The organism is Methylobacterium longum, assembly GCF_022179385.1.
In the GTDB taxonomy this organism is placed as follows: Bacteria; Pseudomonadota; Alphaproteobacteria; order Rhizobiales; family Beijerinckiaceae; genus Methylobacterium; species Methylobacterium longum.
Window position 1 is genome coordinate 1 of the sequence record NZ_BPQS01000009.1, and the last position, 113493, is coordinate 113493.

103 protein-coding genes, 2 pseudogenes and 1 riboswitch (1 of these 106 only partly in view) are annotated in these 113493 nt (G+C 71.7%); of the genes and pseudogenes, 58 read left to right on the plus strand and 47 right to left on the minus strand.

Going from position 1 to position 113493, the window contains the following annotated elements; genetic code table 11:
• Positions 1-183 (minus strand): annotated as a pseudogene (locus tag MFF58_RS10620) (hypothetical protein); the annotation flags it as partial.
• Positions 184-1324: 1141 nt separating this feature from the next.
• Between MFF58_RS10620 and MFF58_RS10625 the strand changes: the two are divergent.
• The gene (locus MFF58_RS10625; RefSeq protein WP_238287156.1) at positions 1325-2158 is read left to right on the plus strand and encodes a nucleotide-binding protein; all 834 of its coding nucleotides are present in this window, start codon (positions 1325-1327) and stop codon (positions 2156-2158) included.
• Positions 2155-2562, plus strand: coding sequence for a hypothetical protein (locus MFF58_RS10630; RefSeq protein WP_238287158.1), 408 nt, complete (start codon positions 2155-2157; stop codon positions 2560-2562). The genes MFF58_RS10625 and MFF58_RS10630 overlap by 4 nt, the downstream gene beginning before the upstream one ends.
• 16 nt (positions 2563-2578) lie before the next feature.
• Here MFF58_RS10630 and MFF58_RS10635 read toward each other — a convergent pair whose 3' ends face one another.
• From MFF58_RS10635 to MFF58_RS10655, 5 genes are all read right to left on the minus strand, one after another.
• Complete coding sequence (locus MFF58_RS10635; protein WP_238287159.1) at positions 2579-3622, minus strand: cytochrome-c peroxidase; 1044 nt, start codon at positions 3620-3622, stop codon at positions 2579-2581.
• A gap of 142 nt (positions 3623-3764) precedes the next feature.
• Positions 3765-5846: a penicillin-binding protein 1C gene (pbpC, locus tag MFF58_RS10640; protein ID WP_238287376.1), complete on the minus strand. Its 2082-nt coding sequence runs from the start codon at positions 5844-5846 to the stop codon at positions 3765-3767.
• Positions 5847-5975: 129 nt separating this feature from the next.
• A complete protein-coding gene (locus MFF58_RS10645; protein ID WP_238287160.1) occupies positions 5976-6191 on the minus strand; it encodes a hypothetical protein in 216 nt (71 codons plus the stop codon).
• A gap of 610 nt (positions 6192-6801) precedes the next feature.
• The gene (locus MFF58_RS10650; protein ID WP_238287161.1) at positions 6802-10215 is read right to left on the minus strand and encodes an acyl-[ACP]--phospholipid O-acyltransferase; all 3414 of its coding nucleotides are present in this window, start codon (positions 10213-10215) and stop codon (positions 6802-6804) included.
• A gap of 144 nt (positions 10216-10359) precedes the next feature.
• A complete protein-coding gene (locus MFF58_RS10655) occupies positions 10360-10620 on the minus strand; it encodes a hypothetical protein (RefSeq protein ID WP_238287162.1) in 261 nt (86 codons plus the stop codon).
• Between the two features lie 181 nt (positions 10621-10801).
• Here MFF58_RS10655 and MFF58_RS10660 point away from each other — a divergent pair, with 181 nt between their 5' ends.
• A complete protein-coding gene (locus MFF58_RS10660; RefSeq protein WP_238287163.1) occupies positions 10802-11812 on the plus strand; it encodes an SDR family oxidoreductase in 1011 nt (336 codons plus the stop codon).
• 58 nt (positions 11813-11870) lie between these two features.
• Positions 11871-12755 carry an MBL fold metallo-hydrolase gene (locus MFF58_RS10665; RefSeq protein ID WP_238287164.1) on the plus strand — a complete coding sequence of 295 codons (885 nt, stop codon included), beginning with the start codon at positions 11871-11873 and terminating at the stop codon, positions 12753-12755.
• A 43-nt stretch (positions 12756-12798) separates the two neighbouring features.
• Here MFF58_RS10665 and MFF58_RS10670 read toward each other — a convergent pair whose 3' ends face one another.
• The 4 genes from MFF58_RS10670 to nthA all read right to left on the minus strand — a co-directional run bounded on the left by MFF58_RS10670 (position 12799) and on the right by nthA (position 17493).
• Positions 12799-15243: a methyl-accepting chemotaxis protein gene (locus tag MFF58_RS10670; RefSeq protein ID WP_238287165.1), complete on the minus strand. Its 2445-nt coding sequence runs from the start codon at positions 15241-15243 to the stop codon at positions 12799-12801.
• Between the two features lie 626 nt (positions 15244-15869).
• Positions 15870-16193, minus strand: coding sequence for a nitrile hydratase accessory protein (locus MFF58_RS10675; protein ID WP_238287167.1), 324 nt, complete (start codon positions 16191-16193; stop codon positions 15870-15872).
• Positions 16190-16849: a nitrile hydratase subunit beta gene (gene nthB / locus MFF58_RS10680; RefSeq protein ID WP_238287169.1), complete on the minus strand. Its 660-nt coding sequence runs from the start codon at positions 16847-16849 to the stop codon at positions 16190-16192. Before nthB ends, MFF58_RS10675 begins: the two co-directional genes overlap by 4 nt.
• A complete protein-coding gene (nthA, locus tag MFF58_RS10685; protein ID WP_238287171.1) occupies positions 16846-17493 on the minus strand; it encodes a nitrile hydratase subunit alpha in 648 nt (215 codons plus the stop codon). The genes nthB and nthA overlap by 4 nt, the downstream gene beginning before the upstream one ends.
• A 205-nt stretch (positions 17494-17698) precedes the next feature.
• On the opposite strand from nthA, the gene MFF58_RS10690 reads away from it, so the two are divergent.
• Complete coding sequence (locus MFF58_RS10690) at positions 17699-18403, plus strand: sigma-70 family RNA polymerase sigma factor (RefSeq protein ID WP_238287173.1); 705 nt, start codon at positions 17699-17701, stop codon at positions 18401-18403.
• Between the two features lie 451 nt (positions 18404-18854).
• Positions 18855-20546, plus strand: coding sequence for a methyl-accepting chemotaxis protein (locus MFF58_RS10695; RefSeq protein ID WP_238287175.1), 1692 nt, complete (start codon positions 18855-18857; stop codon positions 20544-20546).
• A gap of 544 nt (positions 20547-21090) precedes the next feature.
• Here the strand turns inward: MFF58_RS10695 and MFF58_RS10700 are convergent.
• Together MFF58_RS10700 and MFF58_RS10705 are read right to left on the minus strand one after the other, a co-directional pair.
• Positions 21091-22485, minus strand: a complete 1395-nt coding sequence (locus MFF58_RS10700; protein ID WP_238287177.1) for an amidase — start codon at positions 22483-22485, stop codon at positions 21091-21093.
• Between the two features lie 5 nt (positions 22486-22490).
• On the minus strand, positions 22491-24092 hold the full coding sequence (locus MFF58_RS10705; protein WP_238287179.1) for an ABC transporter substrate-binding protein: 1602 nt from the start codon (positions 24090-24092) through the stop codon (positions 22491-22493).
• A 220-nt stretch (positions 24093-24312) separates the two neighbouring features.
• Here MFF58_RS10705 and MFF58_RS10710 point away from each other — a divergent pair, with 220 nt between their 5' ends.
• From MFF58_RS10710 to MFF58_RS10730, 5 genes are read left to right on the plus strand one after another with little or no spacing between them, the layout of a single operon-like run.
• Positions 24313-25857 (plus strand): acetolactate synthase large subunit, encoded by a 1545-nt coding sequence (locus tag MFF58_RS10710; RefSeq protein ID WP_238287377.1) that lies wholly within the window; start codon positions 24313-24315, stop codon positions 25855-25857.
• Complete coding sequence (locus MFF58_RS10715) at positions 25854-28346, plus strand: penicillin acylase family protein (RefSeq protein WP_238287181.1); 2493 nt, start codon at positions 25854-25856, stop codon at positions 28344-28346. The genes MFF58_RS10710 and MFF58_RS10715 overlap by 4 nt, the downstream gene beginning before the upstream one ends.
• A 31-nt stretch (positions 28347-28377) precedes the next feature.
• Positions 28378-29850: a M81 family metallopeptidase gene (locus MFF58_RS10720; RefSeq protein WP_238287183.1), complete on the plus strand. Its 1473-nt coding sequence runs from the start codon at positions 28378-28380 to the stop codon at positions 29848-29850.
• Complete coding sequence (locus tag MFF58_RS10725; RefSeq protein ID WP_238287185.1) at positions 29847-30989, plus strand: M20/M25/M40 family metallo-hydrolase; 1143 nt, start codon at positions 29847-29849, stop codon at positions 30987-30989. Before MFF58_RS10720 ends, MFF58_RS10725 begins: the two co-directional genes overlap by 4 nt.
• Positions 30986-31891, plus strand: a complete 906-nt coding sequence (locus MFF58_RS10730; protein WP_238287186.1) for an NmrA family NAD(P)-binding protein — start codon at positions 30986-30988, stop codon at positions 31889-31891. The genes MFF58_RS10725 and MFF58_RS10730 overlap by 4 nt, the downstream gene beginning before the upstream one ends.
• A gap of 244 nt (positions 31892-32135) precedes the next feature.
• Here MFF58_RS10730 and MFF58_RS10735 read toward each other — a convergent pair whose 3' ends face one another.
• Positions 32136-33530 carry an amidase family protein gene (locus tag MFF58_RS10735; protein ID WP_238287189.1) on the minus strand — a complete coding sequence of 465 codons (1395 nt, stop codon included), beginning with the start codon at positions 33528-33530 and terminating at the stop codon, positions 32136-32138.
• A gap of 316 nt (positions 33531-33846) precedes the next feature.
• Here MFF58_RS10735 and MFF58_RS10740 point away from each other — a divergent pair, with 316 nt between their 5' ends.
• Entirely contained in the window at positions 33847-34008 is a 162-nt protein-coding gene (locus tag MFF58_RS10740; protein ID WP_238287191.1) for a hypothetical protein, read from the plus strand.
• Between the two features lie 52 nt (positions 34009-34060).
• On the opposite strand, the gene MFF58_RS10745 is transcribed toward MFF58_RS10740, so the two are convergent.
• Together MFF58_RS10745 and MFF58_RS10750 are read right to left on the minus strand one after the other, a co-directional pair.
• A complete protein-coding gene (locus MFF58_RS10745; protein ID WP_238287192.1) occupies positions 34061-34984 on the minus strand; it encodes a metallophosphoesterase family protein in 924 nt (307 codons plus the stop codon).
• 64 nt (positions 34985-35048) lie between these two features.
• Positions 35049-35540: pseudogene (locus tag MFF58_RS10750) on the minus strand (VIT1/CCC1 transporter family protein); the annotation flags it as partial.
• Positions 35541-35835: 295 nt separating this feature from the next.
• On the opposite strand from MFF58_RS10750, the gene MFF58_RS10755 reads away from it, so the two are divergent.
• The 3 genes from MFF58_RS10755 to lpxK are packed head-to-tail and all read left to right on the plus strand — an operon-like array spanning position 35836 to position 38932.
• Positions 35836-36621 carry a lysophospholipid acyltransferase family protein gene (locus tag MFF58_RS10755; protein ID WP_238287195.1) on the plus strand — a complete coding sequence of 262 codons (786 nt, stop codon included), beginning with the start codon at positions 35836-35838 and terminating at the stop codon, positions 36619-36621.
• Positions 36618-37949 carry a 3-deoxy-D-manno-octulosonic acid transferase gene (locus MFF58_RS10760; RefSeq protein ID WP_238287197.1) on the plus strand — a complete coding sequence of 444 codons (1332 nt, stop codon included), beginning with the start codon at positions 36618-36620 and terminating at the stop codon, positions 37947-37949. The genes MFF58_RS10755 and MFF58_RS10760 overlap by 4 nt, the downstream gene beginning before the upstream one ends.
• The gene (lpxK, locus tag MFF58_RS10765) at positions 37949-38932 is read left to right on the plus strand and encodes a tetraacyldisaccharide 4'-kinase (RefSeq protein ID WP_238287198.1); all 984 of its coding nucleotides are present in this window, start codon (positions 37949-37951) and stop codon (positions 38930-38932) included. The genes MFF58_RS10760 and lpxK overlap by 1 nt, the downstream gene beginning before the upstream one ends.
• Before the next feature lie 196 nt (positions 38933-39128).
• Here lpxK and MFF58_RS10770 read toward each other — a convergent pair whose 3' ends face one another.
• Entirely contained in the window at positions 39129-39347 is a 219-nt protein-coding gene (locus MFF58_RS10770) for a DUF2093 domain-containing protein (RefSeq protein ID WP_238287199.1), read from the minus strand.
• 63 nt (positions 39348-39410) lie between these two features.
• Positions 39411-40397, minus strand: coding sequence for a bifunctional riboflavin kinase/FAD synthetase (locus MFF58_RS10775; RefSeq protein ID WP_238287200.1), 987 nt, complete (start codon positions 40395-40397; stop codon positions 39411-39413).
• Positions 40398-40682: 285 nt separating this feature from the next.
• Here MFF58_RS10775 and MFF58_RS10780 point away from each other — a divergent pair, with 285 nt between their 5' ends.
• The 6 genes from MFF58_RS10780 (at position 40683) to MFF58_RS10805 (ending at position 44767) form a co-directional block, all read left to right on the plus strand.
• The gene (locus MFF58_RS10780) at positions 40683-41066 is read left to right on the plus strand and encodes a response regulator (RefSeq protein ID WP_012317888.1); all 384 of its coding nucleotides are present in this window, start codon (positions 40683-40685) and stop codon (positions 41064-41066) included.
• Between the two features lie 110 nt (positions 41067-41176).
• Entirely contained in the window at positions 41177-41710 is a 534-nt protein-coding gene (locus MFF58_RS10785) for a protein phosphatase CheZ (RefSeq protein WP_238287201.1), read from the plus strand.
• A gap of 100 nt (positions 41711-41810) precedes the next feature.
• Complete coding sequence (locus MFF58_RS10790) at positions 41811-42605, plus strand: creatininase family protein (RefSeq protein ID WP_238287202.1); 795 nt, start codon at positions 41811-41813, stop codon at positions 42603-42605.
• 70 nt (positions 42606-42675) lie between these two features.
• On the plus strand, positions 42676-43413 hold the full coding sequence (locus MFF58_RS10795) for a DUF1223 domain-containing protein (RefSeq protein WP_238287203.1): 738 nt from the start codon (positions 42676-42678) through the stop codon (positions 43411-43413).
• A 110-nt stretch (positions 43414-43523) separates the two neighbouring features.
• Complete coding sequence (locus MFF58_RS10800; RefSeq protein ID WP_238287204.1) at positions 43524-44081, plus strand: sigma-70 family RNA polymerase sigma factor; 558 nt, start codon at positions 43524-43526, stop codon at positions 44079-44081.
• The gene (locus MFF58_RS10805; RefSeq protein ID WP_238287205.1) at positions 44081-44767 is read left to right on the plus strand and encodes an NrsF family protein; all 687 of its coding nucleotides are present in this window, start codon (positions 44081-44083) and stop codon (positions 44765-44767) included. The genes MFF58_RS10800 and MFF58_RS10805 overlap by 1 nt, the downstream gene beginning before the upstream one ends.
• Before the next feature lie 13 nt (positions 44768-44780).
• On the opposite strand, the gene MFF58_RS10810 is transcribed toward MFF58_RS10805, so the two are convergent.
• Positions 44781-45272 (minus strand): YcgN family cysteine cluster protein, encoded by a 492-nt coding sequence (locus MFF58_RS10810; protein ID WP_238287206.1) that lies wholly within the window; start codon positions 45270-45272, stop codon positions 44781-44783.
• A gap of 292 nt (positions 45273-45564) precedes the next feature.
• Between MFF58_RS10810 and MFF58_RS10815 the strand changes: the two genes are divergently transcribed.
• From MFF58_RS10815 to MFF58_RS10825, 3 genes are read left to right on the plus strand one after another with little or no spacing between them, the layout of a single operon-like run.
• A complete protein-coding gene (locus MFF58_RS10815; RefSeq protein WP_238287207.1) occupies positions 45565-47853 on the plus strand; it encodes a transglycosylase domain-containing protein in 2289 nt (762 codons plus the stop codon).
• A 4-nt stretch (positions 47854-47857) separates the two neighbouring features.
• Entirely contained in the window at positions 47858-48562 is a 705-nt protein-coding gene (locus MFF58_RS10820; protein ID WP_238287209.1) for a DUF1214 domain-containing protein, read from the plus strand.
• Positions 48550-49173: a DUF1254 domain-containing protein gene (locus tag MFF58_RS10825; RefSeq protein WP_238287211.1), complete on the plus strand. Its 624-nt coding sequence runs from the start codon at positions 48550-48552 to the stop codon at positions 49171-49173. Before MFF58_RS10820 ends, MFF58_RS10825 begins: the two co-directional genes overlap by 13 nt.
• A 175-nt stretch (positions 49174-49348) precedes the next feature.
• Here the strand turns inward: MFF58_RS10825 and MFF58_RS10830 are convergent, their stop codons facing one another.
• Positions 49349-50167 carry a hypothetical protein gene (locus MFF58_RS10830; protein ID WP_238287214.1) on the minus strand — a complete coding sequence of 273 codons (819 nt, stop codon included), beginning with the start codon at positions 50165-50167 and terminating at the stop codon, positions 49349-49351.
• Between the two features lie 51 nt (positions 50168-50218).
• Entirely contained in the window at positions 50219-50431 is a 213-nt protein-coding gene (locus MFF58_RS10835; RefSeq protein WP_238287215.1) for a hypothetical protein, read from the minus strand.
• Between the two features lie 426 nt (positions 50432-50857).
• Between MFF58_RS10835 and MFF58_RS10840 the strand changes: the two genes are divergently transcribed.
• Both MFF58_RS10840 and gshB read left to right on the plus strand, forming a co-directional pair.
• Entirely contained in the window at positions 50858-51148 is a 291-nt protein-coding gene (locus MFF58_RS10840) for a hypothetical protein (RefSeq protein ID WP_238287216.1), read from the plus strand.
• Between the two features lie 46 nt (positions 51149-51194).
• Positions 51195-52151 carry a glutathione synthase gene (gene gshB, locus MFF58_RS10845; RefSeq protein ID WP_238287217.1) on the plus strand — a complete coding sequence of 319 codons (957 nt, stop codon included), beginning with the start codon at positions 51195-51197 and terminating at the stop codon, positions 52149-52151.
• 127 nt (positions 52152-52278) lie between these two features.
• On the opposite strand, the gene MFF58_RS10850 is transcribed toward gshB, so the two are convergent.
• Together MFF58_RS10850 and MFF58_RS10855 are read right to left on the minus strand one after the other, a co-directional pair.
• The gene (locus MFF58_RS10850; RefSeq protein ID WP_238287218.1) at positions 52279-53814 is read right to left on the minus strand and encodes a cation:proton antiporter; all 1536 of its coding nucleotides are present in this window, start codon (positions 53812-53814) and stop codon (positions 52279-52281) included.
• A 57-nt stretch (positions 53815-53871) separates the two neighbouring features.
• Complete coding sequence (locus MFF58_RS10855; RefSeq protein WP_238287219.1) at positions 53872-55317, minus strand: carbohydrate porin; 1446 nt, start codon at positions 55315-55317, stop codon at positions 53872-53874.
• Between the two features lie 121 nt (positions 55318-55438).
• On the opposite strand from MFF58_RS10855, the gene MFF58_RS10860 reads away from it, so the two are divergent.
• Positions 55439-57037 (plus strand): gamma-glutamyltransferase family protein, encoded by a 1599-nt coding sequence (locus MFF58_RS10860; protein WP_238287221.1) that lies wholly within the window; start codon positions 55439-55441, stop codon positions 57035-57037.
• 37 nt (positions 57038-57074) lie between these two features.
• On the opposite strand, the gene MFF58_RS10865 is transcribed toward MFF58_RS10860, so the two are convergent.
• From MFF58_RS10865 to MFF58_RS10875, 3 genes are all read right to left on the minus strand, one after another.
• Positions 57075-57932: a class I SAM-dependent methyltransferase gene (locus MFF58_RS10865; RefSeq protein WP_238287222.1), complete on the minus strand. Its 858-nt coding sequence runs from the start codon at positions 57930-57932 to the stop codon at positions 57075-57077.
• A gap of 11 nt (positions 57933-57943) precedes the next feature.
• Entirely contained in the window at positions 57944-58453 is a 510-nt protein-coding gene (locus tag MFF58_RS10870) for an OsmC family protein (RefSeq protein ID WP_238287224.1), read from the minus strand.
• 116 nt (positions 58454-58569) lie between these two features.
• Entirely contained in the window at positions 58570-59694 is a 1125-nt protein-coding gene (locus MFF58_RS10875) for an aminotransferase class I/II-fold pyridoxal phosphate-dependent enzyme (RefSeq protein WP_238287225.1), read from the minus strand.
• 90 nt (positions 59695-59784) lie between these two features.
• Here MFF58_RS10875 and MFF58_RS10880 point away from each other — a divergent pair, with 90 nt between their 5' ends.
• From MFF58_RS10880 to MFF58_RS10895, 4 genes are all read left to right on the plus strand, one after another.
• The gene (locus MFF58_RS10880) at positions 59785-61050 is read left to right on the plus strand and encodes an adenosylmethionine--8-amino-7-oxononanoate transaminase (RefSeq protein ID WP_238287226.1); all 1266 of its coding nucleotides are present in this window, start codon (positions 59785-59787) and stop codon (positions 61048-61050) included.
• A 132-nt stretch (positions 61051-61182) separates the two neighbouring features.
• Positions 61183-61572 carry a response regulator gene (locus tag MFF58_RS10885; RefSeq protein ID WP_238287227.1) on the plus strand — a complete coding sequence of 130 codons (390 nt, stop codon included), beginning with the start codon at positions 61183-61185 and terminating at the stop codon, positions 61570-61572.
• 125 nt (positions 61573-61697) lie between these two features.
• On the plus strand, positions 61698-62267 hold the full coding sequence (locus tag MFF58_RS10890; protein WP_238287379.1) for a MarR family winged helix-turn-helix transcriptional regulator: 570 nt from the start codon (positions 61698-61700) through the stop codon (positions 62265-62267).
• A gap of 687 nt (positions 62268-62954) precedes the next feature.
• Positions 62955-65099 (plus strand): TonB-dependent receptor, encoded by a 2145-nt coding sequence (locus tag MFF58_RS10895; RefSeq protein ID WP_238287228.1) that lies wholly within the window; start codon positions 62955-62957, stop codon positions 65097-65099.
• A 223-nt stretch (positions 65100-65322) separates the two neighbouring features.
• Here MFF58_RS10895 and MFF58_RS10900 read toward each other — a convergent pair whose 3' ends face one another.
• Both MFF58_RS10900 and MFF58_RS10905 read right to left on the minus strand, forming a co-directional pair.
• Complete coding sequence (locus MFF58_RS10900; protein ID WP_238287229.1) at positions 65323-66783, minus strand: PepSY-associated transmembrane domain-containing protein; 1461 nt, start codon at positions 66781-66783, stop codon at positions 65323-65325.
• Positions 66777-68960, minus strand: coding sequence for a TonB-dependent receptor (locus MFF58_RS10905; protein WP_238287230.1), 2184 nt, complete (start codon positions 68958-68960; stop codon positions 66777-66779). The genes MFF58_RS10900 and MFF58_RS10905 overlap by 7 nt, the downstream gene beginning before the upstream one ends.
• A gap of 280 nt (positions 68961-69240) precedes the next feature.
• Positions 69241-69433: riboswitch (cobalamin riboswitch) on the minus strand.
• A gap of 592 nt (positions 69434-70025) precedes the next feature.
• Between MFF58_RS10905 and MFF58_RS10910 the strand changes: the two genes are divergently transcribed.
• Positions 70026-71456, plus strand: coding sequence for an RluA family pseudouridine synthase (locus MFF58_RS10910; protein ID WP_238287231.1), 1431 nt, complete (start codon positions 70026-70028; stop codon positions 71454-71456).
• Here the strand turns inward: MFF58_RS10910 and MFF58_RS10915 are convergent.
• Positions 71423-72136: an alpha/beta fold hydrolase gene (locus tag MFF58_RS10915; RefSeq protein WP_238287233.1), complete on the minus strand. Its 714-nt coding sequence runs from the start codon at positions 72134-72136 to the stop codon at positions 71423-71425. The genes MFF58_RS10910 and MFF58_RS10915 overlap by 34 nt on opposite strands.
• A 191-nt stretch (positions 72137-72327) precedes the next feature.
• On the opposite strand from MFF58_RS10915, the gene MFF58_RS10920 reads away from it, so the two are divergent.
• The 4 genes from MFF58_RS10920 (at position 72328) to MFF58_RS10935 (ending at position 74688) form a co-directional block, all read left to right on the plus strand.
• Positions 72328-72708, plus strand: a complete 381-nt coding sequence (locus MFF58_RS10920) for a hypothetical protein (RefSeq protein ID WP_238287235.1) — start codon at positions 72328-72330, stop codon at positions 72706-72708.
• A 43-nt stretch (positions 72709-72751) separates the two neighbouring features.
• Positions 72752-73417, plus strand: a complete 666-nt coding sequence (locus MFF58_RS10925) for an HAD-IA family hydrolase (protein ID WP_238287237.1) — start codon at positions 72752-72754, stop codon at positions 73415-73417.
• 45 nt (positions 73418-73462) lie between these two features.
• Positions 73463-74254 (plus strand): ATP12 family chaperone protein, encoded by a 792-nt coding sequence (locus MFF58_RS10930; protein WP_238287239.1) that lies wholly within the window; start codon positions 73463-73465, stop codon positions 74252-74254.
• A 137-nt stretch (positions 74255-74391) separates the two neighbouring features.
• Complete coding sequence (locus MFF58_RS10935) at positions 74392-74688, plus strand: hypothetical protein (RefSeq protein WP_238287241.1); 297 nt, start codon at positions 74392-74394, stop codon at positions 74686-74688.
• 28 nt (positions 74689-74716) lie between these two features.
• Here the strand turns inward: MFF58_RS10935 and MFF58_RS10940 are convergent, their stop codons facing one another.
• Both MFF58_RS10940 and MFF58_RS10945 read right to left on the minus strand, forming a co-directional pair.
• Positions 74717-75208: a glutathione peroxidase gene (locus tag MFF58_RS10940; protein WP_238287243.1), complete on the minus strand. Its 492-nt coding sequence runs from the start codon at positions 75206-75208 to the stop codon at positions 74717-74719.
• 391 nt (positions 75209-75599) lie between these two features.
• Positions 75600-76133 carry a hypothetical protein gene (locus MFF58_RS10945; RefSeq protein WP_238287245.1) on the minus strand — a complete coding sequence of 178 codons (534 nt, stop codon included), beginning with the start codon at positions 76131-76133 and terminating at the stop codon, positions 75600-75602.
• 124 nt (positions 76134-76257) lie between these two features.
• On the opposite strand from MFF58_RS10945, the gene MFF58_RS10950 reads away from it, so the two are divergent.
• A complete protein-coding gene (locus MFF58_RS10950; RefSeq protein ID WP_238287247.1) occupies positions 76258-77646 on the plus strand; it encodes an aminotransferase in 1389 nt (462 codons plus the stop codon).
• A 227-nt stretch (positions 77647-77873) separates the two neighbouring features.
• On the opposite strand, the gene MFF58_RS10955 is transcribed toward MFF58_RS10950, so the two are convergent.
• Together MFF58_RS10955 and MFF58_RS10960 are read right to left on the minus strand one after the other, a co-directional pair.
• Entirely contained in the window at positions 77874-79196 is a 1323-nt protein-coding gene (locus MFF58_RS10955) for an HlyC/CorC family transporter (protein ID WP_238287380.1), read from the minus strand.
• A gap of 59 nt (positions 79197-79255) precedes the next feature.
• Complete coding sequence (locus tag MFF58_RS10960) at positions 79256-80746, minus strand: hypothetical protein (protein ID WP_238287249.1); 1491 nt, start codon at positions 80744-80746, stop codon at positions 79256-79258.
• 298 nt (positions 80747-81044) lie between these two features.
• Between MFF58_RS10960 and MFF58_RS10965 the strand changes: the two genes are divergently transcribed.
• The 7 genes from MFF58_RS10965 (at position 81045) to MFF58_RS10995 (ending at position 88442) form a co-directional block, all read left to right on the plus strand.
• Positions 81045-81443, plus strand: a complete 399-nt coding sequence (locus tag MFF58_RS10965) for a DUF3775 domain-containing protein (RefSeq protein WP_238287250.1) — start codon at positions 81045-81047, stop codon at positions 81441-81443.
• Positions 81444-81480: 37 nt separating this feature from the next.
• Positions 81481-82761, plus strand: a complete 1281-nt coding sequence (locus tag MFF58_RS10970; protein ID WP_373323325.1) for an App1 family protein phosphatidate phosphatase — start codon at positions 81481-81483, stop codon at positions 82759-82761.
• A 149-nt stretch (positions 82762-82910) separates the two neighbouring features.
• Positions 82911-84023, plus strand: a complete 1113-nt coding sequence (locus MFF58_RS10975) for an alpha/beta hydrolase fold domain-containing protein (RefSeq protein ID WP_238287252.1) — start codon at positions 82911-82913, stop codon at positions 84021-84023.
• A gap of 152 nt (positions 84024-84175) precedes the next feature.
• A complete protein-coding gene (locus MFF58_RS10980) occupies positions 84176-84433 on the plus strand; it encodes a hypothetical protein (protein WP_238287253.1) in 258 nt (85 codons plus the stop codon).
• Between the two features lie 54 nt (positions 84434-84487).
• The gene (locus MFF58_RS10985) at positions 84488-85654 is read left to right on the plus strand and encodes an MFS transporter (protein ID WP_238287254.1); all 1167 of its coding nucleotides are present in this window, start codon (positions 84488-84490) and stop codon (positions 85652-85654) included.
• Between the two features lie 65 nt (positions 85655-85719).
• Positions 85720-87906 (plus strand): primosomal protein N', encoded by a 2187-nt coding sequence (locus tag MFF58_RS10990; RefSeq protein ID WP_238287255.1) that lies wholly within the window; start codon positions 85720-85722, stop codon positions 87904-87906.
• Between the two features lie 173 nt (positions 87907-88079).
• Complete coding sequence (locus MFF58_RS10995; RefSeq protein ID WP_238287256.1) at positions 88080-88442, plus strand: SpoIIAA family protein; 363 nt, start codon at positions 88080-88082, stop codon at positions 88440-88442.
• 7 nt (positions 88443-88449) lie between these two features.
• Here the strand turns inward: MFF58_RS10995 and MFF58_RS11000 are convergent, their stop codons facing one another.
• The 6 genes from MFF58_RS11000 to MFF58_RS11025 form a co-directional block, all read right to left on the minus strand.
• Positions 88450-88839 (minus strand): hypothetical protein, encoded by a 390-nt coding sequence (locus MFF58_RS11000; protein WP_238287257.1) that lies wholly within the window; start codon positions 88837-88839, stop codon positions 88450-88452.
• A gap of 312 nt (positions 88840-89151) precedes the next feature.
• A complete protein-coding gene (locus MFF58_RS11005; protein WP_238287259.1) occupies positions 89152-89358 on the minus strand; it encodes a Trm112 family protein in 207 nt (68 codons plus the stop codon).
• Between the two features lie 12 nt (positions 89359-89370).
• Complete coding sequence (locus MFF58_RS11010) at positions 89371-90036, minus strand: LON peptidase substrate-binding domain-containing protein (RefSeq protein WP_238287261.1); 666 nt, start codon at positions 90034-90036, stop codon at positions 89371-89373.
• A 37-nt stretch (positions 90037-90073) separates the two neighbouring features.
• Positions 90074-90988, minus strand: coding sequence for a thioredoxin (gene trxA / locus MFF58_RS11015; RefSeq protein WP_238287263.1), 915 nt, complete (start codon positions 90986-90988; stop codon positions 90074-90076).
• An 84-nt stretch (positions 90989-91072) separates the two neighbouring features.
• On the minus strand, positions 91073-91540 hold the full coding sequence (locus MFF58_RS11020) for a hypothetical protein (RefSeq protein ID WP_238287265.1): 468 nt from the start codon (positions 91538-91540) through the stop codon (positions 91073-91075).
• Positions 91541-91627: 87 nt separating this feature from the next.
• Positions 91628-92602 carry a glutathione S-transferase family protein gene (locus MFF58_RS11025; protein WP_238287266.1) on the minus strand — a complete coding sequence of 325 codons (975 nt, stop codon included), beginning with the start codon at positions 92600-92602 and terminating at the stop codon, positions 91628-91630.
• Between the two features lie 250 nt (positions 92603-92852).
• Between MFF58_RS11025 and MFF58_RS11030 the strand changes: the two genes are divergently transcribed.
• The gene (locus MFF58_RS11030; RefSeq protein ID WP_238287267.1) at positions 92853-93077 is read left to right on the plus strand and encodes a hypothetical protein; all 225 of its coding nucleotides are present in this window, start codon (positions 92853-92855) and stop codon (positions 93075-93077) included.
• Here MFF58_RS11030 and MFF58_RS11035 read toward each other — a convergent pair.
• The gene (locus MFF58_RS11035; RefSeq protein ID WP_238287268.1) at positions 93071-94033 is read right to left on the minus strand and encodes an alginate O-acetyltransferase AlgX-related protein; all 963 of its coding nucleotides are present in this window, start codon (positions 94031-94033) and stop codon (positions 93071-93073) included. The genes MFF58_RS11030 and MFF58_RS11035 overlap by 7 nt on opposite strands.
• 72 nt (positions 94034-94105) lie before the next feature.
• Here MFF58_RS11035 and MFF58_RS11040 point away from each other — a divergent pair, with 72 nt between their 5' ends.
• The 5 genes from MFF58_RS11040 (at position 94106) to MFF58_RS11060 (ending at position 98400) form a co-directional block, all read left to right on the plus strand.
• Entirely contained in the window at positions 94106-95233 is a 1128-nt protein-coding gene (locus MFF58_RS11040) for an SPL family radical SAM protein (RefSeq protein WP_238287269.1), read from the plus strand.
• A gap of 27 nt (positions 95234-95260) precedes the next feature.
• Complete coding sequence (locus MFF58_RS11045; RefSeq protein WP_238287270.1) at positions 95261-95779, plus strand: 2'-5' RNA ligase family protein; 519 nt, start codon at positions 95261-95263, stop codon at positions 95777-95779.
• Positions 95780-95810: 31 nt separating this feature from the next.
• Complete coding sequence (locus MFF58_RS11050; RefSeq protein WP_238287271.1) at positions 95811-96569, plus strand: phosphatase PAP2 family protein; 759 nt, start codon at positions 95811-95813, stop codon at positions 96567-96569.
• 103 nt (positions 96570-96672) lie between these two features.
• A complete protein-coding gene (locus MFF58_RS11055) occupies positions 96673-97038 on the plus strand; it encodes a PilZ domain-containing protein (RefSeq protein ID WP_238287273.1) in 366 nt (121 codons plus the stop codon).
• Between the two features lie 63 nt (positions 97039-97101).
• The gene (locus MFF58_RS11060) at positions 97102-98400 is read left to right on the plus strand and encodes a Gfo/Idh/MocA family protein (RefSeq protein WP_238287275.1); all 1299 of its coding nucleotides are present in this window, start codon (positions 97102-97104) and stop codon (positions 98398-98400) included.
• 6 nt (positions 98401-98406) lie between these two features.
• Here the strand turns inward: MFF58_RS11060 and flgH are convergent, their stop codons facing one another.
• From flgH to flgF, 4 genes are read right to left on the minus strand one after another with little or no spacing between them, the layout of a single operon-like run.
• Positions 98407-99156: a flagellar basal body L-ring protein FlgH gene (gene flgH, locus MFF58_RS11065; protein WP_238287277.1), complete on the minus strand. Its 750-nt coding sequence runs from the start codon at positions 99154-99156 to the stop codon at positions 98407-98409.
• 36 nt (positions 99157-99192) lie between these two features.
• Entirely contained in the window at positions 99193-100329 is a 1137-nt protein-coding gene (gene flgA, locus MFF58_RS11070) for a flagellar basal body P-ring formation chaperone FlgA (RefSeq protein WP_238287280.1), read from the minus strand.
• A 23-nt stretch (positions 100330-100352) separates the two neighbouring features.
• Positions 100353-101144: a flagellar basal-body rod protein FlgG gene (gene flgG / locus MFF58_RS11075; protein WP_238287282.1), complete on the minus strand. Its 792-nt coding sequence runs from the start codon at positions 101142-101144 to the stop codon at positions 100353-100355.
• Between the two features lie 12 nt (positions 101145-101156).
• Entirely contained in the window at positions 101157-101897 is a 741-nt protein-coding gene (flgF, locus tag MFF58_RS11080; protein WP_238287285.1) for a flagellar basal-body rod protein FlgF, read from the minus strand.
• A gap of 256 nt (positions 101898-102153) precedes the next feature.
• On the opposite strand from flgF, the gene fliL reads away from it, so the two are divergent.
• The 5 genes from fliL to MFF58_RS11105 all read left to right on the plus strand — a co-directional run bounded on the left by fliL (position 102154) and on the right by MFF58_RS11105 (position 106072).
• Entirely contained in the window at positions 102154-102705 is a 552-nt protein-coding gene (fliL, locus tag MFF58_RS11085; protein WP_238287286.1) for a flagellar basal body-associated protein FliL, read from the plus strand.
• A 49-nt stretch (positions 102706-102754) separates the two neighbouring features.
• Complete coding sequence (gene fliM, locus MFF58_RS11090) at positions 102755-103972, plus strand: flagellar motor switch protein FliM (protein WP_238287382.1); 1218 nt, start codon at positions 102755-102757, stop codon at positions 103970-103972.
• A gap of 19 nt (positions 103973-103991) precedes the next feature.
• Positions 103992-104504, plus strand: a complete 513-nt coding sequence (locus tag MFF58_RS11095) for a DUF6468 domain-containing protein (protein WP_238287288.1) — start codon at positions 103992-103994, stop codon at positions 104502-104504.
• Complete coding sequence (locus MFF58_RS11100; RefSeq protein WP_373323319.1) at positions 104501-105346, plus strand: MotE family protein; 846 nt, start codon at positions 104501-104503, stop codon at positions 105344-105346. The genes MFF58_RS11095 and MFF58_RS11100 overlap by 4 nt, the downstream gene beginning before the upstream one ends.
• Before the next feature lie 126 nt (positions 105347-105472).
• Positions 105473-106072 (plus strand): cysteine hydrolase family protein, encoded by a 600-nt coding sequence (locus MFF58_RS11105; protein ID WP_238287290.1) that lies wholly within the window; start codon positions 105473-105475, stop codon positions 106070-106072.
• A 16-nt stretch (positions 106073-106088) separates the two neighbouring features.
• Here the strand turns inward: MFF58_RS11105 and MFF58_RS11110 are convergent, their stop codons facing one another.
• The 4 genes from MFF58_RS11110 to MFF58_RS11125 are packed head-to-tail and all read right to left on the minus strand — an operon-like array spanning position 106089 to position 110453.
• A complete protein-coding gene (locus MFF58_RS11110; protein WP_238287292.1) occupies positions 106089-107387 on the minus strand; it encodes a leucine-rich repeat-containing protein kinase family protein in 1299 nt (432 codons plus the stop codon).
• Between the two features lie 3 nt (positions 107388-107390).
• Complete coding sequence (locus MFF58_RS11115) at positions 107391-107582, minus strand: DUF1192 domain-containing protein (RefSeq protein ID WP_238287294.1); 192 nt, start codon at positions 107580-107582, stop codon at positions 107391-107393.
• Positions 107572-108813, minus strand: a complete 1242-nt coding sequence (locus MFF58_RS11120; protein WP_238287297.1) for a phosphopentomutase — start codon at positions 108811-108813, stop codon at positions 107572-107574. Before MFF58_RS11120 ends, MFF58_RS11115 begins: the two co-directional genes overlap by 11 nt.
• Before the next feature lie 2 nt (positions 108814-108815).
• The gene (locus MFF58_RS11125; RefSeq protein WP_238287298.1) at positions 108816-110453 is read right to left on the minus strand and encodes an ABC transporter ATP-binding protein; all 1638 of its coding nucleotides are present in this window, start codon (positions 110451-110453) and stop codon (positions 108816-108818) included.
• 108 nt (positions 110454-110561) lie between these two features.
• Between MFF58_RS11125 and MFF58_RS11130 the strand changes: the two genes are divergently transcribed.
• The 3 genes from MFF58_RS11130 to MFF58_RS11140 all read left to right on the plus strand — a co-directional run.
• Positions 110562-111941, plus strand: coding sequence for a CoA transferase (locus MFF58_RS11130; protein WP_238287299.1), 1380 nt, complete (start codon positions 110562-110564; stop codon positions 111939-111941).
• Positions 111942-112164: 223 nt separating this feature from the next.
• Entirely contained in the window at positions 112165-113046 is an 882-nt protein-coding gene (locus tag MFF58_RS11135) for a lytic transglycosylase domain-containing protein (protein WP_373323326.1), read from the plus strand.
• A gap of 84 nt (positions 113047-113130) precedes the next feature.
• Positions 113131-113493 carry the 5' end (the start) of an alpha/beta hydrolase gene (locus tag MFF58_RS11140; RefSeq protein WP_238287300.1) on the plus strand. It continues 540 nt past the right edge of the window, so only the first 363 of its 903 coding nucleotides appear in the window; it begins with the start codon at positions 113131-113133; its stop codon lies beyond the right edge, outside the window.

A 113493-nucleotide genomic window follows, 5' to 3' on the forward strand; every position in this document is an offset into this window, starting at 1 on the left:
GCCGGTGAGCCACTCGAAATCCGGGCACAGCACCTGTTCGAGGCCGCGCGGCTGACCGGCCACGTCGTAGGCGCAGAACCATTTCACGTGCGCCTCGGCCGCGCCCGTGGCCGCGAGGATCGACAGGCCCGACAATCCGAGGGCGCAGCCGCCCGACAACAGTTTGTGCTTGGCTGTAGGCATCGGGACCTCGTCGCGGCTCAGCGACACCGTGGTTACCGAGCTATTTAGATATCCTGATCCGTGTTTAGCCAAGGATTTATTAACGAATATGAGTGAAAGGTTAACGCTGTGAATCCCGTGTAGGACCTGTGCCCCCTCCGCTGCTGCACGCGGACCGGCCGGACTGTCGACACTTCTCCTCCTTCCGCCTGCCGGCGACCGATCCGGCTCCGGGCACACCTGCGAATCTGTCCCTGCGGCGGCGCTCCGCGGTTCCCCTCTCCTCCACGGCGAGGCGACGGACGCCGCCGCGCTCCTGCCGTCTCCGCAGCATGCCTGGGAGGATGCGGAACGGCGCGCAGGAATTGTGTGATCCGGAAGCGCAGGCCGGGCAGAGCGTGCCAAGCGCGCCGACGCCTGCGTCGATGTCCGGGCGGGACCGGTGAACGGCGCAGACCCTTGAATGACGGACGTTGGGCCGACGGCCCGCGCGCGTGGGTGCGGGCGGCACCGATGATCGCCCCGTGCTGCCGCAGCCGGTATCGGCCCTACGTTCCCTATGCAGGCCGTGCCAACGACGGTGGCGAATATGATGTAATTCTCATTATCAATTCCGTATAAGTTGGTTTATATCCTATTGTTGTGACCTATAATGCGCAATTGTTTTGTAATTGATGAGTATATATCGGCCAATATAACCCAAGATTCCGTGTTCATATCTGTTAAGATCCATGATCTACTCTTCCATCGTGCGGGTCGACTCGGGTTTGCGGGCTTGATTCCCGCGCTGATCTGAGCAGAGTCTTGATGCTCTCGGTTGAGGCTGGGTGACATCTTCTGCGCCAAGTCGTCGGCGGAAGGTCAGCAGCAAGGGCGGACGGTGGGGCAGAACGAGAATCCGATTCCTGAAGCCCGGGCCGCCGCGCGGGTGCAAAGTCTCGTCCATCCGCGCGCGTTCGGCCGCGCGGTTCCGGAGGGGCGACGCGTCCCGTCGCGAGCCGACCCGGCGGGGCCCCGGCCGCGCCGGGCAAGTCTGCGCCGCCGCTGCGAACCGCCCGGCACCGTGCGCTCCGCGTGAGCCCTGAACCCCTGCAGATCCGGTTCCGCCCGCGGCGAGCCTGCGCGCCGGCCGGCCCCGCATCCATCAGCAAGGAGACACCCCATGACCGACGATGTGCAGACCAAGGTCCCGGCCTGGTACAGCCCGGACGAGATCCAGGACATTCAGCGCGACCTCCTGGGCCACGCGGCGAAGATCCTCGTCCTCTGCCTGGGCGGCAAGGGCGGCGTCGGCAAGACCACCATCGCCGTGCAGGTCGCCGATCTGTGCGCGGAGGTCGGTCCCGTCCTGGCGATCGACACCGATCCGGCGAACCGGCACTTCCACACGGCGCTGATGCAGGAGACCGGCCCCGGCAGCGACACCTTCGTTCCGCGCCGGACCGGCACCACCTGCTTCCGGCAGCGTCTACGCGCGGAGGACAGCACCGGCCGCGTCGACCCCACCCTGTGTCAGGACATGATCGAGCGCGTGGTCGAAGCCGCCGAGCGCTTCGTGGTCGTCGACTTCCCGGCCGGCGACACCGAGACGACGCGGCGCTGCACCGAGATCATCGTGGAGAGCTGCCGCGAGGCGCATGTCCGCCTCGCCGTGGTCGTGGCAGCCGGCGCCGTCGATCCCACGGCCCTGGAGGTCCTCCGGGAACTCCGCCCGATGCTGATCGAGTGCGACCGGGCGATCCTGGCCAAGAACACCGCCCAGGCGACCAATTTCGACTATCTCGAATCGTCCGACCTCGTGAAGGCGCTGCGCAGGCAGCCGAACTTCCGCGTCGTCGAGATCGAGCGGATCGGCGAACGCCTCATCGAGGCCCTGCGCGTCCAGCACATGACCTGGCAGACCCTGGCGAACGGCGCACCGATGCGGCTGCGGGTTGAGGGCCGGCGCCTTCGGCGCAACTTCCACACGGCCTGGCGGGACGCCCTCCGGCCGTGACCAACCTCGAGCGGTTCTACAGGTCGGTCCACGGCCGCGACCTCCAGCCGTGGGAGCGCCAGCTCGCCGTGCGGATCGCGGCCGCCCTGAACACGACGACGGACGACGACTTCGTCCTCCACCTGCTCCTCGTGTACATGTCCACCAACGCCATCACCAACATGTACAACGAGCTGGTGGCCGCCCGGAACACGCTCGCCGAGGACAGCCGGGATCTGGTGCAGGCGCTCGCGGGCGACCTGCGCCGGAACCGGCTGATGACGTACGTGCTGCTCGGGGTGGCGGGTCTCAGCCTCCTCGGGAGCATCTGGACCCTCGCCACGGTCCAGAGCCTCCCGCGCGACACCGCCGCCTCCGTGCAGCGCGGCCCGGCCGCGCTGCCGTTGGGGCTGGGCGGCCGCTGAAACGGCCGACGCGCCGTCACGGCGCCGGCGGCAGTTCCGCGAACGAGACGGTCGTGAGGTCCTGGCCCGTGCTCGTCGAGAGCGTCGCCAGGAAGGCGAGGAGATTGGCCCGCTCGGCCGCCGAGAGATGCAGCGGCTTGATCGACCGCGACCGGCTCGGGCGCTCGATGCCGCCGCGATCATAGAGGTCGATGACGGCGTCCAGCGTCGCCACCGAGCCGTCGTGCATGTAGGGCCCGCGCCGGCCGACCTCGCGGAGGGTCGGCGTCTTGAATGCGTAGGTCAGGGCGACGGAGGTCGGCTTGAGGCGGCCGCGGCCGGTATCGGTGCCGACGCCGACGCCGATGTCGTGGAACGAGTTGTCGGTGAACGACCAACCGGAATGGCAGCCGGCACAGCCGGCCCGGCCGTTGAACAGGTCGAACCCCGACTTGGCCGCCTCGCTGATCGCGTCCTCGCTGCCGGCGATCCACCGGTCGAAGGGCGCGGCGTCGGCCACGATCAGCCGCTGGAAGGTCGCCAACGCCGCTTCCAGCCGTTCGCGGGTGACGTCGGGATCGGAGAAGGCCGTGGCGAAGGCGGCCGCGTAGCTCGGGTCGGCGGAGAGCCGCCCGAGGGCATCCGGCATCGGGAGGTTCATGTTGCCCGGTGCCGTGAGCGGCATCGCGGCGACCGCTTCGAGGCTGTGGAACTTGCCGTCCCAGCCGAGCGGCCCGTCCTGCCACGCGATGTTGAGGAGCGTCGGCGTGCGCAGGTCCATGTCGCCCTGCTGGCGCGTCGCCGCGCGGGCGCGGCCGTCGCCCCAGGCGAGGTTCGGGACGTGGCAGGTGGCGCAGGAGCGCGTCCCGTCACCCGACAGGATCGGATCGAAGAAGAGGCGGCGGCCGAGTTCGGCCTTGGCGGGCGTGTAGGGGTTCTCCGCGGGGAACGGGATCGTGGCGGGCGGGCGGTACGTGGCGCGCCAGCCATCGCGGCGCGGATCGGCACCGTCGCCGACACCGCCGCCCACGCCCACAAACCCGAGGAGCACCGCCATCGCGGTGCCGACCTTCCACGCCATCACCGACCTCACGGATCACGATTAGACCCCTATTCGTTGATGACCTGTGAATGTCCGCATGAATACACCGGCTTCGATGGCTGTCCGTGGATGCAAAGACGCGCCACCGCCAAGCTTCGCGGGAAAGATCGACGCCGTCGGGCTACTCGATCCGAATGGAAACGCTGTCGCTCGCACCCGTTGAATCCAGGACGGAGATGCGCGCGAAGCCGGCACCGTTCGGGCACCACTCGGCGCGCCGTCGCAATGTCTGTACGACCGGCTGACCGTCGACCATCCACGTGAGCGGCGGGACGCCGCCCAGGGCCTTGAGGGCCAGGCTCCCATCCTCGGCCGCACCGATCCCGCCCGCGACGAGGCCGAGGTCGATGCGGGCGCCGTCCGGCGGGTAGGCGATCCGGAGGGCCGGGCCGGCCGCGTCGGAGGCCTCGCGCCGCAGGCGGCGAAGCGGCGGCGGCAGGCCGCCCGGCCCGGCCGCCAGCACGTCCCGCGGCTGCGGAACCGGCTCGGGCTCGGTTCCCAGGCGCGCGAAGGCGTCGAACAGGATCGGCGCGGCGACCGTTCGGCCGACGAGACCCGGAACGGCGGCGCCGTCCGGACGCCCGGCCCAGACGACCACGGTGGTGTGCCGGTCGAATCCCGCCGCCCAGGCGTCGCGGTAGCCGTACGAGGTGCCGGTCTTGTAGGCGATGCGGTTCGGCAGGGCGTTCTCGGGCGGCGGCGTCCCGCGCAGGATGTCGGCGACGTACCAAGCGGAAACCGGTTCGGCGACCCGGCGCTCGGATGCGGTCGCCGTCTCCCCGGCCCGGCGGAGGAGGTCCGGCACCGACCCGCCTCGGGCGAGGCCGGCATAGAGCCGCGCGAGGTCGGTGAGGGTGATGCCGAGGCCGCCCAGCGCCACGGGCAGACCAGGCGCCGCCTCGCGCGGGAGCTGAATCCCGGCGCCGGCGGCGCGCAGCCGCGCGATGAAGCGCGCGGGCCCGACCGCGTCCATCAGCTCGACCGCCGGCACGTTGAGCGAGAGCTGCAGGGCCCGCCGGGCCGTGACCGTGCCCTGGAAGCTCAGGTCGAAATTCTCCGGGGCGTAACTCGCCGAGAAGCGCGCGGGGCGGTCCTCCAGCAGCGTCTCGGGATGCGCCAACCCGTCCTGGAACGCCATCGCGTAGACGAACGGCTTGAGGGCCGAGCCGGGGGAGCGCACCGCCAGCGTCATGTCGATGGCGCCGCGCCGCCTCGCATCCAGGTAGCCGGCGCTGCCGACCTGGGCCAGCACCCGCCCGTCGCGATTGTCGACGACGAGGATGGCGGCCGAGAGATCCGGCCCGGACGCGGCCGCGCGCTCCGTCGCCAGGGTTTCCAGCCGCTCCTGCAGGCGGGCGTCGATCGCGAGCCGGATCTCCGGGGCGCCCGGGTCGGCCGCGAGGGCCTCCTCGGCCGCGTGTGCGGCCAGCATCGGGAACGGACGCCGGGCCGTCGGCACGGGTTCGGCCCTGGCGGCCTCGACCTCGGACCCGGTGAGGAGACCTTGAGCGCCGGCGATTTCGAGGACCCGGTCACGGGCCGCCCGGGCGCGTTCCGGATGGCGGTCGGGCCGGCGCGTCTCCGGCGATTGCGGGAGGGCGACGAGGAGCGCGGCCTGCGCCGCCGTCAGCCGCACCGGTTCCCGCCCGAAATAGGCGAGACTTGCCGCCCGCACGCCCTCCAGAGGACCGCCGTAAGGGGCGAGTGCCATGTAGAGATCGAGGAGACCGGCCTTCCCGAGCCGTCGCTCCAGCGCGACCGCCCGCACCATCTGGCGGAGCTTGGCCTCGAGGGTGCGCCCGCTCCGGGGCTCGACCAGCCGGGCCACCTGCATCGACAGGGTCGAACCGCCCGAGACGATGCGGCCCCGCATCAGCCACTGGCCGGCGGCGCGCAGCAGCGCCGCCGGATCGATCCCGGGATGACGTGCGAAGCGGCGATCCTCGTAGGCGAGCAGCATCGCCCGATAGCGCGGATCGACCGAATCGGCGGTGATCGGCAGGCGCCAGCGCCCGTCCAGAGTCGCGAAGGGGCGCAGGAGTGTTCCGGACCGGTCGAGCACCACCGTCGAGCGCGCGGCGGCGGCGGCGAGGTCGAGCGTCGGCAGGGCGGCGGCGTATCGCCAAGCCACGCCGGCGCCTGCCGCCAAGAGCGCGAGCAGGGCCGCGCCCAGGCACGCGCCCAGGCGCGCGACGCGGCGCATCCGGGTCGTTGCCACGCGGCGATCGAGCCCGTCCTGCAGCACGCATCCTCCCGATCCGGCACTGGCCGGCGGCCGACGCAGGATCCCCCGTTCCCGCGCGGCCGACAAGTCCAGGATGCGTCCGTGAGTCTACGCCGTGCCGACGCCCCGCAGGTGGCTGAAGTCCGGTCGATCGGGCCGGGTCGGGCGCGTCGGGAAGGGTACGACGTTCGACGGCAGTACGCTCGCCCCGGTCTCAGGGGCTGGCGCGGCTTTGCGGTTCTTGTCGAGTTTCGTCCAGCGCTCGATCCGCTTGAAGTAGGTCCGCCGTGCGAGCCAACCGGGAATTCGCTTGCCCTTCGCCATGATCAAACCCCTCTCGATGCGATCCCCCGATAGCGTTCAGTCCGCGGATCCGGTCGCGCCCCCGGATCGAATCAGAACTGTATCCGTGATACGAGCGGATCGCCGGGTGGGCCGCATCCCCTGTTTGGGTGATGCCGCGGCGAGCGCATTTCAGCGTGGCCCGGGACGAATACGGAAAGGCCCGGCAGATCGCGGCCGGGAGGTTTCGAAACGCGGGGGCCGTCCGATCGGATCCCGGAATGCCGGCCTCTCGCTGGGCCATCGCTTCGGGGACGACCGTCCCAGAACCGAGGGCGCGCTCTGCTTCCCGGGACGCCGGCCCCGACTCCATCGCCGCTTCGTCCGTCCTGGGCTTCGCAGGCAATCCCGGATCCGACGGGCCAGGCCGGAGGCGGGCGATCCGGAGCCACGGGGCAAGGTCGGGAACGGTCAGCTCTCGATCCCGGGCCGCTGCACGGTCCGGCGATGACGGGTCGAATGCCCGGCGGCGCGAGGCCGGTGCGCCCGGGCGCCTGACCGTCCCGGATGCGAATGCTCCGGCTTCGGCGCCGGCCTGGCGCGAGGAGCATCGCGATCGGCCGATTCCGAGATCACGCGCCCGGGCAGGCTCTCACGCCGCCGCGCTCTCCTTCGCCCGCTCCTGCGCGAGCTTGGTCACGGCCACCTGATCGACCTTGCCGGTGCCCAGCATGGGGATCGCCTCCAGCACCACCACCTCGGCGGGGATCGCCACATCCGAGGCGCCGCGACCCTTGGCGAAGCTCTGATAGGCGGCCCGGGTGGCGGCCGTCTCCTGCGTGAACAGGACCAGCCGCTCGCCCTTGCGCGGATCCGGCACCGCCGCGACCGCGGTCGGACGGTCGGGCCACAACTCGGCGGCGAGTGCCTCGATGCCGGCGAGCGACACCATCTCGCCTGCGATCTTGGCGAAGCGCTTGGCCCGGCCCTTGATCGTCACGAAACCCATCGGGTCGATCGCCACGATGTCGCCGGTGTCGTGCCAGCCCCCCGGCGGCGGCTCGAGGAGGCCCGGCTTCTCGGCCCGGAGGTAGCCCAGCATGATGTTGGGCCCGCGCAACGCCAGGCGGCCCCCCTCCTCGATCCCCGGCACCGGCTCCAGGCGGGTCTCGATGCCCGGCAGGATCCGCCCCACTGTGCCGAAGCGGTTGAACATCGGCGTGTTCAGCGCCACCACCGGTCCGCACTCGGTGACACCGTAGCCTTCGAGGATGCGCAGGCCGAATTTCTCCGCCCAGGTCCTCCGGGTCGACTCCTTCACGGCCTCGGCGCCGGCCACGACGTAGCGCAGCGAGCGGAGGTCGTAGGAATGGGCCGCACGGGCGTAGCCCGTGAGGAACGTGTCGGTCCCGAACAGGACCGTGCTGTTCGAGCCGTAGATCAGTTCGGGCACGATCCGGTAATGCAGCGGCGACGGGTAGAGGTAGACCGGCACACCCGAGACCAGGGGCAGGACCAGCCCGGCGGTGAGGCCGAAGGCGTGGAACACCGGCAGGACGTTGAACACCTTGTCCATCGGTCCGAAATCGATCCGGGCCCCCACCTGCGCCACGTTGGCGAGCATGCAGCGGTTGGCGAGCACCACGCCCTTCGGCGTGCCCTCGCTGCCCGAGGTGAATAGTACCGCGCCCGGATCCTCGCCCGCGCGCGCCACCAGGGGGCGGCGGGGGGCGAGGAAACCCCGGATCTTGTCCCCGGTCGTGATGCTGGCCCGCACGTCCTCCAGGTAGATGAGTTCGACCGAGCCGCGGATCGCCTCCACGAGCGGGCCCAGCCGCCCCTTCTCGATGAAGGCCCGGGAGGTGAGGATCTTGTCCACCTGCGCCGCCCGGCAGGCCGAGAGGACGTTGGCCGGACCGGACGAGAAGTTGATCATCGCCGGCACCCGGCCTGCCGAGGCGAGGGCGAACAGCGTCACCGCGGCGCCGTTGGCGTTCGGCAGCATCAGGCCGATCCGCCCGCCGAGGGGCGCGAGCGGCATGAGCTTGCGGCCGAGGATGTTGGCGCCCATCACGAGGCGGCCGTAGGTCAGCCGCCCGCCGACCGGGTCCTCGAGGGCGTTGCGGCGCCAGCCGTGGCGCTCGCCGGCCTCGATCAGAGCGGCCATCAGGCCGCGGTCGATGTCGGTCGTGCGAAAGACGAGATCCGACATGATGCCGTAGAGGGCCGCCCCCGCCGCCTGCCGCCGGGCCTTCCCCTTGAGCGCCGGGTCCACGGCGAGGCGCACCGGCGGCATGACCGTCACGATGACCTTAGGCCACCAGCGGCGCCGCACCTGCCGGCGCGACAGGCGCGAGAAGGCGGTGCGCTCCAGCCCCTCGATCTTCACCGGCACGACCATGGCGGCCGACTTGTCGGCGATCAGCCCGGCGCCGTCATAGACCTTCATCAGGCTGCCGGTGACGGTGAGCCGGCCCTCGGGGAAGATGATCAGGGTCTCGCCGGCCTTGACCGCGTTGATCAGCGTCCGGGTGGCGAGGGGGCGCGTCGGGTCCAGCGGCATCGCCTTGGTGACCCGCAGGAAGGGCCGCACCCACCAGCGCTGCGCGATGCCGCTGTCGATGGCGAAGACCGGCTCCTGCTCCAGGAGAGACAGGGCGAGCGGCGCATCGAGGAACGAGACGTGGTTGAGGGCCACGATGGCGTTCGGCCCGGCCGCCGCGATGTTGTCGAAGCCGCGTACCTCGAGGCGGTAGAAGGCCCGGAACAGGATCGACAGGGCGTCGCGGAACGGGCTGGTCGGCAGGGTCGCGAACACGATCGCGCCAACGATCAGGTTCAGCACCGCCACCACGGCGAGCAGGCTCGCGATCGACAGGCCCGCCCCCTGCAGCGCCGCCAGCGCCAGGGTGCCGGCCACCATGAAGGCCGCCGTCATGACGTTGACGGCGCCGATGATCCGCGCGCGCATCGCCTTCTCGGCCCAGGCCTGCACGGCCGCGAAGGACGGCACGATGTAGAGGCCGCCGGAGATCGCCAGACCCAGGAAGTCGATCCCGGCGCGCAGGCCGTGACCGGTTTGGAGGAACGCGAACGGGCCGATCGGCTCCGCGGGCGGCGCCGGCAGGTGGCCGATCGTCCAGGCGAGGTCGAGGCCGAACAGGCCCATCAGCACCGCGCCGACCGGCGTCGGCAGCAGCACGATCCGGCCGCTGGCGAGCCACGAGGCGAGGCCCGATCCCACCGCGATGCCGATGGAGAACAGGGCGAGCAGCAGCGTGATCACCGTCTCGGTGCCGTTGAAGGCGCCGCGCACCAGCACGGGCAGCAGCGACAGCACCACGACGCCCACGAGCCAGAACCAGCTCACCGTGAGGGACCCGCGCCACAGGCGCGTGTCGGCCCAGAGGTCGCGCAGCAGCGCGTAGGTCGAGCGGGCGACGTTCGGGTCGACGCGCAGGTCCGGCGCACCCTCCCCGGTCGCCGGGATCATGCGGGCGGAGAGCCAGCACAGGATGGCGAAGCCCATCACCAGGGCGGCGAACAGGAGGCCGGAGCCGCCGATCGCGGAGGCGGCGCCGGCCGCGATCGTCCCGAGCAGGATCGCCAGGAAGGTCGCGGCCTCCACCAGGGCGTTGCCGGCGGGCAGCTCCTCGCGGCGGAGGTGATCCGGCAGGATCCCGTACTTGATCGGGCCGAACAGCGCCGCAATCGTCCCGAACAGGCCGAGGGCCACGAACAGCACCGGGATCGAGTGCAAGAGGAAGCCGAGCACCGCGGTGCCGGCCGCGAAGATCTCGGCGAACTTGAGCCGCCGGGCCATGAGGGCCTTGTCGTACCGGTCGGCCCACTGGCCGCCGAGGCCCGACAGGATGAAGAACGGCCCGATGAACACGGCGCTCGCGAGCGTCACCAGCACGCCCGCATGGGCGTCCGCCTGGCCGCCGATCCCGAACAGGATCAGGAAGGCGAGCGCGTTCTTCAGGAAATTATCGTTGAATGCCGAGAAGAACTGGCACCAGAACAGCGGCGCGAAGCGCCGCGCAGTCATCAGGCTACGGAACATGGCGATCTCTCGGTTCCGAACCTGACTGGCCCACGAGAGACGGTCAGGTCAAATCGGACCGCGGCGAACGCACAGGGATCGCGGGCGCAGAGTTACCGCACCGTGTGGACCGGCACCGCGTCGCGGGACGACCGGCCGGCCTCCTCAGGCCTTGCGGGCCAGGCGCCCCCGCCGCCCGAGGGCGGTGCCGGTGCGCCGGGCGATGGCGGCGCGCAGGGCGGCGCCGCAATCGTAGGACCAGTAGACGTGCGCCGTCAGGGTCGTGACCACGAAGAGCACGGCACCGGCCGCGCAGAGCGGCAGCAGCAGCAGGAACGTCAGGACCATCCCCACCGCGGTCCGCTCGGCCAGGGAGGCCTGCGGCCAGGGATCGATCGGCAGGGAGAAGCGTCGTCCGGTGCGCATGGCTTCGACCCCCGGTGGTTCGGCCTGTCGCGAATCAGGAGGTCAACAGCCGGCATCCTCCGACGTTGCGTCCCGCGAGCCGAAATCGCCCACCCCGTGACGTTCCGGCTCGGTGCGAAGGCGCAACCGCGGGCGCCGAACCGTGTTGCCGCTTCGGTCGTTCAACGGTTTCGAGGTGAGTATGGCACGGGTTGCGGTCGTTACCGGAGGCACCGCCGGCATCGGGCTCGCCACGGCGCATGCCTTCGCCGCGGGGGGGTGGTCGGTGGCGGTGATCGCGCGCGATCCGGATCGTCTCGCCGCGGCGGAGCGGGCGCTCGCCGCCTATGGCCAGCCCGTCCTGGCGATCAGCGCCGACGTCGCCGACCCGCAGGCCGTCGACGCGGCCGCCGACCGGGTGGAGAGCGAACTCGGGCCGATCCGCGCCTGGGTGAACAACGCCATGTCGACGGTCGTCAACCCGGCCGACCAGATCACGCCGGACGAGTATCGGCGGGTCACCGAGACCACCTATCTCAGCCAGGTCTACGGGACGCTGGCGGCGCTGCGCTTCATGAAGCGGCGCAACCGCGGCGCGATCATCCAAGTCTCCTCCGGCCTCGCCATCCGGGCGGCGCCCCTGCAGGCGCCCTATTGCGCGGCGAAGTTCGCGGTCTCGGGCTTCACCGACGCTCTGCGCTGCGAGTTGCTCCACGACCGGGTCGATGTCAGCCTCAGCGTCGTCTACCTGCCGGCGGTCAACACGCCGCAGTTCAATTGGGCGCGCAACCGGACCGGCCACCGGCAGTACGCCCCCGATCCGGTCTTCGACCCGCGTCTCTGCGCCGAGGCGATCCTGTATGCCGTCGAACACCCGCGCCGCGAGGTCTGGGTCGGGCGCTCGTCGATGATGATGGCCGCCGCCCAGGCCCTGGCCCCGGCGCTCGCCGACCGCAAGGCCGCCTCCATGTGGTCGGCGCAGCTCTCCGACGAGACCATCCCCGAGATGGAGGGTAATCTCTTCGAGGCCGTGCCCGGCCCGGTCGGGATCGACGGCCGCTTCCTCGGTCGGACGAAGGCGAGCCGGGCCGAGTTCTGCACGAGCCGCACCCGCGACCTCGTGGTCGGCGGCCTCGCCGGTCTGGCGCTGATCGGACTGGCCGGAACCGTCCACGCCGCCCGCTCGGCCCGCCGCCTGCCCGGACGGACGTGACGGCTGCGTCCGAACGCGCAGCCTGTTACACGAGCCGCCCCGAGGAAGGTCCGAGACGATGCCCGGCTATCTGCCCTTCGCGGGCGCCCTGAAGCTGCCCGCCTATACCTGCGACAATTGCGGGTTCTGGCAGCGCCACTTCGAGGTGCCGCCCGCCTGCCCGATGTGCCTCGACGCCCGCCACGTGGTGCCGCAGGACGGCTGGCGCTTCCGCACCGCCCGGGAGGCGCAGGACGCCTTCCCCTGCCACTGGCGGGAGCTGGAGCCAGGGGTGTGGCGCTTCTGGAACGAGCCGGTCAGCGGCATCGGGCCCTCCGCCTACCTGATCCAGACCGAGCACGGGAACATGGGGTTCGAGGGCTGCCCGGTCTTCAGCGAGGCCGCCCTCGACCAGATCGAACGGCTCGGCGGCATGGCGGTGCTCTCCGCCTCGCACCCGCATTCCTACGGAGCGCTGCCGCAGCTTCAGGACCGCTTCGACCCGGAGCTGTGCTTGGCCGCGGCCGACTTCACCTGGAGCGCGGCCCTGCAGGTGAGCTGGCCCTACGACGACTTCCTCGAACCCCTGCCGGGCCTGGAGCTGCACCGCACCGCCGGCCATTTCGACGGCCACGCGATCCTGTACGACCGGGCCCGGAAGATCTGCTTCTGCGGCGACGCGCTGAAGTTCGAGCTCGACCCGGCGGATTTTCGCCGGGCGACCACGATCTCGGCCCACAAGGCCTTCGTGCGCGGGGTGCCCCTCACCCCGAGCGAGCTGCGCCGCTACCGCGACGTGTTCGAGCGCCTCGACTTCGTCCAGACCTGGACGCCGTTCGAGCCCGCGCGCAATTGCGGGCGGCCGGAGGTGCTGGCGCTCCTGGACCAGTTGATGAGCGGCCGTTCCCACGCCGCTCCGGTCCCCCTCGACGGGCTCAGGGCCGAACGGACGGATCAGGGCTGAGGGCCATCGGCCGGCCGGCGGCCGAGCCCCGGAGGCGGCGGTTTCAGGCCGCCCTGGCGTCCGCGGCCGATTGCATGACGCTCGCGACGATGTCGAAGGTCTCGGACCACGCCTGCCGCAGCTCCGGCGAGAAATCCGGACCCAGGCCCTGTTCGAGGGTCCACAGCAGCGCGGCACCGACCGGTTCGTAATGGGCCGCCACGGTGCCGTAGGCCACGTGCCGACGCCCGAGTTCCGTGACGGCCGCCACGAAGGCCTCCGGCGTGTCCAGATTGGCGACCGCCAACCCCAGCATGGCGATCAGCTTCCGCTTCTGCGCGGTCATGTCCGCGGGGAAGAGCCTCCGAACCGGCGGGGCGAGCTCGAACAGGCGCGCGTAGAACAGGTCGGCGGCCGTGTCCGCGATCAGCTGCACCTTCGCGAAGCTGTTCCGGACGAGCATGACCTGCGACGCCGAGATCGCGTAGGAGGCGCGGACGTTGGCCAGGAACCGGCCGACCTCGGCGGTCAGATGGTCGGCTTGCCGTGACAGCGCGGATGCGGCGCCGAGCACACGGCTCGCCGCCGCCCCCGTCGCCTCGGCCGCGCCCGCCACGCCCGCGATGGTGCTGGTCACCGCCCCGGTGCCGGCGGCCGCCTGGCCGACATTGCGCACGATCTCCTGCGTCGCCGCGCCCTGCTCCTCGACCGCCGCCGCGACGCTCGCGGAGACGCCGTTGATCTCGCGGATGCGCGCCGTGATCGCGCCGATCGCCGACACCGCCCCGCCGGTGGATGTCTGCACCTGCGCGATCTGACCCGAGATCTCGTGGGTGGCCCTGGCGGTCTGCTCGGCCAGCGCCTTCACCTCGGCGGCGACCACCGCGAAGCCGCGTCCCGCCTCGCCGGCACGGGCCGCCTCGATGGTGGCGTTCAGGGCCAGCAGGTTGGTCTGGCCGGCGATCGCGGAGATCAGCCCGGCCACGTCGCCGATCCGGCTGACGGCCCGGCTCAGATCCTGCACCCGCGCGCCGGTCTCGTCCGCTTCGCCGGCGGCGGAGCGGGCGAGCTCGGCCGAGCCCTGGACCTGCCGGCCGATCTCCTGGACCGACTTGCCCAGTTCCTCGGCGGCCGCCGCCACGGTGCTGACGTTCGAGGCGGCCTGCCCGGCCGCGATCGCCACGGTGGACGATTGGCTGGCGGTCTCGGCGGCGGTGGCCGTCATGGTCTGGGCCGCGAGGTGCAGCTCCAGGGCCGCCGCCGAGACATGGCCGATGATCCCGCCGACCGCGGCCTCGAAGGTTTCGGCCATCTGGCGCATGCCGGTCCGGCGCTGATCCTCTGCCGTGCGGCGCGCGTCGTCCGCATCGGCTTCGAGCCGGCGCGTGCGGATCAGGTTGTCCTTGAAGACGTGGACGGCCGTCGCCATCGCACCGATCTCGTCGCTGCGCCCGAAACCGGGGATTGTCGTCTCCGCCGCGCCCTCCGCGATCGCCCGCATCGCGCCCGCGAGGCGCACGATCCCGAGGGCGACGCGGAAGTGGATGATCCACGCCGCAGCGATCGAGAGCGCCGAGGCCACGAGCGCGATCCCCAGGAAGATCCGGAAGCGCATCGTCGCGGCCCGGGCGCGCAGGCCGGCCTCTTCGCCGACGGCCTTCATGATGGCGATGGCGGTCTCGTCGATCAGCACGAGGCCCATGACCTGCCCCTGCTGCCAGGTCTTAATCTCGTCGTCGGCGGCGGCGGGCGTGGTGGTGCCATCGACGACCGTGCCGATGAGCTTCGTGCGCAGGTGATTGAACGGCCCGTCGAAATACCCCTCGCTCGCGGTGCGATAGGCGGCGGTCACGGTCGCGGGCACGTCCGTGGCGGACAGGATCTGTCCGGCCATCGTCCAGGCGGTCGCAGCGCGCATCCGGGTGGCCCGGACCGTGTCGCGCTCCCCGTCCGTCGCGGGCTTGCGCATGACGAGCGCGTTGTAGGCCGTGGCACCCTCGGTGCCGCTGTTCGTGCGTGCCAGCCAGATCGCCGCGTTGGCATCCAGCAGCGATCCCGTGCTCGGATCGAGGGTGCGGATCTGCTTCTCGAGAAGTGCGGCCGCCGCCTCCAGCCGCTTCGTGATCTCCGATCCGAGTTCGGCGACGCGCGTTCGCAACCTGTCGTCGCGTTCCGCGATCGGCATCCCGAGGGCGCCGTCGAGATCCGGACGCAGGCTCTTCCAGGCGTCGATCCGCTCGACCAGATCACGGCCCGCCAGCTGGACGGCAGGATCGGGACTCGCTGACAGAGCCGCGATGGCGGCCGCGACGCTTCGATCGAGCTGCGGGCGCCGGCCCGCGATGAGGTCCTTGTGCTGCGCGCGGTTCGCCTCGGGATCTGCCGCGAGAGCCACGCCGCTGTAGCCCCACTCGAAGCGGAAGTCGGTCCGGCTCAGGAACAGGCTGCGATCCGTCTCCGCGTAGGTCACCACGGTCTGCGCCGCCGACGATTGCCGAATGCTGGTCACGAATTCGTATATCGGGTTGCCGACTGCCAGCAAGCTCAAGATCGATGTCAATGTTATCAACACCATGCGAATTGATGGACGCAGCATCGGTCCCGTCTTGTCTCGAGCGAGTCGTAACGATCTCTTTCATATGAGGAGACTTGATGTCAAAAATATCTCGCAGATTGCGATCTTATTTATAAACTTGAATTGTAAATACAATCGCATGTATTCGGAGCCGAACAAAGTACAAAATCTGTATTATAGGATCATAGGATTCTTGTATTCCGTTCCGTGGTATCGGCTCGCAGCGAATACGGGGATCGCTTCCGGGGTGCGCCGCGCATCTTGCGGCTCTCGTCTCGCGACGCGCTCGAGGCCGGCGGCGGCGACCAAGCGACCGGGACCGCATGCCTGTCGCCGTTGCGATCGAAGGCGGCCCGCGCAGGTCTCGGCCTACGGAGGTTGATGGCCTGAGGGGCTGCCGCGGCCGTCCCGTGGGGATGCATGTCTGCGCCCTCCGCCGCAGCTGCCCCCACCTCGGCGAGAGCCGGAGCGTGCCCGCGAACCAGGGCCCGCGGACCCTGGTCCACCGAAGCGCGACCGGGGATCGCCGCCGGGCGCGTGCATTCTTCGACGCACCGCGTCTACGGGCGGTAGAGCGGATCGTTCTCCAGGCGGATCGGCTGGCCGTGGGGCGTCGCCGCGGCGGCCCGCAGGAAGGCCGCGGTGCGCGCCGACACGGTCTCGGGTCCGGCCACGCCCCGCTCGGCCAGGATCGCCTCCAGCGTCGCCAGCCACGCGCCGTAATCCGCCGCCCGTTCGGGGGCATCCCCGGGACGGATCTCCCGGCCGAGGCGATCCGTCCATTCCGACCACGTGAACAGCCCGGCCTCCTGCAGGGAGACCACCAGGGCGAAGACCTGTGCCTCCCAGGGCGCCGCAAAGGTGTTCGGCGAGGGTTCGGTCACGCGGGATCCAGGTAGGGTTCGAAGGCTGCCACGGTGACGACGCCGCCCGGATCGCCGCTCTCGCCCCACAGCTCCTGCGCGGTGAAGGCGACCGTGTAGAGCCAGGTCGGGTTCTCGCCGGTGCGGTAAGCATTGGTATCGGGGAAGACGTAGACCCCGTCGGTGCGCACGATCCGGCCGCGCTTGCCGCGCACGTAGCGCGGCAGCCTCGTATGGCCGGTCGGGTGGATATTGCGGGCCACGATTCTGTCGCCCACGGCGAAGCGGGCGGGGGCATCGGCGGCGCGGCTGCTCGGGAAACCGGCCCGGAAGAGCGCCTCCAGACCCTCCCGGGCCAGGACCCGGGCGACGGGCTTGGCCGGCTCCGCGGACCTGCCGGTGGCGATTTCGGACGGGGTCGCCAGTCCGGTGCCGGCGACCTGCTTTTCCAGGGCCCGGAGCCAGATCTCGTAATAGCTCGATCCGAGGTACTCCGCGGGCGGCAGCGACTCGCGGTTGGCGCGGCTGCCGTCGAGGTTCCAGGCGCCGGTGTAGCCCATGGCCATCGCCAGGGCGAAGACGCGGCGCTCCCACGCGGCGTGGAAGACCGGCTCGTCCGGCTCCGGCGCCACCGGCCCGAAGCCGTGCGCGCCGCCGAGGTCCTGGGCGCCGTTCATACCGGCATCTCCGCGGGCGTGGCCGGGATGCCCCTGGGCAGGCCAGTGCCGATCATCGCATCGCGCGTCACCAGCGCGGCGAGCGCCTCCTCGGAGAAGCTCGCGGTTTCCGCCGGCCGCATCGGCAGGACCATGTAGCGGGTCTCGGCGGTCGAATCCCAGACCGTGATGCGGGTGGTCTCCGGAAGGGTCACCCCGAACTCGGCCAGCACGCCGCGGGGATCGATCACCGCCCGGGCCCGGTAGGGCGGCGCCTTGTACCAGACCGGCGGCAGGCCGAGCACCGGCCAGGGGTAGCAGGAGCAGAGGGTGCAGACGACGAGGTTGTGGGTCTCCGGCGTGTTCTCCACCACGACCATGTGCTCGCCGCCGCGGCCGCCGATGTCGAGCTCGGCGATGGCCGGCGTGGCATCGCTCAGGAGCCGCGCCCGGTAGGCTGGATCCGTCCAGGCCCGGGCCACGACGCGGGCGCCGGCATGGGGGCCGACCTTGGTCTCGTAGAGTTCCACCAGGGCATCGAGGGCGGCCGGGTCGACGTAGCCCTTCTCGGCGAGCAGGGATTCGAGCGCCCGCACCCGCGCCTCGACGGGAGAAATCTCGCTGCCGTGGTGATGATGCGCATCATGCGCGTGGTCGTGGCCCATCCAACTCTCCCGGCGATGCGCATCATGCGTCACCGCGCGTTCCGTCGCCGCCCCGCGACGACAGCTATATCAACCGATGCCGCCCGAAGGCGATACGCAAAATACCCGGGCGAAGTCGGGAGCGTTTGGCATCGGTTCAGAATTATGCAGGTACTCGCATTAGACCCGTTCCAGTATACCAGGACGGAGGGGTCAGGATACGGTCATGATCGATGACGCTGCCATGCCGACAGCCGACGCGGGGGCCAGCCCGAACGCGGACGGCTACGCGACGGTGATCGGTCAGCACCTCGCCCTGCCGATCCGCGAGTATTTCCAGATCGCGGAACGGGAGCCGCTGCCGGCGCATCTCGATGCCCTGTTGGCGCGGTTCGAGGCGGCGGTCGCTGCACATGGTCAGGTCGTGGCCTTCGATTTCCGCGGCGACATCATCCGGGCATTGCCGGCGCTGCGGACCTTCGCGCTGTCGCTGGTGGGCGACGTGAGCCGGGCCGACGACCTCGTGCAGGAGACCTTCGTCAAGGCCTGGGCCAACCAGCAACGGTTCCGGCCCGGGACCAACTTCACCGCGTGGTTGTTCACGATCCTGCGCAACCAGTTCTACTCGGATCTCCGCAAGACGCGGCGCGAGATCGAGGACGTGGACGGGACCCACGCGAGCCAGATGACCAGCCTGTCGGACCAGGAGGATGCCAGCACCCTCAAGGTTGTCTGGGAGCGGCTCGGCGATCTCCCGGCGGCGCAGCGGCAGGCCCTGCTCCTGGTCGGCGCCGAGGGGCACACCTACGAAGAGGCGGCGACCAAGCTCGGCTGTCAGGTCGGCACGGTCAAGAGCCGGGTCAGCCGCGCCCGGTCTTCGCTCCTCGACACGCTCGGGGTCGTCGTCGCCGGGCAGGCCCCGGCGCCGTGAAGGCAGGGGTCTGATCGGACCCTGTCCGCCACGGCAGGGAACGAGGCGCCGACGGCCGTCCCGGGCACGGGTCTGCATCAGGGGTTTCGGACAGTGGAACCGGTGCCTGCGCCGGACGGTCGTCCGGATCGATCGAACGCGGCCCCATAACCGGCGTCTCGCGGGACCGGCTGCGATCGGGGCATGCGGCATGGCCATCGCGACCGCTGCGCCCCGTATCCGGGATCGACCGTGCGCGAGGCACGTCGTCATGCCGGAACGTCTCGGGCCCTGGCCGGCCGCGATCCGGTGCATCGAGGCCGGCGGGATGCGTCCGGTCGTCGACTCGGGTGCCGACCATGCCCCGCTGTATAGCAGTTTAATGTCGCTTTAAGGTTGTAGTCTGAGAACAGATCGTCAGTCGCGATGGGACCGTGCTGATATTCGCGCCTGTTCCCGTGCTGCCAATCGGATGAACCTCCTCAAAAACCTGAAGCTCCTCGGCAAGCTCGCGATCCCGGTCGCGATCCTGATCGGCGTGGCGCTGAGTATGGTCTTGCTGGCCCGTGCCAAGCTGAACACGCTGGATCAGAACACCCACGACATCGTCGAGATCAATGCGGCCCGCGCCATCCGGGTCCAGCAGCTCGCCTTCGCGGTCGACGAGATGACGATCCGCGACAAGAACGTGATCATCGAGACGGACCCCGCCGTGCTCGCCCGGCAGGCCAGCCAGTTCGAGGTGAACAAGCGCGAGGCCCTGGCGAAGGCCGATGAACTGATCGCCTTCAGCGGGTCGCCGGAGCGCCGCGCCGTGAACGCGGCGATCAAGGACCAGCTGGTGGCGTATGTCGCCTCCGTCGAGAAGGGCATCGGCCTCGGTCTGCGGGGCGACAAGCGGTCGGCCCTGGAGATCTCGGCGAACACCAGCCGCGTCGTCCGCCTCAAGCTGATCGACGAGCTCAACGCGCGCATCGCCGCCAACCTGCAGGATCTCAAGGACGCGGAGGACAACGCCTCCGCGGTCGCCGCCTCCGCCACGATGACGCTCACGATCCTGGCCGCGATCGGACTGCTCTCCGCGACCGGCCTCCTGGCCGCCATCGCGGGCTTCGGCGTCGCCCGGCCGCTGAACGGAATGGCCTCCGCCATGAGCCGCTTGGCGTCCGGTGACCTGGACGTTCCGGTCATCGGCACCGAGCGTCGGGACGAGGTCGGGTCGCTCGCCCGCTCGCTGCAGGTGTTCAAGGAGAACGCCCTTCAGGCGCGTACCCTCGCGGCTGCCCAGGAGGTGGAGAGCGCGGCCAAGATGCGCCGCGCCAACGCTCTGGACAGGCTGACCCGGGCCTTCGAGGACAGCGTCTCGGTGCTGACCCAGGGCCTCGCCGGGGCCGCCACCGAGATGGAGGCGACCGCCCGCGCCATGACGGCCACCGCCGAGGAGACGACGCATCAGAGCGTTTCGGCGGCCGGTGCCGCGCAGCAGACCTCGGCCAACGTGCAGACGGTGGCCGCGGCCAGCGAGGAGATGTCGGCCTCCGTCGCCGAGATCGTGCATCAGGTGAGCCAGTCGTCCCGCATCGCCGGTCAGGCCGTCGAGACCGCTCACCGGACCGACGCGACGGTCCAGCGGCTGACCGGAACCGCCGAGCGTATCAGCTCGGCCGTGTCGCTGATCACCGACATCGCGAGCCAGACCAACCTGCTGGCCTTGAACGCCACCATCGAGGCGGCCCGGGCCGGCGAGGCGGGCCGCGGCTTCGCCGTGGTGGCGACCGAGGTGAAGGAACTCGCCGGCCAGACCGGCCGGGCGACCGGCGAGATCGGCGAGCGGATCGCCGAGATCCAGGCCGCCACCCGGGAGGCGGTGTGCGACATCCAGGAGATCGGGCGCGTCATCGGCGAGATGTCGGCCTACGCGGCGAGCATCGCGGCCGCCATGGAGGAGCAGGGCGCGGCGACGCAGGAGATCACCCGCAACGTTCAGGAAGCCGCCCGCGGCACCGAGCAGGTCACCCACAACATCGGTTCGGTGCGGACGGGCGCCGGCCAGACCAGCGCCGCCGCCACGCAGGTGCTCGGCTCCGCGCAGGAGCTGGCGCGCCATGCGGAGAGCCTGACCCGGGAGGTCTCCACCTTCCTGGCCGGCGTGAAGGCGGCCTGAGCCGGCGCTTCATCTGCCCCGTCCTGCCCCACCAGGAGCCCGCCCGGCAATCGCCGCGGCGGGCTGCTTCATGGCGCACGCCCCTCTCGATCCCCTGCTCCTCCGGGGTCGCCATGAACCGGCAACGTCCGCTCTCACCAGTCCCGCGCGAGGTTTCGGAGGCGAACTGGACCGGCAACGGCGATCCCGCCGCCCCGGGGTCAATCGCTGCACAAACGGCAGAACGCTGGCTGACCGAAGAAGAAGCAGCCGTTCTATCAGCCGCCGCGCTTCAAGCGCGTGATCAACTTGGCTTCTGCTGCCGCGGCCGGCATCGACCTGCCGGCAAGCCGCGTCGCGCGGGCCGACGAATTGATCGCATGAGCGCCGGTCCGCCCGGCAGGGTGCCGGAAGGCGGATCGTCGCGGTTCAATCGCCTGGTTCAGGCTCCCATAGCCGAATCCCGGGTCCGCCGGCTTCAACCGCCCAGCTCGCCGCACGGCACGTCGCTGTCCTCGCGCCGACGCCGCAGGGGCGTCCACGCGAGAGCGGCGAGCGAACCCTGTCAGCCGATCGGCGGCCGCCGCAGGTGCCAGTCCGTCACCCGCTGGTAGGCCTGCCCGATGCGCAGGGCCATGGCTTCGTCGTAGCCCCGGCAGACGATCTGGAGCGAGAGCGGCAGCCCGGTGGCGGTGAAGCCGTTCGGCAGTGAGAGCCCGCACAGGTCGAGCAGGTTGCCGAACCGGGTGAAGCGGGACGGCAGGTGCGCCTCGTCGACCTCCGCGAGCGCCACGGCCGCACATTCCGTCGTCGGTGTCAGCAGGGCGTCGATGCCTTCGACCGCCGCCGCATAATGCAGCTTCATCGCGGCGCGGCGGTGCAGCGTGGCGAGGTAATCCTGGGCCGGGACCTGCGCGCCGGCCAGGATCCGGGCCCGCACCGCATCACCGAGCGGCGCGGACGGATCCTCCGCCAGGGCGCCGTTGACGAAATAGGCCTCGGCGTTGGTGATCTGGCTCATCGCCACGCAGTCGCTGAACCGGAACGGCAGGGCGACGTCGACGATCTCGGCCCCCTGCCCGGCCAGCAGGTCGAGGGCCGCGTCGTAGGCCGCCAGCATGTCCGCGGCGACGCCCTCGCGTTCGGCGGCCGGCATGCGGCCGAGCCGCAGGCCGCGCACGCCGCGGTTCAGGACTGGCCAGGGCGCGTCCGGTGCGATGCCGCGGGTCGTCGGGTCGCGGAGATCGGGGCCGGAGATCGCCTCGTACAGGAGCGCGACGTCCTCCACCGTGCGGGCGAGCGGGCCGGGCGTGTCCAGCGTGGTCGAGAGCGGCACGATCCCCCAGGTCGAGACGCGCCCGACCGTCACCTTGAGGCCCGTCAGCCCGCAGAAGGCGGCCGGCAGGCGCACCGATCCGCCGGTGTCGGTGCCGATGCCCCAGGGCGCCATCCGGGCGGCCACGGCGACGCCGGTGCCGCTGCTCGACCCGCCCGGCGTGCGCGGGGTCTCGGGATCCCAGGGGTTCCGGGGCGTGCCGAGATGCTGGTTGGTGCCCCAGCCGCCATAGGCGAACTCCACCGTATGGGTCTTGCCCAGCACGATCATGCCCTGGCCGATGAGGCGCCGGGCGATCGTGGCCGTGCGCGCGGCCCGGCGTGCGCGGTGGGCCGCCGAGCCGCCCATGGTGATCCGGCCTTCGAGGTCGATCAGGTCCTTGAGCACCACGGGCACCCCGTGGAGCGGTCCCACCCCGTGCCCCGACCGGATCGCCCGGTCGGCGCCCTCGGCGGCGAGGCGCGCGTCGGCGGACAGGACCTCCGTAAAAGCCTGGAGCTTCGGTTCCAGCCGGTCGATCCGGCCGAGCAGCGCGTCCACCGCGTCGACCGGGGAGAGCGTCCGCGCCTGGATCGCGCGGCCGAGTTCGGCGGCGGAGGCGAATGCGGGATCGATGTCGGACATGGATCTTACTGCACGCTGACGAGGGTGAGATCCACGAACCAGGATTGCGGCGAGACGAAGCCGTGGATCTTCTTGGACATCCCGCGGGGATTGAGGTCGTGGACGACGAACAGCCAGGGCGGATCGTCCACGAGGCGCTCGTGGGCGGCTTTGGTCTGCGCGTCGATCACCTTAGCGTCGGTGGTCTCGGCGAGGGCCTTCAGGGCCGCGTTGAACGCCTCGTCCTTCCAGGTGGGGAAATTGAAGCCGTTCGGCGGAAGCCGGTCGTCCGCGAAGTAGCGGGCCATGACGGCGACGTCCGAGGAGGGGGAGGAGACATTGAGCGCCATCGAGCCCTGGAGGCTCGGCGCGTCCGGCAGCGCCCGGCTGGAGTTCAACAGCACCTGCCATTCGACCACGTTGAAGGTCACGTCGACGTTGCAGGCCTGCTTGAGGTTCTCCTGCAGGTACTCGTTCATCGGCATCGGCAGCATCTGGCCGGAGCCGGAGGACGAGATCATCACCTTGAAGCTCAAGGGCTTCTTGTCGGTGAAGCCGGCCTCGGCGAGGAGCGCTTTCCCCTTGGCGGCGTCGAACGTGTAACGGTTCTTCGGCGCGCCGAAATTCGGGTCCCTGTCGTTGAGCCAGCCCGAGGCCGGCTCCGCCGTCCCGTTCAGCAACTCGACGATGCCGGCGCGGTCGATGCAGTAGTTCAGGGCCTGCCGGACGCGCACGTCCTTCAGCGGGCTGTCCTTGGCGCCGATGTTGAAGAAGTACGGCCAGACATGCGGGTACGAGCCCGTGGTGATGGTGAAGCCCGCCTGTTTGAGCGACGGAATCGCGTCGGGCGCCGGCACCTCGATCCAGTCGACCTGACCGGATCGCAGCGCCGCCACCCGGGCATTCGCCTCCGGGATCGGCATCAGCCGGACCTTGTCGACCTTGGCCTTCCGGTCCGGATCCCAGTAGCCGTCGTTCCGGGCGAGATCGACCGCCTCGCGCGGGGCGACGCGGGTGATCTTGAACGGTCCGGTCCCGGCCGCCGGCAGGGCCGCCACCTTGCTCCAGTCGCGCCCCGCCTTCTCGAAGGAGGTCGGCGAGGTGAACAGCAGGTAGACGACCATGTAGGGGAAGTACGAGGCGGCCTGGGTGGTGGTGATCTGGACCGTGGCGTCGTCGATCTTCCGGTAGCTGCCGACCAGCGGTGCCCGGGCGCGGGTGATGCCGGCGCCCTGGGCCTCGAATTGCGGGCTGTCGTTCCTGTAGTAGCGGTCGAGGTTCCAGATCACCGCGTCGGCGTTGAAGGGAGTTCCGTCATGGAACAGGACGCCCTGACGCAGGTGGAAGGTCCAGACCGCCTTGTCGTTCGGATCCTGCTCCCAGCGCTCGGCCAGGGCCGGGACCAGTCCGGCGAGCTGGGTGGTGCTCTTCAGGTCCCACTGCACCAGCCCCTCGAAGATCGGGTAGCCGAGGAAGCGCATGCCCTCGAAGCCGTTGTTGGGCATGCCCGTGGTCGTCGGAATGTCGGTCGCCGTCATGGCGATGCGCAACACGCTCTCGGCGCTGGCCGGTCCCGTCAGGACGACCGTTCCGGCGAGGGCGGCGACAATCAGGCGGCGAACTGTCATGGGCTTCCATTCGTCGAGGCTGCGGCGCGGCAACCGCGACTCCTGCGCGAATCCCGTGCCAGTCAGGAGTCTAGGCCCCGCTTCAGGCGAAGAGGAGGTGTCAGGCTCCGCCCCTTGCGCGTCGCGTCGCCTGCGCCACGATAATAAAAAATTCGAGTCGCCGGCCAGGCTGGGCCGGACCGTGAGGGAGCCGCCCGTGAGCGATGGAACGCCGAGCACCATGAACGGGGCCGAGAGCCTGGTCCGGACCCTCGTGGACGGCGGGGTCGAGGTCTGCTTCACCAATCCCGGCACCTCGGAGATGCACTTCGTCGCCGCCCTCGACCGGGTCGAGGGCATGCGCTGCGTCCTGTTCCTGTTCGAGGGCGGGGCGACCGGTGCGGCGGACGGCTACGCCCGCATGGCCGACAAGCCGGCCTCGACGCTGCTCCACCTCGGGCCCGGCCTCGCCAACGGTCTGGCCAACCTCCACAACGCCAAGAAGGCGCGCACGCCGGTCGTCAACATCGTCGGCGAGCATGCGACCTACCACCGGGAATACAATGCGCCGCTGACCTCGGATATCGAGGGGCTGGCCCGGCCGATGTCGTCCTGGGTGCGGACCGGCATGAGCGCCGGCGAGATCGGTCCGGACGGCGCCGCCGCCATCGCGGCCGCCCGGACCGCCCCGGGGCAGGTCGCCACCCTGATCCTGCCGGCCAACACCGCCTGGGATCCCGGCACCGGTCCGGCGCCGGTGCCCGCCATCCCCGAGCGGGCGCGGGCGAGCGACGAGGCCGTCGCGGCGGCCGTCGAGGCGCTCCGGAGCGGCGAGCCGGTGCTCCTGCATCTCGGTGACCGGGCGGTGCGGAACGAGGGTCGGGTGCTCGCCGACCGGATCGCCCGCAAGACCGGCGCGCAGATCATGGCGATGACGTCCAATTCGCGGATCGACCGCGGCGCCGGCACCGTGCCGGTCGAGCGCCTGCCCTACCCGATCGACCAGGGCATCGCGGCGCTGAAGGACTTCCGCCACGTCATCCTGATCGGCGCGACCCCGCCGGTGGGGTTCTTCGCCTATCCCGGCAAGCCGAGCCTGCTGGCGCCCGAGGGCAGCACGACGATCACGCTGGCCACCCCCGAGGAGGACCAGATCGACGCCCTGGAGCGGCTCGCCGAGGCGGTCGCGGCCCCGCCGGCGGGGCCGGTTTCCGTCGCCCCGCGCCCGAAGCTCCCGACCGGCGGCCCTCTTGACCAGGACACGATCGGGCAAGTGCTCGGCGCGCTGATCCCGGAGGGCGCCGTGATCTGCGACGAATCGATCACCACGGGCCGCAACTTCTTCGCCCTGACCCGGGATGCGGCGCCCCATACGTGGCTGCAGCTCAGCGGCGGCTCGATCGGGCTGGGCATCCCGATGGCGACCGGCGCGGCCGTGGCCTGTCCCGACAGCAAGGTGATCAACCTCCAGGCCGACGGCAGCGGGCTCTACACGGTCCAGGCGCTCTGGACCCAGGCCCGCGAGCACCTCGACGTGGTGACGCTGGTCTGGTCGAACCGCTCCTACGCGATCCTGCGGGCGGAACTCGCCAATGTCGGCGCGCTCAACCCCGGCCCGAAGGCGCTCAGCATGCTGAGCCTCGACGAGCCGGCGGTGGACTGGGTGAGCCTCGCCAAGGGGTTCGGGGTCGAGGGGGTGCGCGTCGAGACGCTGCCCGACTTCATCGCGGCGTTCCAGCACGCGCTGGCCACCAAAGGTCCGCACCTCATCGAAGTGGCTCTGTGAGCGACGCGACTTACCGGCTGCCCGGGCTCGACGGTCCCGTCGAGATCCGCGTCGATCGCTGGGGGCTGGCGCATATCCGCGCCGGAACCGTCCTGGATGCCTTCCGCGCCCAGGGGTTCAACGCCGCCCGGGACCGGCTCTGGCAGCTCGACCTCTGGCGCAAGCGCGGCCTCGGCCTGCTGGCGGCGGATTTCGGGCCCGGCTACCTCGCCCAGGACCGTGCCGCCCGGTTGTTCCTCTACCGCGGCGACATGGCGGCGGAATGGGCCGCCTACGGGCCTCAGGACACCCAGGCGATCGTCACGGCCTTCGTGGACGGGGTCAACGCCTACGTGGGGCTCACCGAGTCGCGGCCGGACGCGCTGCCGCCGGAATTCGCCCTGACGGACACGCGCCCCGCCCGGTGGCAGGCGGACGACGTGGTGCGCATCCGCAGCCACGGGCTCATCCGCAACGTCCTGTCCGAGGTCGCCCGCGCCCGGGTGCTGGCGCGCGCGCCATCCCGCGAAGAGGGGCTGGCCGCCGACGACCTGCGCAAGCGGATCAGCCCGCCGCACGACCCGGTGGTGCCGGACGGGCTCGGCGCCGCCGACTGGCCGGACGATCTCCTCGACGACTTCCGCCTCGCCACCGCGGCCGTCGGATTCTCCCCGGAGCGCTCGGCGGCGTCCCGGGACGAGGCCTGGGCCTGGAGCAAGGTCGACGCGCACGGCGCCGTCACGCGGGGCAAGCGGGCCGAGGCCCGGGAGCCCGCCGAGGGTTCGAACAACTGGGTGGTCGGGCCGTCCCGCACCGCCACCGGCCGCCCGATCCTGGCGAGCGACCCGCACCGGGTCTATCTGCAGCCGTCGCTGCGCTACGCGGTCCACCTCACCGCGCCGGGGCTCGACGTGATCGGGGCCGGCGAGCCGGCGCTCCCCGGCATCTCCATCGGCCATAACGGACACGCCGCCTTCAGCCTGACCATCGCGCCGATGGACCAGGAGGATCTGTTCGTCTGCGAGACCGACCCGGCCGATCCGGACCGCTACCGGTACGGCGACGGCTGGGACCGGATCGTTCGGGTCCCGGAAACCATTCCGGTGCGCGGTGGCCCGGACGCGACCGTGATGCTGGCCTTCACCCGGCACGGACCGGTGATCCGCGAGGACGCGGGGCGCGCCTTCGCGCTGCGGACCGTCTGGTCCGAGCCCGGCGCTGCCGCCTATCTCGGCAGTCTCGCCTATCTCGGCGCCACGACGCCTGACCGTTTCGGCGAGGCCCTGCGCCACTGGTCGGCGCCGTCCGTCAACCAGCTCTATGCCGACGTGACGGGCCGGATCGCGTGGTTCATGGCCGGCCGGGCGCCCGTGCGGCCGGCCCATGACGGCCTGCTGCCGGTTCCCGGCGACGGCCGCTACGACTGGGCCGGCTTCCACGATCCGGCGACCCTGCCCCGCAGCATCGATCCGGAATCCGGCTGGCTCGCCACGGCCAACGCGATGAACCTGCCGCCGGATTTTCCGGCGGACGATCGGAAGGTCGGATTCGAGTGGGCCGAGCCCTGGCGCGACCGCCGCATCCGGGCTGTGCTCGGCGGACAGACGCGGCACAGCCTCGCGGACTCGCGGGCGCTCCAGGGCGACGAGGTTTCCGAGCCGGCCCTGCGGCTCGCCGAACTGGTCCGGGCGATGCCGGCGGGTGCCGATCCCGATGTCGCCTCGGCGCAGGCCCTGCTGGCCGCGTTCGACGGCGGACTGCACCCGGACTCCCCGGCGGCGGCCTTCATCGAGGTGTTCTGGGTCCGTCACCTGCGCCCGGCGCTGCTCGCCGCGTTCGTGCCGGACGTCCCCACCCGCCGCCTGCTGCCGCCCGGCGACACGCAGAGCCTGATCGAGCGGTTGGAGTCCGGTCTCGACTCGGCGGCGTGCGACGGCCTGTTGACGGAGACGCTGGGCGCTGCGTTCCGGGACTGCCTGGACCGAATGGGCGCCGATCCCATGGGCCGGCTCCGGCCGGATGCGGAAGCCGCCGGGGAGCAGCAACGTCACGAAGCAGAAGCTGACGCGTCCGCTCCCCCTTTCGCGGAGGGCGGCGGGAGAGACGCGGACATGGCGGCCCTTCCCGAATCCCCGGCCGGCTGGTCCTGGGGGCGCCTGCACCAGGCCCTGTTCGCCCATCCGCTAACCGCCCTGCGGCCTCATCCTGGCTGGGATGTCGGCCCGCTGCCCGTGGGCGGGTCCGCGGCATCGGTCATGCACGCGGAGTACCGGACCGACACGTTCCGGCTCACCCACGGCGCCTCGTTCCGCATGGTCGTGGATGTGGGGAACTGGGACAAGTCGGTCTTCATCAACGTGCCTGGCCAGTCGGGCGACCCGGGAAGCCGGCACTATGCCGACCTCGCCCCGGTCTGGGGCCGGCAGGACCATGTGCCGATGCTCTATGGCCGCGCGGCCGTGGACGCGGCCACCGAGACGATCATCACGCTGAGCCCGGGCCCCGGCTGATCCGGCGGCCGGGAGGGAGTGGGACAGGACCTTGAAGATCTTCATCGCGGGCCTCGCCACCGAGACCAACACCTACGCGCCGCTGCCCACGGGCCGTGCGGCCTTCGAAGCGGATTACGCCCGCCGGGACGGCAGCCGGAACCCGCCGAGCCTCAGCAACATCGGCCTCAAGGCCTGGCGCGCGCTGGCCGAAGCGGACGGGCACGATGTCGTCGAGAGTCTGTCGACCTTCGCGCAGCCCGGAGGGATCACCCTGCGGGCCGTCTACGAGGAGCTGCGTGATGCCCTGCTGGAGGATCTGAAGGCCGCGATGCCGGTCGACGCGGTGCTGCTGTTCATGCACGGCGCCATGGTGGCGGAAGGCTACGACGACTGCGAGGGCGACACCCTGGAGCGGGTCCGCGCCGTCGTCGGGCCGGAGGCCGTGATCGGCGTCGAGCTCGACCTCCACTGCCATCTCACCGAGACGATGCGGAGGCGCGCCGACATCATCGTGATCTACAAGGAATACCCGCACACCGACATCGTCGACCGCGCCCGCGACCTCTATCCCTTGGTGGTCCGGACCGTGGCGAAGGAGATCCGGCCGGTCATGGCGTATGCGGATTGCCGGATCATCAACATGTGGCGGACGAGCCGCGAGCCGGTGGCGGGCTTCGTGCGCCGGATGGAGGCGCTGGAGGGCCGGGACGGGATCCTGTCGGTCTCCTTCGGGCACGGCTTCCCGTGGGGCGATGTGGCGGATGTCGGCGCCCGGATGCTCGTCGTCGCCGACGGCGATGCCGGCAAGGCCCAGGCGCTGGCCGATGACCTCGCCGGCGCCGTCTGGGCGATGCGGGAGGAAGCGGCGAGCCGCTGCGACACGATCGACGCGGCCATCGATCTGGCCCTCGCCTCGTCGGACCCGCGCCCGATGGTGCTGGCGGACTTCGCCGACAATGCCGGTGCGGGCGCGCCCTCCGACAACACCGCAATCCTGGCCCGCCTCGTGGAGCGGGGCGTGACGGGCGCGGCGCTCGGCCTGATCTGGGATCCCGGGGCGGTGGGCATCTGTCACGAGGCCGGGCTCGGAGCGCGCTTCAGCTTGCGGATCGGCGGTAAGTGCGGCGTGACCTCGGGCGACCCGGTGGACCTGCGCGTCACCGTGCGCGGCCTCTCGGAGGATTACAGTCAGACCGGCCTCAGCGGCGGCCGGGCCCATCTCGGCCCCGCCGCCTGGGTGGAGGCGGACGGCATCCACGTGGTTCTGACCCACAAGCGCCAGCAGGCCTTCGCGCCCGACGCCTTCACGGGCCTCGGGCTGACCCTCGACGACAAGCGCATCGTCGTGGTGAAGTCGATGCAGCACTTCTACGCCGCCTTCGCGCCCATCGCGAGCGACGTGCGCTACGTCGCGGCACCTGGGGCCGTCCCGCCGGATTACGGCGCGATCCCGTACACCAAGCGATCCGGCCTCTACTGGCCGCGGGTCGCCGATCCCTTCGCCGCGGAGACCGCCCGATGATCCCGGAGCTTCACTTCGACGCCGCCGGGCTTCTGGCGGCCCTGCGCCCCTGGGTGGAGTGCGAGAGCCCGACCCACGACGCGGCGGCCGTCAACCGGATGATGAGCGTCGCCGCCCGCGACCTGGCCGTCGCGGGGGCGGCGGTGGAGACGATCCCCGGCCGGATGGGCCTGAGCGACTGCGTGCGTGCCCGCTTCCCGCACAGGAACCGCGATGCGCCCGGCATCCTGGTGCTCGGTCATCTGGACACGGTGCATCCGGTCGGGACGCTCGGGAGCCTGCCGTGGCGAATCGAGGGGAACCGGGTCTTCGGGCCGGGCATCCTCGACATGAAGGGCGGCAACCTCATCGCCCTGGCGGCGATCCGCGCCCTGGCGGTCGCCGGGATCGAGACGCCGCTGCCCGTGACCGTGCTGTTCACCGGCGACGAGGAGGTCGGCAGTCCCTCGACCCGCGACCTGATCGAGGCCGAGGCCGCCCGCCACGCCGTCGTGCTGGTCCCCGAGCCGGGTCAACCCGAGAACGGCGTGGTCACCGGCCGCTACGCCATCGCGCGCTTCGACCTGGAGGCGACGGGCCGCCCGAGCCACGCCGGGGCGTCGCCCCACGAGGGGCGCTCCGCGATCCGCGCGATGGCGCGCAAGATCCTCGCGATCGACGCGCTGTCGGATTCCGACTGCACCGTCTCGACCGGCATCGTCTCGGGCGGGCAGTGGGTGAACTGCGTCCCGACAATCTGCCGGGGGCAGGCGCTCAGCATGGCCAAGCGCCAGGCCGACCTCGACCGCGGCGTCGCGCGGATGCTGGCCCTGTCGGGCGAGGAGGACGGCGTCCGCTTCACCGTGACCCGGGGCGTGACCCGGCCGGTCTGGGAACCGGATGCCGGCACGATGGCCCTCTATGAGCGGGCGCGCCGCTTGAGCGAGGCGCTCGGCCAGCCCCTGCCCCATCGCAGCGCCGGTGGCGGTTCGGACGGCAACTTCACCGGCGCCAACGGTATCCCGACGCTCGACGGCCTCGGGCCGCTGGGCCAGGGCTATCACACCCTGGAGGAGCACGTGCTGATCGATACGCTGCCCCAGCGGGCGCGGCTGTTCGCGGCGCTGCTCACCCATCTCGGCGCCCAGGACGCGCCGTGAGCCCGGAACCCGCACGGGTCGCCGTGGCCGGCGCGACCGGCGATCTCGGCCTGCGGATCGTGCGGGCCCTGGTGGCGGAGGGCGCCGCCGTCACGGCGATCGTCCGGCCCGGCACCGGGGCGGTGCGGGTCGCACCGCTGACCGCTCTCGGCGTGCGGATCGCGGAGGCGGGCGCCGGACGTCCCGGTAGCTGGCAGTCCGCCTGCATGGGCGCGGACTGCGTGGTCTCGGCCTTCAACGGGCTGAGCGCGACGATCCTCGACGCACAGACCGTTCTGCTGGAGGGAGCCGTCCGCGCCGGCGTGCCGCGCTTCATTCCGTCCGATTTCTCGATCGACTACGCCAAGACGGTGCCGGGCGGGAACCGCAACCTCGACCTACGCCGCGCCTTCCGGGAACGCCTCGACGCCGCGCCGATCCGGGCGACCTCGGTGCTCAACGGCGCCTTCATGGAACTGCTCGCCGGGCAGGCGCCGCTGATCCTCCACGGCCTGCACCGGGTGCTCTACTGGGGCAGCGCCGATCAGCGCCTCGACTTCACCACGAAGGCCGACACGGCCGCCTTCACGGCCCGCGCCGCCCTGGACCCCGATCCCCCGCGCTGGCTGCGCGTCGCCGGCGACAGCTTCAGTGTCCGGGAGCTGGCCGACGCGGTGAGCGCGGTTCGCGGCACGCGCTATCGGCCGCTGCGCGGCGGAAGCCTGCGATTGCTGGACTTGATGATCCGGGCCACGCGCACGGTCGCGCCGGGCCGGGGCGCGGTGTTCCCGGCGTGGCAGGGTATGCAGTACCTGCGCGACATGTTCGACGGGCGGGCACAGCTCACCCCCCTCGACACTGACCGCTATCCCGACCTGCGCTGGACCGATGTCCGCGAATTCCTGACCGCGGGCCGCCGCTGAGCCCATCCCGCGCGGCCCCGGCCGAGGGCCGCGACGCTCGGCCGGGGCCGCGCGGGCCCCCGACGGTTCCGCCGCCCAGGAACCGCGCCGCGGCCAGCATCGAGCCAATGGCGCCGCCAGCAGACACGTCAGGGTGCAGCCGATACATCCGGCCGTGAGGATCACCGGCACCGGATCTGGCGCCAATATCGATCGTGTAAGCGAGCCGTCGGAAGCCCGTTCCCTGCCGGTGCGGCCGTTCGCTTCAGACCGGCTCGACCGGCATCTCCGGCACGCCGGCCGCCTCGATCGCCGACCCCGCGGCGAGGCACAGATCCTCTCGGTAGCGCGCGGCGACGAGCTGAACGCCGACCGGCGTGCGCCCGACGAGCCCTGTGGTGACGGTCAGCGCCGGGACGCCGATCGGGGCCAATCCGACTTGCAGGAGATTCGCCTCGAAGGCCCGGGCGATGCCGGCATCCCCGGTGCTGTCGAGCCCGTCCGGGAAGGGCAGCTCGGCCGAGACCGGCACCAGCAGCACCGGGTTGTCGGCGAGGAACAGCGACCACTCCCGCGCCAGCGTCGCCCGCCGGGTCAGCGCCCGGGCGATGGCGTCGGGGGGCATGGCCTCGGCCCGAGCCCGAAAACTCTCCAGAAGTCCGATGGCCGCGGGATCGCCCTCGCGCTCGGCCGCCTCGCGCACCGCCGCGTAGCCGTCGCCGAGCCAGAGCTGGAGCTGGATCTCGCACGCCTCCCGGATCGGCGGCGTGTCGTCGATTTCCCTGACGGCCCAGCCGGATTCGGCGAGGCGCCGCGCGGCGTCCCGCAGGGCGGCCTCGACCTCGGGTACGACGGCGAGACCGCCGGGCCGCACGCACAGGGCGACCCGCCGCGGCCGCTCCGGACCTTCCAGCGGTGCGGGCACCCACCACGGGTCGCGGGGATCGGACGCGGCCATGACATCCAGGCCGAGGCGGACATCCGCGATGCTGCGGGCGAGAGGCCCCGACACCGCCATGAGCTGCGGCCCGATCCCGCGCTCGGGCGAGGTCGCGTTCCAGGCCGGGATCCGTCCCAGGCTCGGGCGCAGGCCGTGCACGCCGCAGGCATAGGCCGGATAGCGCACGGAGCCGGCGATGTCGGTGCCGTGGGCGATCGCCCCGATGCCGGCCGCGACGGCGGCGCCGGCTCCGCCGGACGAGCCCCCGGGTGTCAGCGCGGGATCGCGCGGATTTTTGGTCTCACCATGCATCTGGTTGGTGGTGAACCAGCGCAGCGAGAAGGCTGGCGTGTTGGTCCGTCCCAGCAGCACCGCCCCGGCGCGGCGGAGATTGGCCACCACGGGGTTGTCGGCGTCGGCCACGAGGTCGCGCTGGAGGCGCAGCCCGTTCGTGGTCGCGAAACCTCGCTGATCGGCATTGACCTTCACGGTCACCGGCACACCCGCGAGGCGCCCCGGGGTCTCGCCGCGCGCCCGCGCGGCGTCGACCGCGTCGGCCTGGGCCAGCACGTCTTCCGGACGGTGCTCGACCACGGCGTTGATCCGGCCGTTGACCGCGTCGAGCCGGCCGAGGGCGTCCTGCGCGGCCTCGCGGGCCGAGACCTGACCGGAACGGATTAGCGCCGCGAGGTCGGTCGCCGTCAGACGCCAGAGCTGCATGGACATTCCTTTCGCGTGCCCCTGGGGGGCGAATCGGACTTTGCGAATCACGCCGTCCGCGGGCGTCCGGCTGGAACGGTCACCTTATTCATAATGCAAGCGTGAGGCCGCTTTTTTGAGCATGTTGGGATCGCCAACATCGGCAAAGGCTTGCCGCGCTGCAGCGGAAATACTTAAGCATTCCGTGCCTGCGGGGCCTTGCCAGGCACCGCGCGGCAGATAACCTCGCCGTCATCCGCGGGCTCGATCCGCAGGCAAATGGAAGGGGCGATCTATTCGGACGAGAGCTGGCAACCTCAAGCACAGGAGGGCTCCCATGGCAGAGGTGATTCGAGTCAAGCCGACCCACGACGGAACCTACACCGTGTATCGCGGAACGCTCGCGCTGATCAGTGGTCTCACCCGTCTTCAGGCCGAGCGCTACGAAGCGAGCCTGAGCCGTCAGCAACAATCCGATCTGCTGAGCGCGACCGCCTGATCAACCAACTGGCCAGCGCGACCGCCCATCCGGGACGCGCCGGCCCTCGGCCTCATGCGCGGTCGACGGGGCCCAGGTCGACGGGGCCGAGGTCGCACAGGACACCGGCCGCATCGAGGCCCCGCCGGCGGGCGCTGACCGTGAAGGCGGCCCCCGATGGGGTGATCTCGTACAGAAGATACGATGCGCGGCGCGAGGCGATCGCCCCGTGCCCGTCCGGCCGGGCCGAGGCCGAGGGAACGCCGACGACCGGCACGCTGCGCCCGTCCGGCCCCGGGATCACGGCGCTGCTGAGCACGTGGTTGTGGCCGTGCAGGATCAGCTCGGCGCCCGCCCGGGCGATCATGGCCGTGAAGGCGGCCGCATCCTTCAACTCGCGCCCGGCCGCCGCGCCGCCGGGCTGCGGCGGATGGTGAATCATCACCACGCGGAACGGCCGGCCCGGTTCGGTGGCCAGCGCCCGCAGCAGGGACTCGGCGGCGGCCAGCTGCGGCGCGCCGAGGCGCCCGGTGGCCACGAACGGTTTCGTCGGGATCGCGCTGGAGAGGCCGACCAAGGCCACGGGCCCGCGCCGCCTGAGGTAGGGAAAGCACCCCGACGATCCCGAATCGTCGCCGGTGTAGCGCCCGCAGGCGGCGAGCAGACCTTCCAGCGAGCCACGGACATAGGCGTCGTGGTTCCCCGGCACGAAGCTCACGGCCTCGGGCGGACCCAGGGCTTCGAGGAAGGTGCGCGCCGTCTCCCACTCGCTCGGCAGGCCGATGTTGCACAGGTCCCCCGTGCAGGCGATGTGCCCGGCCCCCTGCCCTTTCAGGTCCAGGACCAGGGCCTCCAGCACGGACATGTCGTGGCTGCGCGAGCGACCGCGCCGCCAGTTGGCGTAGCCGGTGGCGCGCTTGCCGAGGAGCTGGTGCAGGCGCACCCGGCCGAGGGGGCCGACATGCGGGTCGCTGAGATGGGCGAGGCGGAAGGTCAACGCCGGGGATCACGCGTCAGAGGACCGGAGAGCCCGCCTCGCATCGCGGGCGCGGGCACCGACGTCAAGCGCTACCGATCAGCATACCGGCGGCGAGCACCAGTGCGCCCCCGAGCAGCACCTGCAGGGCCGCCCGCCAGAAGGGCGTCGCCATGAAGCGCGTGCGGATCGCCGCGATCACGACGAGCTCGACCACCACCACCAGAATGGCGAGGCTCGTGGCGAGAATGAACGGGTTCGGCCAGCCTGCAGGAAGCGTGTCGGGGATCGCGTAGGGTAGCGTGTGGCCGAGGCCGCCCAGGGTCGTCATGACCCCGCAGACGAGCCCGCGCAGCCACGGCTGCCCGCGACCGGTGACGCGGCCGTCGTCCGACAGGGCCTCGGTGAACCCCATGCTAATCCCGGCCCCCACCGAGGCCGCCAGACCCACCAGGAAGGTCGCGCCATTGTGACCCGTGGCGAAGGCCGCGGCGAAAATCGGCGCCAGGGTCGAGACCGAACCGTCGATCAGGCCGGCCAAGCCCGGCTGGACGTAGCGCAGGACGAAGGCGCGACGGGCCTCTGTGGCCGTCTCCGCGGTGCTGACGAGGGCAGCTGCCATCCCAAAAACCCCTTTCTGGATCGATTCCAATCTACAGTCTGGAATTGGTCTAAACAAGGGTACCGCCGTGTTTTCGCCGCGCCGCGGGAGCATCCGCGGCGCCGGAACGGCCGCCGGCACCGGCGACCCTATCCGTCTGGTTGTGGGCGAGACCGATTGTTTCGTCTCAGGCGCGGGGGCTAGAGCATGCACGGTCCGTTTCGATCCGGAACCGATCAGGCGTTGGCGGTCCAGCCGCCTCAGGCGTGACATGAGCCTCGGTAAGCGTTTCCTCCGTCATCCCGCCGTGCAACAGGCCCTCGGCCGCCTCGCGGCGGCGTATCTGCGGCTCGTTCAGGCGACGAACCGGTTCGAGGTCCATGCTGCCGGCGCCGGCCCGGCGGGCGTGGACGTCTGGATGGATGCGCGGCTGCCGCTCATCGCCGGCATGTGGCACGGGCAGCACATCATGATGCCGTTCATGCGCCGCCCGGGCGACCGCGTCGCCACGATCATCTCCAAGAACCCGGATGGCAACATCAACACCATCGCGCTGGAACGGCTCGGCGTGCGCGTGATCCGGGCGTCCGGAGCCCGCGGGCGGAGCCGCACCAGCGACACCCGCGCCAAGGGCGGCGCCGAGGGCTTCCGGGCGATGCTGCGCGCCCTCAAGGCCGGTGATTCGGTGGCCTTCAGCGCGGACGTGCCGAAGGTTTCGCGCCGGTGCGACGCCGGGATCCTCACGCTGGCACGCTTCTCCGGCCGGCCGATCGTCCCCGCCGCCGTGGTGACGAGCCGGCACCTGCGCTTCCGCTCCTGGGACCGCGCCTGCCTGGGTTTGCCCTTCGGCCGCGGGGCGGTGGTGCTGGGCGATGCGGTCTACGTCCCGCGCGACTGCGAGGGCGAGGCGTTCGAGGCGCTGCGGCGCCACGTCGAGGCCGAGATGGACCGGGTCCATGCCCAAGCCTACGCGCTGGTCGGGCGTGCCGACCGGGCCAAGCTCTACGGCGATCCGCCCGCCTCCACCGCATCGGCGCCGATCGGAGACGCGGCGTGAGGCGCCCCTCCGTGACCCTGCCGCTGCAGGTGTACCGGGCCGGCCTGTGGATCGGCGAGCCGGCACTGGCAGGGCTGCTGGCATGGCGCGCGCAGCGCGGCAAGGAGGACCCGCTGCGGCTCCCCGAACGGCGCGGCCTGCCGGGCCGGGCCCGCCCGGTTGGGTCGCTCGCCTGGATGCATGGGGCGAGTGTCGGCGAAGCGCTGTCGCTGATCGGCCTCGTGGACGGCATGATCGCCCGCGGTTTCTCGGTGCTGGTGACCACGGGGACGCGCGCGGCCGCCGACCTGATCGGCGCCCGCCTGCCGATCGGAGCGGTGCACCAGTACATGCCGCTCGACGCGCCGCGCTGGATGGCGCGCTTCCTGGACCATTGGCAGCCGAACCTCGCGGTGATCGCCGAATCCGAGATCTGGCCCAACACGATCCTGGAACTGGACGAGCGCAAGATTCCCCTGATTCTGGTCAACGGGCGCATGTCGGAGCGCTCATTCCGCGGCTGGGAGCGCTGCCCCCGCACCGCCAAGGCGCTGCTGTCGCGGATCGCCATCTGCCTCAGCCAGACCCAGGAGGACGGGGCGCGCTTCGCCAAGCTCGGCGCGCCGCGGGTGAGCGTCGCGGGGAACCTGAAGTTCGACGCGCCCGTGCCGCCGGCCGATCCGCAGCAGCTCGCCTATCTGGGCGCCATGATCGCCGGCCGGCCGATCTGGGTCGCGGCCAGCACCCATCCGGGCGAGGAGGCCATGGTCGCCTACGCGCACGCGATGCTCAAGGCGGAGTTCCCGCAACTCCTGACCATCATCGCGCCGCGCCACCCCGCCCGGGCGCCGGAAGTCGTCGAGTGCGCGAGCGCCGTCGGCCTGCGCAGCGCGCGACGCTCGACCGGCGGGCGCCCGCACCCGTCCATCGAAGTCTACATCGCCGACACGATCGGCGAGCTGGGCTTGTTCTACCGCCTCGCCCCCCTGGTGTTCCTCGGCGGTTCCCTGGTCCCGCGGGGTGGCCAGAACCCGATCGAGCCGGTGCGCCTCGACACGGCGGTGCTGCACGGGCCGCACACCGAGAATTTCGACGCGATCTACCAAGCCCTCGATCGCGCGGGCGGGACCCTGGCCGTGCGCGACGGCGTGGACCTGGCCTCCCTCGCCGGCGAGCTCCTGCGGGATCCGGCGCGCCTCGCCGGCATGGCGCGGGCCGGACACCACGCCCTCCGCCCCTTCGAAGGCGCGGTGGCGCGGACGCTCGCGGTGCTCGATCCCTTCGTCGCGCAGATGAAGCTTCAGCGCCTCGACCGGAGCGACCGGGTGCGCCCGCTCGCGCGGGCCTGATGCGGCCGCCGGGCTTCTGGGCGCGAGGACCGGACCACCCGGCCGCCCGCTGCCTCGCCCCGCTCGGGGCCGCCTACGGGGCGCTGGTGGCCCGGCGCATGGACGATCGCGGCGTCGCGGCGGGCTGCCCTGTCGTGTGCCTGGGCAACTTCACCCTCGGCGGGGCGGGCAAGACACCCGCGTCCCTCGCGGTCGCAACCCTGCTGATCGAGCGCGGCCGCACACCCGCCTTCCTGTCCCGCGGCTACGGCGGTCGGATCGCCGGGCCGATGCAGGTCGATCCGGGCCGGCACGGGGCCGCGGAGGTCGGCGACGAGCCGTTGCTCCTCGCCCGACGGGGGCTGACGGTGGTGTCCCGCGACCGTCCGGCCGGGGCCGCCCTGTGCCGGAGGCTCGGCGCCGACACCGTCGTGATGGATGACGGGTTGCAGAACCCGACGCTCGGAAAGGACATCACCCTCGCCGTGGTCGACGGTCCTGCCGGCATCGGCAACGGCCTGACCTTTCCGGCCGGGCCGCTGCGCGCGCCGCTCGACCGGCAATGGCCGCACGTCTCCGGGCTGATCGTGGTTGGAGACGGGGCCGCGGGGGACGCGCTCGCCGGGGAGGCGGAGCGCCGTGGCCTGCCGGTGCACCGGGCACGCCTGGTTCGCGACGACGACGGTCTCGTGGGTCGACGCTGCCTCGCCTTCGCCGGGATCGGCCGACCCGAGAAATTCTTCGCCACCTTGAGGGAGGGGGGAGCGGAGATCGCCGGCACGCGGACCTTCCCGGATCACCATCCCTATCGGGACAGGGACCTCGCCGCCCTGTCCGCGGAGGCGCGGCTTCTCGGAGCCGACCTCGTCACCACCGAGAAGGATGCCGTGCGCCTGCCGCTCGCTGGCGCGGCGGGCGTTCGCGTGCTGCGCGTGAGCCTCGTCCTCGACGACGTGGAGGCTCTGCAGCGCCAGCTCAGCGGCGTTTTCCGCGACACGTCGTGAGGGACCGCGCAGGGCTCGGGTCGGCGGGGAGTCGAGGGCCCGGACTTCGACGCTCCGCATTGCCGTTCGCGGCTCGCCTTCCGTGCACCGGGATGGCGACGGTCCAGGCGCCTCCGCCCGATCCCGGCAGGCGATGGGGCCCGGGTTTCCCGCGCTGCGGGGATCAGGCGTCCCGCACCCGCGGTCCCGGCGCCGGTCAGGGCCGACCGGTTTCCTTCAGCCGCTGCAGGATCGCCTCGGGGGAGGCGTAGGCCTCCTGGCGCAGGGCACTCCAGTAGCGCAGCGCTTCGAGCTGGATCGGCTCGCCGGTCACCGCGCAGCGCACGAAGCTGCCGGGCTTGACCACCCGCATGGTGCCGTCGCCGTACTCGACCACGGCCTCGCCATTGTTCGCGCGCTCGAAACGACCCAGCACGTCCGCCTCCTGCTCGATCCCGTCTTCTACACGATCCGACCCCGTCGCAATCCCCCAGGGGACTCAGATCAGCATCGACGGGGTTTCATCGCGCGCCAGCATGGCCCGCGCCGCATCCGCATCGACATGCATGCGTTCGACCAGCGCATCGGCGCTGGCGAACCGCTCCTCACCGCGGATGAAACCGATGAATTCCACGGCGATCTCCTGGCCGTAGAGATCGCCGGAGAAGTCGAACAGGTAGGTCTCAAGCAGCGGTGCGCCGTCGTCGAAGGTCGGGCGGCGGCCGTAGCTCGCCACGCCGTCGCGGAACCGGCCCGGTCCAAGGCGGACCCGCACCGCGTAGATGCCGTGCGCCAGCCCGCAATCGGGCAGCCGCATGTTGGCGGTGGGGAAGCCGAGCTCCCGGCCGCGCTTGTCGCCGTGACGCACCGGTCCCAGCACGAACCAGCGGTAGCCCAGCAGGGCGTTGGCCCGAACGACGTCGCCCGCGGCGAGGGCTTCGCGGATCGCGCTCGACGAGACCGGCCGGGTCTCATCGCCGAGGGCGACCGGCGCGACGATCCGGCAGCTCATGCCCGACCCGCGGCAGAGTTCCGCCAGGATCGCCGGGGTGCCCTCGCGGCCCCGGCCGAAATGAAAATCGTGGCCGACCACGACCCCGGACAGGCCGAGCGAAGCCTTCAGGAAGTCGCGCACGAAGGCGCCGGCCCCGGTCTCGGCCAGCGCGCTGTCGAACCGGCGCACGATCAGCCCGTCGAGGCCGAGGCGGTTGAACACGATCTCCTTGGCGGCCGGGCCGGTGAGCCGGAACATCGGCGCGTCGGGCATGAAATAGGCCCGGGGATGGGGCTCGAAGGTCAGGATGACCGCCGGACGGCCCGCCTCGCGGGCCGCGTCGCGCACGCGCTCCACGAGCCTCCGGTGGCCGAGATGAACGCCGTCGAAATTGCCGATCGCCGCGATGGCTCCCCTCAGCACAGGCGGCACCGGCATGTCCGCCCCGCAGATCGTGAAGGGCCGCGCGGCCGTCTCGTCGCCTGGGACCATCGGTTCGGGGTCGGATGCTCGGAAAGGTCGGATGGGGTCGCCTGACATGTCCGCGAGGGGCCCGACGCCGCCGGACCCTGCCGAAAGGTGTCCGGGGGGTCAAGCGAGGTCGGTCCGCGCCACCGGGCCCGGTGCCGAGCGGCTGACGCGGCGATTAACGGCTTCGCAATGCGCTTGCCCTATTTTCAATGCTGTGCATCGCAGCTAGAACGCCGAGTTAGCGAAGCGTTAATTGATCCGGGAGCCGCCGCGGCCTCCCGCCGGGCAATACGGAGCAGTTGTTCGATGGCTCTCGATTTGAGCATGCCGATCCTCGTTGTCGACGATTACCAGACGATGGTCCGCATTATCCGTAATCTTCTGAAGCAGCTCGGCTTCGAGGAGGTCGATGACGCTTCGGACGGTACCGAAGCACTGGCGCGCCTCAAGGGCCGCAAGTACGGACTCGTGATCTCGGATTGGAACATGGAGCCGATGACGGGGTACGAGCTGCTGCGTCACGTCCGGGCCGACGAAAACCTCCGGACCACGCCGTTCATTATGGTCACGGCCGAATCGAAGACCGAGAACGTCATCGCCGCCAAGAAGGCCGGCGTGAACAACTACATCGTCAAGCCGTTCAACGCGGCCACGCTGAAGTCGAAGATCGAAGCAGTCTGCGGGAGCTGAACGGCCCCGTGCAGCGCTCCCCGCATCGCTCGTCCGGATCGCCCTCGCCCCCGACGGTGTCGAGACGCGGTCCGGAGAGCGAGGGCGTCCATCGATCCGAGGAGAAAAGCATGTCGTCAGTCCTTGCGCGGCAGGCCGAGTTCCGGCTTCGGGAACCGCAAGCCGTGATCTCGGAGCTGATCGAGATCGCCGACTACATCGCCCATCTTCGCGAGGAGATCGGTGCGCTGCGGGCGAACGAGATGAGCCGCGACCGGATCCCGATGGCGCACGAGGAACTCGGCAGCGTCGTCGCGGCCACCGCGGGCGCCACCAACACGATCATGGAAGCCGCGGAGGCGATGCTCGGCCTGCCGGACGGGCCCGGCTACCGCGACGCGGTGGAGGATCGCATCAACACGATCTTCGAGGCCTGCGCGTTCCAGGACATCACCGGCCAGCGGATCGCCAAGGTGGTGGAGTCGCTCCGGCTGTTCGAGCAGCGACTCGCGCGATTCGTCGGCGCCGTGAAGGCCCGTGACGCCGCCGCCATGGACCCGGCCGAGCGCGCCCGCCGGGCTCGGGCCGAGGATCTGATGCTGAACGGCCCCCAGGCCATCGAGGCGACCCCCTCCCAGGACGACATCGACGCGCTGTTCGCCTGACGCGATCCGGTCCCCGGCCGTCGACTCCGGAGACCCGCGCCGGTTAGACCGTCCTACGCGAGCGGCCGTTCCGCGGCGCCGGAGGGAGACCAGGGCAGAAATGGCGATGCGGCTCTGGTCCGATCTCACGACGGACGATTTCTCCAGCCGCGACATGCGGCGGGCGATCGCGGTGCTGCCGGTCGCCGCCGTCGAGCAGCACGGCCCGCATCTCCCGCTCTCCACCGATTGCGACATCGCCGAGGGCTACCTCGCCCGGGTGCGCGCGCGCGCGCCGGCCGACCTCGACGTCCTCCAGCTGCCCGTGCAGGCCGTGGGCAAGTCGGACGAGCACGACGCCTTCCCGGGCACGCTGTCGCTGGAGACCGGAACAGGGCTCGCGGCCTGGACCGGGCTCGGCGCGGCCGTCCACCGCGCCGGCTGCCGCAAGCTGGTGATCGTCACGAGCCATGGCGGCAACAGCGCGCTCATCGATCTCGTGGCGGGCGAGCTGCGGGCCCGCTTCGGCATGGTGGCGGTGACCACCGCCTGGGCGCGGTTCGGCTACCCGGACGGCCTGTTCCCGGCCGCTGAGATCGCGCACGGCATCCATGCCGGCGGCGTCGAGACCGCGCTGATGCTGGCCCTGCGGCCCGACCTCGTGCGGACCGACCGGATCGCCGATTTCCCGCCGCGGACGCTGGCGATGGCCCGCGACTTCACCCACCTGCGCGCCGGCCGCCCGGCCGCTTTCGCCTGGAAAGCCGGCGACCTTCACCCATCGGGGGCGCTGGGCGACGCGCGGATCGGCACGGCCGAGGCCGGGCGCGCGGCGCTCGACCACGCCGCCGCGGCCTTCATCGCCCTGTTGCACGACGTGGATGCCTTCGAACTCGACGGGTCGGGGCAGGCGTAACCGCCGCCGCCGCCCGGTCGAAGGAACCGGTACGCCGGGCGAGATCCGCCGGTATGCGGGAGTTCCGGACATGCGCCCTGCCCTTCTGATCTCCATCGCGTGCCTCTGCGGCGCCCTCGGCGCCTCCCCCCGTCCGGCCGCCGCCGCGGAGCGCCCCGTCGTGGTCGAACTGTTCACCTCGCAGAGCTGCTCGTCCTGCCCGCCCGCGGAGGCGCTGATTGGCCGGCTCGCGCAGGAGGGGTCTGAGGTCCTGCCGCTCGCCTTCCACGTCACCTACTGGAACCACCTGAACTGGCGGGATCCCTACAGCCTCCCGGCCGCCACCGCGCGCCAGGAGGCCTACGCCGCCCGCCTCGGCGGCTCCAGCTACACGCCGCAGGCCGTGATCGACGGCCGGGTCGGTCTGGTCGGGTCCGACGAGGCCGGCCTTCGCGCGGCCATCGCACGGGCGCGTGCCGGCGGACCCGCCATTCCCATGACGCTGGTCCGCGACGACGGCCGCCTCGTCGCGCAGATCGGCCCGGGCAGTCCTTCGGGAAGCCGCGCGGGCCGCGTCCTGCTGGTGGGCTTCGATCCGAGCCGCACCACGAAGGTGCTGCGCGGCGAGAATGCCGGACGCACCATCGAGCAGGTGAACATCGTGCGCTCCGTACAGGACCTCGGCTCCTGGTCCGGTGCGGCCGAGACCTTCACGCCGGCGCGTCCCGACGGTGAGGCGGCGGCCCTGCTGCTGCAGGCGGAGGACGGGCGCTTCCTGGGCGCAGCCCGCCTCGGTCCGTCCGGGGCCGGCCGGGAGGCGCTGCGATGATCCTCGTGATGGCCGGCGACATGGCTCCCCGTAGCTGGACGCTGGCGCCGGGATCCGGCCGTGCGCTAGATACGACGCGTGCCGGGGAACGGAACGGCGGCGGAGCCCGCATGGTGCTCGAAGAGGAACTGGCGACCCTGATGGCGTCGGCGCAGGGCGGCGACGCGGTCGCGTACCGCTCCCTGCTCAAGGCCTGTCTTCCGGTCGTGTCGGCGATCGCGCGGGCGCAGGGCGTGCGTGGCGAGGCCGTGGACGATGTCGTCCAGGATACGCTGATGACCGTCCATCGCGCCCGGGCGAGCTACGACCCGTCCCGCCCGTTCCTGCCCTGGCTTCGGGCGATCACGCAACGGCGGACGATCGACCGCCTGCGGCGGGCCGGCCGCCGTCCCCGGGAGGTCAACGATCCCCTGGCCTACGAGGCCGAGGTCGATCCAGGCCCCGCCCCCGGCCAGGGCCTGGAGGCGCGGGATCGCGCCGCCGCCCTGGCACGCGCGGTGGCGGCGCTCCCCGATGGGCAGCGCCAGGCGGTGGAGCACCTCGGCATGCGCGAGCTGTCCCTCGACGAGACGGCGGCGCTTACCGGCCGCAGCAAGGGGGCGCTCAAGGTGAATCTGCACCGTGCACTGAAGGCGCTTCGGGCCAGCCTGACGCAGGAGAAGGAGTGATGCCTGGGGACGGAAGCCGCGCCAGCTGCGCGATGACGCGTCACGAGAGCCTCGTGGAGGAGCTCGCGGGCCGGCTGGACCCCGTGCGGCCCCTGCCCTCTCCGGTCGCGCGCGCGGCCCTGTGGCTCGGCGCGGCCCTGCTGCTCGGGCTCGGCTTGGCGGCCTTGGCCGGGACGGGAGGGTTCATGCTGCGCATGCGCGTGCCCGACCTCGCCCTGGCGGCGCTCGGCGCGGTGCTGACGGCGGCCGTGTCCGCCTTCGCGGCCTTCGCGACCAGCATTCCGGGCCGCTCCGCCGGCTGGGCGCTGCTGCCCCTGCCGCCGCTGGCCCTCTGGATCGGCGCGAGCGGGTTCGGCTGCCTGCGGGAATGGATCGCCCCGGGGACCGATATCCCCGGCGGCCACACGGTGACGGGCTGCTTCAGCTTCCTCGTCTGCGTTTCCGTGCCGCTGTCGGCGCTGATCGTCGTCATGCTGCGCCGCGCGTGCCCGCTGCGGCCGAACCTCACCGCGGCCCTCGGCGGTCTGGCGGTCGCCGCCGCGGCGGCCGCCCTGCTGATGCCGGTTCATCCCCACGACGCGACCGCGACGGATCTCCTGATCCACGCGGTGGCGGTCGCCCTCATCATCGCGGCGAACGGGCTGGCCGGGGGGCGGCTACTCAGCCGCGACGCCAGGTTGAGCTGATCGGGCTGCTTCCTCAATCGGCGTAAGGGTCGCGCCCCGGCCAATCGACGATCTGATCCGGCAGTTCGTCCTCCGAGAACTCCTCCTCGTTGCCGGCGAGCCGGCCGCGCACCGAGATCCCGGCCTCGTGAACGCTTCCCGGCCGGCCCGAGATCAGCGGGTGCCAGGGATAGAGGGGCTCCCCATCCCTGACGAGGCGATACGCGCAGGTCGGCGGCAGCCACGCGATCGTCCGCACCGCCTCGGGCGTCAGACGGACACAGTCGGGCACGCGCTTCTGGCGCCGGGGATAGTCGCGGCAGCGGCAGGTGAAGCCGTCGAGCAGCGTGCAGCCGACATCGGTGTGGTGGACCTCCCCGGTGTCCTCGTCCTCGAGCTTCATCAGGCAGCACCGGCCGCACCCGTCGCACAGGCTCTCCCACTCGGACGGGGTCATGGCTTCGAGCGACGTGGTGCGCCAGAACGGCTCGACCGCCCCGCGGCGCGGCGCCTCGGGCTTGGACATGGTTGAGGTCTCTTGAACGGGCAGGCGCCTCTCTGCCCGAGCCGCCGCGCGGGGGCAAGCGGCGCCGCGGGCGACCGTGTGCGACCGGATCGCCCGCTGGCGCGTTATGCCCAAGCTCGTCCGCGGCGTTTCGCGAGACTGCGCAGAGCCTCGCCGAGGGATCCGGATCCTGCTATGGACTCCGGACGCCGCGCCGTGGTGCGGGCGCAGGTTCCGTGCCCGCGGCGCGGGCGTTCGACCATCCGCCGCCAGGATCCGCCGCAGAGGCGCTCGACAAGCCGGGTTCGACATCGTGCGCCTGCCGACGATCACCGAGATCAAGATCCGCCTCGAACGCGCCGCGCTCGCGTTCGATGCCTGGGTGAACGCCACCCTGTACGACGGCGGCCGGTCCACCGGCGACGTCTACGAGCGCTTCCAGCGCGTCATGGGGCGCTTCGCGGTGCGCGGCTGGAAGCGCGCCGCCCTCGACCTGACCAGCGAGGGCGTCACCCTCGGGACGGGCGGCGCGGTGCTGATGCTGGCGCTGGCACAGCCCGCCTTCCAACTCACCAGCGAGAACTGGCTGAAGCAGCAGGACCTCGCCGTCACCTTCCTCGACCGCTACGGCACCGAGGTGGGCCGGCGCGGCATCAAGCACGACGATTCGCTGAAGCTCGACGACTTCCCCGACATCATGATCAAGGCGCTGGTCTCCACGGAGGACCGGCGCTTCTACGAGCACTGGGGCATCGACCCGATCGGGACGCTCCGGGCCCTCGTGAACAATTCCAAGGGCGGCGGCGGCACCCAGGGCGGCTCGTCGATCACCCAGCAGCTCGCCAAGAACCTGTTTCTGACGAACGAGCGCTCGCTCGAACGCAAGGTCAACGAGGCGTTCCTGGCCCTGTGGCTGGAGAGCCACCTCACCAAGAACGAGATCCTGAAGCTCTACCTCGACCGGGCCTACATGGGCGGCGGCACCTTCGGCGCGGTGGCGGCAGCCGACTACTATTTCGGCAAGCCGCTGAAGGATATCAGCCTCGCCGAGGCCGCCATGCTGGCGGGGCTGTTCAAGGCGCCGACCAAGTACGCCCCGCACGTCAACCTTCCGGCGGCCCGCGCCCGCGCGGCCGACGTCCTGCACAACATGGTGGAGGCGGGCTTCGTCACCGAGGGGCAGATCCAGACGGCCCTGCGCAATCCGGCGACGCCGGTGACCCGCACCCGCGACATCACCGCGGATTACTATCTCGACTGGGCCTTCGGCGAGATCAAGGGCATGGCCGACGCCGGCAAGCTTCGCAACGATCGCGTGCTGACCGTGAAGACGCCGCTGGACCTCGCCATCCAGAAGCGCGCCGACGAGGTGGTCGCCGACACGCTGCGCAAGTCGGGCGACGCCCTCGACGTCGACGAGGCCGCCATGGTGATCCTCGACCCCGACGGGGCGCTCCGCGCCATGGTGGGCGGCGCCGATTACGGCGAGAGCCAGTTCAACCGGGCGACGGATGCGCTGCGCCAGCCCGGCTCCTCGTTCAAGCCGTACGTCTACTCCGCCGCCCTGGCCTCCGGATTGTTCAAGCCCGAAACCGTCGTGGTCGACAGTCCCGTCTGCATCGGCAACTGGTGCCCGCAGAACTACGGCCGGTCCTATTCCGGGCGGGTCCCGATGTGGCTCGCGGTGGCGAAGTCGATCAACACGATCCCGATCAAGATCTCGATCGCCCTCGGCAAGGCCATGGGCATCTCCCACGAGGCCCGGGCCGCCAAGGCGGGCCGCGCGAAGATCACCGACCTCGCCCACAAGATGGGCATCACCTCGAACCTGATCGATACGGTCTCGATGCCGATCGGCTCGGACGAGGTGACGGTGATCGATCAGGCGGCGGGCTACGCGGTCTTCGCCAACGGCGGCTTCCGCGCCAAGCCCTACGCGGCCATGGAGGTGAAGAATTCCTCCGGCGAGGTGATCTATCGCCACGCCGACGAGGCGCCCGAGCGCGTGCTCCCGCCCCAGGTCGTGGCCGACATGAACTTCATGCTCAACAAGGTGGTCGAGGAGGGTACCGGCAAGCGGGCGCAGCTGGAGGGCGTGAAGGTCGCCGGCAAGTCCGGCACGACGAACGCCTACAGGGACGCGTGGTTCGTCGGTTACACCGGCAATTACGTCGGTGCCGTGTGGTTCGGAAACGACGATCACACCTCGACCAACAAGCTGACCGGCGGCTCGCTGCCGGCGCAGACCTGGCACGACGTGATGGAGCCGGCGCACCGCGGCATCGAGATCAAGGGCTTGCCCGGCCTCAAGGACAGCCCGCGCGCCGCGCAGCAGCAGGCCTCCGGCGGACCGACGGCCCCGATCGATCCCAATGCCAGCGCGTACGGCAAGCTGTCGCGGCGCTCCTTCGAGGTGATCAGCGGCCTCAACGGCCTGTTCCGCACGGTCGAGCGCGGGCCGGCGGCGGGTGCGAATGCCGGCGCCGCCGGCGAGCCGCGCAAGACCGAGAAGAAGCCCGGGGACCGCGCCGCGGCCGGGTCTGCAGCGCGCGAAGTCGCCGAGGGCGCGAAGTCCGTCGGCGGCTTCATCGAGGTGCGGTGAGCGCATGAAGCTCACGATGCCCGAGGGGTTCGGCCGCGCGCTCGCGGCGGGCGGATCCAATCCCGCGTCCCGGCGCGGCCGCCGCAACGGCGTCGGCCGGCTCGTCGCCCGCCTGTGGCGCAAGAGCTCGGTGGCCGGCCTCGCGGCCTATGCTCTGGCCCTCGGCGGCGTGCTCGGCCTTGCCAGCGCCGACTGGGCGACCAGCGGCGGCTACCCGTTCGGCGGCGTGCAGGTCGGCGACTGGACGGCCTGGCCCCGCGCCGGGGCCGCGAATGCCGATCCCTACACCCGCGCGGTCAACGCCCGGAGGGGCGAGATCCCGCTGGCGGTGGGCGAGGGTCTGCTGCTCACGGCGGCGGCGGACGATGCCGGTCAGGCGCTCGACGCCACCTGCACCTACCGGATCGGTGGGGGAACGCCCCCGGCCCGCGCCTGGACCCTGACGGTCGCCGGCCGCGGCCCGCGGGATCCCGGCCGTGCCCCCGTGCGCGAGGGCTTCACCTCTACGGAGGTGCTGCGCTCGGCCGACGGGCGGTTCACCGTGGTGCTCGGGCCCGAGGTCCAGCCCGGGAACTGGCTGCCCAGCCCGCGGGCGAGCGGGCCGGTACGGCTCGCGCTGCGCCTCTACGACACGCCGGTCGCCGCCAGCGTCGGATCCCTCGACCGGAGCACCGTGCCGGCCGTCACGCGACTGGGATGCGCCCCGTGAGCCTGCGCGTCGTCTACGCCACGCTGGTCGGCCTCGTCCTCGCCGGCCTCGTCCACATCGCGGCGGTGCTGGCGATCCCGGTCCTGTCGGAGAAGGATGCCGTCTCACGCACCCGCACCAGCGAGGGCCTGGACCATCCGCAATCGATCTACGCGGTGGCGACCGGCGACGACCCCTCCACGCCCGAGGCGTGGCTGCCGATCCCGGATCCGGCCGTGGCGGTGGGCGTCTGCGCCTACGACCTCGCGGACGGCCCGATGCGCGTCTCGGCACGCACCGGGCCGCTGTCCCTGTCGCTCGCCGCGCACGCGCGGCGCGGCGCCTTCTACGCGGTCACCGACCAGGCCGCTGTTCGCGGCGCCCTGGACCTCGTGATCCTCACCCGCGCCCAGTACGACGAGGCGCTCGCCGACGACGACGAGAACGATCCCAGCCGCGACGTGCGCATCGTCGCGCCGGACAGCCGCGGCTTCGTGGTGGTCCGGGTGATCGCCGGTCTCCCGAGCCAGCGTCCCGCCGCCAACGCCGCGGTCCAGGCCGTGTCCTGCACCACCGACACGCCCGCCGACGAAGCGGGGAAGGATGGCTCCGGCAAGGGATCGGGGCGGTAGGGCGTCGAAAGCCGGAGTGTCGGGGCCCTGTATCGACGGGTTTCGACCCTGGGCCGCGGTATAGAGGACCGGACGCGTCCTCGGATCGGCCCTTCGGCGATGTCGACCGTGTTCGGATAGCAGCTCACGAAGGGTGAATTCGGGCGTCCGGCAACACCCGGTCTTTCACGCCCGCTCAGTTCTTCACGACGAGCGGCCCCGCCTCCGCAACGGACAGCGGGAGCGGCGCGAGCCCGCATCGTGCCGCCGCGTCGGGTGGCAGGAGCGGGTCGAGCAGGTTGCGGCGGGCGGTCAGCATCGCCAGGGACCGTTCGGCCGAAACGGCGTCCTGAGTCGGCGCCGCGGCGAAGAGGTGCTCGAGGGCGAAGCGGTAGCGGGCGAGACGCAGGCCCGCTTCGACCCGCACCCAGGCGATCAGGCACCGGTTCTCGGCGACCCGCTGGACGGCCAGTCGCACGTCGGCATCGCCGAGGGTCTTGGCGAAGGGCAGGCTGCGCAGACGGGCGGCATCCGCGTCGATCACCCGGGCGGCAAGTGCGGTGAAGAGCGGGATCAGACGGGCATCCGCCGTGGCATCGTCGCCGAGCTGCCTGTAGCGGGACACCGGTGAGCGGGACGGTTCGGCGGTCAGCGCCTCGTAATAGGCGCCGATCGCGTCGACGCGCCACGTCGGCGGCGTGGCGTGCGCGGTCGCGAGACCCAGCACGGCGTCCTCGAAGGCCGCGAAGGTCCCGGCGGGCTGGACGAAGCGCCACGCGCGGTCGCGCAGGGCTAGCTCGTCGTCGGTCAGCCCCGAATCGAGGAGCAGCCGCCCGCGATCATGGGTGCTGAAGCTGCCCGTGGTGTCGATGAGGCCGTTCCAGACGCCGGTGCGCGGGCGGCCGAAATCGCCGGTCTGCGTGCAGGCAGCCAGGAGGGCCAGCGTCGCCGCCGTGGGCAGGAGGCTGGCTGCCGTCCGGAAACGGCCGTGCCGCGGGCGGTCGGGGATCGGCATGGGAAACCGTCGGTGTCGTGGCGCGGCCGGCCGGAAGGGCCCCGTATGGTCTCAGGAGGCGAGGCGCTCGTAGCGCACGCCGAGGAACAGCAGGATCTCGCCGCGCTGCTCGCCGGAGCGGACGATCCGGCGGGTTCGCCGGGCTTCCGTACCGGGAAACGGGATGAGGGCCGCCGTGGCGGCGCTGTTCACTTCGTGCAACGGGTCGGATGCACGGTCCGACGACGGCGCGCTGCACGGCTCCTGCGGCTTGATGACGATCATGATCTCCGGCTCCTGTCGGCAATCCGAGCTTCTGGCCCGGGCCCGGGAGGGCGTCGGCAAGGGCTACCCCGGCAATCCATCACGACGTGGTTAACGGACTCTTTCCGCGCCTCCGGCGGTGGGCGATGCGTTTCCGTACGAGTTGGCGCGCCACTTGCTTCGCTTCTGTCGCCCATGGCGGGCGTTTCCTCCCTTCGACTTGGGGCCCTGTTCGATCGCGGACGGGGCCCACTTCTCGCCGCGACCCCGCGTCGTGCGGCCGGACCGCCACAGTGCGGCGAAGCGTTGCCGCAGCGATCCGCCTTGGAACCCCCGCGAACCTGCGGCGCTTGCATACCGCCCCGCACGACCGATATGCCGGTCCCGGGTGGAGGGGGGACCGCCGCATCGGTTCTCCGCCCGAACGAGATTTGAGGACACCGCTGTATGCGACTGGTTCCGGAACGATCCCTGCGCGCTTCCCGCCGTGGACTGACCATCGCGGCGCTGGCGCTGTGTGCGCTCACAGCCGGCCCGGCCTACGCTCAACGCGAGGATCAGGGCCTGCAGCTCGGCTGCGCGAACGATTATTTCCGCCTCTGCGCCGGTGTGGATCCGAACAGCCAGGATGCGGATCGCTGCATGATGCGCAACCGCAAGCGGCTGTCGGCCGAGTGCCGCGCGGCGATCGGCGATTATGACAAGCGTACGGGCAGCAAGTCGCTGTCCGACGAGTGAGACGGCCTCCGGCCGCGATGTCCGCCGCTGGCGAGGGGCGTTTGTGATGAGCCTGACCGTCGCGGTCCAGATGGACCCGATCCAGAACATCCGGATCGCGGGTGACACCACCTTCGCCCTGCTGCTGGAAGCCCAGCGGCGGGGACACACGCTCGTCTACTACACGCCCGATCGGCTCTCGATGCAGGGCCGGCGCGTGACCGCGCGGGTCGAGCGTCTGAGCGTCCAGGATGTCGAGGGCGCGCATTTCACCCTCGCGCCGCCGGAGCGGATCGACCTCGCCGAGGCCGACGTGGTGCTGATGCGCCAGGATCCGCCCTTCGACATGGCCTACATCACGGCCACCCACATGCTGGAGCGGATCCACCCCGAGACGCTGGTCGTCAACGATCCCTTCGAGGTGCGCAACGCGCCCGAGAAGCTGTTCGTCCTCGACTTCCCCGAGCTGATGCCGCCGACCCTGATCAGCCGCGACAAGGCGGAGATCGAGGCGTTCCGGCTGGAGCACGGCACCGTGGCGATGAAGCCGCTCCACGGGCATGGCGGCGCGGCGGTGTTCAAGGTCACCGAGAAGGATCCGAACTTCGGCTCGATGTTCGACTTGTTCGCCACCACCTTCCGGGAGGCCTGGGTTGTGCAGCGCTACCTCGACCGGGTCACCGAGGGCGACAAGCGCATCATCCTGGTCGACGGCGTGGCGATGGGCGCGGTCAACCGCGTGCCGGCCGCCAACGACATCCGCTCCAACATGGTCCGGGGCGGCGCCGCCTCGGCCTCCGAGCTGACGGAGCGCGAGCGTGAGATCTGCGCGACGATCGGCCCGGAACTCGCAGGCCGCGGCCTGATCTTGGTGGGGATCGACGTGATCGACGGGCACCTCACCGAGATCAACGTCACGTCCCCCACCGGTATCCGGGCGATCCAGCGGCTGGGTGGCCCGGACCTGTCGGCGGCGGTGTGGGATGCGATCGAATCGCGCATCGCAGCCCGCAAAGGCGTCTGAGGCCTTCATCCGTCGCGACCGGCCCTGCCCGGAACCTTCAGCGGCGGCAATCCGGACGGGCCGCGGACGCGACGTCGCCCGACGGGATCAGCGAGCCGGACGGCCTGTACCGGACGGGTCGCCGGGCTCAGGTCTCCGCCTTCGGCGTGGCGCTGAGTTCGGCCCAGTCGAACTCCTCCTCCAGCAGATAGTAGGCGTCGTCGCCGATCCGGCCCATCCGGCGCAGGGACAGCACGGCATCGCGAGCGGCCTCCACGGCGCGGCGACGGGCGGCGTCCGCCGGCAGGCTCTCCGGCGCCAAACCCTCCTCGTGGACCTCGGCCTCGGCCAGCGCCGCGCGGAATTCGGCGCGCAGCGCGTCGGTCGCGGGCTCGTCCTCCGCGTCCGTAAGGCTCTCCAGGGCGGCCTTGTAGGCGGCGGCCCGGGCGCGGCCGGTCTCGCGCCCGACCGGGTCGTCGTCCTCCAGCTTCAGGTGAGCCAGCAGCGGGCGCAGGGTCAGGCCCTGGATGATCAGCGTGCCCAGCACGGTGAAGAAGGCGGTGAACACCACGAGGTCGCGGTGGGGGAACTCGGCCGGCAGGGCGAGGGCGGCCGCCACCGTGACGATGCCGCGCATGCCCGCCCAGGACAAGGCAAGCCCCGGCCCGAGCCGCGCCGGCGCGCCAGCCTGCCGGATGCCGAGCCCGCGCATCCGGGTGGTCGGCAGGATCCAGGCGAGGCGGGTCACCACCACGGTGGCGAAGGTCGCGCCCGCGAGGACCAGGGCCTGCCACGCATCCGGGCCGGTCAGTCGTTCCCGGATCGGGTCGATCTGGATGCCGATCAGCACGAAGGCCAGGACGTTGAGCACGAACACCGCCGTGTCCCAGACCGCGTAGGAGATCACCCGGGCGCGTGGCGCCGTGATGCCCGGTGCCCGGCGGGCGACCGTGATCGCGAAGGTGACGATGGTGAGCACCCCGGACAGCTCCAGCCGCTCCGCGGCGAGCCAGATCCCGAAGGCGACGACGAACTGCATCACGATCGCACTGGCCGGATCCGTCACGCGCCGGGTCAGCGCGACGAAGATGAGGCCGAGGACGGGTCCGACGACGAGGCTCGCCACCACGCCCAGGAGGAAGATCGGCGCCACCTCCGCCGGGTGGAAGGTGCCGGCCATCGCGGCCGCCACGCCGAGCCGGTAGATCAGCAGGGAGGCCGCGTCGTTGAGCAGGCTCTCGCCGCGCAGGATCGTGGCAAGGCGATGGGGCATCGGCGCGTGCTTGAGGACCGCCAGGGCGGCCACCGCGTCGGGCGGCGCGACCACCGCCCCCAGCACGATGCAGGCGGAGATCGGCATGTCCGGCACGAGCAGCCGCGCGACGACCGCGACGGCGAGCGTCGTCACCGCGACCGCGCCGACGGCGAGCCCCAGCACCGCCCGCCAGTTCTCCTTCATGTCCCGGACTGAGGCGTCGAACCCGGCATCGAGGAGGACGGGCGCGAGGAACAGGGCCAGGGCGAGTTCGGGATCGAGCCGCAGGTTCGGGACGCCGGGCACGAAGGCGAGGCCGACTCCCCCCAGGGCCAGGAACGCCGGATAGGGCGCGCCCAGCCGGCGGGCCAGGGCGGCCAGGAGGACGGCGCCGAACAGGACGCCGACAACCCACTCGAAGATCAACATATTGCGGAAAGAGGCGGCGCGCCGTCACCGTTCCCGGCTGCGCCGTCGCAGGCCGGCTCAATACTGGACGGTCGCCCGTACTCCGAGCACCGCCGCGTTGCGCAGACGGCGCCCGTCGGGCCCGGCGATGCCGGCGCCCGGATGGACGACGTATTGCGCGTCCGGCTGCACCGTGAAGCCCGGCACAACGACGGCCTGATAGGTCGCCTCGATGACCGCCTCGGCGCGGCGGCGAGGCATCGGCATACCCGAGTAGAGGATCGTGTCCCGGTCGGCCCGCTGGGCCTCGTCGCTGATGCGGGCATAGGCGAAGCTGAGGCCGATCGTGTCGTCGTCGCGCCCGTCGAACAGGCCCTTGTAGGCGAGCCCCGTATCCACGTAGGCGTCGATCAGGCTGGAGCGTGTGGGCGACCACGCCGCGCGCACGAAGAAGCCGAGGCCCTCGTCGTCCTTGCCGGATTCCCGGTAGAGGGTCTGGTCGTAGACCGCGTAGAGGCCCGCATTCCCGCGCACCGGACGGCCGATCCCGCTGGCGTTCGGGTCGGCGAGCGGCACGCCGGTGATATCGAAGCGGAGGCTGTCGAACCGGCCGAAATGCTGCCACCCGCCCAGGGTGATGTCGCCCGGCAGCCCCTTGGATCCGGGGGCGATGTTGTACGCGTAGGTGGCCTCGGCGATGAGCAGGGCCGGATCGTGCAGGCGGAAATTCGTGCCCGTCCGGTCGAGGCGCTGTGCGTCCGGGTCGTCCCCCGGGCGGTTGGCGCCGGCCGGATCGCCGTCATAGAGCCCGACCTGCAGGGAGAAGCCGTTGCCGGGCACGTATTTGGCCCGGATCGCCGGTGCCGCGAGGGGGTAGGCCGGTCCGCCGCTCGGCAGGTCGAGCCCGGTGATGGCCGGCCAGCCGAAGGTGGAGTTCACGAACAGGGTCGCGGTCTGGCTGACGACGAACTCGGTGTCGGCGGCCTGCTGGCCGATCCGGATCCCGAGCTGGCCGTCCATCAAGCTCTGGTTGAACCAGAGCACGTAGAGGCGCGTCGCGGGCAGCGCCTCGATGACGCTCGTGGTCAGCAGGTTGCCGACATAGTAGCGCGATAGGCCGGTGCCGTGGATGAAGTAGGCGTTGGCGTGGACCGTGGCCCCCGCCCAGCCGGCCAGCCGGTCGAGGTCGAGGTTGAGCCGCAGGTTCAGGCGATCCTCGACGATCGCACCCTGCCGGACCCCGCCGATCGGATTGCCGAGCACGTCGACGATGTAGGTCAGGCTGTACTGGATGCCCCGCTCCCTCAGGAGGGGGCGGATCCCCAAGGGGTCGCCGCGCGGCCCGAGATACGGTTCCACCGAGCGGACATAGCCGCCCGAGGCTTGGCTGGTCGTCTCCGGCTGGGACACCGAGATGCGGGGATCGGCGCCCGCGCCCTCGAAGGGTGTCGGGACGTGCTGCTGGGCGGCGGCAGGCACGGCCCACAGGCCGAGAACGAACCAGGATGTGAGTATCCGGAACATTGTCCGCTTCTGGGGGACTGCACGGGCTCTTTATAGCACGGCCGAACGCCTGAACACGCTCGGCCTTTGCAGGACGCACAGGCTCGCCTAACCCTGCGGCTGGTAGAGCACAGGATCGTCGATGCCCGAGACCCCCGTCTTCACCACCGCGGCCGTCGCCGCGCCCCACCGCCTCGCCGCGCAGGCCGGCCAGACCGTGCTGGCCCAGGGCGGCAATGCCATTGAGGCGATGGTGGCGATGGCCGCCTCCATCGCGGTGGCCTACCCGCACATGAACGGCATCGGCGGCGACGGTTTCTGGCTGGTGCGCGAGCGCGGCGGCCGGGTGCGCGGCATCGAGGCCTGCGGGCCGGCGGGGCGCCTCGCCACGCTCCAGCGCTACCGCGAGAAGGGCTACGACACGATCCCGGCGCGCGGTCCCGATGCCATGGTCACGGTCGCGGGCGCGGTCGGCGGCTGGCGCCTCGCCCTGGAGCTGGCACGGGCGCTCGGAGGCCGCCTGCCGCTGGAGACGCTGCTCGCCGACGCGATCGGACAGGCGCGCACCGGGGTGCCGGTCTCACCCTCCGAGGCGCGCTACGTGCCCCAGGAACTCGATACGCTCCACGACGCCCCGAACTTCTCGAAGACCTTCCTGAAGGACGGCAAGCCCTATCCGGCCGGCGAGATCCGGGCCCTGCCGCGTCTCGCCGCCACCCTGGAGCAGCTGGCCCATGCGGGTCTCCGCGATTTCTACCGTGGCGATATCGGACGGGAGATCGCCGCAGATCTGGAACGCCTCGGCGCCCCGGTCACCCGGGCGGACCTGGAGGGCTTCGCGGCGGCCGAGCGCGCGCCGCTGGCGATCCGGCGGCGCGGCGCGACGCTCTACAACTTCCCGCCGCCGACCCAGGGGCTCGCCGCGCTGCTGATCCTCGGCATCTTCGACCGGCTCGACATCGCCGAGGCGGAGGGCACGGCGCATTATCACGGCTTGATCGAGGCCACGAAGCGGGCCTTCGCGATCCGCGACCGCGTGGTGACGGATTTCGGCCGCCTGCGGCACGACCCAGCCGCCTTCCTGACCCCGGAGCGTATCGCCCGCGAGGCGGCGCTGATCGACATGCGCCGCGCCGCGTCGGTGCCCCTGCCCGATCCGGGTCACGGCGACACGGTCTGGATGGGCGCGATCGACACGGACGGGCTCGCCGTCTCCTACATCCAGTCGGTCTACTGGGAATACGGCTCCGGCACGGTCCTGCCGGCTACCGGCATCTGCTGGCAGAACCGCGGCATGTCGTTCTCGCTTGATCCGACGGCCGTGAACCCGCTGGAGCCGGGCCGGCGCCCGTTCCACACGCTGATCCCGGCGCTCGCCGCCTTCGACGACGGCCGGGTCATGAGCTACGGCAGCATGGGCGGCGACGGGCAGCCGCAGTTCCAGGCGCAGATCTTCAGCCGCTACGCCGATTACGGGATGTCGGTGGCGGACGCGGTCGATGCCCCGCGCCTCCTCTACGGACGCACCTGGGGGGCGCCCTCGCTGAGCGTCAAGGTGGAGGACCGGTTCGATCCGGCCTGCATCGCGGCCCTCGGCCGCCTCGGCCACGAGATCGAGGAGCTGGGCGGCGCCTACATCGACTCGCTGGGCCACGCCGGCATGCTGGTGCGCCATGCACGCAACGGGCGGATCGAGGCCACCCATGATCCCCGCTCGGATGGCGGAGCGTTGGGACTGTGAGGCCGGGGTCGCGTGCGCGGTCGCCGGAGACGGCCGCTCACGCGGCCTGAGCGAGCCAGCAGGCGGCGCGCAGCCGCACAACACCGCCTTGCGCGTACGGTCGCAGAATCTTCGTCACCGCCGCTTCGGCTCGCGCTCGCAGATCCGGGGCGGCCTCGCGGATGAGGTGCGAGCTCGGGCCGAGGTCGAGGGAGACCCGGGTGGCCGCGTCGGTCGCCGCCGCGTCGGTCGCGCCCTGTCCGACGACGATGTCGCGGTCGAGCGCGTCGCAGGTGACGCGCGCGAACCCGGCGCCGCGCAGGAGCGCGACCAGCGGGTCGGCATCGGCGAAGCGGAACGGTCCCGGCGTGTCGGGCTGAGGCGGCGGCGGAATCTCGGGCAGGAGCGGCAGCACCGCGTCCCGCGGCACGCTCACCCAGAGGTTCTCGGAGAGCGGCCGCCAGCACAGGAAGGTCAGCCGGCCGCCCGGCTTGAGCATCCGTCGCAGGTTGGCGAAAGCGCGACCGGAATCCGAGAAGAACATCACGCCGAAACGCGAGAGGGCGATGTCGAAGTGCCCGAGATCCGCCCGCTCCACGTCGGCCTCGACGAACCGGATCGGCGCGGCACCTGACGCCTCCCCGGCGACGCGGCTCCTGGCGACGGCCAGCAGCGGCGCCGAGATGTCGGCTCCCGTGATGGCGCCGCCGGGCCCGACCCGACGCGCCGCCTCCAGGGTGGTGGCCCCTGAGCCACAGCCGATATCGAGCGCCGTGTCGCCGGGATCGAAGGGCAGGCGGGCGAACAGCGCCTCCGTCAGCGGGACGAACATCCCGTCGAGGACGGCCTGATTGCGCGCCCAGCGCGCGCCGACCTCGCCGTTCCAGTACTCGGTCTGGGTGATGCCGCCCGCCATGATCGCCTCCGTCAGACCGTGGTCGTGGCCACTGACAGTTCGGGCTTGTGGTTCAGGGTCTGGAACACCACGCAGTAGCGCTCGGTGAGCTTGAGGAGCTGCGCGAGCTTGTCCTCCGGCGCGTCGGTGTCGAGTTCGAAGAACAGGCGGATGCTGCGGAAGCCCACGGGCGCCTCCTTGTCGACTCCGAGGGTGCCGCGGAAATCCAGGTCGCCCTCGGCGCTGACCGTGCCCGAACGGAGCGGGATCTCCAGGGCGGTGGCCACCGCCTTGAGGGTCACGCCCGCGCAGGCGACCAGGGCCTCGAGCAGCATGTCGCCCGAGCACAGCTCCGCGCCCGATCCGCCTGTCGCCGGATGGAGCCCGGCCTCCGCGATGGCGCGCCCTGTCTCGACCTTGCAGGCGATCTTGCTGTCGTCCAGCGTGCCTCGGGCCTTCAGGGTGATGACCGCCGCGTCCGGCGCGGTGCGGTACTTGTCCTTGATCGGAGCCTGGAGGGCTCGCAGCGCAGTGGCATCCATGGCGTCGTCCTCTCGAATCGGGTTCGCGCCCGCTTCTCGGCGGCGGGCCGGCCGGAACGCTCCGGCCGCGGCGGGGCTCCGGTATAGGTGGACGGGATGCGGACGAAAAGCGGCCCTCAGGCGCGTTCGGTGAGCGCCGCCACCGCCTCGGCCAAGGCGTCAACCTGGGCCTCGTCATGGGCGGCCGAGAAGGCCACCCGCAGCCGTGCGGTCCCGGCCGGCACCGTCGGCGGGCGGATCGCCACGACCAGGAACCCGGCCGATTCCAGCGCGGCCGAGATGTCGAGCGCCGCCTGCGCCTCGCCGACCAGGACCGGCACGACGGCGCTCTCGGCCTCCGGCAGGCCCAGCCGGGCGGTGAAACGCCGGGCGAGAGCCACGGGCCGCGCGCGCCGTTCGGGCTCCGCCTCGAGGATCGTCAGGGCCTCCAGGGCGGCGGCGGCCGAGGCCGGGGGCAGACCGGTCGTGTAGACGAAGCTTCGGGCGCGGCTCGTCATCAGGTCGATCACGGGCCGTGACGCGCAGAGGTAGCCGCCGTAGGAGCCGAGCGCCTTCGACAGGGTGCCCATCTCCAGCGGCGCCCGCGGCCCGTCCTCGACCACGCCGATCCCGTGGGCGTCGTCCACGAGCGTCCAGGCGTCGAAGCTTTCCGCGACGCCCAGGATGTCGCCGAGCGGCGCCCGATCGCCGTCCATGCTGAACACCCGCTCGGTGAGCACGAGGGCGCGCCCGTGATGAGACCGGTGCTCGGTGAGCTGCGCGGCGAGGTGGCCGACATCGTTGTGGCGAAACGTGAGCACCCGCGCGCCCGACAGCCGCGCGCCGGCCCACATGCAGGCGTGGGACAGGTCGTCGAGCAGGACGAGGTCACCGCGCCCGGCCAGCGCCGGGGTGATGCCCAGATTGGCGAGGTAGCCGCTGCCGAAGATCAGGGCGGCTTCCACGCCCTTGTGCCGTGCCAGCCGCTCTTCCAGGGCGCCGAGATACGGGTGGTCGCCGGTCACGAGCCGCGATCCGCCGGCGCCCGCACCGTGGCTCGCCGCGGCAGCCTGTGCCGCCGCGATCACCCGCGGGTGCTGCGAGAGACCGAGATAATCGTTGCAGGAGAACGAGACGAGCGCCCGTCCCCGCCGGGTCGCCGCCGCATCCGGTCCGCGCTCGGTCGGCGTGAGCCGGCGGCGCAGGCTGCCGGTTTCCAGGGCGTCGAGTTTCCCGCGGGCGAAGGCGTCGAGGCTGTCCATCAGGTCGGGATGGGAGCCGCCGCGGCGGCAAAGTCAAGCGGTGGCCGCCGAACCCTTGACCCCCGTCCGGAGCCCCACCATGCCGGTCGCATGATCCGCGAAGCGCCCGCACGCCATCTCTGGCGGCCCTACACGCAGATGCGCCGCGCCCCGCCGCCGCTGGAGGCGGTGGCGACGCGCGGCACCCGCATCGTGCTCGCCGACGGCCGCGAACTCGTGGACGGCATCGCCTCCTGGTGGACGGCCGTGCACGGATACAATCACCCGCACATAGCCCAGGCCGTGACCGACCAGCTCGCCCGCATGCCGCACGTGATGTTCGGCGGCCTCACCCATCAGCCGGCCGAACGGCTCGCGGCCCGGCTCGCCGCCCTGCTGCCGGGCGACCTCGACCACGTCTTCCTGAGCGATTCGGGTTCGGTCGCCGTGGAAGTCGCGCTCAAGATGGCGGCGCAGATGTGGATCAACCGCGGGGTGAGCGGTCGGACGAGGGTCCTGGCTTTCCGCGGCGGCTACCACGGCGACACGATGGGGGCGATGTCGGTCTGCGACCCCGAGGAGGGCATGCATCGCCGCTTCGGCGCCTACCTGCCCGACCAGCTCTTCTGCGACCTGCCGCGGAGCGCGGCCGAGACCACGGCGCTCGACGCCACACTGGCGGCGCATCGCCAGACCTTGGCGGCCGTCATCGTCGAGCCCCTGGTCCAGGGCGCAGGCGGCATGCGGATGCACCCGCCCGAGGTCCTCGCTACCGTCGCCCGCCTCGCCCGCCATCACGGTCTGCCGCTCATCGCCGACGAGATCTTCACCGGCTTCGGCCGGACCGGAAGCCTGTTCGCGTGCGAGCAGGCCGGGGTCGTGCCCGACATTCTCTGCCTGTCGAAGGCGCTGACCGGCGGCACCATGGCGCTCGCCGCCACCGTCGCGCGCGGGGAGGTCTTCGAGGCCTTCTGGTCCGAGGATCCTGCCGCCGCGCTGATGCACGGCCCGACCTTCATGGCCAACCCACTCGCCTGCGCGGCGGCCAATGCCAGCCTCGACCTGTTCGAGACCGAGCCGCGGCTGGCCCAGGCGCGCGTCATCGCGCTCAGGCTCGCGGACGGGCTGGAATCCCTGAGACGCGTGTCCGGCGTGGCCGATGTCCGGACCCTTGGCGCCATCGGCGCGGTACAGTTCTCCCGGCCGCCGGATCTCGCCGTCCTGAAGTCTCGGCTGCTCGACCGCGGCGTCTGGGTTCGGCCGTTCGGCGACATCGTCTATCTCACGCCCGCCCTCACCATCGCGGACGGGGATCTCGACCGCTTGACCGACGCGGTCGTGGCCGTGGTGACCGATCTGGGTTCTTCGGCCGCGTGACGGGACTCGCCGCGGTGCGAAAGAAAGCCTGCCGCCCCGGCCTGCAACCCGGAACCGTTTCTGCCGTTGGGCCTACGGCAGAAGACGCGTGCGGCGGCCCTCACGGCCGCATGCTGCCGGAGGGAGTAAACAGTGGCGAGTGAGCAGACGGGTATTGGCGGCGATCGGCCGGTGATCCTCCTCGTCGAAGACGAGGCGCTGACGATCATGGATCTCGGGGACGTTCTGGAGGAAGGCGGCTACGACACGGTCCAGTGTGCTTCCGCCGAGCGGGCGCTCAGCATCCTGCAGGCGCGCCCGGATATCTGCGGGCTCGTCACGGACGTCCAGCTCTCGGGCAAGACGGACGGGTTCGACCTCGCGAGTTCCGTGGCCGAGGCGCGGCCGCAACTGCCGATCCTGATCGTCTCGGGACGGGCCGCGCCCGATCCGGCCCGCATGCCCGAGCATGCCGATTTCATCGCCCGGCCGTGCACCGGCGAAGATATCCTGGATCGGCTTCAGCGTCTCATGCACTGCTGAGCGTCCGGCCCCGTCATCGCAGCGTCACCGGCCACCGCCACAGGTCCTGGGCGGCCGGCGACGGGGGATGGACGGTGCAGATTCAGGATCATCCGGCGGCCGCCGGCACGAACTCGGGCGTTCCGGTGGGCGATAACCAGAAACGCGATCGTCACGACGAGGACCGACCGCCGCTGTCGTCCAAGAAGATGCGGCCACCCGGTGTTCGCAGCGTCGGCTGGGCGCTGGTGCAGGCGGCGCGCCTGCATCGGGCTCGCACCGGCGACCGCTTGGCCAAGCTCGGCTTGTTCGCCGGCCAGGAGCAGGTGGTTCAGGCGCTGGCCGCGGCCGGCACGATGACCATGGGCGACCTTGCCGCCCTGTTGCGGGTGCGTCCGCCAACCGCCTCGAAAACTGTGACGCGGCTGGCGGCTCTCGGCATCGTCGAGCGCCGGGCCGAATCGGGCGATGGACGCGTGGTTCGCGTCCAGCTCACGGAATCGGGCCTCGCGAAGGCCGCCGCGATCGAGCGGATTCAGGAAGAGGTCGAGGCCGAGCTGCTCGACCACCTCGACAAGACCGACCGCCGACGGCTCCGCAAGCTCCTGCGCAAGGCCGCGCGTGGATTGGCCGAGGCCGCCGGCGCCGCAGGTCAGACGACCGAGGCCGACGCCGAAATCGAGGCGGAGGACGATAGCGAGGGGTTGGCCACCTGAGCGGCCACGCTCCTGCCGCTTGGCGCGACGCCGGGAGCGGGTGTGGCCGGTCCCGGTAGGGCGCGGGATCGATCGGTCCCTGCCAGGCCCTAGTCTCGATCAGGCAGGCATCCAGCGCCGCCGCGAGCGCGGCCTCGTGCCTGCCGGTGGCGACGAAAGCCAGCCCTTGACCTCGGTCACGCCAGACTCCGCTGGCGACCGGCCATCGCCGCCGCAGTACCGCCGACCACCCGCGCCCCCGGCGCGGAGATCCAGGGGCGGCGCTCGAGAGGATGATCTGGCCGACCCGATCGGGCCGCGACGACAGCCAGAGAGCGCCCTTGGCCCCGGTCATGCCGGGCCGAATGGCGTTGACGAGGGCGCTGAGGCGCTCAGTCGATGACGATGACCAGCGACGCGGCGGCCGTCATGGTTGGTGAGCAGGCGATTGAGCAGATATGTCGGACTGGCTTCGAGGAAGCCTGGTAGGACCACAATCGGAACGCCGGAATCCCCCTGCAACATCAGGGGATGATAGTGTTATAACGTATCACAGTCATGGGCAGCGTGATCCCGAGGAGTGAAGGGGCGCGCATGTTGTTGCAACGATGTAACGTTTCTGGGCAGCTCGAAGGGAGCGCCGGATTACCCCTTGCGCCAACTCGTTCCAGCGCGACAATGAAACGATATAACACTGTGTGAGTCTCGATGTTTCTTTCTCGCCGCTTCGGCCTTCTCGCCAGCACGGTCCTGTCCTCGACCCTCTGCGCCGGCCTTCTGGGCATGTCCGTCGCCCAGGCCCAGCAGGCCGTGGCGCTCGACGAGATCAGCGTGACGAGTCCGAGCCCGATCCAGGCGCCGCGCGCGGCGCCGGTGGCCGATGCCGCGGTTCCGCCTGGCGTCCTGCCGGTGGCGACCAACACGTTCTCGCCCGTGACGGTGGTGACGCAGGACCAGATCGCACGCGATCAGCCCCGGACCCTGGGAGACGCCCTGTTCGATCGGCCGGGTATCTCCGGGACCAGCTACGCGCCAGGCGCAGCCTCGCGACCGATCATTCGCGGCCTCGACAACGCCCGGGTGCGCATCCAGGAGAACGGCATCGTCAATGGCGGTGTGTCCGACCTCGGCGAGGATCACGCCGTGCCGGTGAACCCGCTGGTGGCCGACCGGATCGAGGTGATCCGCGGCCCCGCAACCCTGCGCTACGGCTCCGGTGCGATCGGCGGCGTGGTCTCGGCCGACAACAACCGCGTGCCGACCTTCATCCCCGCGAACGGGATGCAGGGACAGGTCACCAGCGGCTTCTCCAGCGTCGACAACGGTCGCCTCGGCGCCGCCACGGTGGATGCCGGCGGTGACGGCGTCGCGGTCCACGCCGACGGCTACAAGACCGCGAATGACAGCTACGCGATCCCCGGCGGGATCCAGCGCAACTCCTACAACGAGTCGCAGGGCGGCGCGGTCGGCATCTCGGCGATCGGCGACCGCGGCTTCGTGGGCATCTCCTTCAGCCACTACGACGCGGTCTACGCGATCCCCGGCGGCGTGGCCGAACAGGACCGGACCCGCCTCACCCCGAACCAGGACCGCATCCTGTCGCGGGGCGAATACCGCCCGCTCGACGGCCCGTTCGAGGTGATCCGCTACTGGGCGGGCTACTCGGTCTACCGCCACAACGAGGTCGGGATTGGCGATGACGGGATCGAGGGCGTCCAGGCGATCTTCAAGAACCGCGAGGCCGAGGGGCGGCTGGAACTCCAGCACGTCCCGGTCTTCACCGAGTTCGGCAAGCTCACCGGCGCGTTGGGCTTCCAGTCGGACCGGCGCGTGATCAACACGCAGCTCGAGTCGTTCCTGCCCAAGACGGAATCCCGTGCCAACGCGGTCTACCTGTTCGAGGAGCTGGAGCTGCGCCCGGGCACGCGGCTCCAGGCGGCCGGGCGCTACGAGGTCGACCGGCTGTCGAGCACGGCCGCCCAGTTCCCCGCCGACTACGTGCCGGTCGATGGCCAGGAGCCGTTCCAGTACGCGCGGACCCGACGCTTCGCGCCGAAGAGCGCCAGCATCGGCGCCCTGCAGGACCTGCCCTACGGCTTCGTGGCGAGCCTCACCGGCTCCTATGTCGAGCGCGGGCCCACGGGCTACGAGCTGTTCTCGCAGGGGCCACACGACGCCACCGCGACCTTCGAGATCGGCAACCCGAACCTCAAGAAGGAGCGGGCTCGGACCGTCGAGGCCAGCATCCGGCGGGCCGAGGGACCCTTCCGTCTCGACGCGACCGGCTACTTCACGCGCTATACCGGCTTCATCTACCGCAATTACACCGGCCTGACCTGCGACGACGATTTCGCCTCCTGCGGCGTCGGTACCGACAATCGGCAGATCGTCTACCAGCAGCAGAACGCCACCTTCTACGGCGCCGAGATCATCGGCCAGTATGACCTCCTGCCGGTCGGCAACGGCTTCGCCGGCATCGAGGCGCAGTTCGATTTCGTCCGCGCCCAGTTCGACAACGGCGCGAACGTGCCGCGCATCCCGCCCTACCGGGTCGGCGGCGGCGTCTATCTGCGGGCCGACGGGTGGTTCGCGCGGGTGAACCTGCTCCACGCCTTCAGCCACGACGCGACCGCGGTGTACGAGACGCCGACCCCCGGCTACGACGATTTGCGCGCCGAGTTGAGCTACACCAAGGCGGTCGATCCCGCCGTCTACGGGGCGAGCGCGATCACCCTCGGGGTCCAGGGACGCAACCTCCTGAACGACGACATCCGCAATTCGACGTCGTTCAAGAAGGACGAGATCCTGCTGCCCGGACGGAACGTGCGGCTGTTCCTGACGGCACGGTTCTGAGAGCCTGCCCTCTCGCTGTCGGTGCTCATCCGACCCGCGCCTCGTCCTGGGGGGCGGGCGCGCAGCCTTCGCCGCGAAGGCGGCCTTTAGCCGGCTATGGGACTCCTGGAGGGCTCCGTCGAGGCCTGCTGTCGCGGGCGCCTCACCATGAGTGGCGTCGATTGGTTGTCCCGGTGTCGACGGCGTCGTCGCTTCGCTCCTGTCGGGATGACGAGAAGGAGCATCAAGCAGACAGGCTGCGGCGCAGCCTACGCCAGTCCGCGACGATGCCCGTCACGGCGATCCCGGTTGCCAGGAGGTTCAGGATCCACTGGGCCGCGTCGTGCAGCCGACGATTGCCGGTAAGCCCGGGCAGGTCGAGGCGGTGCGCGGCGTCGAACAGCCATCGGTTGATCCGGCCCGAGCGATCCAGGCGCTGGAGGATGGTTCCGTCCCGGGGATCGACATGAAGCCAGGTGGAGGAAGGATCTCCGAACTGCAGGCGCAGCACCGGAAGCGGTCGCGGATCGGAACCGTGCGGGTACCAGTACAGATCATAGGCGGTCAGCTGCTCCGCCGTTCGCAATCCTCCGCCGGGCAGGGCCGCGCCGGCGGCCTGCACGATCGCCGCTGCATCGAGGATCGAGCCGTCATCCGCGCGGTGCGCCGAGAGGCCAGCCGCGCCCTCGGCGACGATCCACCAGGCCCCGCCGATGGCGGCGAAGCGCAGCACCCGGGTCCCCGGTTCGGCGAAGCCGCGCAGGGTCCCGGCGTTCAGGCCGAAGACTGGCGGCGCGCCGGCATAGGCGGCGCGGATCTCGGCGGGCGCGGCGCTGGATGCGAACCACCGGTTCGGGTTCATCGAGATCCAGCCGCTGAGGATGAACGTGCAGAGCCCGATCCCGCCCGCGAGGCCGAACAGGTGGTGCCAGCGGGCGAGCCCGCGATACGGCGTCACGGTCCCGCCCGCGTAGCGGCGCCGAAGGCGCAGGCGCCAGATCCCGATCGCGAGGCCGCTCAGCGCCCCCAGGGCGGCGAAGCCGGACAGCCACAGCAAGACCGTCCGCCACAGCTCCGCCCGGGCACGTAGCGGCGTGAGATAGATCCAGTGCGCAACGGCGCCCACCCAGTTCCAGGCCCGCTCGAACCGCGTCGTGTCGAGGGCGATCTCGCCGGTGACCTGCGAGACGTAGAGTTCGGTCCCCGCCGCGTCGCCGAGGGCGACCTTCCGGAAGGGCCGCAGCGGGTCGTACCGGGCCGTGACGGTCCACTGGTCGCGGACGACCGGCTCCAACCGCGCGTTCGGGAACCCCTCGGCCGCGAGACGCAGTGCGTCTTCGGGCGGCAGCGGGCCGAGCCGCCCGCCGGTCCGCGCCGACACCGTCGCTCGGGCGCCGTCGCGGCCGGCGATCCGGTACACGGGCTCCGCGCCCTGCATCTCCAGGGCGAAGTCGGTAGGCGTGCCGGTAAGCCCACTGGCGCGGAGCGCGTCGCCGGGCGCCACGGCGACCTGATCCCACGCGATCGGGGCGAGCCGCGCCGCGCGCTCGGCCGCGGTCAGCGTCGGGAACGGCACGTAGAGCATCACCAGCCCGGAACCGATCCACGAAGCGAAGAACAGCCCCGCGGCGATCCCGGCCCAGCGGTGGAACAGCAGCAGCCAGCGTCGTCCTGCCTTGCCGAGCCGCCGCCGCAGGCTCACCACGTCACCGTGTAGGCGACCTCGACCGAGCGGGGGCGCCCGAGGAGCCAGTTGGTCCCGATCCCGTTCACGGCGTTGCCGCTGATCGCGTAGACCTTGTCGAACAGGTTGTAGACCCGCAGGGACAGGCGCGACTCCGCCGTGACCTGATGGTCGAGAACCGCATTGATGAGGTTGTAGGCCGGGCGCCGCGCCGTGTTGCCGAAGTCGCTGTAGACCTGTCCCACGTTCTGGAGCCCGATCCGCGCAGTCCAGTCGCGGTGGATGTCCCAGGTCAACCAGAGATTGGCCACGCGCTCGGGCACGTCGATGGGCTGGTTGCCGACATAGGAGACGGTGGTGCCGTTCACGCTCTGGTCGAACCGGTCGTACTGCGCGTGCAGCAGCGCGAGGTTGCCGTCCAGCCGCCAGCCCGGAGCAAAGCGCCAGCCCAAGGCCAGCTCGAATCCCTGCGAGGACTGGCTCCCCACCTGCGTGGACAGCGTCGGCTGGCCGGGGATTGCCGAGATCAGGTTGTCCTTGACGATCCGGTAGCCCGCGATGGTCCATTCCACGGCACCGTCGAAGGCAAGACCCTTGGCGCCGATCTCGACCTGATCGCCTGTGGCGAGCTTGAAGCCCGCCAGCGACTGGTTCAGCGTGATCAGGCTGTTCACCGGGTCGGTGGCGAAGCTGTACTGGGCGTAGAGCGCGCTGTCCGGCGTCGGGTTGTAGACGAGGCCGAAGCGGTAGCCCAGCGCCCGGTAGGTCTTCTCGAATCGCGATCTCGTCTGCAGGTCCTCCCGATTCAGCGTCGGCACGTCGAGGCGCACGCCGGTGAGGAACGAGAGCTTGTCCGACAGGATCAGACGGTCCTCCGCGAAGACCGAGGCCTGGCTCGTCTGCGTTGCGTAGGCAGGCCGCGCCCGGCCGTTCTGCGGGAAGACGCCCGGATCGTAGCCTACGAGGGGCACGCTGGTGGTCTGGTCAAAGTAGAAGTTGTTGGTGTGCCGGAAGTCGATGTGGTTCACGTCGAACCCGGCCACGAACTGGTTGGGCAGGCCGAACAGGCTGCCCCGGAACGTCGCGTCGAGCCGATCCCCGACCTGCTCCTGGCTGTGGTAGATCTCCAGGTAGTCGCCCCGGTTCACGAGTCCGGTGCCGCGGTTGTAGCTGTACTGCTCGACGTCGAGCCAGTGGCGCCGGCTGGTGAGCCGGTAGGCGGTGTTGCGGATCGTAATGTCGGCCGAGGGGGACCATTCGGTCTTGATCTGGGTCCAGTTGTCGGCCCAGGTGATCTTCGCGTCGCGGACGTTGTAGTTGTTGAACCGGATCAGATCCGGGATCCGTCCCTCGACCAGCGGCGTGCCCCAGTAGCGGGCGGGCTCCTGGTAGCCGAGATCGTGGCTCAGGGTGATGGCGAGGTTCGGGCTCGGCTGGAACAGGAGGGCGGCCGAGACCGCGAGGTTGCGAAAATCGCCCTCCGGCCGGATCCAACCGTCGGCGCGGTTGCCGCTGACGTTGAGGCGATACGCGAAGGTGTCGCCGAACTCGGCTTGCCCGATCGGACCGCCGGAATCGAGGGCGAGGCGCGCGACGCCGTCGGTGCCCACCACCGCGCGGGCGGTGTTGATCGGAACGAAGACCGGCTTCTTCGGGACCACGTTGATGACGCCGCCGATGGCGCCGTCGCCGTAGAGCACCGAGGACGGCCCGCGCAGCACCTCGATTCGCTCGACGTTCCACGTGTCGAACGGGAAGGTCACGGTGTTGGCGCCGACGTAGAAGCGCGTGCCGTCGTAGAGCTGCTGGATCGAGTTCGGGCCAGCGAAGCCGCGGGACGTGAACGCGCCGTTGCCGTTGCCGGGCGCCGCGATGGTGGTGATGCCGGTGGCGTCCTGGGTCACAGCGTCGGCGATCGTGTCCTGGCCGCGCAGCCGCGCGGTCTCGCCGGACACGATATCGAGGCTGGCCGGGGTCTCCAGCGGCGTCAGGCCGACACGGCTCGCAGTCCGGTCGGGCGTGCGCAGGTTGAGGCCGTTCGGCGGAAGGCGGCTCGGATCGCCGCCTGCACCCGCGACGGACAGTTCATCCAAGGTGACGGTCTCCTGAGCGGCGGTCGGACTGGCGAGGAGCGCGAGGAGAAAGCCGCAGAGCGGCGCCGTCCCGGTGAGTCTGGGGCGATGGGGCGATGAAGGCATGAGGGAAGCGGTCCGTGCGCGGCGCGCGCCGGCCCCCAAGTCTAAAAGCAATGTAATAACATTGCAATTCAACGTCCACTCGGTGACGGCGCCGAAACGCGTGCGCGGCGGCCCGATGTCGGATTCGGGGAGTTCGAGAGGACGGAGACGGACATCGGGAACGGTGTCGCGGGCGCGCTTGCTGTGGCACGTCACCGCGAACGAGGCCTCGGCGACCGCCTCCCCTCGGGATTGACGGTGCCTCGACACCCGCCAGGACACCCCGCCCGGCGCGTTTCGCGTGTGACCACGGCTGACGGCAGGTCTCCTGGCTCGCGGGTCGCCGCCCTCGCACCGTCTTCCCGGGGTGACCCAGTGACGTGGTGGTGAAGGGCTCGCCGCTTACAGTTGCGGGGGCAGCCGCGGCTTCGGGGCGAACCCCTCACCGCGTTCCCTTTTGATCCCCAAGGGGAACCGTCGGCCGACAGCTTGGCCGTAGCGCGCCTGGGCGTCAACCGCGTGTCCGAAGGTTGCCGTGAATCGACGCGGGCGGTGCTCCGTTGCGGCTCCGGCGGGGACGCGGTGATCGGTTCGAAATATGGGTTGGAGCCCCTCTTGCGGGGATCCGCTTGGAGGCCCGAGCCTGCCCCGGCGCTACAATAGCTTGTCGGTGGCCGAGATCCGTGCCGATGACGGACAGCCCAAGGTTTTCCGGCTCCTCGGGAGCAGCGTCGCGTTCGCCGTAAGCGCCCGGAACGGCCTGATCCACGCGTTTTCAGGGGAACTCGGCATCAGGGTCTCGGTCTTCGGCGGCCCGCGCGTGGGGCGAATGACGTCGCGTACGAGGGGCTGGTCGGGCACGAGGTCCTCTTCCTGTTCCCGGTCGCCCTGCCGGCCGGTCGGCTCGACGGACAGGATCGCTTCGTTGGGACTCTGAGCCCTGATGGGCCCGCGTGGAGGGCCGCCTTTGCCGCTGCGCGCGGGCGATGCTACAGCCGGTCGATCCCATCGGTCCGGACGTCCGCGACGCCGCGGCCCATGCGCGCGGACGCCCCGTCCGCAGCGGAGACGGGTGCCGGCGGAAACATGACGACACGACCTCCCAAAAGCGGCGGGCCGAGGGGGCGCAAGCCTCAGGCCGGCAAATCCAACGCAGGTCCGTTCAAGGCCGGCAAGTTCGGCGCCGGCAACGGCTACGCCGACGGCCGCGCCCGCACGGGCCCCCGCACCAGCGCCCGGGATGCCGCCGAGCGCGCCGCCCGCAACCGCGGCGACGATGCCGGGGCGCGCGACCCGTGGGGGGCCGGCCAGGCACCGGCGGCCGCTGCACCGGCGCGGCCCCCGAAGGCGCGCACCGCGCCGGCGTCGACACGCCGGGACGCGCCTCCGCCCCGCCGTACGGCCGCGCCCGCACCAGGCCGGCCCCCGGCCAAGCGCGCGGAGGCCTCGGCCCCCGCGCCGGCGCCCGCAGCCGCCCCGACACGCCGCGAGCAGCGCGCCGCCGCCTCCGCGACCCTCGCGTCCGGGGTACAGACTTTGACGGTGGAGCCGGACGAGGCCGGGATGCGGATCGACCGCTTCCTCACGGCCCGCTTCCCGCTCCTGCCCTTCACCCGCGTGCAAACCATCGTGCGCAAGGGTGAGTTGCGGGTCGACGGCAAGCGCGCCAAGCCGAACGACCGGCTGGAGCCGGGCATGAGCGTGCGCGTGCCGCCGCTGCGCCTTGAGCAGCCCACCGAGCGCCCGCGCAGCGCCGCCCGCGAGCAGGACGACGCGGAGTTCATCCGCTCGCTGATCCTCTACGAGGACGCGGACATGATGATCCTCAACAAGCCCTTCGGACTCGCGGTCCAGGGCGGGTCGGGGACGGTCCGGCACGTGGACGGCCTGCTCGCCGCGCTCACCAGCCCGGACGGCCAGAAGCCCCGCCTCGTTCACCGGCTGGACAAGGATACCGCCGGCTGCCTGATCGTCGCCAAGACCCGGCTCGCCGCGGCGACGCTGGCCAAGAGCTTCCGGTCCCGGGCGGCGCGGAAGATCTACTGGGCGCTGACCGCCGGCGTGCCGCGGGTGCGTCAGGGCCGCGTCTCCACCTACCTCGCCAAGGAGGAGCCCACCGACGCCGACGCGCGGATGCGCGTCGCCAAGCACGGCGACGAGGGTGCCAGCCACGCGCTGACCTACTACGCGATGGTCGACCAGGCCGCCCAGAAGCTGTCCTGGCTATCCTTCAAGCCGGTGACCGGCCGCACGCACCAGCTGCGCGCCCATGCGGCCCATATCGGCCACCCGATCGTCGGCGATCCCAAATATTTCTCCGTCGAGAACTGGGAGCTGCCGGGGGGTATCCAGAACCGGCTCCACCTGCTCGCCCGGCGGATCGTCATCCCGCACCCACGCACCGGCAAGCCCGTGGACGTGAGCGCGCCGCTGCCGCCCCACATGGCCCAGAGCTGGAACCTCCTCGGCTTCGATGCCGGCCGCTATGACCCGATCGTCGAGGCGCCGGAGGCCTGATCCAGGAGCCACGGCACGATTGCGTCGGCCAGGGCCTCGGGCGCCTCCAGGGGCAGCATGTGGCCCGATCCGTCGATCACCGTGATCGTGGCGCCCGAAATGCCGTCGCGAAGCTCCCGTCCCTCGTCGAGGCCGCGCAGGGCGTCCTGCGCCGCCACCACCACCAGGGTCGGGCATCGGATCGTGCCGAGCCGGTCGAGGTCGGCCATGCGGGCTTGCCCGGCCTGGCGCAGGAACACCGGACCGCCCAGCCGGTCGCCCATTCGGCGGATGCGCGCGAGGAGAGTCGCGTCCCCGGCCCGCTCCGGATGTACGGATTGAAGGATCGCGTTCCGGCTCAGTCCGGCGAAGCCCTGCTCGCGGACTTGTGCAACGGCGAACGCCTTCCGTGTCGCCTGCGCGCGCGTGTCGGCCCGCGCCGAGGTGGCGATCAGGACGAGGGCCTGGACCCGCTCGGGTGCGCGGTAGGCGACGGCCCGGGCCACGTAGCCGCCCATCGAGAAGCCTACCAGAGCGAACCGGTCCGGCGCTGCGGCGGCGACCCGCAGCGCCATGTCGTGGATGGTCGCGTCCTGCGTGACGTCGCCGTGCATCACCGGGCCGATCCCGGACAGACGGGGCATCAGGTCGGTCCACAGGTCGGGATCGGTCATGAAGCCGGGGAGCAGCACGAGGTTCATGACCGGTTCCGTACTCCGCGTGCCGGCTTCGGCGCCGCCGGTCGCCGCGCATGATACGAGCCTGGATGCGGCCCGACATCCCAGGGTCTCGCGTCCGGCATGCCTTGGCAACCGGTCGCGCCGCCTCATATGCTGCCCCGCACCCCGACACTCCCCGGGATGCGATTCCAAGCGGTTCGAGATCCTGACGCATGAAGCTCGCGATGCTGGCCTGCCTCGCCGCCCTGTGCCTCACCGGGCCGATCGCGCATGCCGCGCCGGGCGAGGCGCCCAAATCCACGGCACCGGTCCATCCGGCGGCGCCGACCGAGGCGGCGAAGTCGCAACCGTCCGCCGCGCCGGGGGACGCGGCATCGCCCGCGCAGACCGCGCCGCGGCCGGCCTCAAGCGGCCGGGCCGAGCGCCGGCGGCGGTCCTACGCGGCCTGCAACCGCGCGTCGCACCAGCGGGGCCTGCGCGGCGGCAAGCGGCGGCGCTTCCTGATCCGCTGCCGTCTCGGCTACGAGCGCACCCGCGGCCAGGCCGGTCAGCCCGCCGCCGGCCCGCTGCCGCAGACGGGCCGGAAGCCGTGATGCGGGCCGGCGCGCCCGCGCGGCCCCCGGCCCGCCACCGGCCATGAGGCTCATCGTCTTCGACGTCGACGGGACCCTCGTCGACAGCCAGCACTTGATCGTGGCGGCCCAGGGGATCGCCTTCGCGGAGAACGGCCTGCGGGCTCCGGAGCGGCGGGAGGCGCTGTCCGTGGTCGGCCTGTCGCTGCCGCAGGCCTTCCGCCGCCTCGTGGGCGAGGATGGTCCGATCGTCGAACTCTCGGAGAGCTACAAGCAGGCCTACAACCGCCTGCGCCTCGATCCGGCGCACGAGGAGCCGCTGTTCCCCGGCATGGCGGAGCTTCTGGCCGCGCTGCACGCCCGGGACGACGTGCTGATCGGCCTCGCCACCGGCAAGTCGCGGCGGGGCGTCGACCGGCTGATCGCGCACCACGGCTGGGCGGATTGGTTCGCCACGACGCAGAGCGCCGACGACGCGCCGTCGAAGCCCGACCCGACCATGCTGCGGCAGGCCATGGACGAGGCCGGCTGCGAGCCCGGGGCGACCATCATGGTCGGCGACACCACCTTCGACATCGCCATGGGCGTGGCGGCCGGCGCCGTCGCCGTGGGGGTGGCCTGGGGCTACCACCCGCCCGAATCCCTCTACGGGGCCGGCGCCGTGACGGTGGTTCCCAGCGCCGCCGCGCTGGCGGCGCGACTCCTCGATGGAATCGACGCGGCACGGTGAGCCGGAAGGCTCGCGCGCGGGCCGCGGAACGCCTATCTCGCGGTCATGAGCGATGAGACGACTGACTGGCTCGGGCAACCGGGCGACGCCGAGCGACCCGACCCGGTGCGGGCGGCGCGCGGCCATGCGAAGCCGGCCCTGCCCCGGCGCTTCTACACGGAGGCCGGCTTCTCCGAGGACGCGGACGGGTTCCGCCTGACCCTCGACGGACGCCCCGCCAACACCCCGGCCCGCAACCCGCTGCGTCTGCCCAGCCGGGACTTGGCCGCGAAGGTCGCGGCCGAGTGGGCCGCGCAGGAGACGTCGATCGACCCGGCCCGGATGCCCCTGACGCGCCTCGCCAACACGGCGATCGACGGGGTCGCCCCCCGCCACGCGGCCGTGGTGGAGGACCTGTGCGCCTACGCGGGCACGGATCTGGTGGCCTACCGGGCGGGGGATCCGGAACGTCTGGTGCGGGCTCAGGCCGAGGCCTGGGACCCGATCCTCGTCTGGGCGCGGGAAGAACTCGGCGCCCGGGTCATCCTGAGCGAGGGCGTGATGCATGTGGCGCAGCCGCCCGACACGATTCGGGCCCTCTCCGAGGCGGTGGCGGCCGAGACGGATCCGTTCGCGCTGACGGGCCTGCACACGCTGACGACGCTTTCCGGCTCCCTGCTGATTGCCCTGGCGGTGCTGCGCGGCCGGCTGACCCCGGCCGAGGCCTGGGCCGCGGCGCACGTCGACGAGACCTATCAGGCCGAGGTCTGGGGCCGGGACGCGGAGGCCGAAGCCCGCCTCGCGGCCCGCCGCGCCGATTTCGAGGCTGCCGCCGCGTTCGTCGGGGCGGGGCGCTGAATCGGCACCGCCGTCCGGCCCGGTCTCCCAGATGCAATTGCGCAACAATCCCGAAATCCGGGCGAAACGCGCGTGCCGTCCGCTGACTCCGGGCGAGGACTGACTTATGGATCGCCTGTCCTGTTTTCGGGTCGACCATGCGTACCGATCAGCCAGTCTGCTGCCGTTTCGAAAGTGAGCTGACGTCGCTGATCGCGCAGAATCAGTCTTCGGGTCTCGACGGGACGCGCGATGCGCTGTTCGAGGCGTTGCGCGCGCTGGAAGGACGGGCCAGATCGGAGGCAGCCTCGGCGCTGACCTTGCGGAAGATCGCGGAGGCTCGCTTCCTCGTCGGCATTCTTCGCGACGCCGTGCGCCCGTTCCCGGTGGCGCCCCTGCGGACGGTGCTGCGGGTGCGGGAGCGTCCCCGAGCCCCCGTGGATCTCGACGCCTGAGGCATCCCGACGCGTTACGGCCGGGGCGTCATCCCCCCGCCGACAAGGCGGCCTCGACCTGCGCCTCCAGGGCGGCCGGCTTGGTCGCGGGGGCGAACCGCGCGAGGACCCGGCCGTCGCGGCCCACCAGGAACTTGGTGAAGTTCCACTTGATCGCCCGCATGCCGAGCAGCCCGGGCTTGGCCCGGGTCAGGTGGTCATACAGCGGATCGGCCCCGGGCCCGTTCACCGCGATCTTGCCGAGCACCGGGAAGGTCACGTCGTAGCGCAGCGTGCAGAAGTGCTCGATCTCCGCGGCATCACCCGGCTCCTGAGCGCCGAACTGGTTGCAGGGAAAGCCCAGGACCGTGAGGCCTGCGTCCCGGTGGCGGCGCCAGAGCGCTTCCAGCCCTTCGTATTGCGGGGTGAAGCCGCAGCGCGAGGCGGTGTTGACCACCAGCAGAACGCGGCCGCGGTGCTGCGCCAGCGGGTAGGCGTGGCCGTCGGCGGCGGCGACGGTGAAGTCGTGGACGATCGTCATCCAAGATCACTCGGCCAAACCGGCCGCGCTCGCAAGATCCGACCCGCAGCGGCGCTGCCGAAGTCCCGGCGGGACAGGGCGCGTCGCGGTCCGCGCGCCGCGCAGTCCGACGTGGCCTAGCCGGCGCCGCCTCCCCGGCCTGTGCACAGGCCAGGCCTGGCGACATCCCGGCATGGTGGCGCGTGAGCGCCGACCGCGCCCCCGCCCCCGCCGGGACCCGATCGGGCGCGCGGAGGACGCGCCATCACGTTCACGTCCACGACGGCTGCTCGGAGCCGGAGGCGATGGGGACCGAGCTGCCGGCCGCGCAGGCCGCGCGGCTCGCGGCGATGCGGAGAAGCACCCTCCCGGAATGCCGGGTCGGTGCGCGCCGCGCCCTGCTCGCGCGCCGTCAGGCCGGGACCTTCTCCACGTCGAAGCTCGGGCCCTGAGGGGTCATACGGTCGCGGGTGACGATGCGCTCATGGGCCGAGACCACGCCGAGGCTGACGTCGCGGTCGGGCAGGACCATCGTGGTGGTCTTGTTGACGTGGACCAGCACGTGGCGCCGCAGGGGGGCGGAGGCTGCGGCCCACCGCTTGAGCTGCCCGTAATGGGGCTCGCGCCGCCACGCGTTCGGCTGACCGGGATCGACCTGCACGTTCATGTTGCGGGTGAGCGGATCGAGGGTGAGCACCATCTTGGCTCGGTCGGGCTTCCATTCCGGACCGAGCCAGCCCTCCGTCATCCAGAGGCAGTGGAACGCCCGGCAATGGTCGGGGCGCGTCGCGTGGATGGCGCAGCCCTGTCCGGCCTTGGTGTGGCGGCACCACTGGCCGGCCACGCTGGCGACGGCCGGCACGTCGTAGACCTTGCAGCAGAGGGTGCAGGCGCCGCAGGCGCGGCCGGGGGCGGGCTGGGCGACGAAAGCTTCGGGGTTCAGCATGGGGCATACAGCAAGCGCGGCATGCATCCGGCTACGGCCGGACGCGGATCCGCCGGGCTACCTGCGGGCGCATCAGGTCGGTAGTGTGGCGGCGGATCCAAGCGGCTTGAGGACCTTGCGACCGATGCTGTCAAATCTCGCGACCCGCGACGTCGAAACCCTGCTCCACCCCTACACCAACCTGTCGACGCACCGGCACACCGGTCCGCTGGTCCTGGAGCGCGGCGCGGGTGTCCACGTCTTCGACACGGAGGGGCGGTCCTACATCGAGGGCATGTCGGGCCTCTGGTGCACGGCCTTGGGCTACTCGAACGCGGAACTCGTGGAGGCGGCCCGGGAGCAGATGGCGCGCCTGCCGTTCACGCACCTGTTCTCCGGCCGCAGTCACGACCCGGGGATCGAGCTGGCCGAGACGCTGAAGGAGCTGATGCCGGTCCCGACCTCGAAGATCTTCTTCACCTCGTCGGGCTCGGAGGCCAACGACACCCAGGTGAAGCTCGCGTGGTACTACAACAACGCGCTGGGACGGCCGAGGAAGAAGAAGATCATCGCCCGGCAGAAGGGCTATCACGGCGTCACCGTGGCGAGCGCCTCGATGACCGGCCTCGCGGCGAACCATGCCGACTGGGACCTGCCGCTGCCCGGATTCCTGCACGTCTCCTGTGCGCACCATTACCGGGGCGCCGAAGCGGGCGAGAGCGAGGAGGCCTACTCGGCCCGGCTCGCCGCCGAGCTGGAGGAGACCATCCTGCGCGAGGGTCCGGAGACGGTGGCGGCCTTCATCGCCGAGCCCGTGATGGGTGCCGGCGGGGCGATCGTGCCGCCGCGGGGCTATTTCGCGGCCATCCAGGCCGTCCTGGCGAAGTACGAGGTCCGCCTGATCGCCGACGAGGTGATCTGCGGCTTCGGCCGCCTCGGGACTTGGTTCGGCAGCGAGGCGCTCGGCATGAGGCCGGACTCGATCTCCTTCGCCAAGGCGCTCACCTCGGCCTACATGCCGCTCGGCGGCGTGAGCATCGACGAGCCGCTCTACGAGGCGCTGGTCGGCCAGAGCGAGAAGATCGGCACCTTCGGGCACGGCACCACCTATTCCGGTCACCCGGTGGCCGCCGCGGTGGCGCTGAAGGCGATCGAGATCTACCGCCGCGACCGCGTGATCGAGGGCGCGGCCGAGAAGGCGCCGCACTTCCAGCGCCGGCTCTCGGCGCTCGCGGAGCACGCCATCGTGGGCGAGGCCGGGGGCATGGGCCTGATCGGCGGCCTGGAGATCGTCGCCGACAAGGCCACCAAGCGGCAGTACGATCCGAAGGCCGGGGTGGCCGCGCGCTGCGTGGCCTTCGCGCAGGGCGAGGGTCTGATCGTGCGGGCGCTCGCGGGCGACCGCGTGGCCGTCTGCCCGCCGCTGATCATCGCGTCCGACGAGGTCGACGCGCTGTTCGACCGGCTCGGCCGGGCGCTCGACCGGACCCGCGACTGGATCCGCGCCGAGGGGCTGGAGGCGATGCCGGGGTGACACGGGCGGCCCGGATCGACCCATCCGGGCCGCATCTCCGGGCCGATCCCTCAGCCCGCGGGGCCTGATCCCGCGGGGCCTGCGCGGCACCCCCGGACGCGGGGGTGGGCTGGATCCCCTCGTCGGGGAACCCGACGGCGTCGCACCGAGCGATTGGGGGCGCCTCCGGCGCGACCGGACGGCGCCGTCCGCGAAGGTGGCGCCGGTGTCATCCGTCCATAGGGAAATCAGGCCGGGTCGCGCTGCGCGTCCGGCTGCGCGATCGCCTGGAGCCCCGCCGGGGTCAGCGGCGTGATCCGCAGGGTGGTGATCCGGTTCTTGGCCTTCCGCAGCACGTGGAAGCGGAAGCCGTGGAAGTTGAAGGCCGTCCCCTGGTCGGGGATGGTCCGGGCCTCGTGGATGACGAGGCCGGCGATCGTGGTGGCCTCCTCGTCGGGCAGGTTCCAGTCCATGGCGCGGTTCAGATCGCGGATCGGCACGCCGCCGTCGACGTTCACCGAACCGTCCCCCTGCGGCCGCACGCCGGAGACCGCGACGTCGTGCTCGTCGGCGATCTCGCCGACGATCTCCTCCAGGATGTCCTCCAGGGTGACGAGGCCCATCACCTCGCCGTACTCGTCCACGACGAGGGCGAAGTGGGTCTTCTTGGTCAGGAAGGCCTTGAGCTGGGCGCGCAACGACGTGGTACCCGGCACGAACCACGTCTCCAGGGCCAGCGCCTCGACCTTCAGGCCGGAGGCGTCGCCGCCCGCGGCGTCGAGCGCGCGCAACAGGTCCTTGGCGTGGAGCACGCCGACGATGTTCTCCGGCGTGCCGCGCCACAGGGGCATCCGCGTGTAGGGCGAGGACAGCACCGCCCGGACGATGTCCTCGGAGGGCTGGTCGGCGTCGATCGCCCGCATCTTCGTGCGGTGGACCATCACGTCGGAGACCGACAGGTCCGAGAGGTCGAGGAGGCCGCCGAGCATGTCGCGCTCGGCCTTGGCGACCCCGCCCTCGCGGTGCATCAGCGCCACCTGCCCGCGCAGCTCCTCGGCCGCGGTGAGGATCGACTGGTGCTCGCCGATCGTGACGCCGAAGGGCTTCAGCATCAGCCGCACGACGTGCTCGATGGCGATCGCCGCCGGCCCCATGATCGCGACCGCGAAGGCCACCGGCCGCGCCGTGAGCAGCGCCGCCTTGTCGGGTTTGGAGATGGCGAGCGTCTTCGGCAGCACCTCGGCGAAGACGATGACCAGCACCGACATGCCCACGGTCGCGTAGATCACGCCGCTCTTGCCGAACAGCGCCGTGAGCACGCTGGTGGTGAAGGCCGAGGCGCCGATCGCCACGATGTTGTAGCCGATCAGCATGGCGCCGATGAAGCGCTCGCGGATCGCCAGGATGCGGTTGACGATCGCGGCCCGCGGGTCCCCGGCCTGCTCCAGGGCGTGCATCCGCGCCCGGGACGCCGCCGTGAAGGCCGTCTCCGCCCCCGCGAAGAAGGCCGAGAGCAGCAGCGAGATCACCACGATGCTCGCGGCGAACCACAGGTCGATATGGGTTTCCATCGGTTCCAAGGAGCACGCTCATGCGGCGGGGCGGCCGCCCATATAGCGTCTCCCGCGCGTTATTGCGCCCCGATCCGGCGCACCGTCCACGTCGCCCAGTAGACCGGCCGCCCGTAGAGGCTCGACGCGTCGCGCCCGGAGGCGGTGGGGGCGAGCCGGTCCAGCCAGGTCAGGAACCCGGCCTTGCCCGGGTAGATCGCGGGCGTGTCGAGGTTGCCCTGCGCGTCGGTCATCCAGAAATGCGCGCTCCGGTCGTAGCGGCCGCTGCCGTCGCCCCCCGAGCGCAGGCCGAGATAGGCCGGCGAGCGGCCCGCCTCCACGGGGTCGGCGTAGAGCTTGAGGGCGCCGATGCCGTCGAGGGCCAGGTCGGCGGTGTATTGCAGGCAGATGTCGGCCACCGGGCCGCCGGGCGCGTTCGCGGGCCTCTGGCAGGTGTAGGAGACCGCCCAGCGCTGCAGGCCCTTGGCCCGCGCCACGCGGACGAGGCTCCCGGGCGGCAGCGGACCGGCGAGCTTGCGTGCCGCCGACCAGACCTTCGCGCCGGACAGGTCCTGCGCCGTGCGCAGGTAGAGGGCGGTGCGGCGCTTCTCGGGGGCGAGGCCGCAATCCTCCGGGAGCACGTCCGTGTAGACGTAGTGGTAGGTACGGTCGACGACGCTGATCGAGCCGGCGAGGCCGTGCGTCTCGAAGGCCGGCGCCGTGCAGGCCGAGGCCACGGGCTTGCCGGTCTCGTCGATCACGGCGGCCGGCGTCGGCGGTTCGCTCCGGCCGCGGCCGGCGCCGGCCTCGAACGGCGTCCAGGTCAGGCCGTAGCCGTCCGCGGTGCGGGTGCGGATCTCGAAGGTCTGGAAGTCGAGGGTGCGCGCCTCGATCTGGACGCGGCGCCGGACGTCGGCCGGCCCGGCCGCCGGCGTCTCCGGCTTGGCCCGGCGGCGCCCGCGCCGGCGCCGGCTCCCGGCCTCCGGCTCGTCGCCGGCCGTCACGCCCACGCGCTCCTGGCCGAGGAGGAAGACGTAGCTGTAGGCCTCGCCGGCCCAGTCCCGACCCGAGACCGCGATCGGGTCGCGCGGCCCGATGCCCTCGGCGGAGGGGGTCGGCTCGGTCCAGCCCCGGTTCCGGCTCCGCTCCTCCGGCAGCTCCACCCAGAACCGGTCGGCCGAGGGCGGGAGCGTCGTGGCCAGGGCCTCGAAGGTGCGGCCGGTGCGCAGGGCGCCGCCATCGCGGCTGTCGGTGGCGCGCCGGTCCGGGCAGGGCTCGTCGCCGCGGCGGCTCGCGATCGGTGTCTGCCCCTGGAACACGGCCTGCAACGGCCCGGGCGCCTCCGCGCGGGCGAGCCGCAGGATCTGAACCCCGCGCACGAACGCGCACGGCGCGGGAGAGATCAGGACGCCCTCGGCCTCGGAGCCCTCGCGGCAGATCTCCAGATCGCCGCCGGTGACGAAGCAGCTCGGCGCGCTGGCCTCGAAACCCGCCGGGCGGGCCGCGGCGGCCTGCGGTGCCCCGAGCGCGGACGCGATCAGCGCGCAGAGCCCCGCAGCACCGGACGGCACTCGCGCGCGCGCGCGACGGGGCTGACAGTCACGGGCTCGGTGATCGACGGTATCGGCGGACGACGTCTCGACAGTCTTCAAAGAAACCACGTCTATCGCCAGCGATGATCCGGTCGGCCGGAAAGTCTCGCAGCCTCTAACTCACGGTCGCCGGAGCGGGAAGGGGCCGGACCACGCAAGACGGGCACTTCATGCCGAGCACTTCCTGGGGCACGGGGCGAACCCGGCGCCCGCTCGTCCGTTGTCGCGGCTTGAGGGCCCCGCGGGCCCGACCCTGTCAGCGTCCGGAGATCAGCGCATGGATATCGCCGTCGAAACCGTCACCGAGATCGTCCTGCGGCTGCGCGCGATCGAGGTGAAGGAAGGCAACACCGATCCGGACTCCGGCTCCAACCCGATCGACGACGGCGCGACCGACGTGCTGATCTCGGGAACCGACGACGCCACTGAGTCCGAGGTTCGCAGCATGATCGCCGGCCTCGACGACGATTCCCGCGCGGAGCTGCTGGCCCTGTTCTACGTCGGCCGCGGGGACATGGAGCCGGAGGAATGGAGCGAGGCGGTGCGCTTCGCCCGCGAGCGCGAAGGCGTCGGCGAGGGTGCCGTGCCGACCCTGCTGGGCTCGCCGATCGCCGGGGATCTCCTGGAAGAGGGTCTCGACGCCCTGGGGCTCACCCCCGAACTGCCGCCGGCCTGAGCGCCCGGACCGCCGGCGCTCTCCCATGGCCTCGCGCATGCGCAAGGGCGCCCTCAAGGCGCTGCGGGTCCTCACCCGGCCGGTCCGCCGCGCCCAGGGCTATGGCGGCAAGGGCCGCGGCGGCCTCGTGGTCGAACCCTACCGCGGCTACGGCTCCCGCGACGAGGTCTTCCTGATCGGCCGGGTGTTCCGGCAATCGCCCGGCATACCGGGCGAGGATCCCGAATCGCTGCGGGCGCAGTGGCGCGACCTGCGCCGCCGCATCGCCCGGCGGACCGTGGCCGGCGCCGCCGTGACGGCCCGGATCGGCGGCGACGCCATCCGGGTCGAGACCGATCGGGACGGCTATTTCCGCGCGCACCTGCATCCGCGCCTGAGCCCGACGGAAACCGGAAGCTGGCATCCGGTCGATCTTCTCCTCGAGGTCGAACCGCCGGTCCCGGCCGAAGGTGCGGTGTTCATCCCCCCCAACCGCAGCCGCTGCGTGGTCGTCAGCGACATCGACGACACGGTCATGCGGACCGGCGTCGCCAACAAGCTCAAGATGCTCTGGCGGCTGTTCGTGGAGGATGCCGAGAGCCGGGTCGCGTTCCCGGGCGTGGCCGCCCTCTACCGGGCGCTGCATGCCGGGGCGGGCGGGGCCGAGGGCAACCCGATGCTCTACGTCTCGCGCGCCCCCTGGGGCCTCTACGAGATGCTGTCCGAGTTCTTCCAGCGCCACGGCATCCCGGCGGGGCCGGTGCTGTTCCTGCGGGAATGGGGCCTGTCCTGGACGCATCCCCTGCCCCGCCGGGCGACGGACCACAAGCAGGCGCTGATCCGGCACATGCTGGCGCTCTATCGCGACCTGCCCTTCGTGCTGATCGGCGACAGCGGCCAGCACGATCCGGAGGTCTACGCCCAGATCGTCGAGGAGAACCCCGGACGGGTGCTGGCGGTCTACATCCGCAACGTGTCCCGCGAGGCGGCGCGGATCGAGGAGATCGTCCGCCTCGCGGGTGCGGTCGCCCGGGCGGGCTCCAGCCTCGTGCTCGCCGCGGACAGCGTCGCCATGGCGGAGCACGCAGCCGGGATCGGCCTGATCGCGCCCGAGGCCGTGGCGGGCGTCGCCGACGAGCACGCCGCGGATGCGGAAGCCGGACCACGCCGCGAGACCGCGCGGATCATCGCGGAGCCGCCCGATCCCGCGGCCGGGGCGCCGCAGACCGCGATCTCCCCCGATGCCATCACGGAGGCCCTGGTCGGCGACGGTACCGTGCCGGCCACCGTCGTTGTCGAGCCGCAGGAGCCGGCCGTCCTTCCGGAGCGCCATCGCTGAACGCGTGGCGACTGGCGCGGCTGCCACGCCCGGCTGCGGGTGTAACCGCGGCCGGTGTTCCGCGGCGCCGCGGCCCCTATCACCACGGCACGAACAGCCGCCACCCGAAAAACGGGGCCTCGACAGCGGCCGTCGCAGGAGGAAACGAGATGCGCCTCAGCCTGTCCGCGATGCTGGTCATCGCCTGTGGCTCTCATGCCGCCTTCGGGCAGGCCGCGCCCGTTCAGGGGCCGAGTTCCGGCTTCGAGCGGCTCGAAGCCGAGATGGGAGCGGCCAACGCCGGGCCGGGACCCCGGACGGTGCCGGCCAAGGTGATTCCCGTGCCGGACACCGTCAGCCCGCAATTCCGCACCGCCGTAGCGGCGCCCTACCGTGCGCCAGCCTGGAACGCGAACCCGTCGGACCCGGCGGCCTGGAAGGCGCTGGTCGACCGGCTCGCCGCGGCCGGCGCCGCCGGTCTTCCGGCCCTACGCGAGAAACTCGGTGTCACCAGCGAGGCGGCGGTGATCGGCGGCGTGAAGGCCTTCATCGTTCAGCCGCGGCAGATGCCGGAGGCCAACCGGAACCGCCTGCTGCTGCACATCCACGGCGGCGGTTACGTCTACAATCCCGGTGAGGCCGGCACCCTGGAGGCGATCCTGATGGCCGGTCTGGGCGGCTTCAAGGTAATCTCCGTGGATTACCGGATGCCGCCCGACGCGCCCTATCCGGCCGCCATGGACGATGCCGCCGCGGCGTGGCGGGCGATGCTGACCATGCAGAAGCCGCAGAACATGGCGGTGTTCGGTACCTCCACGGGCGGCGGCATGACCCTGGCCCTGATGCTGCGCGCCAAGGCCGAGGGGTTGCCGCTGCCGGCCGCCATCGGCCTCGGCACGCCGTGGTCCGACATGACCGAGACCGGTGACAGCTACAAGACCAACGAGTGGATCGACAACGTGCTCGTCAGCTACTCGGGCTATCTCACGCCGGCGGCCAAGCTCTACGCGGCCGGTCGCGACCTGAAGGATCCGCAGCTCTCGCCGATCTACGGCGACTTCGCGGGCCTCCCGCCCGCGATCCTGATCACCGGCACCCGCGACCTGTTCCTGTCGAACACCGTCCGCACCCACCGGAAGCTGCGCGCCGCCGGGATCGAGGCCTCGCTGCAGGTGTTCGAGGGCCTGTCGCACGCGCAGTACCTGGCCACGCTCGACGCCCCAGAGACCAAGGAGGTGTTCGGCGAGATGGCACGCTTCCTCGACGCGCATCTCGCACGCTAGGGGCCCCCGGGGCCGGCCCGGCCGTATGCCGTTCCTCACGAGATGGTGCAATGCAGCACCTCGTGGGGAGCGCTTCACATCGCGACCGCGATGCCTAGGTTTGGGCGTTCGCATGCCGGTCCACGCACTTCGCGACTCCGGGAGCCCGAACATTGCAAACCTACACCCTCGCGATCGCCGACGGCGTCCTGTTCGCCTGCCTGCCCGACGAGGCCGACATCTCGGCCGCCATCACCGACGCCACCGCGATGAGCTACGGTTTCGGCCTGAGCCTCGACATCGTCCGTGGGGCGACCCTGACTGACGCCGCCTGGCCGGAGGACGAGGTCGTCTGGCAGGAAGGATCGGACAGCGAATTGCTGGATGACCAAGGGCGGCGCTACCGCTACGCCGTTCGCCGGCCGTCCTGATCGGGGCCCCCGGGGGCCTGACGCCGAGCCGGCCCCGGATGCGAGGCTGCGCGGATGCGGACGGGGGAGAAGAGCGCCGGGCGGAGTGGAGGCCTCGGCCGCTTCCTCGTCCTGAATGCCGCTCTCTACGGCGCCTATGGCTGCCTCTCGCCGATCCTGCCGAATGTCCTCACCGCGCGCGGCCTGAGCCCGGGCGAGATCGGCGCCCTGCTGGCCGCCGCCGGAGCCCTTCGCCTGGTGGTCGGCCCCCTCGCCGGCGCCTATGCCGACCGGCACCGGGCGGGCCGGACCGTCCTCGCGGCGAGCCTCGTCCTCACCGGTCTCGCCACTCTGGCCCACCTCCCGGCCGCGGGTTTCGCGCAGCTCCTCGGGCCGGGCCTCGCCTACGGCGTCGGGACCGCGGCGCCCGCGCCCCTCGCCGATGCCCTGACCCTGGCGGCGGCGCGGGGCGGGACCGCCTTCCAGTACGGCTGGGTCCGCGCCGCCGGCTCGGCCGCCTTCATCGCCGCGACGGTGGCCGCGGGCTGGCTCATCGAGGCCCGTAGCCTCGTCGCGCCGGTGATCGCGGGCGGCGTCCTGTTCCTCGCCGCATCCGCCGCCGCCCTGTCGGTGCCCGCAGCCCAAGCGGTCGCCGCCGGGACCGGATCGCCGTGGAGCGGTTTCTCCAGCCTGATCCGGCTGACCCGCTTTCGCCGCACGGTGCTGGCCGCGGCCCTCGTCATCGGCGCGCACGCGATGCATGACGGTTTCGCGATGATCCTGTGGCGCGGGTCCGGGATCGGAGCGGGAACGGCCGGGCTGCTGTGGTCGGAATCGGTGGCCGCCGAGGTGCTGGTGTTCCTCTTCGTCGGCCCGCGCCTGCTGGGGCGGATCGGGCTTCCGGCGGGCGTCGCGGTGGCGGCCTGCGCCGGTGCATTGCGCTGGGCGGTGCTGGGCTCCACCACGGCGATCCCGTGGATCGCCGCCGTCGAGGCGCTGCACGGTCTCAGCTTCGCCCTCCTGCACCTCGCCTGCCTGGGCTTGATCGAGGAGGCCACGCCTTCGGAGCTGCGCACCACCGCGCTCGCCCTCTACGGCACGCTGGGCCTCGGCCTGTCCGGCGTGCTGGCCACCCTCGCGTCCGGCGCGCTCTACGGCGCCTTCGGCGCGGCGGCCTTCTGGGCGATGGCGGCGGTCAGCCTCGCCGCTCTGCCGCTGGTCCGGGGGCTGGGGCGGGTCTGAACGCGCGCGGGTTCTTTTCCGCGCGCTATGGTACGGACCCGGAACGGAGCCGCCCAAAACCGCGCATGCCCTTCATCGCCGAGATCCTGATCCCGCTCGCCCTCGACACGCCCTACAGCTACGTGGTGCCGGCCGGACTGGATCTCGCCGCGGGCGACGTGGTGCAGGTCCCCCTCGGCCCGCGGGAGATCGTCGGCGTCGTCTGGGGACTCGGCGACACTGCCGGCGGATCGAACCTGCGGCCGGTGACCGGCCGCCTGCCCTACCCGCCCCTGTCCGACCCGTTGCGGAGCCTCGTCGACTGGATCGCCCGCTACACCCTGGCGCCAAAGGGCTCGGCGCTCGCCATGGTGCTGCGCCTGCCCGACGAGGCGGCGGCGGTCGAGACCGTGCGGGTCGCCGTGCGCATCACCGGCAAGCCGCCGGCCCGGCCGACCGCGGCCCGCTCGAAGATCCTGGCGGTCGCGGTCGACGGCGCCTTGCGCGGCAAGAGCGCGCTGGCCAAGGAGGCCGGCGTCTCGCTCTCGGTGGTCGACGGTCTGATCGACGACGGCGCCCTGGAGGCGGTCGCGGTCGAGCCGGAGCCGGTCGCCCCGCGCCCGGACCCCGACTTCCCGCGGACGCCGCTCTCGCCCGCCCAGGCCGAGGCGGTGACGGCCCTCGTCGAAGGCTTCCCGTGGCGGCGGGGCCCCGGCGAGGAGACCGACAACCGGCCCGTCCTGCTGGAGGGGGTCACCGGCTCGGGCAAGACCGAGGTCTATTTCGAGGCGGTCGCGGCCTGCATCCGGGAGGGGCGCCAGGCCCTGATCCTGATGCCGGAGATCGCCCTGACGGCGCAGTTCCTCGACCGCTTCGCGGCCCGGTTCGGCGTGCGGCCAGCGGCCTGGCATTCCGGGATCGGCGGGAAGCGGCGCGAGCGCCTGCGCCTGGCCGTGGCGGAGGGCGAGGCCCTGGTGGTGGTCGGCGCGCGCTCGGCCCTGTTCCTGCCCTTCGCCCGCCTGGGCCTGATCGTGGTCGATGAGGAGCACGAGACCGCCTACAAGCAGGAGGACGGGGTCCATTACCACGCCCGCGACATGGCGGTGGTCCGCGGGCGCCTGGAGGGCTGCCCGGTGGTCCTGACCTCGGCGACGCCCGCCATCGAGACTCGGGTGAACGCCGCCCGGGGTCGCTACCGGCACGTGCTGCTCCCGGAGCGCTTCGGCGGGCGCCGCCTGCCCGACATCGCCGCCATCGACATGCGCCTCGACCAGCCCGAGCGCGGCCGCTTCCTGAGCCCGCCGCTGGTCAACGCCGTGAAGAGCACCCTGGAGCGGGGCGAGCAGGCGCTGCTGTTCCTCAACCGCCGCGGCTACGCGCCGCTGACCCTCTGCCGGGCCTGCGGTCATCGCTACCAGTGCAAGAACTGCTCGACCTGGCTGGTCGAGCATCGCTTCCGCCGGGCGCTGGTCTGCCACCAGTGCGGCTACACCGAGCGCCGGCCGGAGGCCTGCACCGAGTGCGGCACCTTCGACAACCTCACGGCCTGCGGCCCCGGTGTCGAGCGGATCGCCGAGGAGGCCGCGGCTCTGTTTCCGGACCGGCGCATCGTCGTCCTGTCGAGCGACTTCCCGGGCGGCGCCGAGCGCCTGCGGCAGGAGCTGGACGCGGTGGCGGCGGGGGAATGCGACGTGGTGATCGGCACGCAGCTGGTGGCCAAGGGCCACAACTTCCCGTTCCTGACCCTCGTGGGCGTCCTCGACGCCGATATCGGCCTGACCTCGGGCGATCCCCGGGCGGCGGAGCGCACCTTCCAGCTGCTCCAGCAGGTGACCGGCCGGGCCGGACGCGGCGAGAAGCCCGGCCGGGCGCTCGTCCAGACCTACCAGCCGGACCACCCGGTGATCGCCGCCCTGCTCTCGGGCGACGCCGAGCGGTTCTACGCCGAGGAGATCCAGGCCCGTGAGGCGGCCGGCCTGCCGCCGTTCGGGCGGCTCGCGGCGCTGATCGTCTCGGCGAGCGAGCGCGAGACCGCCGAGGCGCACGGGCAGGCGCTGGCCCGCGCCGCCGATCCGCCCGACGGCGTGATGGTGCTGGGACCGGCCGAAGCGCCCCTGGCGCTGGTGCGCGGCCGCTACCGGTTCCGGCTGCTGGTGAAGACCGAGCGCAACGTCGACCTCCAGGCCTATCTGCGCGCCTGGATCGCCCGCGGCCCGAAGGTGCGCGGCAACGTCCGGGTCGCCATCGATGTCGATCCGCAGAGCTTTCTATGAGCGACGTCGCGCGGCTCCCGGCGGGGTGGAGACCGGTCCATCGGCGCGGGGCGCGGCGCGGCCCCCGCACGGTGTCCGATCGCGCCGCGATCGGGTATGGCTCTCTCCACGGGCGGCGGACCCCGGGCCGGAGACCGGCGACGGGACGCGGGCGGTTCCCGGAGGAGCGATCAGTGCTGACCTATACCAAGACGCCGGAGTCCAACGTCGCCGAGATCGTGGTCGACGGGAAGATCACCGATGAGGAGATGAACGCCGCGATGACCGCCATGAAGGCGGATCTCGACAAGGGCGGCAAGATCAAGCTGCTCGAGGACATCCGCGCCTTCGAAGGCATGGAGCCGGCGGCGTTCTTCAAGGATCCGCGCTTCGGCATCTCGATGATGAAGAGCATCAGCCACGTCGCCCTGGTGACGGACGCGCCCTGGCTGAAGGCGCTGGCCGAGACCTTCAACTTCGTCTCGCCGACTCAGATCAAGGTGTTCGAGCGGGCCCGCCTGAACGAGGCGCGCAGCTGGCTGGCCGCAGCCGCCTGATCGATCGTCACTCGGCCTGTGCGGTGCGGTTGTCGCTGCGCCGCGCGGTCCAGCGACCGGAGCACAGGGACGTCACCTTCCAGGTGCCGGAACCGTTGCCCGCTTGGAGGCGCCCCGTCCCGGTGCCGCTCGCCGTCCCGTTGCTGACGGTGAGCCCGACGCTGCCGTCGGCGCCGACATGTCCGCTGACCCGGGCCCCCGCGGTGCCGGAGATGAGCCGCACCTGCCCCTCGCGGATCGCGAGCGCGTAGGAATAGCGGGCGCTGCACAGGCCGCTTTCCGTGACCAGCTCCACCGACCACGTCCCGTTATGCGGGCCGGATTCCGCGCGTGCGGGCAGGCACGCGGGGACGGAAAGGCCGGCGGCGACGGCCGCGACGGCGGTCAGCTTGATCATCGTATGGCAATCTTTCAGCGATGCGGGCACTGCGCGACGCGACGTGCCCGGGTAGAATCATCGATGGAGGATGACTCAAGGCTGAACGATGGAAGCGGCAAGAGTATGGCGGTGGACGGGACGGCTCATCTTGAGCAACGGCTCCGCGCCCCGGAGGAATAGCCAAGCTCGAACCGGCCGATGCTGATTCTGGATCGACGGATACGGATCCAGATCTGTCCGTCATCCTGAGATGCCCGCGACGGCGGGCCCCACGGGCGCCCGCCGGACCGCGTCGCGGCTTCTCGCAATCGCCTGCGCGGCGCGAACCGCTCAATCGGTCAGCGGCCGGGCTTCCTCCGGCAGCATGATCGGGATGCCGTCGCGGATCGGGTAGGCGAGCTTCGCGGAGCGGCTCACCAGCTCCTGGCGGGCGGAATCGTATTCCAGCGTGCCCTTGGTCAGCGGGCAGACCAGGATCTCCAGGAGCTTGGGGTCGACCCGGGTCGCCTCGACGGTGGGGGTGAGGTCGTTGGTCATCGTGCGTGCAACCTACTGCATCGTGGATTCGGGGCCGGAGCCGCGAACCAGTTCCATCTGCGTGACCGCGATCAGGATCTCGGCCCGCGTCTTCAGGTCGGGCGCTTCCAGCATCGCCTGCTTCTCGCGCACGCCGAACGGGCTCATCATGCACAGGGCGTTGACCAGCGCCTCGTCGGGCGCCTCGTCGATCCCGGCCCAATCCACCTTGAGGTCGTTCGACTCCACGAAGTCGCGCAGCGCCTTGAGCACGCCGTCGCGGTCGACATGCTCCTCGCCCGCCCGCGGCTCGAAGTCCACCGCGAAGGCGTCGTACGAGACGTGGCAGCGCCGGTAGGCGCTGGTCGAGGCGAGTTCGCTCTCGACCCGGAACCGGCTGATGCCGGTGAGCGAGATCAGGTAACGGCCGTCGCCCGTCTCGGCGTACTGCGTCACCCGGCCCGCGCAGCCGACGCGGTAGAGCTTCGGCACGGTCGCGCCCGCCCCCTCGGGATCGGGCTGGATCATCCCGATGATCCGGTCCGTCCGCATGGCATCGTCGACCATCGCGAGGTAGCGCGGCTCGAAGACGTTCAGCGGCATCTGCCCGCGGGGCAGGAGCAGCGCGCCGGCCAGGGGGAAGACGGGGATCACGGCGGGGCAGTCCGCCGGGCCCTTGTAGCTCGCATGCGTGCTCATGGCGCCTCCCTGCTGAGACGAAGCGCGAGCCGGCGCCTCACGAGAATAGAAGTGCCGAGAGCTTGCGCCGTCCGCGGATCGTGTCCGGGTCCATCACGCCCCAGGCTTCGAAGAACTGAAGGAGCTGCTTGCGCGCGCCGTCGTCGTTCCACTCCCGGTCGCGCTTGCGCAGCTCGATCAAATGGTCGACGGCCTGCCCGCGCTCGCCCCGGGCGGCGAGGGCGAGGGCGAGGTCGAACCGGGCCTGATGGGCGTCCGGATCGGCTTCCACCGCTCGCTGGAGGCCGGCATGGTCGCCCAGCGCAGCGGCCTGCTCGGCGAGATCCAGGGCGGCGCGGATGCCGACGAGCGCCGGATCGGAGGCCTTGGCCTCCGGGACCATAGCGAGAACCCGCTTGGCGTTCTCCACCTCACCCGCGTCGAGCTGCAGCTTCGCGAGGCCGGCGAGCGCGGCGACGTTGTCGGGCTGCTGCTCCAGCACCGCCGCGTAGATCTCGGACGCGCCCGCGAGATCGCCCTCCTCGATCAGGCTGGCGGCCTCGGCGATGGCCGCCTCGACCGGATCCTGGACCGGGCCGGCGACGCGCCCGATCAGCTCCTTGATCTGGCTCTCCGGAACGGCGCCCATGAAGCCGTCGACCGGCTGCCCCTTCTGGAAGACGATCACGGCCGGGATCGACTGGATGCCGAGCTGACCCGCGATGGAGGGATGCTCGTCGATGTTCATCTTCACCAGGGCGACCGCGCCGGCGGCCTCCGTGACGACCTTCTCCAGGACCGGGGTCAGCTGCTTGCAGGGGCCGCACCAGGGCGCCCAGAAATCGACCAGTACCGGTCGTCGCATCGACTCGGCGATCACGTCCTGCCGGAAGCTGGCCGTGGTGGCGTCCTTGATGAGTGTGCCGGAATCGCCGGCCGGGGCGCTGCCTCCGGCGAGGGTGTCGTTCAGCATCGGGATGGCTTTGGAACCTTTTCGAACGGGCCCCTTAAATGGGGCTTCGGGCTGCGTCTGACCAGCCCGGCCGATGCCGACCCTTCACCGGGCGGGTGGTGCCGCCGGCGCGCCCGCCGCGTTCCGGGCTACCGTGACGAAGGTGGCCGCGAAGGCTTGACCGTCCGCCGCGTTGGCCTCGCAGGTGATCGCCGTGCGGCCGGGCGCCGGGGTCGAGAATCGGCACGCGCCGATGGCCAGCGTCGGAGGGCCGTCCTTGCCGAGGACGACGGCGTTGATCGGCTGCAGCGGGTCCGTCTCCTCCGTCGCTTCCTGCTGAGCGCCGTTGCCGCTGAAGCTGAGCGTCCGGCCGTCGGACGTGCTGAAGTCGAAGCTCGTGCGGTTCCGGCTGACCGAATTCATCAGGACGTTGCTGCAGGTCGAGCTCATGTCCTGCGAGCCGATGACGAGTTTCTCGCAGGTCCCTTCGAGCCGCAGCGCCGCCTGGGCGCGCGCCGCGGAGGGAAGGCCGAGAAGCGCGCAGAGGAGCGCGAGGCGCAAACTGTTCGTCATGGCGGATCGGGGTTCCTCCGGTTGAGAAGCGAACTAGGCGCGCCGCGCCCGCCGTCGAGGGTGCGGAAGGCGCGAGGCGGAGGCACCTCAACCGAACCGCAGCGCGCGGTCGTTCGGAGCCGAGAAGTCCAGATCCGGGCCGAGCGGCACGATCCGCGTCGGGTTGATGGTCGGATGGCTCTCGTAATAGTGGCGCTTGATGTGCAGGAGGTTCACGGTCGGCGCGACCCCCGGATGGGCGTAGAGGTCGCGCATGTAGTGCGACAGATTCGGATAGTCGTCGATCCGGCGTCTGTTGCACTTGAAGTGCCCGACATAGACCGCGTCGAACCGCACCAGCGTGGTGAACAGCCGGACGTCCGCCTCGGTCAGGCGCGCGCCGCACAGGAAGCGGCCACGATCAAGCCTCTCCTCCAGGGCATCGAGTTCGTCGAACAGCGCCTCGCAGGCGCCGGCGTAGGCGTCCTGCGCGGTGGCGAAGCCCGCCTTATAGACGCCATTGTTCACCCGGTCGTAGATCCGGGCATTGAGTGCATCGATCGCGGCGCGCAGGTCCTCGGGATAGAGGTCCGGTCCCGTGCTGCCGAAGGCGCCGTTCAGCATCCGCAGGATCTCCGCGGACTCGTTGGACACGATGGTGCCGCGCTGCCGGTCCCAGAGCACCGGGACGGTGACGCGCCCGCTGTAGGCGGCATCCGCCGCGAGATAGACCTCGTAGAGCCGCCGCGCAGCGTGGATCGCATCGGGCGTCGCACCGGGCGTGTCACCGAACACCCAGCCCTCCGCGCCCATATGCGGATCGACCACCGAGACGGAGATCGCGTCGTTCAGCCCCTTGAGGGCCCGGCCGATCAGGGTGCGGTGCGCCCAGGGGCAGGCGAGCGAGACGTAGAGGTGATAGCGGCCGGCCTCGGCGCGGAAGCCGCCCTCTCCCGTCGGTCCGGGCGCGCCGTCCGCCGTCACCCAGTTGCGGAACGTCGAGGCCTTGCGCTCGAAGCGTCCGCCCGAAGCGGCGGTGTCGTACCATTGGTCGCGCCAGACGCCGTCAACCAAGAGGCCCATGGTCATATCCCGTTCGCGAGGAAGGCCGGGACGACATGGGCCCGTCTGCGCGTGGGGAAAGAGCCGGTGCGCGTGGTCCGGTGACGGAGTCCCGGAGCGGCGCGGACGCGCCGCGCGAACGTTGCGCAAGGCAGGCCTGCGCCGCCGCTTCTGTTGCGCTGCAGCAGGATCCGCCATGTTCGGCTCCGCGGGCCGCGCGGTGTGCCGTCCTCGCCCGCCGTGTCCGTCAGAGTTCCAGGGAGGTGAAGTGATGTCGTTCGCGCTGGTGCCCGTCGCCGAGGCGGCCCTGTTCACGTTCGGATGCGTGATGATCCACGCTCTGCGACGCCACGCGGACGTGGTCACGGCGACGCTCGCATGCCTCGTGACCCTGCTCGTCCTGATGATCGGGATCGCGTGCGCGCCGGAATCCTTCGCCAAGTATCAGGCCGCGAGCATCGGCGACTTCGCGCAGCTGGAGCCGGCGACCTACTGAGCGGCGGCCGGATCCGTCCCGAGCCCGCTCGCCCGGATCCGAGCGAGGCGGCCGCCGGTCCCGCGCTGGCCGGCGACCGTCACGTCGAAATCGTCCTTGGGCAGCCGAGCCAGGAAGCGCTCGGCCAGCTCGAACAACAGGATGTCCGGCCGCACCCGCTCGATGTAGGACCAGTCCAGGCTCGCCGACCAGACGAAATGGACCTCGCTGAAGCTCTCGGCGAGCATCCCAGTGAGCAGGAACGGGTCGAAATGGGCGCAGGAATCCCCGAACAGGACGAGGCGGCGCGGGTCGGCGCGCGCTGATCCGTTCCGGTAGACGACGTGCGCGCCGACATGGACCTCCCGGTCGCGCCCCGCGCCCTCGTAGGCGGCGAGGAGCGGCCCGACCTCGACGCGCTCGGCATCGCGCTGCAACATGAAGCGCTCGATCCGCTCGCGCGGCCGGTCGCGGAGCTTCTCGCCGATGTCCATGACCTCATCGGCGACGACCAGGGGCCGCGCGCCGATATCGGCCGGCGGGATCGCCCCGAGGGCCCGCATGATCTCCCGATAGGCCAGGAGACACCCGCGGACGGTCCAGTGGGTATCGGTGCGCAGGTAGAGCGGGACCGGCCCGCTCCGGGCTGCCCGCAGGGGCGCCAGGAGGTCGAGATAGGCCGGGTTGCGGGCGAGCCGGCGGGCAAGGCGCCGCGTCGAGGCTTTGGCGGGTGCGTAGCGAAGCCCCTCGGTCCTGTCGTCGTAGACGGAGAGCTTCTCCGGGACGATCACGTGCAGGCAGCGGATACCGAGGGCCTCCGCCCGCGCGGCCCGGGCGTCGATCAGCCGCGTCCAGGCGCGCAGCAGCAGCCAGTGGCGCAGGCCGCCGCGGTAGCGGTCCATGACGCGGTTGGTTCCCCCCGTAAGAAACAACCAGCCGTCGCGGCCGACATGCACGTTCTCCCGGTCTGCAGACATCGCGGTGCTTTAGCCGCACCGGGACCGGGCGCCTAGACCGGACCCGGCACGCAGGGCGCGCGTTCGACCGGTATGCCTTCCTCGTCCGGCCTCTCGTCCGCCCTGGCACTCGACGCTCCGGAAACCGTGAGCGCTCCGCGCCCCGCCCGCCTGTGGCGGCCGCGCCGGATCCTGGTGACGCCGGCCGCTCTGGAGCACGCGCACGGGCGCGCCATGGTGGCCCGCGCCGAGGCCGAGGGCCTGCCGGTGGAACGGCTCGCCGCCAACCGCATCCCGGCCCCGCGCGAGCCGGATCCGCGCCGCGCCTACGTGGCCGCCAAGGCGACCCTCGCCCTCACGGTGGCGCCGCCGACCAAGTTGCGGCTCCAGCCGATCCCCCCCTCGGCCGACTGGCGCTTCGACCTCGCCGAAGGCTGCCCGGCCCATTGCCAGTACTGCTACCTCGCCGGCTCGCTTCAGGGACCGCCGGTGACGCGCGCCTACGCCAATCTCGACGCGATCCTGGGCAACCTCGCGGCATATGCCGGGCGCGGCGCCGTCACCTCGGCGTCGGCCGAGAGGGCGCAGGAGGGCACCACGTTCGAAGCCTCCTGCTACACCGATCCCCTCGGGATCGAGCACCTCACCGGCTCGCTCTCGGCGGCGATCCGCCACTTCGGCGCCTGGGACGCGCCGGTGCAGCTGCGTTTCACCACCAAGTTCGCGGCAATCGCCCCGCTCCTCGACCTGCGGCACAACCGGCGCACCCGCATCCGTTTCTCGGTCAATGCCCGGGCCGCCGCGCGGTATGAGGGCGGCACCGATCCCCTGGACGCGCGGCTCGGCGCGCTGGGCCAGGCGGCACGGGCCGGCTACCCGGTCGGCCTGACCATCGCGCCGATCCTGCCGGTGGCCGGCTGGGAGGAGGCCTATGCCGGGCTGATCCGCGACGCCGCCGACGCGCTGGCGGGCGTGCCGGGCCTCGACCTGACCGCGGAACTCATCACCCACCGCTTCACGCCGGGCTCCAAGGCGGTCCTGCGCGGCTGGTACCCGGGTTCGGACCTGCCCCTCGACGAGGCGGAGCGCGTGGAGAAACGGACCAAGTTCGGCACCGTCAAGCACGTCTTCCCCAAGCCGCTGATGCAGGCGATGCGCGCGCACCTCACCGCCTGTCTCGCCCGCGACCTGCCGGCGGCGCGGGTGCTGTACTGGACCTGAGCGGCTTCGGGCGCCATCTCGCTGACCATGACAGACACGGCCCCCCTGATCCTGACCCTCGCCTTCGACGAGCCGACCTTCGCGCGGTTCGACGCCGAACGGCGACGCCATTTCCCGGAGGCCCTGAACCGCATCCCGGCCCACGCGACGCTGTTCCATCACCTCCCGGGCGACCGGGAGCGGGGCGTGATCGAGGCGATCACGGCCCTGGCCCGCGCCGTGCCGCCCCCGGAGGTCGCCGTGACGGGGTTGCGCTTCACCGGCCGGGGCGTCGCCTACGTGCTGGATTCCGGCGGGCTGGCGACTTTCCGGGCCCGGCTCGCCAAGGGGTTCGAGCCGTTTCTCACCGCGCAGGACCGGCAGGGCTGGCGACCGCACGTGACGGTCCAGAACAAGGTCGCACCGGACGTGGCCCGCGCCCTCCACGCCGACCTGTCGGCCGGCTTCGCGCCGTTCCACTTCACGGCGCCGGCGACCCTCCTGTGGCGCTACCTGGGCGGTCCCTGGGCGCCGGTGGCGCGCCTGCCCTTCGGAGAGAACGCCTGATGTCGTCGGTAGCTCGCGCGGAATGCGCATCATGAGGGTGCCCGGAAGCCTGCGGCAGAACCGGCTGGTCGAGCCCGCCATGGCGGTCTGGCTCCGGCTGCGCCTGAACGAGGTCGGCCCCCTCGTGGCCCTGCTCGGCCTCAGTATCCTCGGCTACGGCTTCTTCTACCTCGCCCACGAGGTCGGCGAGGGCTCCACGGCGGCGCTCGACCGCAGGATCCTGCTCAGCCTGCGCAACCCGGCCGACCCCGCCGATCCGATCGGGCCCCCCTGGCTCGAGGAGACGATGCGCGACATCACCGGGCTCGGCAGCGTCTTCACGGTGCTGTTCCTGACCTGCGCGGTCGCGGGCTACCTCGCCGTCTCCGGGCGGAGACGGATCGGCGTCTTCGTCCTCGCCGCGGTCGGCAGCGGCGAGCTGGTCTCGACGATCCTGAAGCTGTTCTACCAGCGGCCGCGGCCGGACCTCGTCCCGCACGGCATGGAGGTGTTCACGGCGAGCTTCCCGAGCGGCCACGCCACCATGTCGGCCATCGCCTACCTGACGCTGGCCACTCTGATCGCCCGGGTCGAGCGGAACCGGAGCGGCAAGGCGCTCATGCTCGGCCTCGGCGTCACCGTGACGCTGCTTGTCGGCCTCAGCCGCGTCTATCTCGGGGTGCACTGGCCGAGCGACGTGCTCGCCGGCTGGTGTATCGGCGCGGCCTGGGCGTCCCTGTGCTGGTTCGTCGCCCTGCAACTCCAGCGCCGGGGCGAGGTGGAGGCGCCGGACCCTCCGCCGCCCGCGTGACGGCGGTGTTAAGGTAAACCGGAGGTTGCGTTCGGCCGGGCAGGCCTCGGCGGCCCGCCTGACGGTTGTCGGGGATGATCGCCCCCGTCAGGAACACGCCCCCGTGCTCGAACGCCGCCGCACCGCCCGCCGCGTCTGCCTCGCCGGTCACGCCCGCGTCGCGACCTTCATGCCTGAGATCGCCTGCGCCGTCCGCGACGTGTCGCTGGACGGCGCACGGATCCGGGTCCCGCCCGTCGCGGCGCTGCCGGAGCGCTTCGACCTCGTCATCCCCAGCCGCGGCGAGACGCGGCGCGCCTCCGTGGCCTGGCGGGCGGGCGATCTGGTCGGCTTGACCTTCGAGCCGGCGCCGGCCGCCGAGGCGGCCCACCGGCCCTCCCCGCCCATCCCGTCCCACGTCCCGGAGGTGGCGCGTCCGCGCACCGCGCCGATGGCCGGAACCGTCGCCGAGTCCGACAGCGTTCACTGAGGTGGCGGCCGGCGGACCATCCTCCGCCGGTCGCATCCTGGATCCGGCGACACGGCGAGGCCCATGACGGACGACACACGGCTCTCACGACGCAATCTCCTCGCCGCGGGCGGCGCCCTCGCGGGTGCCGCCGTGGGTGGCGCGGCGCAGGCGGCTCCGGCAGCGCCGGCCGTCCCGGCCGATACCGGCGCCGTCCAGGGCGGACGGGTCATGTTCCCCAACTGGCGCGGTTCCGGCGATCGCCCCCCCGCGCCGACGCCGGCGCCGCAGCCGCCGGACCAGCGCGTCGGCTACTGCGTCGTCGGCCTCGGGCGCCTGAGCCTCGACGAGATTCTTCCCGCGTTCGGGGCGACCAAGCGCTCCCGGTTGGCGGCGGTGATGTCGGGCTCCCCCGACAAGGCCAAGCTGGTGGCGCGGCAGTACGGCCTGCCGGAGGAGGCGGTCTACGGCTACGACGCCTGGGACCGCCTGAAGGCCAATCCGAACGTCCAGGCCGTCTACATCGTCACGCCGAACGGCGTGCACCGGGACAACGTCGCGGCGGCGGCGGCGGCGGGCAAGCAGGTCCTCTGCGAGAAGCCGATGGCCACCTCGTCGCAGGAATGCCGCGACATGATCGCGGCCTGCGCGAAGGCCAACGTCAAGCTGATGATCGCCTATCGCTGCCAGTACGAGCCGCACAACCGGGCGGTGATCCGGATCGCCCGCTCGGGCGAGTTCGGAAGGCCGCGGATGATCCAGGCCTTCAACGGCCAGACCACCGGACTCCCGGAGCAGTGGCGCCTGCGCAAGCCCCTGGCGGGCGGCGGCTCCCTGCCGGATATCGGGCTCTACTGCCTCAACACGACCCGCGCCGTGCTGGGCGAGGAGCCGGACCTGATCCAGGCGCAGGTCCACTCGCCGCCGGACGATCCGAAGTTCCGCGAGGTCGAGGAGACGGTGAGCTTCACGATGCGCTTCCCGTCCGGCGTCGTCGCCCAGTGCCTGACGAGCTACGGCGTCTACGAGGCCCGCTCCCTGACCCTGCACACCACCAACGCCGCGATCGATCTCCAGAACGCCTTCGCGTACGAGGGGCAGCGCCTGTATATCGGCCACAAGGACGGCAAGAACGCCGCCCGGGACGAAAAGGTCTTCGGCGCGAAGAACCAGTTCGCCCTGGAGATGGACCACTTCTCCCGCTGCATTCAGGAGAACCTGCGGCCGCGCACCCCCGGCGAGGAGGGCCTGCAGGACCAAGTGCTGATGGAGGCGATCTACGAGGCCGCCCGCACCGGCGCGGCCGTGAAGGTCGGCCCCCCGGTGGGGGCCGGTTCCGGCCTCGACGTCACGCGCGGCCCGGAGCCGGAGGAGCCGAGCTGATCGGCTCTAGAACGGCAGCAGGATATCCACGATCTGCTGGCCGTAGCGCGGCTGCTGCACGTCGGTGATCTGGCCGCGCCCGCCATAGGCGATCCGGGCCTGGGCGATCTTGGCCGAGTCGATGGTGTTGTCGGATTCGATGTCCTCCGGCCGGACGACGCCGGCGACGACCATCTCGCGGATCTCGAAGTTGACCCGGATCTCCTGCTTGCCTTCGACCACGAGGTTGCCGTTGGGCAGGACCTGCGTGACCACGGCGGCGACGTTCGTCGTCACCGATTCGGTGCGCTGGACGGATCCGGCGCCGTCGTTCGCGGTGGCCGAGGTGGCCGCCAGCAATGCGGTGCCGCCGACGCCCAGGGACTTGCCCACGGCGTTGTTCTCGAGGCCGAGGGCGTTCGGCAGGCCGAAGCTCTCGGTGTTCGCCCGGGAGCGCTTGGTCTCGTTGCTGATGTTCGCCTGATCGGTGACCTTCACCTTCACGGTCAGGATGTCGCCGAGCCGGGCGGCGCGCTGGTCCTTGAAGAACGCGCGGGAGCCCGTGCGCCAGAGCGAATTCGGCGCGTACGAAACCGGCTGCACGTCGGGCATCGGCATCCGCACCGGCTTGTAGCCCGGCTGGGTGGTGGGGTCCTCGATGGCCGAGAGGGCCGGGGTCGCGCCGACCTGCGAGAGGCGGTCGGCGGTGTTGCAGGCACCGAGGGCGCCAGCGATCAGCGCGGCGGCGAGCGGGTTCAGGACGAGGCGGCTGGCCATCGGGCAATCACTCTTCGACGCGTACGGAACGGGCGCTCAGCGCAGGGAGGCGGTCGCCTGGAGCGACGCGGCCCCAGCGGCCTGCTGCGCGGCGGGGCTGGGACTCACCGAGACCCGGCCGGGGCCGACCACGGTGGCCTGGAGAACCTTCTTGGAGGCGACGTTGACGACGTTGACGACGGTCCCCATCCGGCCGCCCTCGCTGGCGAGGCCGCGCATCGACAGGCTGACGCTCGCGGTCTCGTACACGATGGTCACGGTCTCGCCCCGGGCGACGAGTTCGGGCGGGGCGGTGTCGGCGATCCGCAGCGCCGTGCCGGCCGGGAGCGCGTGCTGCGCGACCTCGCCCAGGATCGCGGTGGCGCTGCCCTGCGCGTCGGCCGCCACCGCCTCGCGGGGACGGCGTTCCATGACGACGTCGCCCTCCTTCACGGCTTCGCCCCGGGCGAGCCCGCGGGCGAGCACCGCCACCTCGCGCAGTTCGATGACGACGCCGGAGACCCGCAGCGACGCCTGCCGCTCGCCCAGGCTGACGAGGCCCGCCACCCGGCGCGTGCGCGGATCGTAGGTCACGTCGAGCGCGGCGGCGTGGCCCTCGAGATCCACCGGCGCCAGGAGGGTCGGGCCGTCGCCGTCGAACCGGACCGCCACGCCGCGCGGATCGAGACCGTAGCCGGTCTGCAGGGCTTGCTTGAGGGCGGCCTCGAGCTCGGTCGGCCCGAGGCGCCGGGCCGCCCGCTGGACGGCGATCTGCAGCCGGCCGCCGGTCTCGAGGCCGGCGAGGCCCAGGGCGGTGGCTGCCTCGACGATGCGCCGGGTCTGGATCGTTCCGGTGGCGCCGAGGGCCGGCGAGCGGAACAACGGCCGGGCGGCGAGCGCGGCCGGTGCGCCCTCCACGAGGTCGGCCAGCGTCAGCACGTCGCCGCGGGCGGTCACGTCGCCGCGCAGGCGCAGGTCGTCCGCTCGCGCCATCGCGGGGATCGCCAGGGCCCCGAGCACCGCGAAGGCCAGGAACGCCAGCATGGCGCGCACCAGCACCGCCGCGCCGAGGGGCGCGGCCCGCGGGCGGGCATGGCGGATGATCGGGCTGAGGTCGCCCTCGTCCGCCCCCGTGCTGAGGAGGGGCAGGTCGGCGGGCTCGAGGGCCGGGTCGGAATTTATGCCGGTGTACATCGTCGGGAACCTGGGCGGTCGCGTCAGCCGCGGAACATCTGGGTGGTGGTGGAGAGCATCTGGTCGGCGGCGGTCACGACCTTCGAGTTCATCTCGTAGGCGCGCTGGGCGGCGATCAGCGACGAGATCTCCGTGACGGCGTTCACGTTCGCCTCCTCCAGGTAGCTCTGCTGGAGGTTGCCGAAGCCCTCGGCGCCCGGCAGGCCGCTGATCGCCGGACCCGAGGCCGCGGTCTCGATGAACAGGTTGTCGCCGACCGATTCGAGGCCGACCTTGTTGATGAAGCGCGAGAGCTGGAACTGCCCGAGCGCCTGCGGTGCCGTCTGGCCGGGCAGCGTCGCCTGCACGGCGCCGGTGGCGCTGATCGTGACCGCGGTCGCGGTCTGCGGCACGGTGATGGCCGGGTCGAGCAGGTAGCCGTCGCGGGTGACCAGCTGGCCCGAGGCGGACAGGTCGAAGGAGCCGTCCCGGGAATAGGCGGTGCGGCCATCCGGCATCGTCACCCGGAAGAAGCCTTCGCCGCGGATCGCGACGTCGTAGTCCTTCTCGGTCGAGGACAGCGTCCCCTGCGACATGACCCGGGCGGTGGAGGTCGTCTTCACGCCGGAGCCGAGGGCGAGGCCGGCGGGCAGCTGGGTGTTCTGCTCGGAGGTCGACGAGCCGGCCCGGCGCAAGTTCTGGTAGAGCAGATCCTGGAAATGCACCTGCTGGCGCTTGTAGCCGGTTGTGCGCAGGTTCGCGATGTTGTTCGAGATGACCTGGACGTTGAGTTCCTGGGCCGCCATGCCGGTGGCGGCGGAGTAGAGGGCACGCATGATCCCGTCCCCTTACGCGACGTCGGCGAGGCGGCGGATCGCCGTGCCCCGCAGGTCGTCGAGGCGCGAGATCATGCTCGACACCATCGCGTAGGAGCGGTTCACGTCCATCAGCCGGGTCATCTCGATGACCGGCCGCACGTTCGAGCGCTCCAGCGCCGCGGGTTCCAGGCGGCCCTCGAGCCCGGCCGGCTGCGCCCGGTCCGGCGAGGCGTAGAGGTTGCCGCCCTCGTTGGTCAGCCGCTGCGGGTTGGCGAAGGTGACGAGCTTGATCTTGCCGCGGATGCCGAGGTTGGTCGACACCGTCCCGTCGGGCCCGATCGAGAGACCGGTCTCCTGCGGGTTGATGGTGATCGGGCCGCCGTCGCCCGCGACCTTGTAGCCGTCGCTCGTCACGAGCGCGCCCTGCGGGTCGATCTCGAAGGCGCCGTTGCGGGTGTAGCGCTCGCCCTGCGGCGACTGGACGGCGATGAAGGCCGAGCCTTTGACGGCCACGTTGAGCGGGTTGCCGGTCTGCTCGATCGGGCCCTGTCCGAGGTCGAGCGTCGTGCCCTGGTCGATGACGTAGGACAGCCGCCGGTCGGGCCGGGCGAAGGAATCCGCGCTCGCCACCGGCATCAGGTATTCCTGGAAGCGGCTGGAGCGGCCCTTGAAGCCGGTGGTCGAGACGTTGGCCATGTTGTTGGAGATCACGTCCAGCTCACGCTGGAGCGCCACTTGGCTCGACACGCCGACGAAGAGAGCATTCTGCATCGTGGACTCTGGGACTCGTGCGCCGCAGGAGCGGCAACAATCCATTCAGCATGCGCCGTGCCATCGGAGTGGAGGCGAATTTTCCTTTTCTGGAGAGGCGCTTGGCCGAAACTGCGTCGGTTGCGCTCGAGGGGCCGGACCGCGCAGCGGCAATCCTCGCCCGGCAGGATTTGCCTGCTTAACGGCACGTTAACCGAGTTGCTTCGATATCGGGCTTGTATCGGGCGCGCGGATTCCCGCCAGAGAGCACCATTCCATGGCCAAGAAGCCCAAGAAGGCCCCCGCCGAGGGGGGCGAGGCCGAAGCCGCCCCCAAGGGCAAGAAGAAGCTCATGATCATCGTGGCCGCCGCGGTACTCGTGGTGGGCGGCGGCGCGGGCGCCTTCCTGATGAAGGGGCGCGGCGGTCACGGCGACGGCGCGGAAGCGGCGTCGGGCGGCGGCCACGGCGGCGGCCACGGCGAGGGCGGCAAGGAGGCGGGCCCGGACGGCAAGAAGCCGGTGGTCTTCGTGGAGGTTCGGGAGTTGCTCCTGAACCTCAGCCCCGACCAGCCGCAGGACAAGGCGCGCTTCGCGAAGGTGCGGATCTCCCTCGAACTCAAGGACGGCAAGGTCGAGGCGGAGGTGAAGCCGCTGATGCCGCGCGTCGAGGACGCGCTGCAGATCTACATGCGCGAACTGCGGCCGAGCGACCTCACCGGATCGGTGGGCCTGTTCCGCCTGCGCGAGGAACTGCTCCGGCGGGTCAACATCGCCCTCTTCCCCGCGAAGGTGGAAGCCGTGCTGTTCAAGGACGTGATCGTCCAGTGATGCGGCCCGAAGCGCTGTCCCACTCCCGCCCGGCCACGATCGAGCGCGCCTGATGGAACCCGAGGACGAACTTCCGGAGGACGACTGGTCGGCGGCCCTGCTGGAGCAGGGCGCCGAGGGCGGAGACACGTCGCTCGCCGAGGAATGGGGGGCGGCGCTCGCCGAGCAGGGCACCACCCGCAACGCGGGCGACGTCGCCGCCGAATGGGCGACGATGATCGAGGACGGGGAGAGCGACAACCTCCCCGAACTCGCCGGCAACGACCGGGTGCTGAACCAGGACGAGATCGACGGCGTCCTCGGCTTCTCCATGCGCGAGCTGTCGGCCTCCGGGGCCGGGGGCGTGCAGGCCATCGTCGATTCGGGCGTCGTCCAGTACGAACGCCTGCCGATGCTGGAGATCGTCTTCGACCGGATGATCCGGTTGCTGTCGACCTCCCTGCGCAACCTGTTCCAGGACAACGTCGAGGTCACCCTCGACAACATCACCTCGGTGCGCTTCGGCGACTACCTCAACGCGATCCCGCTGCCGACGCTCCTGGGGGTGTTCCGGGCCGAGCAGTGGGAGAATTCGGGCCTCGTCACGGTCGATTCCAACCTCGCCTACGCGACCTTCGACCTGCTGCTCGGCGGCAAGCGCGGCGGCCTGTCGAGCCGCCTCGACGGGCGTCCGTTCACCGCCATCGAGATGACCCTGGTGCGCCGGCTCGTGGAGATCGTGCTGGGCGACCTGGAGATGTCGTTCCAGCCGCTCTCGCCCGTGAGCTTCGGCATCGACCGGATCGAGACCAACCCGCGTTTCGCCACCATCACGCGGCCGGGCAACGCCGCGATCCTGATCAGCCTGCGCCTCGACGTCGACGGGCGCGGCGGCATGCTGCAGATCCTGTTCCCCTACGCGACGATCGAGCCGATCCGGGAGCTGCTGACCCAGAGCTTCATGGGCGAGAAGCTCGGCCGCGACCACGTCTGGGAGGGCCACCTCGCCACCGAGATCTGGCAGGCCGACGTCACCATGGACGCGGTGCTGCACGAGATGATGCTGCCCTTGAAGCAGGTCATGAGCCTCAAGGTCGGCGAGACGCTGATGTTCGACGCCAAGCCGTCCGATCTCATCACCGTCCGCTGCGGCGACTGGGCCCTGACGCAGGGGCGGATCGGCCGGGTCGACGGGCACATCGCCGTGCAGGTCACGCGTCCCCTGCGCCGGTCGCGCACGACGATCCAGGCCTACGAGGCCTCGATGAACAGCCGCTCGGACAGCTGAGCACGATGAGGGCCCCGACATGAGTCTCTTCGTCACCCTCGCCGCCGACATCCTGGTCGCGGTCCTCCTGGCCGCGACGATCGTCACCTCCCTGCGGCTGTCGCGGCGGATCAGCCAGCTCAAGGGCGACGAGGCGGCCCTGCGCCAGACCATCGGCGACCTGATGGTGGCGACCGGCACCGCCGAGCGCGCCATCGCGGGCCTGCGCGCGGCCATCGACGAATCCGACCGCGTCCTCGGCAACCGCCTGCAGGCCGCCGCCGCCCGCGCCGCCGAGCTGTCGCAGCAGGTCGAGGCCGGCGAGCTGGTGGTCACGCGCATCGGCGCCATCGTGGCGCAGATGCGCGCCGTCCCGGCGCGGCCCGAGCCGGCGCCCGCCCCGCCGCCGGCGGCTCCGATCACCCGTGAGGTCCCGGCCGCAGGGCGTTCCGAGACCGGCAGCCCGAACGGCGAGCGCCTCGGAGTGGCCGCCGCGGCGGCGCTCGCCATGAGCGAGCGCGCCCTGGCGCGCGTCCGGGCCCGCGCCGCGTGACCGGGGTCAAGGCTCCGAAGATCCCCCCGCCGAAGCCGGATCCCGAGGAGAAACTGCGCCGGGCCGGCACGGCCCTGCGCCGTGCGCCCCCGAAACCCGCCCGGACGTGGCGCTTGCGCCTCGTCGATGCCGTGGCCCTGGCGGCGGCCGGGCTGCTCGTGCTCAAGCTCCTCAGCCTGCTGCAAGCCGGTCTGCCGGAGGGCGTCGCGCTGCCGGAATTCGGGCGGGCGGTGGCGCGGGCCCGTACGGGCTACGAGCCCCCCGATCCTGTCACGACCGGGTCGGTGGGCGCCACGGCGGAGCCGGCCGCGGCCGAGAAGGCCCCGGAGGCCCCCGTGCCGCAGCCGGCGGCCGCGCCGCCCGCCTCGCTCTCCGAGCGCGCCCTGCTGGAGAAGCTCGGCGCCCGGCGGGACGCCCTGCGCCAGAAGAGCGAGGAGCTGGAACTGCGCGAGAAGATGCTGGGCGAGGCCGAACGGAAGCTCGAGACCGGGCTCGGCGACCTCAGGAAGGCCGAGGACAAGGTCGATTCCGTCGCCAAGGCCAAGGAGGAGGCCGAGAAGCAGGGGCTGAAGAACATCGTCACGATGTACGAGGCGATGAAGCCCAAGGACGCCGCCCGGGTGTTCGACCGGCTCGGGCACGACGTGCTGGTGCCGATCGTGCTCGCCATGAACCCGCGCAAGATGGCCGAGGTCCTGGCGGTGATGCAGCCCGACACGGCCGAGCGCCTGACCGTGGCCCTCGCCAACCGCGCCCGCGGCGGCGGCGCGCAGGCCCAAGCCGGTCCGGGTCTGCCCGCCAACGAGTTGCAGGCGATCGATCCGGGGCCACCCGCGCGCTAGGGCGGCGGGCCGGACGGCGCGGGCACGGAGCACCGATAACCCATGGTGCCGGCGCGGCGCGGCGGTGTAGGGTCCCGCGCCGCCGTCGGTCACCCTGATCAGGGGCGACGCTCTGGGAGAAACCGGATGTCCGAACCAGCAACCCTGCGCGGCCTGTCAGGCCTGAATCCGGAGCCCGCACCGCTCAAGGGTTCGGCGCTCGTGATGATCGACCTGCAGCAGACCTACCGCGAGGGCGTGATGCGGCTCGACGGCGTCGAGCCCGCGCTCCGCGAAGCTGCGGCGCTGCTGGAGCGCGCACGGGCGGCCGGCATCCCGGTCTTCCACGTCCGTCACGATGCCGGACCGGGCTCGCCCTACGACGTGACCGCGCCCATCGGCCAGATCAGCCCGGAGGTGGCGCCCCAGGGCGACGAGCCGGTGATCACCAAGGCCTATCCGAGTTCGTTCGTCGGCACCGATCTCCAGGCGCAGCTGGAGAAGGCGGGCGTGAAGGATGTCGTCCTGGCGGGCTTCATGACGCATATGTGCGTCAACTCCACCGCCCGCAGCGCCTTCAACCTCGGCTTCCGCCCCACCGTCGTGGCCTCCGCGACGGCCACGCGTGATCTGCCGGCGCCGGACGGCTCCGTGGTGCAGGCTGCCCAGCTTCAGGCCGCGAGCCTCGCCGCGCTCGGCGACCTGTTCGCCGTCGTGGTGCGTCGGCCGGACGACATTCGCGATTGACAGCCGCCGGGGCGGCTCAGGCCGGCCTATGCCGCAATTCGGCGACCGCCTCCGCGAGGCTGGGCCGCCGGTGCGGATCGGGGTGCGTGCAGGCGCGCTCGAGAGCGCGCAGCCTCGCCGGCGGCGCCTCGCAGCGATCGAGAAGCTCGCCGATCAGGAGGCCCACCGCCCGGACCTCGATCCGCGCGAGGGCCGCACCGGCATCGCCTCCCGGCAGAGCCGAGGCGGCGCCGAAATCGCTGAGCACGGCGGCACCGGTTTCGGCATCCCAGAGGATGTTGTGGCCGTAAACGTCGCCGTGGAGAAGGCCGCGTCCGTGCAGATGGGCCACGGCCTCCGCCACCGCCCGCGTGATCTGCCGCGCGTGGTCCGGGCTGAACCGCTGGTCCGGATCGTAGACGTCGCGGCTGCAGCTCGCGAGGCTCGGCGGCCCGGCGAGAACCCGGCTCTGCGGCGGCAGCAGGCGCAGGAGCAGCCCCTGCGCGCCCTCCGGGTGGCCGTCCAGCCGGCCGAGCGCTCCGGTTAGCGCCGGATGCGGTCCGGCGGCGAGACAGGCCTCCATCTCGCGCTCGGGCAGGCCGTCGCTGGTCATCGCACCCTTGAACAGCTTCAGGGCCACGGCCTGCGCGTCGCCGCGCCCGCGCCACACGGCCCGGTGGACCCGGCCGGAGGCGCCCTCCCCGAGCAGATCGCCGATCTCCAGTTCGGCCCAGGGCACCCGTTGGGCCGCGGTGGGCGCCGTCGCGGATTCGGCGGGATTGCCCGCATACGCGATCCAGGCGAGCCGCGGCAGGTCGGCGAGCCAGGACGGCAACGTTTCGAGCCGGTTGCAGGCGAGTCGGATCAGCTCCAGGTTCTCCGCGCCCGCGAGACGATCCGGCAGCGTCGCGATCCGGTTGCCGGCCAGCATGAGCTTCTGGAGGAGCGGACGCTCCCCCAGGGCCGCCGGCAGGTGCTCGATCCGGTTGTCGGTGAGCGTGAGCCAGCGCAGGTCGCGCGGCAGCGCCTCCTCCGGGATCTCGCGGATGCCGCAGCCGCGGAAGCCCAGCTGGCTGAGCGTCGGACAGTCGCCCAGCACCGGCGGCAGCCGCGGGAAGGGATTGCCGGAGCAGAACAGCACCCGGAGGCGGTGCAGGCGCCCGAACTCCGCCGGGAGATCGCTCAGGCTGCCGCGGCCGAGATCCAGCACTTCCAGCGTGTCGGCGAGGGCGAAGACCTCGCGCGGGATCTCCGAAAGCCCGTCCGGCAGGCGCAGCGCGCGGGCGCCGCCGAGCTCGCCGCGCCGCAGGGCCGCGAGGGTGTCCGACCGGTCCAAGTCTCAGCTCCGTTTGAAGAAGGCGTCGGCGGCCCCCTGCGCGGCCTGCTTGGCAGCCCGGGCCGCCTCGATCCGGACGATCTCGGCCCGCAGGAGGGCGATGCGGGCGTCGAGATCGGAGAGCGAGAGCGTGTCGAGGGACTGACCGATCTGATGGGTGACGCTCCCGCGCGGCCGGTCTTCGTCATCCCGCATGCTGTCCTCCTTCCAGGAACGGTCGTCCGGCACCGTCCCAGGGCAGGCCGAGATGGCCCGCCACCGTGGCGCCGATATCGGCGAAGCTGTCGCGGCGGCCGATGTCGCGGCCGCTGATGGCGGGTCCGAAGGCGAGGACCGGGACCTGTTCGCGGGTATGGTCCGTGCCGGTCCAGGTCGGGTCGTTGCCGTGATCGGCGGTGATCACCGCAAGATCCCCCGGCGCCAGCGCGGCCAGGATGTCGGGCACGCGCGCGTCGAATGCCTCCAGCTCGGCCGCGTAGCCGGGCACGTCGCGGCGGTGGCCGTGCTCCGTGTCGAAATCCACGAGGTTGATGAAGATCAGGCCTCCGTCGGGCAGGTCCTTGAGCGCGTCTAGACCCGCCACCAGGCAGGCCGCGTTCGGACCGGGCTTGATCTCGCGACCGGTGGCGCGATGGGCGAAGATGTCGCCGATCTTGCCCACGCACACCACCGTGCGCCCGGCTGCCTCGGCCCGGTCGAGCAGCGTGACGCCCGGAGGCTCGACGGCGAAGTCCTTGCGGTTGCCGGTCCGGCGGAAGCCCGCCTCCGCCGAGCCCACGAACGGCCGGGCGATCACCCGGCAGACGCGGTAGGGGTCGCAGAGCCCGCGCGCGACCCGGCAGAGGTCGTAGAGCCGCTCCAATCCGAAGGCCTCCTCGTGGGCGGCGATCTGGAACACGCTGTCGGCCGAGGTGTAGCAGATCGGCCGGCCGGACCGGACGTGCTCGGCGCCGAGCTCGTCGATGATGGCGACGCCCGGTGCGTGCCGGTCACCCAGGATGCCCGGCAGGCGGCCCCGCGCGATCAGCGCCGCGGTCAGGTCGCGCGGGAATGCCGGTCTCGTGTCGGGGAAATGCGCCCAGGGCTCGCGCAGGGGCAGGCCGGCGATCTCCCAGTGGCCGGAAGGGGTGTCCTTCCCGGCGGCCGTCTCGACCGCATGACCGTAGGCGCCCCGCGGCCGGCCGTCCGGAGCGAGGTTCGGCGGGATCCGGCCGGAGGCTCCGGCGGCGGCGAGCCCGAGCCCCAGCGATGCGAGGTGCGGCAGCCGCAGCGGTCCGGCGCGGAGCCCCGCTCGGTCGCCGCGTCCGGCCGCGCAGGCCTCAGCGATGTGCCCGAGCGTGTCGGAGCCGGCATCGCCGTAGGCATCGGCATCCGGTGCCCCGCCGATGCCGACGGAGTCGAGGACGATGAGGAGCGCGCGTGCCACGGTCAGGCGGGCTCCAGCTCGGTCGGGGCGTCGCTGTCGAGGGCGAAGGCGGCCTTGAACAGGGCGCGGGTATAGGCGGTCTTCGGGTTCGCGAAGATCGTCTCCGCGGGGCCCTCCTCCACCACCTGGCCGTTCTGCATCACCACCACGTAGTTGGCCAGCGCCCGAACCACCTTCAGGTCGTGGCTGATGAACAGGTAGGCGAGCCCGCGCTCGCGCTGGAGGTCGCGCAGCAGCGTCACGATCTGCGCCTGGACGGACCGGTCGAGCGCCGAGGTCGGCTCGTCGAGCACCACGAAGCGGGGGTTGAGCACCATGGCGCGGGCGATGGCGATGCGCTGGCGCTGACCCCCGGAGAATTCGTGCGGGTAGCGGTCCATGGCGGCCGGGTCGAGCCCGACATCCGTGAGGGCCTTCGACACCACGGCGCGACGCTCGGCCCGGGAGCGGACGATGCCCTGGACCACCAGCCCCTCGGCGACGATGTCGGCCACCGACATGCGGGGCGAGAGTGACCCGTAGGGATCCTGGAAGACCACCTGCATGTCCCGGCGCAGAGGGCGCATCTGCGCCACGCCGTAGCCGTCGATGGCCTTGCCGAGGAACACGATCGGGCCCTCCGAGCCGGTCAGCCGCAGCAGGGCGAGGCCCAGCGTCGTCTTGCCGGATCCGGACTCGCCGACCACGCCCACGGTCTCGCCTTCCCGCACCCGCAGCGAGACGCCGTCCACCGCCCTGACGTGGCCGGTGACGCGCCGGAGCAGGCCCGACTTCAGCGGGAACCAGACCTTGAGCGGTCCGGCCTCGACCAGCGAAGCGGCGTCGGCGGGGACCGGGTTGGCGCGGCCCTTGGGCTCCGAGGCGATCAGGCGGCGGGTGTAGTCGTGCTGCGGGTTCGCGAAGACCGCCCTGGTCGCCCCGGCCTCCACGATCTTGCCCCGCAGCATGACGCAGACCCGGTCGGCGATCCGCTCCACGATGCCGAGATCGTGGGTGATGAACAGCATCGCCATGCCGAGGCGCTTCTGGAGATCGGCGAGCAGCGCCAGGATCTGCGCCTGCACGGTCACGTCGAGCGCGGTGGTCGGCTCGTCGGCGACCAGCAGGTCGGGCTCGCAGGCGAGCGCCATGGCGATCATCACGCGCTGGCGCTGGCCGCCGGACAATTCATGCGGATAGGCGCCCATGCGGCGCTCCGCGTCGCGCAGGCCGACGAGGTCCAGAAGCTCCAGGATCCGCCGCCGTGCGGCCTTGCCGGTCAGCCCGCGGTGGAGGCTCAGCACCTCGCCGATCTGCCGCTCGATCGTGTGAAGCGGGTTCAGCGACGTCATCGGCTCCTGAAACACCATGGTGATGTCGGCGCCGCGCACATTGCGCATATCCCGCTCGGGCAGGCTCCCGAGGTCGCGGCCCTTGAACAGGATCCGGCCGGCCGGCCGTGCCGCGCCGTCGAGGAGCCGGAGGATCGCCAGCGCCGTCACCGACTTGCCGGATCCGGATTCGCCCACGAGCGCCACGGTCTCGCCCCGGCGGACGGTGAAATCGACGCCGTCGACCGCGACCGTCTCGCCCTCGCGGGACCGGAAGGCGACGGACAGACCCTCGACGGAGAGGAGCGGCTGGGTTTCGGCCTCGGACATGGGCCTCTTATAGCGCGCCGGAGCCGGGACCCTAGTCTATCCTGCGGCGAGGGCGGATCGGTCTCGGCGCCGGTCGCGCCGACCCCGACCCGCGGGAGAGAGACCGAGATGGATGCGAGCGCCAAATCCTTCGCCGCACAGATCTGGTCGGCCGTGGACGGACCGCCCGACGCCGTCGCGTCGCTCCGCTTCGTCGGCGCGGGCGCCCTGCCGTCGGCCTTCGCGGTGACCGACTTCGCCGCCGGTGCGATCGCGGCCGCGGCCCTGGCGCTCGCGGAGGTCGCGGGCACGCGCGGGACCGTCACCGTCGACCGGCGGCTGGCCTCGTTCTGGTTCGCCACCTCGCTGCGTCCGGAAGGCTGGCGCGTGCCGGCGCCGTGGGATCCGGTCGCCGGCGACTATGCCGCGCTGGACGGCTGGATCCGGCTCCACACCAACGCGCCGCACCACAGGGCGGCGGCCGAGCGGGTGCTCGGCCGCCGCGCGGATCGCGCCGCCATGGCGCTCGCGGTGGCGGGCTGGGCCGGGGAGGAGCTCGAGGCGGCGATCCTCGCCGAGGGCGGATGCGCGGCCGGGATGCGCGGGATCGCCGCGTGGGCGGCGCATCCGGCGGGCCGCGCCGTGGCCGCGGAGCCGCTGGTGGCTGTCGAACGCGTGGCCGAGCGGTCGCGCCCGCGCTGGACGCCCCGGGCCGGACGGCCGCTGGCGGGCCTGCGGGTCCTCGATCTCACCCGGGTGCTCGCGGGGCCGGTGGCGACCCGCTTCTTCGCGGGGTTCGGCGCGGACGTGCTGCGGATCGACCCGCCCGAGTGGCAGGAGCCCGCCCTCGAACCGGAGGTGACGCTGGGCAAGAGCTGCGCCCGGCTCGACCTGAGCCGGGATACCGACAGGGCGGTCTTCGAAGGCCTGCTCGCGGGCGCGGATGTGCTGGTCCACGGGTACCGGCCCGGCGCCCTCGACGGCCTGGGCTATGGATCCGCGGCGCGGCGGGCCCTGGCGCCCGGCCTCGTCGAGGTCTGCCTCGACGCCTACGGCTGGACCGGTCCCTGGGCCGGGCGGCGCGGTTTCGACAGCCTCGTGCAGATGAGCTGCGGCATCGCGCAGGCCGGGCAGGCGTGGATGCAGGCCGATCGGCCCGTACCGCTCCCCGTCCAGGCGCTGGATCACGCCACCGGCTACATGATGGCGGCGGCAGGGCTCCGGCTGCTCACCCGCCGGCTGGCGGACGGCGCCGGCGGCCGGGCGCGGCTCTCCCTCGCCCGCACGGCGGCACTCCTCGCGGGTGCCGGGCCGGCCGAGCCGGACGCGGCCATCACGCCGGAGGCGCAGGACGACCGCGCCCCCGGGATGGAGGCCACGTCGTGGGGCGCTGCCCGGCGTCTCCGGCCGCCGGTCGTCGATGCGGGCGCTCCGATGCGCTGGACACGGCCCGCGCGCCGGCTCGGGACCGACGCGCCCGCCTGGGCCGCCAACCCCGGGGCGGCATGATCGCGCGGCCACGCTTGTGCCGGGTCCCGGATCACCGTTTCTGGCTGCGCGGCGCCCGGGACAGGGCGGCTCGGCAAGCTTCGGAAACCGTGTGCCGGACGGGTGAATCCAGGCGCGGACCCCCGCGCCCCACGGCGCCCCGCCGGGAACGCTGCGGATTGATCCGCAACCGAAGGTCGCTACAAGCGCCGGGGTGAACACCCCTTGCCTGCGCTACGGCGCGCTGCTCGCCCTTCTCATCCTGATCACGGCGCGTCCCGCCGCGGCCGTTCCGTCCGAGGGGGCGACCGAAACGGTGGAACAGGCGCTGTGCCGCCTCATCGACGATTCCGCGAAGGCCCGCAGCCTGCCGGTGCCGTTCCTGACCCGGTTGATCTGGCGGGAGAGCAGTTTCCGCGTGGGTGCCGTCAGCCCGGCGGGCGCGCAGGGCGTCGCCCAGTTCATGCCGGGAACGGCGCGGGAGCGCGGGCTGCTCGACCCGTTCGACCCGGAGCAGGCGATCCCGCACGCCGCGCATCTTCTCGCGGATCTGAAGAGGCAGTTCGGCAATCTCGGGCTCGCCGCCGCCGCCTATAACGGCGGGGCTGCCCGGGTGAGCAAGTGGCTCGCCGGCGACGGGGGCCTCCCGGCCGAGACCCGCGCCTACGTGGCCTCCATCACGGGCCTGCCGGTGGACGACTGGCGGACCGGCCCCGCCAAGGGGATCGAGTATCCCGAGGGCGGCGCGCCCGCCAAGCCCGACGCGAAGGAGGCGAAGGCCGAGCCGCCGCAGACCTGCATGCAGGTCACCGCCAGCCTGCGCATCCCAACCCGCGGCGACCGCTTCGCGCTGGGCCTCAACGAGGGCCCGGCCGCGCCCTGGGGCATCCAGCTCGCCGGCAACTTCTCGAAGGCGCTCGCCCTCCAGAGCTTCAACCGGGCCCGGAGCAGCTACGCGGGGGTGATCGGCGAGGTCCGGCCGATGATCATCGGGACGCGCCTGCGCAACCGCGGGACCCGCGCGTTCTACCGGATCCGCATCCCGGCGCAGAGCCGGCAGGCCGCCGACGACCTCTGCGGCCGCATCCGCAAGGTCGGCGGCGCCTGCATCGTGCTGCGCACCTGATTTTGCCGCGCTCCGCCGCGGGACCGTCATCAATCCGCCCAGAGCGCGGTGCGGTATCGCCCGGTCGGGACAACCGGATGGGATATGACACGGATCCTCACCGCGCTTGCGAGCCTCCTCTGCCTCGGACTCGCGGCCTTCGGCATCAGCGCCGCCTCGCCGCTCGCCCTGTTCGACGCGATAGGCCCGCGCGATCCGGGCGGGCGCCTCGCCGCGAAGGACCAGGCCTTCGGCGACGGTTCGCGGCGGCGCCTCGACGTCTACGTTCCCGTCACCGCCGCGGAGAACGCCCCGGTCCTGGTCTTCTTCTACGGCGGCTCCTGGCAGAGCGGGTCCAAGGACGACTACGCCTTCGTGGGGCACGCGCTGGCCGCCCAGGGCTTCGTCACGGTGCTGCCGGATTACCGGCTCTACCCGGAGGCGCCGTTCCCGGGATTCCTGGAGGAC

Bases quoted from the DNA above. Each gene is read 5' to 3' on its own strand.
- MFF58_RS10625 (WP_238287156.1), top strand. From the start codon at position 1,325: ATGACCGACGATGTGCAGACCAAGGTCCCGGCCTGGTACAGCCCGGAC.
- MFF58_RS10635 (WP_238287159.1), bottom strand. From the start codon at position 3,622: ATGGCGTGGAAGGTCGGCACCGCGATGGCGGTGCTCCTCGGGTTTGTG.
- pbpC (WP_238287376.1), bottom strand. From the start codon at position 5,846: ATGCGCCGCGTCGCGCGCCTGGGCGCGTGCCTGGGCGCGGCCCTGCTC.
- MFF58_RS10645 (WP_238287160.1), bottom strand. From the start codon at position 6,191: ATGGCGAAGGGCAAGCGAATTCCCGGTTGGCTCGCACGGCGGACCTAC.
- MFF58_RS10650 (WP_238287161.1), bottom strand. From the start codon at position 10,215: ATGTTCCGTAGCCTGATGACTGCGCGGCGCTTCGCGCCGCTGTTCTGG.
- MFF58_RS10655 (WP_238287162.1), bottom strand. From the start codon at position 10,620: ATGCGCACCGGACGACGCTTCTCCCTGCCGATCGATCCCTGGCCGCAG.
- MFF58_RS10660 (WP_238287163.1), top strand. From the start codon at position 10,802: ATGGCACGGGTTGCGGTCGTTACCGGAGGCACCGCCGGCATCGGGCTC.
- MFF58_RS10665 (WP_238287164.1), top strand. From the start codon at position 11,871: ATGCCCGGCTATCTGCCCTTCGCGGGCGCCCTGAAGCTGCCCGCCTAT.
- nthB (WP_238287169.1), bottom strand. From the start codon at position 16,849: ATGAACGGCGCCCAGGACCTCGGCGGCGCGCACGGCTTCGGGCCGGTG.
- nthA (WP_238287171.1), bottom strand. From the start codon at position 17,493: ATGGGCCACGACCACGCGCATGATGCGCATCATCACCACGGCAGCGAG.
- MFF58_RS10690 (WP_238287173.1), top strand. From the start codon at position 17,699: ATGATCGATGACGCTGCCATGCCGACAGCCGACGCGGGGGCCAGCCCG.
- MFF58_RS10695 (WP_238287175.1), top strand. From the start codon at position 18,855: ATGAACCTCCTCAAAAACCTGAAGCTCCTCGGCAAGCTCGCGATCCCG.
- MFF58_RS10700 (WP_238287177.1), bottom strand. From the start codon at position 22,485: ATGTCCGACATCGATCCCGCATTCGCCTCCGCCGCCGAACTCGGCCGC.
- MFF58_RS10705 (WP_238287179.1), bottom strand. From the start codon at position 24,092: ATGACAGTTCGCCGCCTGATTGTCGCCGCCCTCGCCGGAACGGTCGTC.
- MFF58_RS10710 (WP_238287377.1), top strand. From the start codon at position 24,313: ATGAACGGGGCCGAGAGCCTGGTCCGGACCCTCGTGGACGGCGGGGTC.
- MFF58_RS10725 (WP_238287185.1), top strand. From the start codon at position 29,847: ATGATCCCGGAGCTTCACTTCGACGCCGCCGGGCTTCTGGCGGCCCTG.
- MFF58_RS10735 (WP_238287189.1), bottom strand. From the start codon at position 33,530: ATGCAGCTCTGGCGTCTGACGGCGACCGACCTCGCGGCGCTAATCCGT.
- MFF58_RS10740 (WP_238287191.1), top strand. From the start codon at position 33,847: ATGGCAGAGGTGATTCGAGTCAAGCCGACCCACGACGGAACCTACACC.
- MFF58_RS10755 (WP_238287195.1), top strand. From the start codon at position 35,836: ATGAGCCTCGGTAAGCGTTTCCTCCGTCATCCCGCCGTGCAACAGGCC.
- lpxK (WP_238287198.1), top strand. From the start codon at position 37,949: ATGCGGCCGCCGGGCTTCTGGGCGCGAGGACCGGACCACCCGGCCGCC.
- MFF58_RS10775 (WP_238287200.1), bottom strand. From the start codon at position 40,397: ATGGTCCCAGGCGACGAGACGGCCGCGCGGCCCTTCACGATCTGCGGG.
- MFF58_RS10780 (WP_012317888.1), top strand. From the start codon at position 40,683: ATGGCTCTCGATTTGAGCATGCCGATCCTCGTTGTCGACGATTACCAG.
- MFF58_RS10785 (WP_238287201.1), top strand. From the start codon at position 41,177: ATGTCGTCAGTCCTTGCGCGGCAGGCCGAGTTCCGGCTTCGGGAACCG.
- MFF58_RS10790 (WP_238287202.1), top strand. From the start codon at position 41,811: ATGGCGATGCGGCTCTGGTCCGATCTCACGACGGACGATTTCTCCAGC.
- MFF58_RS10795 (WP_238287203.1), top strand. From the start codon at position 42,676: ATGCGCCCTGCCCTTCTGATCTCCATCGCGTGCCTCTGCGGCGCCCTC.
- MFF58_RS10800 (WP_238287204.1), top strand. From the start codon at position 43,524: ATGGTGCTCGAAGAGGAACTGGCGACCCTGATGGCGTCGGCGCAGGGC.
- MFF58_RS10805 (WP_238287205.1), top strand. From the start codon at position 44,081: ATGCCTGGGGACGGAAGCCGCGCCAGCTGCGCGATGACGCGTCACGAG.
- MFF58_RS10810 (WP_238287206.1), bottom strand. From the start codon at position 45,272: ATGTCCAAGCCCGAGGCGCCGCGCCGCGGGGCGGTCGAGCCGTTCTGG.
- MFF58_RS10820 (WP_238287209.1), top strand. From the start codon at position 47,858: ATGAAGCTCACGATGCCCGAGGGGTTCGGCCGCGCGCTCGCGGCGGGC.
- MFF58_RS10825 (WP_238287211.1), top strand. From the start codon at position 48,550: ATGCGCCCCGTGAGCCTGCGCGTCGTCTACGCCACGCTGGTCGGCCTC.
- MFF58_RS10830 (WP_238287214.1), bottom strand. From the start codon at position 50,167: ATGCCGATCCCCGACCGCCCGCGGCACGGCCGTTTCCGGACGGCAGCC.
- MFF58_RS10835 (WP_238287215.1), bottom strand. From the start codon at position 50,431: ATGATCGTCATCAAGCCGCAGGAGCCGTGCAGCGCGCCGTCGTCGGAC.
- MFF58_RS10840 (WP_238287216.1), top strand. From the start codon at position 50,858: ATGCGACTGGTTCCGGAACGATCCCTGCGCGCTTCCCGCCGTGGACTG.
- gshB (WP_238287217.1), top strand. From the start codon at position 51,195: ATGAGCCTGACCGTCGCGGTCCAGATGGACCCGATCCAGAACATCCGG.
- MFF58_RS10850 (WP_238287218.1), bottom strand. From the start codon at position 53,814: ATGTTGATCTTCGAGTGGGTTGTCGGCGTCCTGTTCGGCGCCGTCCTC.
- MFF58_RS10855 (WP_238287219.1), bottom strand. From the start codon at position 55,317: ATGTTCCGGATACTCACATCCTGGTTCGTTCTCGGCCTGTGGGCCGTG.
- MFF58_RS10860 (WP_238287221.1), top strand. From the start codon at position 55,439: ATGCCCGAGACCCCCGTCTTCACCACCGCGGCCGTCGCCGCGCCCCAC.
- MFF58_RS10865 (WP_238287222.1), bottom strand. From the start codon at position 57,932: ATGGCGGGCGGCATCACCCAGACCGAGTACTGGAACGGCGAGGTCGGC.
- MFF58_RS10870 (WP_238287224.1), bottom strand. From the start codon at position 58,453: ATGGATGCCACTGCGCTGCGAGCCCTCCAGGCTCCGATCAAGGACAAG.
- MFF58_RS10875 (WP_238287225.1), bottom strand. From the start codon at position 59,694: ATGGACAGCCTCGACGCCTTCGCCCGCGGGAAACTCGACGCCCTGGAA.
- MFF58_RS10880 (WP_238287226.1), top strand. From the start codon at position 59,785: ATGATCCGCGAAGCGCCCGCACGCCATCTCTGGCGGCCCTACACGCAG.
- MFF58_RS10895 (WP_238287228.1), top strand. From the start codon at position 62,955: ATGTTTCTTTCTCGCCGCTTCGGCCTTCTCGCCAGCACGGTCCTGTCC.
- MFF58_RS10905 (WP_238287230.1), bottom strand. From the start codon at position 68,960: ATGCCTTCATCGCCCCATCGCCCCAGACTCACCGGGACGGCGCCGCTC.
- MFF58_RS10910 (WP_238287231.1), top strand. From the start codon at position 70,026: ATGACGACACGACCTCCCAAAAGCGGCGGGCCGAGGGGGCGCAAGCCT.
- MFF58_RS10915 (WP_238287233.1), bottom strand. From the start codon at position 72,136: ATGAACCTCGTGCTGCTCCCCGGCTTCATGACCGATCCCGACCTGTGG.
- MFF58_RS10920 (WP_238287235.1), top strand. From the start codon at position 72,328: ATGAAGCTCGCGATGCTGGCCTGCCTCGCCGCCCTGTGCCTCACCGGG.
- MFF58_RS10925 (WP_238287237.1), top strand. From the start codon at position 72,752: ATGAGGCTCATCGTCTTCGACGTCGACGGGACCCTCGTCGACAGCCAG.
- MFF58_RS10930 (WP_238287239.1), top strand. From the start codon at position 73,463: ATGAGCGATGAGACGACTGACTGGCTCGGGCAACCGGGCGACGCCGAG.
- MFF58_RS10935 (WP_238287241.1), top strand. From the start codon at position 74,392: ATGCGTACCGATCAGCCAGTCTGCTGCCGTTTCGAAAGTGAGCTGACG.
- MFF58_RS10940 (WP_238287243.1), bottom strand. From the start codon at position 75,208: ATGACGATCGTCCACGACTTCACCGTCGCCGCCGCCGACGGCCACGCC.
- MFF58_RS10945 (WP_238287245.1), bottom strand. From the start codon at position 76,133: ATGCTGAACCCCGAAGCTTTCGTCGCCCAGCCCGCCCCCGGCCGCGCC.
- MFF58_RS10950 (WP_238287247.1), top strand. From the start codon at position 76,258: ATGCTGTCAAATCTCGCGACCCGCGACGTCGAAACCCTGCTCCACCCC.
- MFF58_RS10955 (WP_238287380.1), bottom strand. From the start codon at position 79,196: ATGGAAACCCATATCGACCTGTGGTTCGCCGCGAGCATCGTGGTGATC.
- MFF58_RS10965 (WP_238287250.1), top strand. From the start codon at position 81,045: ATGGATATCGCCGTCGAAACCGTCACCGAGATCGTCCTGCGGCTGCGC.
- MFF58_RS10970 (WP_373323325.1), top strand. From the start codon at position 81,481: ATGCGCAAGGGCGCCCTCAAGGCGCTGCGGGTCCTCACCCGGCCGGTC.
- MFF58_RS10975 (WP_238287252.1), top strand. From the start codon at position 82,911: ATGCGCCTCAGCCTGTCCGCGATGCTGGTCATCGCCTGTGGCTCTCAT.
- MFF58_RS10985 (WP_238287254.1), top strand. From the start codon at position 84,488: ATGCGGACGGGGGAGAAGAGCGCCGGGCGGAGTGGAGGCCTCGGCCGC.
- MFF58_RS10990 (WP_238287255.1), top strand. From the start codon at position 85,720: ATGCCCTTCATCGCCGAGATCCTGATCCCGCTCGCCCTCGACACGCCC.
- MFF58_RS11000 (WP_238287257.1), bottom strand. From the start codon at position 88,839: ATGATCAAGCTGACCGCCGTCGCGGCCGTCGCCGCCGGCCTTTCCGTC.
- MFF58_RS11005 (WP_238287259.1), bottom strand. From the start codon at position 89,358: ATGACCAACGACCTCACCCCCACCGTCGAGGCGACCCGGGTCGACCCC.
- MFF58_RS11010 (WP_238287261.1), bottom strand. From the start codon at position 90,036: ATGAGCACGCATGCGAGCTACAAGGGCCCGGCGGACTGCCCCGCCGTG.
- trxA (WP_238287263.1), bottom strand. From the start codon at position 90,988: ATGCTGAACGACACCCTCGCCGGAGGCAGCGCCCCGGCCGGCGATTCC.
- MFF58_RS11020 (WP_238287265.1), bottom strand. From the start codon at position 91,540: ATGACGAACAGTTTGCGCCTCGCGCTCCTCTGCGCGCTTCTCGGCCTT.
- MFF58_RS11025 (WP_238287266.1), bottom strand. From the start codon at position 92,602: ATGGGCCTCTTGGTTGACGGCGTCTGGCGCGACCAATGGTACGACACC.
- MFF58_RS11030 (WP_238287267.1), top strand. From the start codon at position 92,853: ATGTCGTTCGCGCTGGTGCCCGTCGCCGAGGCGGCCCTGTTCACGTTC.
- MFF58_RS11035 (WP_238287268.1), bottom strand. From the start codon at position 94,033: ATGTCTGCAGACCGGGAGAACGTGCATGTCGGCCGCGACGGCTGGTTG.
- MFF58_RS11040 (WP_238287269.1), top strand. From the start codon at position 94,106: ATGCCTTCCTCGTCCGGCCTCTCGTCCGCCCTGGCACTCGACGCTCCG.
- MFF58_RS11045 (WP_238287270.1), top strand. From the start codon at position 95,261: ATGACAGACACGGCCCCCCTGATCCTGACCCTCGCCTTCGACGAGCCG.
- MFF58_RS11050 (WP_238287271.1), top strand. From the start codon at position 95,811: ATGAGGGTGCCCGGAAGCCTGCGGCAGAACCGGCTGGTCGAGCCCGCC.
- MFF58_RS11060 (WP_238287275.1), top strand. From the start codon at position 97,102: ATGACGGACGACACACGGCTCTCACGACGCAATCTCCTCGCCGCGGGC.
- flgH (WP_238287277.1), bottom strand. From the start codon at position 99,156: ATGGCCAGCCGCCTCGTCCTGAACCCGCTCGCCGCCGCGCTGATCGCT.
- flgA (WP_238287280.1), bottom strand. From the start codon at position 100,329: ATGTACACCGGCATAAATTCCGACCCGGCCCTCGAGCCCGCCGACCTG.
- flgG (WP_238287282.1), bottom strand. From the start codon at position 101,144: ATGCGTGCCCTCTACTCCGCCGCCACCGGCATGGCGGCCCAGGAACTC.
- flgF (WP_238287285.1), bottom strand. From the start codon at position 101,897: ATGCAGAATGCTCTCTTCGTCGGCGTGTCGAGCCAAGTGGCGCTCCAG.
- fliL (WP_238287286.1), top strand. From the start codon at position 102,154: ATGGCCAAGAAGCCCAAGAAGGCCCCCGCCGAGGGGGGCGAGGCCGAA.
- MFF58_RS11095 (WP_238287288.1), top strand. From the start codon at position 103,992: ATGAGTCTCTTCGTCACCCTCGCCGCCGACATCCTGGTCGCGGTCCTC.
- MFF58_RS11105 (WP_238287290.1), top strand. From the start codon at position 105,473: ATGTCCGAACCAGCAACCCTGCGCGGCCTGTCAGGCCTGAATCCGGAG.
- MFF58_RS11115 (WP_238287294.1), bottom strand. From the start codon at position 107,582: ATGCGGGATGACGAAGACCGGCCGCGCGGGAGCGTCACCCATCAGATC.
- MFF58_RS11125 (WP_238287298.1), bottom strand. From the start codon at position 110,453: ATGTCCGAGGCCGAAACCCAGCCGCTCCTCTCCGTCGAGGGTCTGTCC.
- MFF58_RS11130 (WP_238287299.1), top strand. From the start codon at position 110,562: ATGGATGCGAGCGCCAAATCCTTCGCCGCACAGATCTGGTCGGCCGTG.